Genomic DNA, 115343 nt, shown 5'->3' with positions numbered 1-115343 from the left:
TTACCAATAAAGATATGAATCCGAAAGTTTCTCAAGAAATTGCAGAAACATCAACTCATGAAGTTAGGTATAAAAGAAATCCGAAATTTATCAAAGAGTTTGAAGCAAAGGAAAAACAGGGGGTTATTGGTATATTTTCCAATAAAGAAGAAGATCTGATAAGTGATAACTTTTTTACTATTGAGATTCCTGAAAAAATTATAAACAGTAGAGTATATCTGGAATATGATTTATTTGGACTTGAGTCTTATCAATGTGTTTCAAGATCTTTGAATCACAATGTTGCTTTGGGAGGAAATATTATTGTTCCCAGCGCTAAATGGAACCATCAGAGAGAAGAAATTAATGCTGATCTTTTGAAAAATGGTGCCAATACGGTTCTATTTACATCACCTTTGGCAGGAGTGAAATATAAGATCAAAAATGTAAAAGTAGTTTTCGATTACAGCCAAAATCAAAACCAGCATGTTATTCTGAATTCTATTTTGTCTGAAAACAAGCTTTATATTACAGGATTTGCTCATAACTCTGATAATGTATCAATCAACAATGAATCTGTTACAGTTAAGGATGGAGAATTTGAAAAGCTTATCGAACTTACAGATCGGGAAAAGCAGTCAGGGCAGTTTTCTGTTTCGTTGGGTGGTATTGTTCAGACCTATAAAATTCCTGCGGCTACAAAATCTTTTAAAATAGTTGATAAAGGAAATTTTATTCCTCAAAAAATTGAAATTTCTAAGGACAGAGAATTTAAATATCAATATGAAGGGCTTGAAATAAATATCGATAAGGAAACCTCAGAGTCTGCCTCTGTTGAAGTTCTTAAGTTACGTGAGAAAGATTTTCCCACGACCTCTCAGGGACTTAAAAATGTTACGCTGAGTAATAATGCTTACAGGTTTTCTGTGACTTCCGGAAAACTGAATAAAAAAGTGAAAATTTCCATTCCTTATGATGAGAAATTATTGGGTCTCACTTCACCTCAGGATATCAAAGCTTTTTATTTTGATTATGAAAAGAAGCAGTGGCGTATAGAATCATCATCCTTTGTTGATGAAAAATCAAAGGTTGTCATTATAGAAAGCGACAATGACAATGACTATATTAATGGTATTATTTCCGTTCCGGAGTCTCCAACGGTGAATTCATTTGCGCCTACAAGCATCAGTGGTTTAAAGGCCGGAGATCCTATGGCACGTGTTCAGCTGCTTTCTCCACCTGGTGCAAGCCAAAAAGGAGATGCTTCCATGTCTTATCCAATTGATATTCCCAGGGGCGTCAATGGAATGCAGCCTAAGCTGGCTGTAACCTATAGTAGCAGCAAAGGCAATGGCTGGATGGGAGAAGGCTGGGATATTTCAGGCGTTTCAGGAATTACTCTGGATACCCGATGGGGAACACCTGCATTTGATGAAGGTTTTGAATCGGAAATTTACTTATTGGATGGTGAAATGCTTATGTATGAAGGGGATTATCTTCCTCATAGACATGTTGACGTTCCTGGATCAATGGATATTTCAAGGCAATCCAGAAACAGATCAGGTTCAAAAAGATTCTATCTGAGAAAGAATAATAATTTTATAAAAATTGAAAGATTTGGTGCTTATCCGTCTGATTATACCTGGGTGGTAACAACAACAGACGGAACAAAGAAATATTACGGCGGAACAGAAACAACGGTGAGTGATAATGCTGTAGTAAAGAAAGATGACGGTAATATTGTACAATGGGGTATTACAAAAGAAATTGATGTTCATAATAATAATATTAAATACAACTATTTGAACAGGATCTTGCAGACAAATTCATATCCTGTTAATTCTGGCAATATTAATCTGGCAAAAGGGCGGGTATTTCATATTGCAACCATTAAGTACTCGGGAGTTGGGGATGCCGATGGTCCATATACTGTTAGCTTTGCTCCTACAGATATAAACCGGCCAGACTATTCTATTAACACCAGAGAAGGGGTAAAAAGGGTTGTAATTGATAAACTGAGTACTGTTAACGTTTATTATGATAATATGCATGCTGAAATAAAGTATTCATTTGATTATGATACAGGGCAATATTATAAAACAGTTCTTAAAGGTCTCCAAGGACCGGGGGTTAATTATCAATTCGAATATTATAATGATATTTCTAAAGGGGATTTTGGACCTGCCAAGGTTGTTAATGCTCCTAAGCCGGAGGCTTTTTCAGGTGCGGTAAATGGTGCCCTTTCACCATCAAGGATAAGTGCTGATAACAATTTTGAATGGGGTTGGTCGCTAAGAATAGGAGTGGGGCTTGGATTATTCACTCCGCATACTTCGGGAGACAAGAATTTTATGGTAAGTGGATTTGTTGGAGAATCATATCCTGATATTAAGAGAGGACAGGAGCTGCTGGATTTTAATGGCGATGGTATTGCTGATATTCTCTATCGCAAGAGAAATGGAGATAATGGGATTAGATTGATTCCTGGTTCTTTAGATGGTGCCGGAAACCTTTCGTTTGATACCCCTGAAACCAATGTACTTAACCTGAATAGTAACTTCAATAAAACTACCGGAAGTACATTAAGTACAGGAGCAACAATTCTTTTCAACTGGTGGAAGATGGGATTTGATTTTACAAAAAGCTGGTCTGAAAGTAAAACCAATACACCTGTTTATCTGATAGATGCTAACTCAGATGGCTTGCCTGATGTTGTTAAGGATGATAAAGTCTGGTTTAATAGAATAAACGACAATGGGCAGCCGGAAATGGTTACAACAAGTGATATGACGGAGAATATGGTGATGAAAGGGAGTATTCCTGTTCCTTATACAGAGCCGGAGGATATTGATAGGGATGAGGCAGAAGAGCCGGTAAAGGCTAAAAATGATGTTGTAAGAGTATGGATTGCTCCAAAACCCGGATATGTTACCATTACAGATAATATTTCCATTACGGATATGCAGGAGACGAAGGCAAGAGCTGTGTATTCAATTGAAATGCTGGATCCTCGTTATCAGCCAAAAAATGGAAGACTGTTTCTAACCACACTCATTGGAGGAAATCCTAGTCAGCCTATTTCTATTGAACATTATAATGACTATCAGGGTACGCCTCTTGGTATTGACAGTTCTAGTCGTATTTATGTAGAATCAGGAGAAAAAATTTACTTTAGGCTGCATAAAAAAGCGGGGGTTAATTATGAAGTGAACTCAGCGCCATCCGTTCAATATGTAAATGCTCAGGGAGTGGCAATTCCAGATACTGCCCAGGAAGAATTGGACGGTTTTCAGCCTAATAACCTGAGGTATGAAGATAAATATTTCCTGAATAATCTTACAAAAACATTAAAATGTGATGTGCTTGGCTCAGGTTCAATCAGTATTCCAGGATTTACTGTTCCCCGTTTGAATGATAATGTTACTTTTAAGATAACCCTTTCAAAAGTGGTAACTTCAGGTCCTTCCAATATTATCGTGCTTTATACAAAAACCTATAGTGAGTCTGCCGGTCCTGTAGATATTGATGCTGTAGATATGAATTACTCAACGCCAATGGGAGAGTATCATCTGAAATTCTCTGTGGAATCGGATTCATATATGCATAAGGATCTTGAATGGAAAAATATTCTGGTAACACAATATGGGGCTAAAGCTTATGATGTTGCAAGTTATCCTTCTTACTATGTTAGGGATTTTAAAAAGAAATTTCATGTAGCTGATTTGGGAAATATGCCAGGAGGAATTAATGATTATTATATTTCACTTAATCAAAATTTTGGTTTCTCACCTGCATTATTGGGAAGCTTTTTTTATGTAATCAAGAAAAATGGGCATGTCTTAGGGAAAAGATGGGTGAAAATTTCTTACACAGGTCTTACAGAAACTTCATTAAATGGTACTGGTCCCATTCCATTCTACACAGGTAACCCATATCAGGCGGTTAAACTGGAAGATAAAATTGATATTGTAGTATACTGTAATACCCGAAAGGATAGAGATGCATATGAAGCTTTAAAATCCCAGCTTCAAAAAAATATGTTTAATATCCATTATGGATCTAATACTTATTTAGGGTCTACTGAAGAGACTGCATTAAATACTGCTGAATTCAATAGTATAAGTGCAGTATACCATAACTGGGGACAATTTATTTACAACGAAAGCAAAGATGTTAAGAGAACACAAAACCAACTGAATCCACCTACCGGCCCAAGAGATATTCCAACTCAGCCATCTGGTGTAACCACTCCGGATTATGTAGTAAATTCCGATACTCCAAGAGACTCGTATGGGGCTTTGATTAATAGTGAATTCCTGGATTCCCCATTCGGACAGTTCAATTATGATTTTGGATCATGTGATGGAATAACAGATCAAAATGAGTATGGAGAATGTATTGGAGATATTGTTCAGGCAGATTTTCAGAGTATGGCGAATACCAACATACTTGCAGGATTTAATCCTATTGTTCCTATGACAACCTATAAAGCAAAAGAAAATAATGTATTGGTTGAGAAGTGGATTAATAATGGTTTTACAGAGCAGTTTTCAAAACCTGCTTCATTCAGGGATGAAGAAACAATGGCTCCGTTTTTTGTAGATGATGATCCGGATGAAGCGGATGTTGAGGTGGCAGGAAATGCAAGTACAAGTATGTATGCTATAGAGAAAAAGCAAAAAAGTAAAGCAAAGACAACTAACTGGGGAATTGGTATTCCAGTGATCTCAAAATCTACTTCAGAATTAAGAGGGTATGGAAATATCAATACACAGGACTTTTTTGATGTCAACGGAGATGGTTATCCTGATATGCTGTACAGAACAGAGTCTCAGCTTACCAACTCGTTAGGCGGGCTTAATGGATCACAAGGCAGAAACCTGGAGAATAATGCAGATTCTGTTATTTCTAATAGTGATAGCTTTCAAAGCACTAATACAATTGCGTTTAGTGTTTCAGCAGTGAAGACCGTTGGAAGAAATACAAATAATACAGATTCAGATTCAAAACCGGATACTTCACCTTCTTGGTCAGGTGGAACAAGCTTTTCTGATTTTACCAATTCTTATGATAAGGCACAGAAATACTGGATGGATATTAATGGTGATGGGCTTCCAGATAGAGTTGAAGTTGTTGATGGACAAGTGCAATATAAACTGAATTATGGTAATGGAAGAATTGACAATGCCTTCGAGCCATTTCCTGATTTAGCTATGTCTTCTTCAGCTCCTGTAGGGGCAACATCTGTTAGTATAGGAGGTGGCCTTTCGGGAATGCTTGCGGCTACTTCTACATTCAGTGCCGGCTGGGGAGTTTCTGGAAGTCTTACCGGCTCATCTTCAACAGGAAGTAGTAAAGTTTCTCTTCAGGACGTGAATGGAGATGGATTAGTGGATCTTTTATCAACAGACAAAATGGGTTATACATCTGTGAGTTATAACTCAGGAAACAGGTTTGAGTCACCACAAAGTTTATCAAGAGCTGACGGCTCTGTTAATCTTGGTAATGACAGTGCAACATACAATGGAGCTTTAACTCTAAATGGTGGGTTTTATCTGAATATTCCAATTGTTTGGCTATTTGGGGTTACCATCCTTTATTTTAGAGCAGGAGCAGATATGAGTGCTAATATTGGGGTATCTATGTCTGAAATCAATAAAGGCCTTAGGGATATCAATGGAGATGGTTTCCCGGATCTTGTGATAAATCATGATAATGGTTTGCAGGTAAATTATTCTAATGTTGGGCGTACCAATAAGCTTGCTAAAGTGACGGAAGTTGCCACGAACGGAAGCTTTGTTATTGACTATGAGTTTACAACGCCTACTTATAACGATCCGAATGCAAGGTTGGTGATGAAGGAGGTTACAATATTGAATCCTAATGTAGATTCAAATACTTATACACAGCCAACCCTGGAAAAGGATATGGTAGCCCGTTTCACCTACCTGAACTCCAGATACGACAGAAGGGAAAGAAGTCATTATGGATTTAGTGAAGTCATTACTGAAAATATGAAGGGAACGAATGTGTATAGTAAAACAGCCCAAAGTTTTTATAACAGTACTTATTATAATAATGGACTGCCTAGAAAAACGGATTCCTATATGGGCCCTGCTACATTAAAAGGGATTACAATAAATCAGTATAAACAGTATAAATACGTAAACAATTATACTCAGCTGGCAGAACTCCCTGAGCAGGATTTTGAAAGCTATGACACGGGTGGAACTAAGGGAAATAAAATGACTGTTATTCTTCCTACAGTTACAGTGAATTCAAAGTTAGAAAGTGGAGGGACGCTAACTACGAGTTCTACAATGACCTATAATGATAAAGGGCAGCTTACTGCTTTTAGATATGCCAGCAATGATCCGTTAGGTAGCTACTTTACTACAATGATGTATCATGATATTGCTACTCTAACAGCAAAAAATATTCTTAATATTCCTTCAGAGATTAAAGTATTTAATAACAGCAATACGATGATGAGGCAGCGTAATTCACAAATAGATCCTAATACGGGAGTCTTAATGAAAGTTATGGTAAAACTAAACAATACTGAAACTGCTGAAACCAATTATACTTACGATTCCTTTGGAAATATAAAGTCAGTCAAAAATCCAGTGGGATATATTTTAAATTATGACTATGATATATTGAATAAATATGTAATAAAAGTAACAGATAGTTTTGGAGTATTTTCCTCGTCAATATATGATCCGATCTGGGATAGCCTTATAGAATCTACGGATGCTGCAGGTCATAAAATCAAGTATACCTATGATGACTATGGAAGGCTTACCACCATACTGGGACCAAAAGAAAATGGTATTTCTCCTTATACCGTAAAGTATAACTATTCCATGAATCCTTTCTCAGCAAATAACAATCAGATAAATCTTTATACTTCTACTACACAAAATTATGATCCGGATCATCCGAATAATCCAATAGAAACGATAACATTTGCGGATTGTATGGGGAGAACCGTTCAGGTTAAAAAAGATATTCAGATTGGAGCAGACGAGAAAATGTCTGTTTCAGGTATGACAGAATATGATGTGTTTGGAAGACCTGTTAAGCAATATCAATCAACATTTGAAGCCAAGGATGCGGTGTTAAACAAAAAACTGAAAACAAGCCTTTCACCCTATTTCAGTACCGTTGAGTATGATGCTCTTGGAAGGGTTGTAAAAGAATGGGATGAAGAAGGTCGTATATCCATCAGTTCTTATGATATTGAGGGAGCTTTATTCAAGAAAACAATAACAAAAGAACAGAATCTAAGCACTAATCTTAAATCAGAGAACCTTAGCAATGCTGAAGGGAAGGTGATAGTGTCTAGAAATTATTTAGGGACCCAGCCTCTTGTTACAACATTTAAATACGATGCTGTAGGGCAACTATTAACAAGCACGGATCCTGAGAATAAGACTACAACCTATACTTATGACCTTGGCGGAAGAAGAACACAGGAGCTACATCCTGATCGAGGATTAACAAATATAGGATATGATAAGGCAGGTCAAATCAAAGGTAAATCAACAGCTAATCTTCTCAATACAGGGATGGGAATAAGGTATCGGTATAATGTTAATAGATTGACAGAGATCATCTATACTGATTTGCCTAACGGAGCTGTAAATCCTGCCAATGTTAAATATACTTATGGAACTACAGGTAATGGAATAGGAAAGGTAGTTACTAAGAAAGACGGTACAGGAGATGTGAACTATACTTATGGTGATATGGGTGAAGTAAGTACAGAGAGAAGGAGGGTAATGGGGGTATATATTTCAGCACCATCAACCTTTACTACAAAGTACATCTATGACAGCTGGAATCGTATAAAAAATATTACGTATGCAGATGGGGAATCAGTAGAATATAATTATGACTTAGGAGGAAATGTTAAATCTGTAAAAAGTAATCTAGGAGACTATGTAAAGGATATTCAGTATGATGAATTTGAGCAGAGAACAAAAATACTCAATGGAAATAATACCTATTCAACATTTACCTATACCCCTAAAAAAAGACAATTAAGAGTTCATTCCCTTATAAAGGATAACTATACCACATTTTTACAGAATGCATATGATTATGATTTTGTAGGGAATATCATCAGCAATACCAATTCAGGAAATATTACGCCTAATCAATTAGGAGGGAACTATTATCTTGGCTACGCATATGACAGTTTAAATCGCCTTACTTATTCAGTGGGTGCTATGCTAAAGAATATAAAAGAACCAATGGATCCGAGTAATATGAATGCAAGCTATGAAACTTTCCTTACTTATACATCAGCAGGTGGAATCAATACAAAAAGGCAAACGCATTCCGTATCAGGGGTTACTAATACATTGAATACTTATAATAACTCTTATACCTACAAAAATGGAACACATCAGGCGATTACAGTATCCAATCTGAATAATTCTACCTCCGAAAGTCTTACATATGATCTCAATGGAAATCCTGTAGAAAATATATCCTCAGGTAAGCGTAGACAGATGTTTTGGGATGAAGAAGATAATATGAAGGCCTATTTTTCTAAAGATGAAGATGTATTTCAGTATCATGCTTATGATGATAATGGGGATAGGATTATTAAATATAACCTGAAAAGTGGACCAAAGCTCTATCAAAATGGAGTATTGGTAGATGGTAAATTGGAACTGAAAGGATATACTCTTTATCCAAGTCCATATCTTGTAGTAAGTTCTGAGGGTGCTTATACTAATCATTATTATATTGGAAGCCAGAGAATTGCTAGTCGTGTGTCTAAAAACGCCAGCGGCGTTCTTTCAAGAATGGCTCCTGATGCAATGAAAGATATCTCAAAAGATGAAGCACCTGATCTGGAAGGAGATTTCAAGACTTATCTTGACAAAGCAGGTATTGATAATACCAGTATTGAAGCAGCGTTGACTATATCACCGGCTCAGGCAGGTTTGTTCTATCTTCATGGGGACCAGCTTGGCACAGCAAATTTTGTGACTGATGATAATGGGGTTGCAAGCCAATTTTTCTTAAATTTACCATTCGGAGAAACATTTGTAGAGCAAAAGGTTACTGGAAAATATGATAACCCTTATAAATTCAATGCAAAAGAACTGGATTCCGAAACAGGATTGTATTATTATGGGGCAAGATATTTTAATCCGAGATTAAGTTTTTGGTATGGAGTGGATCCTTTGGCAGGGAAAATGCCTAACTGGAATCCGTATGTTTATACTTTTGATAACCCAGTTAGATTTACTGATCCTGATGGTATGGCTCCTAAAGATATCATTTATTTAAATAATGATGGTAGTATTAATAGAGTTGTCAATAATGGATCTAAATATATTACTTTGGTTCATAAGAATAAATCTTTATTATTAGGAAATCTTCCAATGGCTAAAAATTATGAATTTAATATGAAGGCAAGTAAAAATGTTATTGCCTATTATGGCTCAAAAATTGGGGCAACAAATATTAGTACAACTTCGGAAAGAAGTAATAACTCTACTGCATACTATAATAATGAAGGAGGTATTGTTTTTAATGCACAAAAGAATGGCTATTTGCATCCTATGGTGAATAATAAATATGATTTAATGAATATTGCATATCATGAAAATATGCACAAATATGATGATAATCATAATATTGAAGCTTCTACTTTTTATTCTCATGCGGTGGTTGCTAATAAAGCTGTTAATCATTGGACTTTTAAAGAATCATCAACAACCCATCAAGAAGGTGAAGTAGCATATTTTTCACAATTAATAATGAATTCATATTATCAAGAGGGGAATCCAGAACAGGCACTTGATTTAATAAATAATTTTAATACTAACAAATCTGGTTATTCATTATTATTTGATAAATCAACCGGAAAAATGTATATAAACACTCCAAGTAGTGGAACTAAATCTGTAACATATGAAAAATCTAATAGCGCTCCTAATCTTAAATAGTTTTTTATCAAGCTGTGCTAAAAGTTCATTAGAGCAAAAATTAACAGAAGAGAATAGTTTTTGGTATATTTTTACATATACTAAAGAAGAAAATATTTATAAAAATATTAATTATGGATACGTATTTTATAATAATGGAAATATTGATTATAAAGGATTTGATTTTTTCAAGCAATACTTTAAGGAGCTTTAGAATGAATGATGTGAAACCTATTATGAAATGGGACTACCAACAAAAAACTAATATTTTAAAAATAGAAAATAAAACATATGACATATTAGAATTAAAAAAAGATACTTTAGTGTTGCAGTATTCTAATGATAAAAAGAAAAGGATTCTAGTAAATCTTAGAGCTAAGAATCCTATTATACTTAAATCAATTAAATTAAGATAATAAAATAAGACCCCTTGTATTTTTTATTATGTAAAAATGTAAATAACTAAATCATAAAATAAATTTTATAATAATTTTATAAAATATTTTAATTTACATTAATGAAAATTGATTAATTTAGACTTCCATTAAATCTAAATATTATGAAAAATTTACAAAAAATCGACAGACAGGAAATGAAATCAATTAAAGGAGGTATCAACTGCCCAGGTGGCCAAATATGTTTGATTGGCGGAAAATGGCAATGCATGCCCTATGATGGATGCGGCGGTGGAAATCAGCCCTAAATGGTAACCTAATCTGACTTGATTATGAAAAATCGTGAAAAAATTTCAAGAGATCAGCTGAAGAGCATCAATGGAGGTGCAGTAAGCTGCTCAGAAGCGTGTTGCCCAGCTCCGGGAATAAAAAGATGTCCTTGGGTCTATTGTGTAGCACCCTGTGAGATATTAAGCTAATAGCTTTGTAGTATAAGTAAACAAAAGCCTTAAATTGATTGATTTAAGGCTTTTTGCAATAAAAAGGAAATCTTTATATGATCCTAACTCTATTTTATTTCTTTTATTTGCAATTTATTTCACACCATTTACCTCCCAAGTGCTATTGTTTATGGAAGACAACCTGAACTGTGTTTATAAAGTCATCAATTTCATTGAGGAAAATTATGACCAGCAGATTTCTGTAAAAGATTTAGAGGAAGTATCTAATTATTCTTACAGAAATATTCAGCGTATCTTTAAGTAGAACTGCGGGGAAACCATAGGAGCTTTCCAGCAAAGACTTAAAGTGCAAAATGCTTATAAACGAATACTTTATACTCAGGAAAGTCTTGCGTCTATAGCTGTTGAAGTTGGTTTTTCCACTATAGAATCTTTTTCAAAAGCTTTCAAACAACATTTTGGGATGTCTCCTAAAGAAGCCAAACTGACTAAGTAGCAGCTGCTCTATGGACCGGATCTCATTCCAATAACATCGGACATCTTGCTGGAACCTGAAATTGTATATCTTAAATCCATACATGTATATTATCAGAGTATCCAAACCTATTACAATAATAATGAAATTGAGGGACTTCCGGAAAATATGCACTGGATTACAGATCCGGCGGGTACGGTTTTTAACTTACAGCAGACTTCATCATAAGATCAATACAAATACCTTAAATTGATCAAAAAAAGGAACTTGAATCAAGTATTATAGGGTTTTTATCGCTCACCTAAAGGAATATCAATTAATCTCTCCTGTTTAATTTTGAACTCAGCTTCGTTAATGGGTTGATATACCACTTCTGAACTTACGGGATATTTTGCAAGAAGACTTTTGGGCCTGATGGGGCGTTTTTCCAGTCCACCACCACAGTTGGGGCAGACATTTTTGAAAATATGGTCAACACAATCTTTACAAAATGTGCACTCAAATGTACATATCATGGCTTCAGGCGAATCATAGGGTAAGGGTTTCTGACAATTTTCGCAGCTGGTTCTGATCTCTAACATGGATTTGTTATTATGATTATTGGTGGTACGAAGTTAATTTAAATTTGCGATAAACAGTGGGTTTGGGGGATTATTCGTTTTATTTTTAATTGAAAAAGATTATAGAGCTGGTGAAGTAAGATGAAACCTCCATGAAGATTGTTTGGATAAGAATATCAGAGTGCTTTTTCATACAACAGCAAAGCTTTATAGAATATAGTAAGATTGATTTTATATTCAAAAGCGTATATTTAAAAAATAAGATTAACCAAAAAACAAAATATTATGTCATTTCAAACCTATATTAAAAACATTGAAGAAAAAACAGGAAAAGATCGTTCTGATTTTGAAGTTTTAGCGGCTGAAAAAGGATTTACAGAAGAAGGGAAAATAAAAAAAGGAATAAAAGCCACGGAAATAATCAATTGGTTAAAAGAAGATTTTGAATTGGGACACGGACATGCCACAGCGATGTATGCGTATATTAATGGAAAACGGGACTAAAAAAATAGCGCGTCTTTTGTAAAGAGATGTTCTTCTATATCTCCGTTACAAGCTGAAAAATTGCTTATTTACATGAAAAGCGGCTGTCTCAAAAATGGTATTCTGAACGAAATAAGATGAAGTGAAGAATCTTATATGCCTAATTGCCAAGCAGATTCTTCCTTCCTCAGAAATTGAGGATTATCTCCTTTCAATTAATGAATTCTATTTAGACACATAGTCAATAACAAAAGCCAAATAATTTGGCTTTTGAGACTGCTTCTTAGAGAACAGTGATGGATATGAATTTACTCTTTTAAAGCATTGAAAATGGGTATTACATATTATAGGTATTTGTAATTAATTAGAAAAAGAAAGCTTTGTTATAGGAATTATTTTTTTTTAACTCCTGTCAAATGTTTTAGGAATTTTATTCTCATCGGTTTCTCCACAAAATGTCCAGGAGATAATATACCAGCGGTTATTTTCAAAAACTAGCTGAATACTGTTGATTCCTCTTCTTTCAACTTTTCCATCCTTTTTTAACCTTGTTTCATAAGTACTCCAAACATTTGCAATATTGCCAAAGATTCTGACTTCTCTATTCACTTCGTTTTCATAAAAAGCCGTATGAAAGACCATATCATCTGTTTCTTTATGAAATTCTTCCAACGTCATCGTGGCCTGTTTTTTCTTCTCTCTGTCAAAATACGAATAGACTGCTTTGGGATGATGCAGATAATGATCCCTTTCCCATTGTCTTTTTGTTCCCTTTTCTCCGGAAACAACTTCATAACTGGCTTTCATTAATGCATCGATTGTTTTAGCATCATTTTCAAATGTTTTGTTCTGCGCTTTTAAATTTCCTGTTGTCATACATGTGATCGTTATTAAGTAAAATAAGAACTGTTTCATAATTTTTTTACAAAGCAAGTCTGATAATTGTGATCAGAAAAATAAATTATTTGATTCGTTTCAGTTTTTATGCAGTTTGCCGAGTTTCTTATTCGCAGTACAGATTCCATAATAAATAGAACGCTTACACAAAAGAATAAAAATAGGTGACTATTTTGACCACCTATTTTATTGTTTCAAAATGCCAATAGGCTTTTGTTTCAATGATTCCGGAGGGATTATTTCAGAACCTTTTCATAAATCTCATTCAACAGGTTTTGTCTCATTTTTGAGTTTCTTTGATTTAAAAGGATGATGATTCCCCAATTTTTGGCTCTATTATAACAAATGATAGAAGATTGTCCCATAGAATCACCGGATTTCAGATAGATGGTATTCTGATCATCAGTGCTGATGTTAAATCCTAGTCCCATTTCTCTTTTTTCATCTTTATAATATATTTTTTCGGTCATCAAGGCGGCTTCGGATATTGGATTTCCGCTGGTTAAAACTACTTTCAGGTAGGTAACCATATCAGAAGCACTTGATTTCACCAAACCGGCTGAGGCCGTAACATTCCATTTGAAGAATTCCTGAGTACCGCCATTAGGATTATACCCTGTAGTGATGTTCTTTACATTGAAATCAGTTGTAAGGGTATTGGTCATGTGTAAAGGCTTGATCATTTTTTCATGAATGATTGCATCATAAGTTTTACCATACACCTTTTCCAATATTTGCCCCAATAAAGTATATCCGATGGTGGAATAACGATATTTTCCATAGTCAATAAGCTCACTGCAATTATTAATGATAGAGGTTAATGATTCTTCAGTAACATTGCTTACCGGCTGCTGTGGATTAAGTTCTATCAATTTAGCAAAATCTATGTCAGGCAAGCCCGATTGATGAGAAGCCAGATCTGAAATCTTGATTTTGTTTTTAAGGTTTTTCTGTAGGATATATTCTTTTGGTAAATAAGCATCAATATAGTCGTCTACTTTTAGCTTTTTTTTCAAGACTAGCCTGGGCAATTAAATTAGAAGTCAGAATTTTAGTGATAGAAGCAATTTCAAATATAGAATTCTTGTTGACATCCACCAGGCTTTCTTTACTTAGTTTTCCATACGTCGTATAATATTTTTTATCATTATGTATGAAGCCTACACTTATAGATATGTTTGGATTTTTTTGATAATTATCTTTGATGATGGAGTCTATCTTTTGAGAAATATCTTGTCCAAAAGAAAAGCTGCTGATAAATAATAATACTGCGAAGAAGGTGAATGAAGTTTTCATTGTATCGTTGTTTTAAGGTTAAAAATTTATTTCGATACAAAGATGTGGAACAACTTAAACCTGGGCGACCGAATGCAGGTATTCGGCCTTATTTATCCATGAAAATAGGTTCGATTGATATAAAAAATAAGTATGAGTAATTACAAGATTTTGGTTTTCAATTGTTTGTGAATTTATATTGGAATGCTTTTCATATATTTTTTAAACACAGTATTGAATGAAGATTTTGAATTAAAACCTACTTCATACGGAATTTCAAGACTAGCCAGATTGTTTTTTCAGAGCTTTATGTGAATTTTATATATTTTGCTTAATCCATTTTCTCCGGATGAAATATACTTTTGAAAATCATTTGTCTTTTGAAACTTTTGAGGAATCAGGCTGTTTCTTTTGCTGGTAAAATAAAGTATACCTGTTTTGCTGTTGTAAAAAGGACAGTATTCCATGTACTTAGTGTTGATTTCGTTACCCATATGCTGTGCAGGCTGCCATTCACCATGTTTATCTTTTCTTGACAGATAGAGATCACCGCTTCCCAGGCCGTCTTTTGCATTGTATTTCGTATAGATGAGCATCTGCTCATCGGGTGCAATGAAAGCATTGAACTCATAGCCTTCACTATTGACATTATTATTTAGCAGCATAGGTTTTGAATATTCTTTGCCATTCCATTGACTGTAGTAAATGTCATCCTTCCCAAGACCTGATTTTGCATCCATGGTGAAATAGAGGTTGTTATGATTGGATAACGTTGGATAGAATTCATTGTTTTCACTATTAACTGTACTTCCCATATTGATGGGTTTTGACCATTGATCTTTAAGACTCTTTCTTTCAACAAACCAGATATCAAAATCACTTTTCTTTGTTTCGGATTCTGATTTGGGTCTGTCCGAAGCGAAATAAAGCTTTAGCCCATCTTGGGATAAGAAAGGTTCCAGATAAGAGTACCCGTCACAGAATGGCAGCAATATTGGATTTTTCCACTTTTTATTTTTAATACATACGATCTGAGATAAATCCTGCCCTGGGCTCTGAATGGTAAAATAGGCTTCTTTTTCATCATCAGTAATGTAAAAATCCCTTACATTCTGAAATTGATCCAAATAAGGGCTTACAGTTTCAATTTTTTGAGCTGATAAAGTTCCGGAGATAAGAATTAATGCAGTTAGAAATTGTTTTGCTTTCATGGTTTTAGGGTATGGTAAAGTTTTAAGTTGATTATATATCCAGCGGCGTTCTTTCATAATTGATTGGCCCTAAATGATAATCAAGATGGGCCATGTAATGAATCGGAAAATGAACCGTTGGTATTTCATCAAATATAGGTAATAACATGATTTATTTAGGTTTTATAAAATAGTTGTTTATTATGGGTACTTGTTACAGATGATTACGAAACAATGTGAAATTAAATATTTTTATTCTGAAAGTGAATCGTTGATTCAGTAAAATTTACTGAACGACATTTTCTCTAGGTTAAAATATTTTAATCCTAATATCTTCATGAAACTTGCAGTGTTATTTTTCAATAATTACATTTACTTTCTGAACATAAATAATTTAAAAAAACATGATTGTAAGAAAAACGATTGGATTAAGAGGAATTATACAATTTGCCGGGCATCATATCTGGTGGCTTACAGCCTATATGATTTTGGTGTCTCTGCTCTATAAAGTGGCAGGCTGGCACTGGATTTCTATTCCGTGGCTTCCGGTTTCTTTAGTAGGGACTGCATTAGCTTTTTATATCGGTTTCAAAAATAACCAATCTTATGACAGAGTTTGGGAAGCCAGAAAAATATGGGGAGCCATAGTCAACAGCAGTCGCAGCTGGGCGGTAATGGTTAATTCCTTTGTAAAAAACAGCGACAATACACAGTATAGCCCAGAGGAACTCATGCAAATTAAGGAACGTCTAATTTATCGTCATATAGCCTGGCTCTATACTTTCAGAGAGCAATTGCTGGTTCCTACACAATGGGAGCATGTAAGCTTAAAAAAGCACTTCGGGAAAATCGCCCAAAAGAGACAGGAATCTGAAGGAGTAGGTTTGTTTAAGGATTTTCTGAGTGAAAAACAGAAAACAGATTACTTTTTTGATGAGTCTGTACTGGTACATGCTTCTAATAAAGCAACCCAGATCATCAATTTACAGTCTCTGGATCTTGCAGACCTTGAAGATAAGGAAATCATCCATATGCGAAGACAGCTGGATATGCAGAAAGTACTTTCCGATTTTTATGATCATCAGGGAAGGGCTGAACGGATTAAAAAATTTCCTATCCCGCGTCAATATGCTAATCTGAGTTTTATATTCAACTGCATCTTTATTTTCCTTTTACCATTGGGAATTGTAGCAGAATTTGCAAAGTTAGGTGAAGCCGGAGTATGGTTGATGATCCCATTTGGGGCCATCGTTGGCTGGATCTATGTTTTGATGGAACTGATAGGCGATTACTCCGAAAACCCTTTTGAAGGATTAGGTACTGATATTCCTATGTTATCTATCTGCCGTACCATAGAGATTGATCTCTTACAGATATTAGGGAAAACAGAGCTTCCCCAACCCATTCAGCCTGTAAATGATATATTGATGTAATATAAAAGCCTGCGAAATGTGAGTTTTACTTGGTTTTTAGAAGGTGTATCATAAAATATCACACAAATAAATGGATAGCAAATAATATTTTTTAAGAATAATTTATTTGAATTGATGAAAATTAATTAATTTAGATTTCCATTAAATCTAAATATTATGAAAAATTTACAAAAAATCCAAAGACAGGAAATGAAATCAATTAAAGGAGGTATCAACTGCCCTGGTGGTCAAATATGTTTGATCGGTGGCAAGTGGCAATGTATGCCATACGATGGATGTGGCGGTGGAAATCAGCCTTAAATTGTAAACGTAACCCAACTTGACTATGAAAAATTGTAAAAAAATTTCAAGAGATCAGCTGAAGAGCATCCATGGAGGTGCTGTAAGCTGTTCAGAAGCATGCTGCCCGCCTCCGGGAATAAAAAGATGTCCTTGGGTCTATTGTGTAGCACCCTGTGAGATATTGAGCTAATAAATTGAATGTTAAAGTAAATAAAGCCTTAAATTGATTGATTTAAGGCTTTATATTGTAAAAGAAGAATCTCTTTCCATTTTTTCTTTATACCATTCTAACACTATTTTATTCCCTTTATTTGCAATTTATTTCACACCAGTTACCTCTCAAAATGTCATTGTTTATGGAAGACAACCTGAACTGTATTTATAAAGTCATCAATTTCATCGAGAAAAATTATGATCAGCAGATTTCTGTAAAAGATTTGGAGGAAATATCCCATTACTCTTACAGAAATATTCAGCGTATCTTTAAATATAGCTGTGGAGAAACAATTGGAGCTTTTCAACAAAGGCTGAAAGTGGAAAATGCATATAAACGAATACTTTACACTCAGGAAAGTCTTACATCTATAGGTGTTGAAGTGGGGTTTTCCTCTATAGCTTCTTTTTCAAAAGCTTTTAAACAGCATTTTGGGATATCTCCTAAAGAAGCGAAACAAAGTAAGCAGCAGTTACTTTGTGAACAGGATCTGATTCCGGTTACCTCTGACATTTTGCTGGAGCCTGAAATTGTATATCTTAAACCGATACAGGTGTACTATCAGAGTATTCAAACCTATTACAATAATGAAGAAATTGAATGGCTTTGGGATAGCTTTATGCATAATGAATTTCCCGATTCTGACGCAGGATATTTTGGAGTCATAGCAGATGAACCTTTAATTAAGACTGAAATAAACTGCCGGTATGATGCCTGTTCAACCATCCAGGCTCAGAATAAAAAATTGCCCTCAAAACCTATATTGGGGGGTAAATATGCACGTTTTATCCATTCCGGAACCTATGAAACAATAGAGGATACTTATACTAAAATCTATTCCCGATGGATTTTTAATTCCGGACTTGAGTTTTCACATAGTCCTATTATCGAAAAATATGAAAGGTATGCAGAGGATATGAAGGGCCAGGAGAAACAACTGACTTATATTTTACTGCCTTTGAAATAGGTTGTCAATTTTGGACAACTTTGGCACTCTTTATCGATCTAATTTTGCCTTATCAAAAAAAGATCACTTATGCAAAAAAAGAAAATCATGCTCTTATTATTATCTGCTATTATGTTTTCATGTTCTCAGGATGAGATAACGGCTTCTCCCGGTTCAGGTATACCTGACCCAGCATCTGTTGTTTACAAAATGCCTGAGGAATCAGCTCCACACGAAGGAACCTGGCTTCAATGGCCTCACAAATATCAATATGGCATTACCTACCAGAATCGGCTGGATCCTACCTGGGTAGCAATGACTAAAGCGCTTGTAGAAAGTGAAAAAGTGCATATTGTTGTGTATGATGCTATAGAAAAAAATCGAATTATGGGGTTGTTAACCAATGCCGGAGTGTCACTCGCCAATATCGATTTTAAATTATATCCAACCAATGATGTTTGGGTAAGAGATAATGGCCCTATCTATGTGAAAGATAAAAACGGCAAGCTGTTTATTCAGGACTGGGGATTTAACGGTTGGGGAAATAAAGCCCAATCTGGTAACTGTAATACAATCCCTGCTAAAATTGCAGCCGATAGTGGAATTCCAAAAATAGATCTCAATTCCGTAATGATCAATGAAGGGGGAAGTGTTGAAATTGATGGAAATGGAGTATTAATGGCTTGCAAAAGTTCTATTCTTAATGAGAACAGAAATCCTGGAATGACCCAGCAGCAGGCAGAAGCTATTTTTACGAAGAACCTAGGAGTCACAAAATTTATCTGGCTGGACGGAAAAGCCAATCTTGATATCACAGATATGCATATTGACGGATTTGCCAGATTTGCAAACTCTACTACTATTATCACTATGAACACTGATGATCTGGCCTACTGGCAAGTTCCAGACAGTGATATGACTAAACTTTACAATGCTACTCAAAAAAATGGTACAGCCTATCAGTTTGTGAAAGTTCCTTTAACAAAGTATGATGTGATAACCACCTACGGGAAAAATGTAGGTAAAGCATCTTATATTAATTATTATATTGCGAATAACAGAGTACTGGTGCCTAATTATAATGATCCTAATGATACTGTTGCTAACCGTATGATACAACAATTATATCCTGATAAAAAAGTGATTGGAATTGACTGTCGTAACCTGTTTGCTAATGGCGGAATGGTGCATTGTGTGACACAGCAGCAGCCCAAATAGAGTATTTTACAAAAAAGATAAAAACCTGCTGGTATTCAGTAGGTTTTTTGTGTTTTCGTTTACACTCCATAGAAAACTAATTAAAATTTGATAGGTCAGCAGGATAGGGTGTGACAACACTAATGATTTTTATTCGGGTTCGTACTAAGAACAAACTTTAGGTTGGCAAAATCTGTATTAGCTTCAACCAAGGTGCAAATTCCGCTGCTGTATGTATAAGTAGTAGTGTTTCCATTGGGGAGATTGATCCTGTATCTTTTGGAATCAATCTTCTGAATAGGAACCATTTTCTGGAATTTTTCCGAAAAAACAGATTTTAGATTTCCAGGCTCATTAAAATAAAGGCTTGCGGTAGAGCAGAAAATAGATTGTTGCAGAAAGCCATTGGCGCCATCCTTATCCGAAAGATTATAAAAACTTCCGTTCCAGGTAGCTGTATTGTTTACTTTTAGTTTCCCGTTCATTGTTCGATAAAGTTTTGCATGCTGTAGAATATTTTGTTTAAAGGTAACACCCATTTTGTCATAAATCTCAATGCTGTAGAGAATCTTTACTTTAGCTCGTGATTCAAAAAGATATTCAGTGATGTCGTCTTTTAAAGAACGTTCTACACGGATATTACCAATGGTTTTATCATCTTTTATGATAGAATAATTCAGATATTCTTTGGTGATTAGCGTTGCCATATTGGGTTGAAAATAACCGGGCAGTAATATTGAAAAAATCAGGAATGCTTTCATTGTATTTATTCTTTAAATTAATTATTGATGTATGTTGCAGGTTCGAAATGGATTTTGACAGATATTCCTTTTCTGAATTTGTAATAGAATAGAAATATCTATAATGCAAAATTAGGCATGAGAAAAGCCTGAAATGTTCTGTATGATAAGTGCGAACCTATTAAATCAATATTGTTTAATGTTTTGGAAATGAATCAATTAAAATAATATTGTGGGATCAGGTACAAAAGTTGGGGGGCTAAGCAAAAAGTTTGGTTAATCTGAAAAGAAAGAAAGTTTTGTCTTTCACACCCCTAAGCTGTAATCTAAAGTTTTTGATCTTCGCATTAAAAGATTCAGCAGAAGCATTAGTGCTTCTTTTATCAAAGAAGTTTAAAATATCTCTGTAATGATTCATTACTGTTTTTCTTAAGATAGAAAACGATTTAAATCCAGCTTCTTCAACGTTTTTGAACCAATGCGCCAGCTTAGTCATCGCAATAGATTTTGAAATATTCTGATTATAAATTTTTCTAAGTTTATCCGTTAACTGATAAGCTTGTTCCAGATCAGGATATTCAGCAAAAAGGATACAAGCTCTCTGCCTTTGGGATAAAGTCCATTTTTCCCGGCTTTTATAAAGCAGGTATTTGCTTCTTGCCAGAAGTTGTTTCCGGGTATCTCCGTTTTCAAAGACTTGCCTTTCAGGATATTGCTCTTCAAAAGAATTTTCCATTTCAATAGCTTCCCAACGATATTTGATCCTGATTTCCTGCAGAGCTTCTATCGCTAGCTTTTGAACATGAAAACGGTCTACCACCAGGCAGGCATTGGGAAAGCATCTTTTCGCAATACGCTTCATTGAACCGGCCATATCCAAAGTAATCTCTTTTACCATCATCCGAAGCCTTCTGTTGATTTTCAAAAGATGCTCTATGATAAAATCACTCTGAGTACCTTTTATAATAGCCACAATACTACCTTTTTGTCCTTTTGCTTTCTTAGAGGTAAGGACTGTATAAAGTTCTCCATCAGATAAAGCCACTTCATCTAAAGATAAAGAATCTGAAAGATTGTCAGGATAAACAACCCACTGATCTGCATGATCTCTGTATTTCCAGTCTTTGTATTGGCTGAGTGTATTTTTATATTGTCTTTGAAAAGTCTTTGCCTTAACTCCAAAGAACTCTGCGATGACCTTCAGGGGAAGAGCTTTAGTATCGGCTAATTTTTTTTAAGAAACCCGCAAAGTCTTTAGTCATGCGGGTGCCTTTCGATACAAGCTGCCAATCTCTTTGAAGGATTTCTCCTGATGACCTATCGGTCCATCTTCTTCTTTTCACATGGAGTTTTACGATTTTACCCCTTAATGGATAATCATCAACAATAATCTCAGCGAGAAAACCCTTTGATTCCAACTGCCTTTCTTTAAATTCTTGTGGAATACTGTTTTTTTCTTCAAAATAGATATGAAGTTCACCATTATGTTCTTCTGCTTTGAGGATATCAAAGTTTTCAACTAAAAATTCTGGAAGTAGTAATTTAAGAAGTTCCTGATCGCTTAACATAATTCAAAGATACACCAACTTAACATTCCCCCCAACTTTTGAGACTGATCCATATTGTGTTCCGATTTATAATCCTGAACGTCTTTTATACGAGGAAGATATGAAACGGTAATTTTTTAAGAAGAAATAATAATGAATGTGGGGTAAAGTCTAATAAAAAAAACCTACTGGTATTCAGTAGGTTTTTATTTGTTTTTGCGGAGAGTGAGGGATTCGAACCCCCGGACCTGTTACAGTCAACAGTTTTCAAGACTGCCGCAATCGACCACTCTGCCAACTCTCCTTAAACTCCGATAGTATCGTTGTTTTCAGTGGTGCAAATATAGAACGATTTTTAATTCCTGCAAAACTTTTTCTTTACAAATTTTAACAAAACTTAATAAGCAACTAAAAATCAGATGGATTATTTTTGTTGATTCCTTGCTAAATGATTAAAAGTCCCCCTTTTTTTTCTCCTGTTTGTCACACTTTTGAGTGAAAAGGTTATGTGTTTTTAGAGAAAAAAGTGATGATAAATAGAAATTGATCCCCCCAATTTTTATTTGGTGTATTTTTTGCAATGTCTGTGAGATTAAAAAAATTAATTATTTATGAAATTATCTTATCTGGGAGCTGGTATTTTAGGGGCTGCCTTAACATTCACTTTGGGATCACATGTTGTTTTTGCTCATCAGCCTTTGGTAACTACTATAGAAACTCTGCAGAATGATTCTGACTCAATAAAAGTTGAGAATCTTGCTAAAGAGCTAAAGAAACTGAAACCTATTAGCTCAAATGATTTTAAAAGTAAATTTAAAAAAGAAATTAACGGATTTAAACTTACGGATGTCAACGCTTTTGAAGATAAAGAAACAGGATCGTATGCTACTGCAAACTATGCAAAAGGATCTCAGAATGTTTATTTAATGGTAACAGATGGCGCTGGTGCAGGAGCTGAGGCCGTTAAAGGGAGCCTTTTAAGCTATCTGGAATTAAGAGCGGTGGAGGAACCGGGAGATAAAACAAATATTAAAAGCTATAAAGGCTGGTTCGTTTACTTTGATCACAGTATGTATGAAAGTGATAAAATGACCAGTATTCAGTATCTGGAAGGCAACAGATATGGGGTAGTGGCTTCAGGAAATAATATTTCACTTGATGAATTAAAAAAACTTATAGATAATGTAAGTTTGTAAATTCATTCTACAGTAAAATTGAGCTCTGATTTATAAAAATAAGTCAGAGTTTTTTATTGGTAATACTCCGTAAATTATTTATTCCCCGAATTCCTTTATTCATTTCTTGATTTCCTTAATTGATTGTTTTTTTCATTGAACAGATAATGCTGTTGTAATAGCTTTGATCCACCAAAACAAAAACAATTGGTAATATAACAATCATGAACCGGGAATTTTTTTAAGAACATTTGCTTTACAGCAGCCATTGGAGTGATTTTCTTAATTGCTTCTGCATCCAAAAACGACAGGCTCAACTGTATTGAACTTGTACAGAAACATCATATTGAAAGAGTTGAATGATATAATTAAGAATACACGGACTATTTTTCTGAAATGGATTGAGGAATAATAGAAACCGATAAGAACTGTTTTCCAAGCTTGGATTAGGCGGAAAAGTGGTGGTCTAAAGTTTATAATTTGTTGCAAATAATTAATTATAAATAATCCTGTCAGAAATTTATACATCCCAATCCCTATAAAAACAGATATTAAAATATTTTTGATAGGGACCATTTTTTTACAGCTATTCTAAAAAAAGAGATTTACATTAGTGAAAAGCTTAGGTTTTATAGGCTTTTTAATGTAAATTAGATTTGAATTTATGTGCTTTTATCAGAAAATTTATATTATTAAGTAGACAAAAATTAATTTAACTTTGCCAATTGAATAATATATGGGTGATTATTGATTTTTTATTAATAATATTATATTGTTTAAGACTAATAAAAGAGACTTAGGAAAAACAGAAGATTAATTTACCTGGCAGTAGATATGAAATATAAATTCTTAAATTTTAAATTGAGGAAGGTTGTTCATTACTCGTTGATTATATGTATCTTGTTGATACAGGTAATTATAGGTGTATTTTTTTACAATGAGTTTGTGAATGAGAAAAAACTGCAGTTTATTAAAACGCAGCTGGAGGAAAGCAGAGCGCTGGGAGGACTGACGGATAATTCAAGAAAGGATTTTCTGGATGCACAGGAACACCTTCAAAGATACATGGTAAGCCAGGATAATAAGGATCTACAGCTTTATTTTGAGTCCTTGAGAAAACTGAAAAAGAATTTTGATAAGATTGGGGAGTATGAAAATACAAGCCCAAGGTTAAGAAATACCCTGGCTCAGAAAAAAATGGATACCATGAAAGTATCCAAATTGAAAAACCTGATAGATTCCGTATATGAAACCTCTTTGAAGCCGCCTACGAAGATTGAAGATCAGACTTATGAGCCTGCAAAGTATAAGAATGACTTTGAGAACTTCAATGTACAGACCCGTACTTATGCTGATACGATCAAGAAGAAAGGGTTCATGGGACGTTTGAAGGATGCCATCACAGGAAAGGTGAATGTTCAGAAAGAAAGCACAGTCATTACTTTAACAAATAATAAGACCATAGACATTTCCAATGTAAAGACTGAAATGAATAAAGCTTTGAAGTCTATGGATAAGCATTATGCTGCTGAAGTAAAGAAAGCACAGCAGTTTGCAATCAAAAATCAGCGTGAGAACATGCAGTTTTACAGCAATTTTAGTAAACTGTTGGTATACAGTAACGGATTGATTGATGTATACGAAAATGCTATTAAAGATTTCAAATCTGAACTTGAAAAAGAATACAACAAACAAAGTTCTGACAATAATAAAATAAGAAGATATCTTGTCCTTGGGCTGATGGTATTAATGTTCATTGTGTCTATCTTGATTATGTACTTTACAAGAGTGGCTTTCATCTACGAAAGAAAACTGAATGCTGCGAATAAAGAAATTAAGAATAACCTGAATTTCAAGAACAGGATTTTGGGAATGCTGAGCCACGATTTAAGATCTCCGTTGAAGATTATTAATATTTTTATTGATAAAATTTATAGAACCACAGGTGATGAGACGATTAAAGACTATCTGAAATCAATTAAATTTACCAACAGCACCCTGCTTCTACAATCTAACCAGATTCTGGAATATACCAAGAATCAGGATGCTGAAAAGAAACTGATAAAATCTGTCTTTAATCTTAAAGAAGAAATCGGTTCTATTGTAAAAGTGATTTCCCCTTATCTGGAGACCCGAAACAATAAGTTTGCGGTCACAGACAGAATTCCTGAAGGAGTGGTAGTATTTTCTGACAACATCAGAATTAACCAGATTTTTATGAATATTCTGGGGAATGCCAACAAGTATACGGAAAATGGGAAGATTGATCTTGTCATGGCAACAGAGCCGTTAGGAAATGATAAAATCACTCTGATTACAACAGTAGGAGATACTGGAGTTGGAATTTCGGAATCGGATCTGAAAAAGATTTTTGACCCTTATTATCAGGGAACCGTTTCAGATGAGGTAGATAATCTTGGAGTAGGATTGGGATTAAATCTTGTGAAGGAAATTGTAGAATTATTTGATGGCGAAATTTCAGTTTCCAGTAAGCTGCATAAAGGTACTCAGGTGACGTTCAGAATCAACTTAAATATCAATAATAAATAATGGAAATGCCAATTGAAAACAGAGAGATTGTATTCCTCTTAGCTGATGATCACAGTATTGTAAGACAAGGAATGGAGATCGTTATTAGTGATATTGCTCCCAATGCTAAAGTATATCATACATCATCCTTACAACAGGCAATAGAACTTATAGAGACTAAAGGAGTTGAAATGGCTATTATTGATGCCCATTTTCCTGAAGGAAACAGCCTGCACATTTTACCACAAATGAAAAGCATAAACCCGGATATCAAGATTCTTATTTTTACAGGACTTGAAGAAGATCTGTATGCACTTAAATTTATAAAAGCCGGAGCCAACGGGTATCTGAGCAAACTGAGTGAAGAAGAAGAGGTGAGAGATGCAGTAACTCATTTTATCGAAAAAGGAGAATACTTTTCTGATCTTACAAGGAATTTATTAGTCCAGTTTATTTACGATCCTAAGGTAATAAGTCCGCTGAGCAGTTTAACTAAAAGAGAACTGCAGATTGCAGAGCTGTACGCAGATGGATTTGGAAACCTGGAAATTGCGAATAATTTAAATATAAAGCAAAATACAGTAAGTACAATCAAAAAAAATATCTTTGAAAAACTGAAAATAGAAAATATTGTAGAATTGATTGATCTGATCAAGACCCATCATAAAATATAGATTTTCCTAGTGCTATTCTACACTTCTTCAATGCTCACCTTGTTTTATCGATAAATATCTATACCCCATCTGATATGTATCGATGGGGTTTATAGATGATATTATCCTGCGATGTCGTTACTTTGTAGTATAAAATTTACCAAATGAAATGCAATTGCTTTTTTTAGTTTTTTTCACTTCATAACAAACAGGTAAATGAGATAACTGTAAAAATAATAAACTATAGTTATATAAAACACAAGTGATGAGAAGGAATTAACAAGTGATGAGATTAATATAGAAGCGTATGAATGACCTTAAACGTGGATTTCTTGAAAAAACCAAATGATAAGAAAAAAACACAAATTACTATAAAGAAATCCAAGGTGTGGTTACTAGTACAAGAGAAAAGGGAGGCAATGAAAGCCTCCTTTTTTTATGATGATATATGATCTGTTTTCAACTTAAAACCAGTATCAATTCTTTTGCTTTTTATATAGCGTAAGCTTAGTATTAGTATTACGGTTAGGATTATAATGATCGTAATTATATGACAATTCAACCATTTGTGTTTCTGTTTCCCATATAACTTTGGACGGTTTTTCAGAAACAGGTTCTCCCAATTTTTGTTTTAAGAAGGTGTGTAGCCATTCAAATTTAGGGGCAAAAATTTTGTGGGTATTCAGACTTTGCCAGGCCTCAAAATTATCCTTGTTATGAATGGTTGCTCTGGATTGGGTCTTCCATAGGAATTCAATAAGTTTCAGTGATTGATTCTCCGGAGAATAAAAATAGGAGGTTATCAAATGGATGTACTTGCGTTCTATTTTCTGATACACTCTTGGAATTTCATCACATGACGTACTACAGCAATCACTACAACAATCATCACATATAGAATATTGAGTAAGGTTCAATGCATTTTCTTTTTTTTTTTCAATGCGATCAATCTGCTGGAGAGATAAAGTATTAAAATGGTGATAGAAATCCATGAAGTTCTTTTCAACCCATAATTTTGTGTACGGTTCACCAAGAATAGGTTCGCGGTATTTATTTTTGAAAGTAATCAGATTGAGCTTGTTTTTGTCAATCTCAATAATTCCTGAGCGATTAGGATCACCAGTAGAGAACCTGATGGTCTAATATTCGTTACCGGGGAAATAGTTCATCTTTGCGTAGTGTGAGCGGTAAGAGCCAAACTCATCTTGATATCCAATATATGGAGAATAGTCATTTTTGTCATAAAGGGGTTGGGAAGGGCGGATATCATCTTTAAGATCAAAAATATTGATCAAATTATCATCTTTTAAAACAACTATTTTAGTGGAGCCACCCTCCGAATACAGGTGATAGAGATTTTGCTTCACTACAAAAGATGTTGCCAGGGAAGATTGAAACATAAACATACCAGAAAATTTATTTTGGTATAAAACTTCGGTTCCCTTTTGTGGGTCATCATTAGAAGTTGGATGGTGATCAGCATTAAACCTTCCACTGGCCTCCAGTTTCTTTGGATCTTGGAGTTTGAGAATCATAGTAGGTGTACTGAGGTAATAAACATTATTAAGTTTATTGACTATCGCATTTTCTGTAAAGACTTCATATTGCTGTCCGGTCTTATTATCCTTAAACCACGTTTTAGAGCAGCAATCGTCTAAACTACGATTGAATACCGTATAATTTTGATCTTTGAAAATAATATTTGATGTACTTAAATCTCTTATCCATTTCTTTTTTTTCTCATCAAGATAGAAAGAAGCATAGCTCTTGTAATTGGTGGTGAAAATAGTATCATTCCTTACCGTTAGATTGTAATCCGAAAACTTAATAGGGGGTGGTGGAATGGTAGCCTGAACTTTTCCACTCTCATCCAGAATGTAGAAGTCTACAATGGTATATTTGCCCAATGGATTATCTTTTTCAAAATAACAGTAATATTTTGATTTATGCTTTAAAGACGGTCCTAAAGTTCCCGGAATATTGATTTCTATTGTTTTAAAGCTTACTTTTAACTCATCTGACTGGCAGGATTGCAGTAATAAAAGGGCTATAAAGGCCTGAAGAATATATTTCATGGATTGGTTTGAAGCCCTAACTTACGAAAAATTGTATAACCAGAAAAGTAAAACCAGTGAGAATATATCCTTTAAGGGGGAAGAAAACCGGAAAATATTAAACAATACTAACTTGCCAAGTAAGTATTACAATAGACAGTGATCCATTAGGTGACTAAAAGTAGCTTCCATCCTCCATCTTCCGGCTTCCATCTTTAACTAAACTTTTGAATCGCTTCCGGGCTTACCGGACTAAAAAAGTTAATCATATTTCCATCCGGATCACAGAACAGGAGAGAGCGGTTGCCCCATGGCATTGTGGTAGGTTCCTGTATAATATGATCTGTAAGGGCCTTTATTTTTTCATATTCCGTATCCACATCAGCGACTAAAAATTCGATAATCGTACGGGTAGGACCTTTGGATTCTGTAAGATGTGTACCTCCAAACATTTTCATGGTAAGTGTGCTTCCAATAGCTATGGTAATGGAACTGGTAGTAAGCTCAGCAAAATCTTCAGTGTACCATTGGGCTGCCAGTCCCATTGCTTTTTCATAGAACTGAACCGATTGCTTGATGTCTTTTGTGATGATTCTTAACGATGTTAATTTCATATAATCTTGTATTTAATATAATTTGATACAAAATTAAGAGCAGGCTATGACAACAGGATGTCAGTAGGATTTTAAAACCGGAAAACTATTTTTTCAAGGTTGATAGCGGAATTGGTTGATTAATAAAAATTAGCAATATGTATTAATTGTTTACAGTCAAGGATTTGTATTTTTCTTCCTTCTGATCTGATCAGTTTCTCCTGCTTGAAATCATTGAGAATGCGGGCAAGAGTTTCTCTGGCAGTTCCTACCATATTGGCAAGGTCTACCCGTGAAAGGGAAATCAGTACTTCTTCTCCAGGAATATCATTGGATTTATACTTATCGTGAAGGATGAGTAAGCTTAAGGCAGCCCGCTCTCTGACGGTTCGGTGAGATAAAATGGCAATAAGATTTGCCATAACACTGAATTCATGGCTTAAAGATTTTAATAAAAGCCTCGAAAAAACAGGGGATTGGTCTAAAATTTCGAGAAAACTGTCTTTCGAAATAAAAGAGATCACAGAATTTTCAAGAGTGGAAGTGGTATCTCCATAAGATTCATGGCTCAAAATGGCCGAATATCCGAAAAACTCCCCGGAACTGTAGATATAGATGATCTGTTCCCTGCCATCATTATCTACTTTATATTTTTTTATTTTCCCTTCATTGAGATAGTAAATACCGTTAGGCTTTGTACCATCTGTAAATATAGCCTCATTTTTACGATAGTTTTTAGTTTTCATGGCCTTTAGAAGCAAATCCTTATCATATTCAGGAAGTTCATCAAAAAGATACTGATTGTTGAAAATAAATTTTGAGATCATAATTTTTCTACGCAGGCTAGTGAATAAACGCTCAGTTTGTAACTTAAATCACATTTTAAACCGATATAAATCACCAGATTTTCTGCCCGAACGAATTAATTTTACAAAAGTAATAAAATAGATTTTGAATAAGGATATCTATCTGTTTAGCTAGGTAAATATCAGCCATTAATCTTATACATAAAGAGAGAAAGGAGTGTATTTGAGTGTACTAATCCTTGTCTAAAACGATATTAAGAACACTGGGTAAAAATTTAAGTCGACATGTTTTTCACAGCGGTTGCTGACATTCTAAATTATTTTTTTTACTTATTTATTTTATCCAGTTGTTTTTAGGATGAGTGTTTTTAAAACTTATCATACAATGCATTTAAATCACTCAATACAATGAAAAGCGGTTATTCCAGTATCTTGGAATAACCGCTTTTTATTGTATAATATATAAGATAGTTTATTGAATCTGTGTAACCATTGTTCTTACTGTATGTGCAGAGAAATATCCCAACGCTCCATTGCTGATATTACTTGGCGGATTGGCAGGGGTAACACTGCCGCCATATCCTTCCGAGATCTTAAGAAGGGCACTGTAATAGGTGAATATATTAGTGTCGATGGACTGCATCTCAACATGAATAACATCACCAACCACTACTTCATGATCTCTTCCTTTATTATCGTCATTCGGAAGTCCCAAAGTCCATTGATTGGGTAATCCATTGTTTAAGTTGTCAGAAAGCACACTGATGTACTTTTTAGACAAATTATTGACAGTAAAACTTAATAGATAGCGGTTACCCAATTCTGCAGGGTCTGTAAAAACAGGCAGAAGAGTGTATGTTTTTTTACTCCCAAACATAAAAGTATCCTGTACAAGACCTTCCAGTTCTACAGCTTCAGGCATAGTACTTTGAGCGGTGTATTGTTTTCCTTCTGCCAAAACCTTAAGAGTATAAGTTCTCCCGGGTACACCAAGAAAAGTACTTGTTTTATATTCTCCTCCTCCTGAATATTCCAGTGTTTCTGTTTGTCCGGTATTATCACTTAAAATAACTTGGGCATCAGTAACAGCCGGATATTGATTAGGTTGGGCAAAACCAACAGATTTGGTTATTTTTACGATATATGCATCGTTTTTATCTGTAACATTTCCTTCAATGACAATATTTCCACTTTGGTCGGTTAGATCCAGGTCTATCTCTTTTTCACAAGACGTTAATGCAAATGCAGATAATATGATAAAGAATGCTTTTTTCATGATTTAAAATTTGAAATTGTAAGTGATGTTAGGAACCCAGCGAAATAGGGAAGTCTGCATGGCGCGGGTTGTTCCCGGATTGTTCGGGTTGTCCTCGAAATTGATAGTATAGGCATTTTCACGGCCATACAGGTTGTAAATTCCGAACGTCCATGATCCGCGGAAACGCTTGTTTGATTCCGGTTCGTAAGTGGCACTAAGATCCATTCTGTGATAAGCAGGCATTCTGTCAGCATTTCTGCTGTTGTATTGGAATATCGTTTGTCCGTTCAGTTCATATTTTCCAACAGGGAAAGTTACTGCATTTCCTGTACTGTAAAGGAAGAGTCCGGAAAGGGTCCATTTTGAATTAAGCTGGTAGGTAGCCACTACAGAAAGATCATGGGTTTTGTCCATTCTGGCGTTGTACCATTGATTATCATTGATTCCATCAATCTTTCTCTCAGTTTTAGATAGAGTATAGGAAATCCAGCCTGTCAGCTTTCCGCTTTTCTTTTTGGCAATAAGTTCCAGCCCGTAAGCTCTTCCTTTCCCAAATAGCAGTTCGCTTTCTACATCCGCAGCAGTACTGAAGCCAATCTGAGCCCCATTTTTGAAGTCGATCTGGTTTTGCATAGATTTGTAATAGATTTCAGCATTCACCTCATAATTGTTGTTATTGAAATTTCTGCTGTAGCCCGCACTGATCTGATCTGCAATTTCAGGTTTTACTGAATAGCTGCTTCCAATCCATTGGTCTGTTGGATTTCCGCTGCTGCTGTTGCTTAAAAGGTGAAGGTTCTGGGTATTTCTGGAATAACCTCCTTTCACACTGCTCACTTCATTAATTCGGTAATTTGCAGTAATACGAGGTTCAAGGTTGGTATATGTTTTTCCGAATTTTCCTTTTTCTAAATACTGGCTTCCAGTAAGCATGCCATTTTCATAAGAGTTGAAAGTATCTCCGCCCAATACACTGAATAGGGAAAGTCTCATCCCATAATTGATGGTCAGCTTTTCAGTTGCTTTAAAATCATCATTAATATACACTGCGTTTTCCCATGAATACCTTGGATTTCTTGAGAAAGAGTTCACAATGGTTCCTGATGCGCTACTGGGTGTCAGCGTATGATAAATAGATTGCAGGCCAAAACGTACAGAATGCTTGTTTCCTGCAAACCAGGTAAAGTCCTGTTTAAGATTCCAGTCCTGTATCTTTGAATTTAAATTAAACTCACTTTCATTATTTTTCAGACTGATTTTATAATCATAATTGCTGTAGATAAGGGAAGTATTGGAGAACAATTTGCTGTTGATAATACTGTTCCATCGTAATGTTGCAGTGGTATTTCCCCAATCGGTATTGAATGTATCTCCTAACCCTAATACATCTCTTCCGAAATATCCCGAAATATAGAGTCGGTTATTTTCATTGATCTGATAATTAGCTTTCAGGTTAAGATCATAAAAATATAATTTGTTGTCTTTATAATCTTTAGAAGATTTGAGGAATAAATCAGCATATGTTCTTCTTCCTGATACGATGAAAGAAGACTTTTCCTTCTGAAGCGGTCCTTCTACACTCAGCCTGCTGCTAATCAGTCCGATTCCACCGTTGATATTATAATTTTTGTTGTTTCCGTCTTTCATTTTCACGTCCATTACGGAAGAAAGACGTCCACCATACTGAGCCGGACTATTTCCTTTGATAATGCTGGCATCCTTCAGAGCGTCACTATTGAATGTACTGAAAAAACCAAGCAAATGCGAAGCATTATACACCGGAGCTTCATCCAGAAGAATCAGGTTTTGATCCGTGGCACCTCCTCGTACACTGAATCCGCTGCTTCCTTCACCGTTGCTTTTAATCCCCGGCAGAAGCTGTATGGTTTTCATAACATCTTTTTCCCCAAATAGTACAGGAAGTTTCTCTATGTTTTTGATATTCAATGTTTCAGTTCCCATCTGGGCACTTGAAAGATTTTTATCCTTTTTAACACCGGAAACAACCACTTCATCTATTGTATTGGATTTTTGCTCTTCCGGATTGAGAAGAAGATCCAGCTTCATGTTCTGATCAACTTTAATCTGTTGTTCAAAATCTGTATAGCCTGGATAAGAAATTATAATGGTGTGATCTCCTTCAGGAAGCGATAGAGAATAGAAACCATATTCATTGGCTACAACGTTAATCGAAGGATTATCGCTTACTTTTACTGTTACACCAATCAGCAATTCGCCGTTTTTTTTATCCTTTACTGTTCCGCTTATGGAGTGGGTTTGCTGTTGGGCCATCATCACAGTGCTGAAACAGAGCGCAGCAGTGGCTGCGGTAATTTTTAAAAAAGATGTTTGCATTAGTTTTTTTTAAAATAGTAGACCTTTTCTATAGTAACTTATTTATCGTTTCCTGATGATTAGTTGACAGAATAAGGAATTAGTTACATGCAAAAGGCCTCTATTCTTGGAAAAAAGATGTTTTTTCTATTGTTAATCAGTGTTTCTGGAAATGTTAATACTAAAGATTATGAGAATTTGCTATTGGAAATTGATTGATCTTTAAGTTGTTGTGTTTTTATTGAATGAAAAACGAATTATGATGGGGAAAACTGTAAGTGAATGAATTGATGGTTTTTTATTTCTTTATTTAATTTTTTATTAAAAAATAGTTTTAATTGTTTAATATTTTAACTTTGAATGGTTCAAATGTTGGGTCTGAAGTATAATTTTTTTCCTTTTTTAAACCTTCTTAATCCAAATTTTAAACTTATCTTGCCTGTGAAGAATGATTAAAGAGTATGGGAAATCTTAAAAAGTGGATCATGGGTAACCTTTCCACTATATTATTAACAGGGGTGTTCATAATCATATTGATTAACCCGGATGCGAAGGCTTGGCTGATGAGACAGGTAGCATCCACAGGAATTCTCAATTCCAGAATTTCCGAATCTAAGGAGAGACCGGGAAATACAGTGGCCTATACAGGTTTGATGCTGAAGAATGAAGATGGAACTCTTATTGATCCCTCTCATCTGAAAGATAAAGTAGTTTTTATCAACTTCTGGGCTTCATGGTGTCCTCCGTGCCGTGCCGAATTTCCATCGGTTGAAGAGCTATACGGAAAATATAAAAACCATTCTGATATGGTATTCCTTACCGTAAATCTTGATGATAATCCGAATTTGGGAAAAACCTATTTAAAAGAAAAAGGGTTTACAGTTCCTTTTATAACTCCTGCGGGCAGCATTCCTGGAGAACTTTATAACGGTTCACTGCCTACTACTGTTGTACTGGATAAAAAGGAGTAATCCGGCTTCATCATACCGGAGTTGCTGATTATAGTAAAGCTTCTTTTTATGAACAAATTGATGGATTACTGAAATAAAATAAGACAATAAGCACTTTGAGAAATTAGAGATATGAATTTGTACACCTTGCTTTCCTTTCATCCTAAGGAAGATTATTATTTCTCAGTAATAGACAAACAGGGAAATATTTTTGACAAATTTCAGCTTCCTGAATGCCGGGAAGTTCCCATCAAAAATAATGTTATTCCTATCAAAGAAGAATTTGAAATTAATATGCAGACACCTTCTTGGAGGCAGTAATGATCCGATAGGTTTTCACGAATATGAGCAGGAAGGTATGGCTTGGGGCAATAAATGTGAACAAAAACTTAGCAAAACCAGGACAGATGAAGAACAGGATCAATGGTCTTTGGATTGCGATTACAAAATTGTATGTGCGATATGTTGGGATAATATAAAAGAATCAAATCAAATTATAAAAAAAAACAATGAATTTAGCAGAATTAGAACAAAAATATACTATTCAGTACCCTGAAATCTATAGGCGATTAGCTGAAAATAATATGCTGGATTGGGGCGTATCCGGATCCAACTGGTATTATGATACTTTTCCGAAGCTAAAAGAAAATCCGCCCTTACTTTTATTTGGATTTGATATTGAAATCTGGAATGACCAGGAACTTGTTGAAACCTCTATTGATGAAATGTCTGATGAAGAAGATTACAGAAATATCCATTCAGATTATCAGTTCATTCCATTTGCACAGAATGGAGCCGGAGATCTGTATGTTTTTCAGTTTGATTTGCAGAAGAATGGGGAAGTTCCTGTGACACTTATTCCTCACGATGATGAAGAAGCTGAGGTATTAGCCGGAAATTTTCAGGATTTTATTTTTCGTCAGCTCCTCGAATCGGTAGCAGAGATCAATGAAGATTCTATGTTTTATGAAGAGGAAGAAAAAGATCTGAAGCAAAACCTCTTCAATCAGTTAAAAACACATGAGGCTTATCTTACGGCAAGACAGGTAGAAATCCTGAATACCATTTATCAACGTGATATTTTTGAATATACCTATAATGTTCCTAATGGTGGCTCATTTGAAACAGAAGGGTTGGTGACATTTGATGAAGTAGAAGAGATTTTAAATAAGGAGATCGCCTCTGAATACTTGAACAGAAGTTTTAATTATACAGAATTTTCGGAGTCATAAACAATAGAATATGCCGGATCAGTTAAGAACCCATATCGAAAAAATACTTCCTCTTAGTGATGAAGAGTTTGAATATATATCCTCCTGTTTTATCTATAAAAAATACAAAAAACACCAGTTCTTAGTACAGGAAGGAGAGCTTGTGCCCTACAATTACTTTGTCCTGAAAGGTCTTCTGAAATTAATTTATACTGATGGTGCAGGAAAAGAGCATATTGTAGGATTTGCAATGGAAGACTGGTGGGAAACCGATTTTCCCGCTTATTATCACAGTAAAAAGGCAACCATGTCACTGATATGCCTGGAAGATACAGAAGTACTATGTCTTACGCTTGAGGATTATAGAAAAATCTGCAGTATTCACCCTAAAATGGAGCATTTCTTTCTGGAAAAAGCCTATATGGGATTTATTTCAGCACAACAACGAATTATTTCTACCATGACAACCGGAATAAAAGAACGCTACGAGCAATTATTGAAAAAATATCCGTCTCTGGTACAGCGTGTCCCAAAATCATTACTGGCATCTTATCTGGGAGTTTCGCGGGAAACCCTGAGCCGTTTATCCATATAGAACTGTGATCTCCCTCACTCCATAATCGTGAGGACGGTCACGGAGTTTTGTTATCCTATTCTGCAATTTTGCATAGTAACATTTAACAAAATTCAACAATGGAAAAAAGAATCGTAAACCCTTGGAAATGGCAGAATGAAAGAAGCTATGCACAGGCTGTAGAAGTAAAGAATGCAGAAAGTACTTTATACTGCTCAGGACAGGCAGCCATTGACCCGGATGGTACTTCCAGTAATAAAGATATGAAAAGTCAGCTGGAGCAGGCGATAGCCAATCTTGAAGAAGTCATTACAACAGCTGGGTATGAGTGCAGGGGAATTGTCAGATTAAATATCTATACTACTTCAACCCAGGAACTATGGCCTCATTTTCCTATTCTTCAGGAATGGATTGCTGCTCATCACATTGAACAGGCAGTCACGATGCTTGAAGTCAGTGGCTTATTTGAGACCTTGACAGTAGAATTAGAAGCTACAGTTGTTAAGTAGCCCTATGATCCGTTTTAAAACTTAGCCTCCAATGTATTTGGAGGTTTTTTTATTACCTTTATGTAAGCTAATTTATAATCAAATAATGGGTATGAATATTCAACTTTTTTCAAAAATGCATTGGTAGGAGGTGCTACACAGGGAATCGGAGCAGGAATTGCCATTGAACTGGCAAAATGTGGGGCTAATGTAACCCTAATGGCTCGTAACGAAGAGAAACTTAAGAATTGTATAGCTTCAATGCCAATAGTCAATTCAGAACAGAAACATCAGTATCTGGTGGTTGATTTTTCTGATTTTGAGCACTATAAGAACATTGTTGCAGAATATTTTAGTACCCATTCCATAGATATTTTGGTAAATAATACCAATGGTCCGGAACCAGGACTTGCCATTGAAAAAAGTGTTGGTGATTATCAAATAGCTTTTGATCTTCTTTTTAAAACCGTTTGTGAAACTACTATGTTGGCTTTACCATATATGATTGAAAATAAAAATGGCCGAATTATTAATGTTTCTTCACTCTCTGTAAAAGAACCCATCGGGAATCTGGCACTTTCCAATTCCATACGTTCTGCAGTGGCAGCATGGGCAAAAACCTTATCTAATGAAGTAGCGCAGCATAATATTACCGTCAATAATATTTTAACCGGATATTTTGATACAGAACGAATTCAGAAATTAGTGAATCATGAGGCTCAAAATACAAATGCCTCTCCCGATGAGATTAAGAAAGCCCGTGAAAACAAAATTCCAATGAAAAGATTCGGAAAACCTGAAGAATATGGTCATCTGGTAGCTTTTCTCGCTTCAGAATATGCTTCTTATCTTACCGGAGCGAGTGTTCCTTTGGATGGTGGGTTGAATAATTCGTATTAAATTATAAGAAAGGAAGCTGGAAGCTGGGAGTGGGAAATCGTTGAAGTACAAACCATAGTTTATCTATTGAAATTTTCTAAAGATAATCTCCATGAATATTTAGTCTGATAGTAACTTCCAGCCTCCCTCTTCAAGCTTCCAGCCAATTTTAAAAAAATATCACAGTCTGATGTAATAGTTCTTTTCCGCCAGTTGTCATCTTAGTATTGGAAAATATGATATGAAAAACTGGTCTTTTAAAAAATGGAACACCGTACTGGGATGGTTCCTGTTTTCTATTGCATTGATTACCTATTTCTCTACCATGGAACATTTCCTGAGTTTCTGGGATTGTGGAGAATATATCGCTTCCGCGGCTAAGCTTGAAGTTACCCACGCACCGGGAGCTGCTTTATTCCAGATTGTAGGAGCTGTGGCCAGCATATTAGCATTAGGGAACAGCAGCAATTATTCTATTGTGATTAATGCCATGTCGGCGCTTTTCAGTGCATTGACGATTTTGTTTCTGTTTTGGACTATCACTCATTTTTTAAGAAGGCTTTTACGTAAGAATATTGAAGATATTACCAGGCATCAGGAGATTTCCATTTTGTTTGCCGGAGCTATAGGAGCGTTATGTTTTACATTTTCAGATACCTTTTGGTTTTCTGCGGTAGAAGGAGAAGTATATTCAATGGCATCTCTGTTTATCGCACTTTTAGTCTGGCTGGTTACCCAGTGGGAAAATGAATATAAAGCGATAGACAGTGAACGGTGGATTATTCTTATTTTCTTTATTTTTGGACTTTCTGTGGGAGTTCATATGATGTGTATGCTGGCTATTCCGGCAGTATGTCTGGTGTATTATGCCAGAAAATATACATTTACCTGGAAGAGTTTTATCATTGCTAATCTTATCACACTGGGTGTTCTTGCATTTGTCTTTAAAATTATTTTCCCATTGATAATGACGATGTTTGGGCAGCTGGAGATCTTTTTTGTAAACGGGTTGAGGCTTCCTTTTCATTCCGGGACGGTTGTCGCTTTTATTTTGATGGCAGTCATCTGTTATTTGATGATTAAATATGCCAGAAAAACAAAAAGAAACATTTATCAGACGATTGTTTTATCTGTAGTGTATATGATAATAGGTTTTTCGTGCTGGCTGGTGATTCCGATCAGGGCAAACGCTAATCCGCCTATGAACCTTAATGATCCTGATACAGCCATTGGGATGAAGGATTATTATAACAGAGTGCAGTATGGAGATTGGCCAACTGTTTACGGGCAGAATTATACTGCTGCTCTGGACAGAAAAGGCTTGGAAAAAAATGAAGATGGAAGTTATAAAAGGGAAATTACAGGAATAATCTATGAAAAGGATGAAAAAACTAAAACCTACAGAAAAACAGGAGAGCGGTTTAATTATGTGTATAATAAATCCCATATAAGCTTTATGCCCAGGATGTTCAGCGAGGACAAAGAAGTAATGGCCAATTATATTGCTATGTATGGCGCTCCCGATTTTACTTTCAATTATGATAACGAGGATGTAGCAGAGAATCCGCAGGCTAAGCAGATCTTTGATGAACTAAGGGCAAAATATGAAGATGATTCCATCACGGTTGAAGATTATATGAAGGTAAAACCTTATGATCTTATTAATGTACAGAGGCCTTCTTTTGCCCAGAATATGGATTATTTTATCTCCTTTCAGAACGGATATTATTTTGTAAGATACCTGATGTGGAATTTTGTTGGAAGGCAGAATGATTTTCAGGGACATATGGAAAATACCCACGGAAATTGGATCTCAGGATTTTCTTTCATTGATAATGCTTTATTGGGTAATCAGGATAATATCCCGGCTCAATTTAAAAATGAAAGTACTGTAAAGTTCTTTTTCTGCCGCTTATACTGGGACTCATTGGTTTCTTTTTTCAGCTGAACAGAGATTTTGGACGATTTTATGCACTTTTTTCGTTGTTTATTCTGACCAGTATCGGAATTGTTTTCTATACAGGAGTAAAGCCATTTGAACCAAGAGAAAGAGATTATGCAATGGTAGGGTCATTCTATGCTTTTGCCATCTGGATTGGTTTAGGTGCCGGAGCTGTTCTGTGGTTTATTCAATCCAGGATAAAATCTAATGCTGCTCATATTGGGTTAGGAATGATCTTGCTAGGAATTCCTTTTATGATGGGCTTCCAGAATTATGTTCCGCACGATCGTAGCAAGAAATCCGCAGCTTATGATTCAGCTTATTCTTTCCTGGCTTCATTGCCTAAAAACGGTATTGTTTTTACCTATGCAGATAATGATACCTATCCGGTTTGGGGAATTCAGGAGACGGAAAGGTTTCGGGATGATGTGAAAACCGTGAATTTCACGTTGTTGGCGACTCCGTGGAATATTGATCAGGTAAAAGAAAGACCTACCATGCGATGGGAGTGCCTGGTGAACTAAAACATGAGGATTACAGAGATGGAGTAAACGACCAGGTGTATCTGATGAAAAAGAAGATTGGGAAAGACTTTTTGCTATGTTAAAAGAGCAAGGAGCGCCTGAAACTGAATTTCAGGAATTTAAAAAATTCCTGACTCAGGATTCAATGACATTAAAAGAGGCCATTAAGTTTCTGAAATATAAATCTCCGGCAAAAGATGAGTTACTGAAAATGTATTTTGGAGAAGAAGAATATGAGAAATATAATATTATTCCGGTACACAACTTTATTCTTCCTGTGAATAAGGAAAATGCTGTACAATCAGGGATTATTAATCAGGCTGACCTTCCGAATGCAGTGGATCAGATTACGATTAATTATGAAGCGAATACTCTTTATAAAAGTCATCTTATCATGCTTGATATTCTGGCTCATTTCGATTGGAAACGCCCTATAAATTTCTCCTCCGGAGGAATGTATGACAGTGAGAATATCTTTTACCTTGATAATTACCTGCAGTTTGACGGTTTTAGTTATAGATTGATTCCTATCCATACACCTCAGAGTCAGGATGGTGATAAAGGAAGGGTAGATGCTCATTCACTTTATAATGTAGTGAAAAATTACAGATGGGGTAACTTTAAAGATCTGAGTATTTATTATGATGAGAGTGCAACATCCAATATTATGGGCTATAGAATGTCGGTGAGCAGAGCCGTTTCTGCATTGGCTGCGGTTGGTGAAAAGACAAAAGCTTTAGAGCTGCTGGACCTTGTCGCAAAGGAAATTCCAGCTGAAAGATATAATGATCCGCGTTCATTAAGTTTGATTATTACGGCTTATATTATTGCTGGTGAAGAACAGAGAGGTCTTCAGTTGGCTGAGAGTCTTAAAAAAGAAATCTTTAATGAATATGATTATTATCTAAGTCTTTCTCCTGGGTTCCGGGCTGCTTCCAGAAAGCAGATGAGGTCCAAACCTATGGAATATGCTGTTGTTGTTTCTGCTGTGATGGAAGCCTACAGAACATTGGATCAAAATGATAAAGCACAACATTATCTTTTGAAATCTATAGAACCTATTGATAAAAAGTTCAATGTTTTTATACAGGGACTTCAGAAAATGGAGAAAGAAAAAGCAATGAAAGAATCTGAAAACGTTCAGCAAATTACCCCTTTTTATCAATATTTATTTAATGTAATGGAATCTTTTGACTCTACTTATGCCAAGAAAAAGAAATAGAAATCACTACAGCAATCGTGAAAGCAACACAATAACAGAAAATATAACCATTAAGAAAGGCTTTCAGAACAAAGGATTTTTGTTTTTATAGTTTCGTTTCAAAATCTTTGATTTTACCTTGTACATTCTGAATTTTATCTGCTTAATGGTTTTTTTAATACGGCCTTTGAATTTAATATTTAAAGGCTTTTTTTTATTTTTAAAAATGAGAACTAATTGAAAGCAGAACAGAGCACATTAAAAGCTAAAGAGTTGAAATTCAAATAAAGGACCGGTTTTATCAATAAATGATCAAAAAGCCTTACTGCTTTTCCTAAGATCCGAAGGCCTGGATTGTGTAAACTCATGAAAGGTATCGCTGAAAGCACTGATCGAACTATAGCCCACATCATCGGCAATTTCGTTAATGGGTTTATCCGTATTGAGGAGCAGCTCAATAGCTTTGATGATCCTTAATGTTTTCAGATACTGGAGAAAGGATATATCCATATCGGCTTTAAACAATCGGGACATAGAACGTTCACTCAATCCGAATCTTGTGCTTACATTGGAAAGAGTGAGCTTTTCACCCATATTCCATTCCAGATAAGAGACTATTTTCATCATTTGTTTATTGTGGGTAGCAGGAAGGATAATAGGTAAGGGCTGCTTATGGGTTTTAGGCAGAATCTTTTTTAAAGCAACCAGGAACTCAAAATTTTCATCTTTTTCGGTAACATGTTTTTCGTCCCACATCTCCGTGTATTTTATCATCTGGATCAGAAGTTCTGATGCCGGATAAATGCCCAATCGACTGTAAAATGGATCTGAAATATCATCATGAGCATAAAAATAAAGCGAACGCAAGACAGTTGCATTGTGGCCAATTTCCAGGATATGCTCCATTCCTTGTGGGATCCAGAAGAAATGTCTGGCAGGTACTACATAGGTTCGGTTATCGATGGTAATATAAGCAATACCGCCTTCTACATAGCTTAATTGACCTTTGGTATGTTTATGAAACGGAATTAGTTTTTCTGATTTTTCGTGCATGACGAAGACACTTTTATCATGTTTGTCAATGTCCGGAAGTGCTGCAATTAATCCCATATCAAAACGAAAATATTGTTGAAAATACAAATATAATCATTTGGCCGGAATCATGTAAAACTTGACTATTTTAGGTAAATAAAATTTCCAGATTGCCAATAAATTTGCAGTGCAATAATTCGAAAAATTCAAATGAAAATCTATGTCACCGGACTGCTGATGTTGGGAGCTTTCTACACTTTATCAGCTCAGACAGGCAGTCCACGAAATGATACCATCCGGATCTCCCTAAAAGACGCATGGCAAAGAGCTGAAGAAAACAGCCGTCATATTAAAATCAAAACCATCAATGTAGACATTGCCGAAGCCGAAGTAAAAGATGCCAAAAGAGAAAGACTTCCGGAAATAGAAGTTAAAGGAACGGCAGAAAAAGCGTCCAATATTCCTATCTATGAAAACGGAATTTTTTCCAAACCTACCCAACACGAGGTGATCCACACCCTTTACAGAGCCGGAGCCGATTTTTATCTGAACATTTATAACGGAAATAAACTCAATCTTAAAATCAAGGAGAATCAGACCCTTCAAAAGATCAAGAATATTCAAAAAGATCAATCCATTTCCGACATTCATTACAAGACAGCTGCCCTTTATCTTGAATTACAGAAAACATTAATCTTCAGAGATCTGATTAAACAGGATATTGAAGACCAAAAGACACAGCTTAAAGAAATACAATCTTTATATAAGAATGGAGTGGTTTTGAAAAGTGATGTTTTAAGAATAGAATTAGAGCTTTCCAAACGTAAAATGACTTTGGTTACCATTGAAAATGATATTCTTATTGCAACTCAGAAGCTGAATATCATCCTTGGAATTCCGGACGAACAAGTAGTTATTCCCGAAGTCCCACTTAATCAATGGAATGAAAGTGCAACCTATGCTGATTATTTGAAACTGGCGCTGGATCACTCGTTCGATTACCATGTTTCTGAACAGCAAACAGAATTGAGTATCCTTAAACTAAAACAGATAAAGGCGAATGTAAGACCTAAAATCGGAATGTATGGTGAATTCTACTATGCGAATCCGCAGATTTTCCTTTATCCTTACAATCCGTATTGGTACTCGCTGGGAATTGTAGGTATTAAGGCTTCATTTTCAATATCCTCACTCTATCATAATACTCAAAAGGTAAAAGCGGCCGAATTGGAATTTGAAAAAGAGGAAGTAGCACACAAAGACACGGAGGATAAAGTAAGACAGCAGGTGAAAGAAGCATATTTACGTTACCAGGAAGCATTGGAGCAGATCAAAGTTGCTGAAATCAATGTTGTTCAGGCCAAAGAAAATGCACGTATCATCAAAAATACCTATTTCAACCAAACTTCTCTTATCACAGAGCTTTTAGATGCAGACATACAGCTTCTTCAGACAAAATTTGAGCTGGAAGCTGCGAAAATCATGGCACAAAACAATTATTATTTACTACAAAATATCACAGGCGTTTTATAATACAATGAAAAAAAAATATACCCCAACCGACAGGCTGATCACAAAGATCACAGGATGGATTTCCGTTTTAATCGTTGCCGCACTTGCTGTCTGGGGCGGTTTTACCTTAAAAAATTACTACAGATATGAACAAACTAATGATGCCCAGGTTCAGGAATATGTAAACCCTGTGATCTCAAGAGCAGGCGGATTCATTGTAGCGGTGAAATTTGAAGAAAATCAGGAAGTTAAAAAAGGAGATACTCTTTTATTGATCGATAATCGTGAATATGTGCTTCAACAAAAACAAACACAGGCAGCTCTTCAGAAGGCCCGTGCAGAATTAAAAGTTTTACAGAGTACTACCGGAACTACAGAAAAAGAAGCCGCCGCTGCACAGGCACAAGTAGATGCAAATAAAGCAAAAGTCTGGAAACAACAGCTTGATTACAATCGCTATAAAAAACTTTATGATGAAGAATCTGCTACGAAACAGAGGCTTGAAGATGTAAAAGCCACCTTGGATGTGAATGAAAGTGATTATAAATCTTCCCAGGATAATTACGCTGCTTCTGTATCTAAAATTAATGATATTCAGACTGAAAAGGCTGTAGTGCAGGCAGAAATTGTAAGATTGGAAGCCTTATTAGACCGTCATAAATTAGACGTAAGCTATACGGCAGTAGTGGCTTCGTATGATGGAAGAATGGGACGAAGAACCGTTGAAGTCGGGCAAATGATTGATGCCGGAGAAACGCTTGCCTTTATCGTGAATAACGAAACGGATAAATGGGTGGTGGCCAATTATAAAGAAACCCAGATTAAGGATATGAAAATCGGAGATCATGTGAAAATCATTGCAGATTCCTATCCTGACAAAGAATTTCAGGGTACCATCATTTCATTATCACCGGCAACGGGTTCAAGTTTTTCATTACTGCCTCCTGATAACTCTACAGGAAACTATGTGAAAATTGTACAGCGTATTCCTGTAAGAATCAGAGTAGATGGAAAAAGAAAAGATATTGATATTCTCAAAATGGGAATGAACGTCAACGTATATGCCCATAAAAAGCATTCCTAATGGCTAAAAGACAAATGCCCTTTTTTAAAAGATGGGCACCGGAATGGCTGGTGAAAATTATCCTTTTTTCCATGACCTTACCAGGAATTATCATATTTTTTCCTGCCGTTGACCAACATCAATGCGGCAGCAGGATATTATGGAAGTGAACCTGCTGATATTCAGTTTTCAGTAGCATTATTTTACGCCGGATATGTGGGATTTTACAGCCTGGAAAGAAGATTTTTCAGCTTTCTGGCCGCAAAAGAATATTTTCTGTTATTTACTACTTTGCAGATTGCCGCCTGTTTGATCTGTTATTTTACCCGGGAGGTTTATGTCCTGTTTCCCGTTCGTTTCATTCAGGGAATGTTATTTGCTGGAAATGTCAACCTTTCACTCACTCTGATCTTTACACGGCTGAGTAGTGAAAGAGGAAGGGAAATAAGTTTTTCCGTATTCTTTGGAATTCTGATCTGTGCATTGCCTTTTAATAATCTGATTACAGCAGATCTTATAGATTCCTATAATTTTAATATTGTTTATAAAACTGCTATTTTTTCGTATCTGCCGGGTCTTATTTTCCTTACGCTGGCCATGACGAATTACAGGCCTAATGTGAGATTTCATTTGTATAAACTGGATTGGCAGAGCTTTGCTGTTTTCAGTACAATTTTGGTACTGATAGGATATATAGCCATTTTCGGACAGGAATATTATTGGCAGGAAGATACCAGAATTCTAGGAAGTGTTATTGCTATTTTGGCGTTGGTTGGGATATCAGTCTTTCGTCAGAATTCGATTAAAAGACCTTATATAGACCTTAGGGTTTTCAGATATAGAAATTTTAAAGTAGGGTTATTAATTCTTTTTGTGATGTATATCTGCCGTTTTGCTTCAGGAATTACCAATAGTTATTTTGCGACAGAACTGCATCTTGACCCATTTTATATTTCCTATATCAATATTTTCAATCTTTCCGGGTTAGTGATAGGGGTTATCATTGCCTGTTGTATGGTTTTGCAGAAGAGAAAGATTCAGTATATCTGGGTTCCCGGATTTTTAATGTTGCTTCTGTTTCATGCATTGATGTATTATTCTTTTGATGTACAGGCTGATGAATTCAATTATTATATTCCTTTATTTCTTCAGGGATTAGGAGTTGGATTGATCATGGTTCCAACGATTATTTTCATTATATCTTCAGTCCCAGCTTCGATCGGACCTTCTGCTGCAGCAACGGCCCTGGCTATACGTTATTTAGGTTTCTGTGCCAGTATTGCTTTGATTAATTTTTTTGAACTCTTTGAAAAAAGCCGCCATTATAATGCATTTCAGGACCATATAACAAAGATTGACCCTTTTGTAAAAGATTTTCTTCATAAGCAGACTGCCAAACTTACTGCTAAAGGAATGCTGGAAGATCATGCTGTAAAAGCATCTAATAAATTATTGATGGGAAGGCTGAATGTTCAGGATCATGTACGTTTTGCGATGGATTATTATGAAATGATGGTATGGCTTCTTGCTGGAGCTCTGCTATTAATTCTTCTTTTTCCATATCTGAACCGTACGGCTCTTTATTTGAAATCCCGCAGGTTATCGCCTGCCTAATTATTTAGTTTAAAAGTATAGCTTATTAGCTAATTTTATAGTGAGAGTGCTGAGGCTGCCTTTTAAGGCAGTCTCTTTTTGTTTCAGGGATAAAAATAAGAGATGGCCGAAATTGTCTGTTTTTTGTCATTGCAGCCACATTACATTCTCAGTACATTTGCATCATACAGAATGGAGACATGGAAAATGCATTACAGCACACTGGAATAAAAAATATAGCACTCTTGATCTTGCCACAGGTTCAGTTATTGGATGTTGCCGGTCCGTGTGATGTATTCACCGCAGCTAATCTCTTTTTACCAGATGATAATACAGGGTTAAAATATAAGGTTCATCTTATATCCGGAACCTCAGACAAAATAATATATTCCGGATCTGGAATCCCTTTGACATGCAGCCATACGATTTATGATATAGATTTTCCGATAGATACTTTGTTGGTTGCCGGTACGGACCTTAGAACATTAGATGAAATCAATCCTGATCTTTATGACTATCTGCAAAATACTACAGGAAATGTAAGACGTTTAGGTTCAGTCTGTGTAGGTGCTTTTGTTTTAGCAGCAGCAGGTCTCTTGACTGGAAAGCAGGTAACTACGCATTGGAAATATGCTGATATTCTGCAACGAACTTATCCTGATCTGGATGTGAACATCAATCCGTTTTTTATTTGCGATCAGGGAACATACACTTCAGGAGGTGTTTCCTCCGGAATAGACCTGGCATTGGCACTTTTGGAAGAAGATTTGGGAAAACCATTAGCATCGGAAGTAGCCAAGCATATTGTCCTGCATTTAAAAAGATCCGGAGTACAATCTCAATTTGGAAATGCGATTTCTGATTATGAAATGTTATCACCCTTCACAAAGGGAATCAGAGATTTACTGAAAGATAAGCTGGGGCAAGCCATCAGTGTAGAATTTATGGCTGAATCTGTGCATATGAGTGTCCGTAATTTCTCAAGGGTATTTCTGAGGGAATCGGGAATGACACCTGGCCGGTTTCTTGAAAAAATGAGGCTGGATCAGGCCAAAAATATGCTGGAATATACAGATATGAGTATCGAAGTGATTGCTGAAAAGTCAGGTTTCAATAATGTTATCTCTCTTCGCCGTTTATTTTTGAAATACCTCTCCATTTCTCCGTCACAATACCGGAAAAGCTATAAAGGAACAGAATAATTTTTTTTACTTTTTTAATGATTAAAGCTGATAGTCAACCGTCAGAGGGAGAACTGTGTTTTAATATAAACTATTAATTTTTTAGAATATCATGATGAAGCAAGAGCAAAATGAAAAAACAATGAATGTGGCATTTTTAATTTACGATCAGGTAGAAGCACTTGATTTAAATGGCCCATTAGACGTCTTTATTAAGGCCAATGTTATAGCTGAAGGAAGCTATAATTGTTATACGGTAGGAAAAACCAAAGATGCTGTATTTATGGAAGCTAATACAATGGCCGTCATTCCGACGTATGATGTACAAACGGTTCCTCAGCCGGATATGATTGTAATTCCGGGAGCAAATCCGGATTATGTGATGGCATATCTGCAGGATGATGATTTTCAGAATACTGTAATGAGTTGGGTAAAAGAACAATATGATAAAGGAACTACTGTTTTTACAGTGTGCACAGGAAGTATGCATTTATCTAAAACAGGAATATTGAATCATTATGAAATTACAACCCATTCTATGCTGCTGGATGCTCTGGAAGAGTATAATCCTCAGAGTATTGTGAAAAGAGATGCTCGGTTTGTAGATCAGGGACAGCTGATTACTACAGCAGGAATAACAGCAGGAATAGATGCTGCATTATATCTGGTTGAAAAGCATCATGGAAAAAAATTATCAGATACTATTGTAACTCTTTTTGAATACCAGCAAAAGGAATTTAAACACTAATCACCAGACTATATTCACAAATATCACAAATTATATTTAATTATAAAGATTACAGATTGGCGTAATCGCAAAATCTGCGAGAGAATATGGGATGGAGTAGTTGTAGTGACTCGGCGGGCCTTTGGCCCGCCGAGTCTCTTTTTATACAATTACAAAACTCCGCTTTCCAGAATAGAAAACGTTTTGTCTATACAGTTAATCTCTGCTAATCTTCCATAAGGAATGGTGAAAGTAGGGCAGGTATGTCCAAAATCCATCTGTGTAATCACCGGAAGATCATCTAAGCCCTCTTCGTCCAGAACTTTCAACAGCTCAGTTTCATATTCCTGAGCATAAAGATTGTCGTAAGGACGTCCGAAAATAATTCCTCTGGCATTTTTTCAGAATTCCCATTGCTGCGTAATTCCGAAGCCAATATCTTACATAACCAGGGACTTTATCACCATCGGATAATCTTTTGGGTTATTAACTTCATAAATATCGAATGATAAACAGAAAACTGAGATGATGTTGATGAATCCATTGAAAGATAAATCATGTAAAGATTTGTTATCTCATTTCCTTCAAAAATAAAACATCTCGATAAGAAATACAAGCTAAGTTGTTAAAATATTGATAGATAGATGTTTTCATTTATTCCGTTTAGAACTTACTTATTTTATGACTTTAAATTCAATACTTTGATACACAGTGGGATTAAACCTATGGAAACGGCAATGAAAATAGCAACACGTACATAATTAAGTGTTTGCCAGGCTGAAGTCCTGGAACTTAGATCTTCTGGAATAATAGAAGTCTCTGCCATTCTTTGAAAATCGATGATATGGGGAGCGAAAAAGATGAGTGTCCAGGATCTTACTGCAATATGTATAATAAATAAGATTAAAAGCCAGTTTCTTACAGGATCTATTTTCCAGCAAAAAAGAGGGCAAGAATGAAGGCAATTTCGTGTATTGAATGAAATAGAATCCAAAATAGCTTTAGACTTATTCCATTCCCATTCAGAAGCAATTTGAAATTTTCCGGTGGTGAGGAAACCCACTTGGGAACAAATAAGAATGTTTCAAAGAGCTGGGCTCCATTCATCATGAAATAGAGCAGGGTAGTAATGCAGAGCCATATTTCTGCACGTATTACTTCGGGTGTCGTTAAGCTTTCCATGGGATGTATTATTTGTTGTCTAAGTCAGTTGTAGTTTCTTGCATGATTGCTGTAGCTCCTTTAAAATAGCGCTCTATGGTTTTAATTTCTGCTTCCGAAAAAGTCGAAATCAGTTGAGTTGTCTTTTGTTGTAATTCTTCAAAAACAGATCCTAGCAATTTCATGCTGTTTTTAAGATTGGGGATGATCAGAACTTTTCTTCGATCCTCTTTAGTGAATTGCCTTTCAAGAAGTTCTTTTTTTTCAAACGGTCTATTAATCCTGTTACTGCACCGGTTGTAAGTCCAGTGAGTTTTGAAATATCTCCCGCTGTAATAGAATCATATTGTAAAATAAGTCCCAGATACTTATGATCGGCACTGGACAGTCCTGCTTTTCTTGCAATTGCTTCATGCATAAAAAGGGAAGCGTCTGAATATTGCCGGCTTGCTACCCGAAATTGGTGGAGAATATCTTTGATCATATTTATTTTATTTACTAATTATCTTAGTAACTAAGATATGTTTTATTTTTAAGATGAGCAAATAATTTTCATGCAAAGAATTTAGATTGGTAAGACGGTAATTGTGTTTTGATAAAATTTTATTAAAAAAATCATTTGCATAATTAATTTATAAACAGATATTTGCTGATTTGGGGTGAAATTTCATGATAAAAAAGCCTAAAAAAACTTGGGTCTAAAGGATATTTTACTATCTTTGCAGTCCCTTAAACAAAGGGATTTACTTAAAAAAGTAAGTGGCCGACTCGGTAGCTCAGCTGGTAGAGCAATACACTTTTAATGTATGGGTCCTGGGTTCGAATCCCAGCCGGGTCACAAACAAAAAAAACTGCTGTTTAGGTAGTTTTCCTCTAAAAAATATTTACTTGAAAGAGTAAGTGGCCGACTCGGTAGCTCAGCTGGTAGAGCAATACACTTTTAATGTATGGGTCCTGGGTTCGAATCCCAGCCGGGTCACAATCAAAAAACTGCTGTTTAGGTAGTTTTTCTCTAAAAAAATTACTTGAAAGAGTAAATGGCCGACTCGGTAGCTCAGCTGGTAGAGCAATACACTTTTAATGTATGGGTCCTGGGTTCGAATCCCAGCCGGGTCACTTAAAAAGACAACTTTTAATAGGTTGTCTTTTTTTATGTTGATAATGTATGTGCTTAGTATCCTCAAGATATAAAAATAAAAAAGGGATCAGGTACAAAAGTTGGGGGCTAAGCAAAAAGTTTGGTTAATCTGAAAAGAAAGAAAGTTTTGTCTTTTACACCCCTAAGCTGTAATCTAAAGTTTTTGATCTTCGCATTAAAAGATTCAGCAGAAGCATTAGTGCTTCTTTTATCAAAGAAGTTTAAAATATCTCTGTAATGATTCATTACTGTTTTTCTTAAGATAGAAAACGATTTAAATCCGGCTTCTTCAACGTTTTTGAACCAATGCGCCAGCTTAGTCATCGCAATAGATTTTGAAATATTCTGATTATAAATTTTTCTAAGTTTATCCGTTAACTGATAAGCTTGTTCCAGATCAGGATATTCAGCAAAAAGGATACAGGCTCTCTGCCTTTGGGATAAAGTCCATTTTTCCCGGCTTTTATAAAGCAGGTATCTGCTTCTTGCCAGAAGTTGTTTCCGGGTATCTCCGTTTTCAAAGACTTGCCTTTCAGGATATTGCTCTTCAAAAGAATTTTCCATTTCAATAGCTTCCCAACGATATTTGATCCTGATTTCCTGCAGAGCTTCTATCGCTAGCTTTTGAACATGAAAACGGTCTACCACCAGGCAGGCATTGGGAAAGCATCTTTTCGCAATACGCTTCATTGAACCGGCCATATCCAAAGTAATCTCTTTTACCATCATCCGAAGCCTTCTGTTGATTTTCAAAAGATGCTCTATGATAAAATCACTCTGAGTACCTTTTATAATAGCCACAATACTACCTTTTTGTCCTTTTGCTTTCTTAGAGGTAAGGACTGTATAAAGTTCTCCATCAGATAAAGCCACTTCATCTAAAGATAAAGAATCTGAAAGATTGTCAGGATAAACAACCCACTGATCTGCATGATCTCTGTATTTCCAGTCTTTGTATTGGCTGAGTGTATTTTTATATTGTCTTTGAAAAGTCTTTGCCTTAACTCCAAAGAACTCTGCGATGACCTTCAGGGGAAGAGCTTTAGTATCTGCTAATTTTTTTTAAGAAACCCGCAAAGTCTTTAGTCATGCGGGTGCCTTTCGATACAAGCTGCCAATCTCTTTGAAGGATTTCTCCTGATGACTTATCGGTCCATCTTCTTCTTTTCACATGGAGTTTTACGATTTTACCCCGTAATGGATAATCATCAACAATAATCTCAGCGAGAAAACCCTTTGATTCCAACTGCCGTTCTTTAAATTCTTGTGGAATACTGTTTTTTTCTTCAAAATAGATATGAAGTTCACCATTATGTTCTTCTGCTTTGAGGATATCAAAGTTTTCAACTAAAAATTCTGGAAGTAGTAATTTAAGAAGTTCGTGATCGCTTAACATAATTCAAAGATACACCAACTTAACATTCCCCCCAACTTTTGAGACTGATCCTAAAAAAGCCTGTAAAAGAAATGATTTACAGGCTTTTTTATAGGCTTAGCTATAACTTTCAAAAAAACTATAAAAGATTGTGATAGAGTAATTGTTAATTCTGATTAAACTGACCAATTTTAATAGATGATTATGATCAGATTGTCGAGTTTCTACACTTGATCTCAAATTCCTTTTCTTTTTATAAATAGTTTTTTGGGATTTTACTCGTTCAATTGCGATTAAAGGTCAGGAATATTCTTTATTCTTCATTTTTTGGTTTGAAGTTTCTCCCAGCTCCCTGACGGAGAAATTTTATTTTTCCTTGTACTTTCTTTGCTTGTTCTAGAACCTCTAATGCTTTTGTTCTTTCGTTAATTTTGCCAGCATGTGTTATATTGTCCTGACGTTCATTTTTTTCATCCATCAATATAATGAATTTATTTGAAAAAAACAAATATTGATTTTAAGGCTAATAAGAAGTCTGGAGAAGAAGTATTTGAAAAAATAAAAGGTAAGTTTCTTCACCTGTTAAATGATAACTTGAACCAGTTGTTGATGGACTTTAATCGCTTTCTCAACTTTCTTCTGATATTTATGAACATCTTCAGAAGGAATTTTTATACAAGTTTACACTTGTTTTATTCATGAAAAATAAACGTTATGAATATTAGAAGTATTTCCGGAATGCAGAGTCTAAGGAATGCCTATTCATATTTACATTAATACGAGTATATTTATATCCATAAAATTACTGGAAGTCCATGAGAATAAGTTTGTGCTTAATTGTTAAAAATGAGGGAAAATTTTTAAGCAGATGTCTGGAAAGTGCGGCAAAATTTGCTGATGAAATCATTATAGTAGATACAGGATCTACTGATAAAACTAAACAGATTGCTGGAGAATTTACAGATAAAGTTTTTGATTTTGAATGGATTAATGATTTTTCTGCTGCGCGTAATTTTGCATTTTCTAAAGCTACTATGGACTATCAGATGTGGTTGGATGCTGATGATGTTGTACCAGAAAAATCAGTCAAAGATATTAATGAACTAAAAAATAAATTGAATGATGATGTTGAGATTGTCACGATGAAATACGTTTTGTCATTTGATCAAAATAATAATCCGGCTTTTTATTCAACTCGTGAAAGATTATTCAAAAAGAGCAAAAATTATCAATGGATTGAGCCTGTTCATGAATGTATTCCTTTGGTAGGCAATATACATTATACTGATATTGAAATCTGGCATAAAAAAGAAGGATCTGAAGTGATTTCGACAAGAAATATTGATATATATAGAGCCTTAGAAGAGAGTGGAAAAGAATTTTCTGCAAGACAGCTGTATTATTATGCAAGAGAATTGAAAGATCACAATGAAACAGATAAAGCAATAACTTTTTTTTGAAAAATTTTTAGCATCAGGATCAGGCTGGATAGAGGATATAATTACCTGCTGCCAACAATTGGCTGTAGAATATAAAAGAAATGGTGCTAAAGAAAAAATCTTACCTACTTTACTGAAAAGTTTCGAATATGATATTCCCAGACCGGAAATCTGTTGTGAATTAGGATATTATTATAAAGATAAGCAAGACTATAATCAGGCTTTTAAATGGTTTGATCTGGCAACAAGACTGCCAAAATCTCATTCAGTAGGCTTTGTATTTTTGGATTACTTTGAATATATCCCTAATATTGAAGCTTGTGTCTGCCTGTCTTTCTTAGGCGATTATAAAAAAGCTAATGAGTATAATGAAAAAGCAGCTCTTTCAAGACCGGGCTGCTCTTCTGTAAAACAAAATAGAAAGTTTTTAAGAGAACTTATTTAGTTTTCAGGAACTAAAATAAAGAGGTGGAAGCTATATCAATAACAGGATATTTATATTTTAACGATGTGTTAATCTATTTATCATAATATAATTATATATTTGATGAATAATTGAAAAACTAATAAATATATACATCAATATGATATGAAAACTACATTTTTACACTTTCCTTATTTCTTGTTAGTTTCTCTATCCAGATTTCTGCACAGGAGACTTTAAATACCAGTGGCGATAATATGTCAGGTGTTACAGGCAGTGTGGCTGCTTCTGTTGGCCAAAGTTTTTATGAAAATATAACTTCTTCAGTAGGAAGTGTTACAGCTGGTGTCCAGCAGTCTTATGAAATCATACCAACATTAGGAGTTGATATTACTGAAATCAATCTTAGTCTTGCTGTTTTCCCCAATCCCACAACAGATATTCTTAATCTGAAAGTCGGATTTAAAGACTACAATAAATATCGCTATGATCTTTTTGACAGCAGTGGCAAGTTACTGACAAGTCAACCGATAACTCAGGCACAAACTCAAATTACAATGACCTCTTATCCTGCTTCAATCTATCTATTAAAAATATCAAAAGAGGGGGCAACGATCAAAATTTTTAAGGTTCTTAAAAACAAATAAAATATAAAAACTAATTACCTATGAAAAAACTTTCCATTCTAGCAGCCTCTTTTGCTTCTGCTCTCATGTTTTCACAAGTACAGGATGCAATGAGCTATCAGGCTATTATTAGAAATTCAAGTAATCAATTGGTAAGTAACCAGAATGTGGGGATGAGATTTTCTATATTGAAAGGCTCAACAACAGGAACTGTAGTATACTCGGAAACTCAAACTCAAACTACTAATATTAATGGTTTAGTAACAGTAAAAATTGGTGCCGGTACCTTAGTGAGTGGTTCTTATTCTACCATCAACTGGGGATCAGATATTTACTTTATAAAAATAGAAACAGATCCTAATGGAGGTAATAATTATACGATAACAGGAATATCACAGTTACTAAGTGTTCCTTATGCTTTATATGCGAAAACTTCAGGAAGTTCTATTCCGGGTCCTCAAGGAGCTACTGGCCCCCAAGGTCTTCCGGGAGTTACTGGTCCAACAGGCCCGGTAGGCGCTCAGGGATTAACTGGAGCTACTGGTATGACCGGTGCTCAAGGTCTTCCGGGAGTTACTGGTCCAACAGGCCCGGTAGGCGCTCAGGGATTAACTGGAGCCACTGGTGTGACTGGTGCTCAAGGTATCCAGGGTCTTCCGGGAGTTACTGGTCCAACAGGCCCGGTAGGCGCTCAGGGATTAACTGGAGCTACTGGTATGACTGGTCCTCAAGGTCTTCCGGGAATTACCGGTCCAACCGGTCCAGCGGGAGCTCAAGGTCCTCAGGGTAATGGTTTTTCTAACGGAACAGCTGGAGGACAAATTATTTTAACTAATTCAACATCACCTTTTACACCTGGAACTCCTGTAAATATGAGTGGAGATGCTACCATAAATGCTTCCGGGGTAGTAACCATTGGAGCTAATAAAATAACTACAACTAAGATTGCAGATGCTTCTGTTACAGTAGCAAAAATATCTACATCTTCAGGTACTGCAAGTTCATCTACTTATCTTAGAGGTGATGGAACCTGGTCTGCACCAAGCAGTAGTGGCGCACAACTGTTAACAGGAACTGCTAGTGCAACTATGCCGGCAGTGGGTATATCTGGTTCATTTACAATTACAGTGAATGGAGCTGCGGTAGGGGATGCGGTTATTGTAAATCCCGCTGGTAACGTTCCAACAGGAGATTACCCGCCCATCTATACCTCTAAAGTAACATCTGCAAATACGGTAACGGTTTACATCTATGATGCCGGTTCTGTTTCCGGTTCATCCTTTTCTTTTAAAGCCACAGTAATCAAATGATATTAAATTCTATATAAAATTGTACCTCTGTGCAATCATCAATCAAAAGAACTACTGTCTCAGTGGTTCTTTTTTTGTTTTATTTCCATTCTGTAGTCTCGTATATTTGTATAACATTACAAATTGAGCACGGAATATGAAATTTATTCATCAGATTGATTCTACGAAATTTACCTTTTTTGACTTTCGAAATTATCCGGCTAGATATATGGAAAATACCCAACGGGTCCACCTTTTTGAAATGATATGGTTCAACGAAATGAATGGCATAGATGAAGATCATTGCGTTTATTTGATTCCCTTATATCGTTCTGAAAAAATAAATTTTGAAGAAAGGGAAGGATGTGTAATTGCTTTTAAGAGAGAGTATCTTGAAGAAGATGATAAGGAATTTGCGCTGGATGTTTTCAATCTCTTCAATATGCAAGGGCAGTACACCTGTCTCCATCTGAATGATGATGTGGTGGAAACACTTCAATACCTCAGGATATTGATTGAGAAAGAATATCAGAACTCAATGGGGAGCTATTTGGTTCTAAAGTCATTACTGAAAGTCTTTCTTCTCAACTTAATCCGTGCTTCCCAACATTATTTTTTAAATCAGGATATTGATCAGAAAAGAGTCTATCAGTTCATTATGCTGATGGACGACCATTACAAAACTGAGCGCAAGGCCGATTTTTATGCTTCAAAAATGGGGCTTAGTGAAAAACGGATCAATCAGATTTTAAAGGAAAAAATGCATAAAACCCTTACCCAGCTGCTGCATGAAAGACTTATTGTAGAGGCAGAAAGGATGTTGCTTTCAGGTGAACTCACAATAAAAGAAATTGCATTTGATCTTAATTTTGACGATCCCGCTTATTTTTCCCGGTTTTATAAAAAACAAGCCGGGCATACCCCTGAAGAGTTTAGGAAATTGAATGACTGTTTGTAATGGGTGAGAGTTTCATTTTTTACTTTTAATTCCGATCTGATTTCACGACAATAAATTTCCAAATTGTACAGGTCGATTAGAAAATTGTGCAGTATCCTGAGAATCCGGATGATTTACATTTGTATAACAATTGATACTTCAAGAAGTAAGTAGGGATAAGCCAGTCTAAGTCTTACCCTGCTTCATAGTTCATCAATTGCAAGTTCAAATAATGTAATTAAAATATCAAGTATGAAACCTACAAAGGAAATCGAAGAAGTAATGTTCAGGGATATCAATGCACTTTTATCTCCTAAACCCATAGCCCTTGAAGCAGGAATAAGGAGATTGGAAAACGGAATGCTGCATATTGCCATGAGGAATGTTCTGCATCATTGTAAAGGGAAAATGCTGGATTGGTGGTTCAAATATTTTGAAACCACAGAAGATCTTAAGCTCTGGCATCCTCATGATCATGTAAAACACGGCGGCTGGGACAGCCAATGGATTAAAAATGAGAACTATATAGGAGCTACTATACATGCTACAGAATCTCTCGGCGATATTCCGCCTGTATCTGCTACGATAAAGTTCCATGATCCTGCAGAAATTTTTGATGCCGATATCCTAAAGAAAGCCTATGCCGAAGGATCTGTGAGTGCCGTTATTTATGCCAGAATAGGTTTTGGTGAAAATACCCCTGTAGATAGTAATGGAGATCCTATTGATGGTTATATGTTCCACGTAGTCAGAGATACATTGCAAGGAAGTACATTGAGAAGTCATTTTTATCTTGGAGCATTAATGGCAGATACTGAAAATCATTTGCCAGATGAAGTCGGGTTTGGATTGATGGAGCATTGTTACAGTGAATTTACCTATTTAGCCCACGTACTTCCTTCACTTTATTATGCTAAAAATAAAGAGGGAGACAAAGCTCCACTTCCTTGGTAGCCTTAATTACATACAATATACATCTGATGCTAAATAATAATTTTTTCAAAAAATAATTTAAGCGACATAGGAGCTGCTCATGTCGCATTTCTTATGATAAATATTTATTGATCAGTATTTTGTATGGTAGCTTTTTTAATCAGAAAATACTATCACAGATCCGAGCTGAATTTTTTAAATGAAAAAAGCTCTGGAAAGCTTGGATTTAAAGGATATTTTACTATCTTTGCAGTCCCTTAAACAAAGGGGTTTACTTAAAAAAGTAAGTGGCCGACTCGGTAGCTCAGCTGGTAGAGCAATACACTTTTAATGTATGGGTCCTGGGTTCGAATCCCAGCCGGGTCACTGATAAAAAAGAACTACAATTTTGTGGTTCTTTTTTGTTTTATAGATGTCTAGTCCTGAAATAGCGATACACAAAAACAAATCGTTATGGAAGAACAATTAAAATCAGAGTACATCAAACGTACACAGAAAGATTACAGTTTATGTTTAAAACTTCAAATAGTAAAAGAAGTTGAATCCGGTGAATCCACCATTAGTACTTGTCGCAAGAAATATGGTATACAATCCCACGGGACTATTTTAAATTGGCTCAGAAAATATGGTAACTTTGATTGGGAAAACCAAAGACCTTATACCATGGAAAAGACACCTGAACAACGTATTATGGAATTAGAGCTAAGTTAAGCTTCTTGAAAAGCAGAAAGCCTTCTTGGAAAAACCGGCTTATACTATCTGCATAGGGATCATTTGGGAACAGCTAATTTTTGTTACCAATTCTCACGGAGATGCAACACAATTTTTGTTAAATTTACCATTCGGAGAAACCATGCTGGAGCAGATGGATGGATCATATAATAATCCATACAAGTTTAACGGAAAAGAATTAGATGAGGATACAGGTTTGTATTATTATAGTGCAAGGTATTATAATCCGAGATTGAGTGTTTGGTATGGTGTGGATCCGTTGGCAATTTATAACCCTGTAACAGAAACTCAGTTCTATGGTGATGGGCAGCATAATGGAGGGGTTTATTTTTGGGGAACCTGAATCCTTATATTTACACTTATCAAAATCCTATCAATTTGATTGATCCGAATGGTAAGCAAGCTGCTTCTAAAGCTCATCGAGGAGGAGGTTATAGAGGTATTGGAATACCTATTCCAATGTTTGAGAGAGGGAACATCAGAACACCTTTTCCTGTTCATACCCAGGAAGAAAATAGGGAAGGTTTTAATAAGTTAGGAGATGATCTTAAAGCTGCTACGGTAATGGGGCTTACTGCGATTGCTGTATCCACATCTGATGTATGGGTACCTTTAGTTGATAAGTATAAGCAGGTGGCTGATTGGCCCAATAGAGTTTTAAATGCTGATAATTCCTCAGGAAGAGAAAGGAAAGTTCCTATTCCTGGTATTTCTGGAAAGGACGGATCTAAAGATGCTCCTGGATGGGCAAAGGCATCAGGAGAGAGACCTTATGTTGATGAAAATGGTAAAGAATTTGCTACACGATTAATGGATGAACAATATGGAAAAGGAGAGTGGAATAAATCAAAAGCAGATACGGGCCCAAGATCAGAGTATCAAGGTATAAAGAAGTGGGGAGATAGATCATTTCAAAATCCACCAAAAAAAAATAAATAATATGAATTATTTTGTATATGCACTTGAGCATATTTATACAGATGAAGCTCACTCAGCTTGTAAATTTCTAGGATATTTTGATGATACAGAACTGCTCGAAAAAGCAAAAGAAAAAGCGTTAACTTTACCTGGATTTAGAACTTATCCTGATGGACTTACTATTAGAAAATATGAATTAAATAAAATTCATTGGCAAAATGGCTTTAATAGCGTTGTCGGAGAAATTGGACGGGATTATTTAAATGAAGAAGATATGATTAATGAAGAGAGTAAATCAATAAAAGAATTAAATTTACAATATATTTTTCAAGTTAGCCATACTTATACTATCAATACTTTTTTAGATGATGAGAGGATTATTGGTGTTTTTTTAGATGAAAACCACGCAAATGATGCTGTTAATAATTGTAAAAAGAAAGATGGATTTAAAAATTATCCGAATGATTTTATAGTGGGACGGTTTACTTTAAACAATTTGTTATGGACTTCTGGATTTTAAATTTATAAAATATTAAGAGGAGTCTAATTAGTTTTAGTTTTTCCCCTCGCTGGCGCGAGCTTCTAGCTCGTGCGTTACAAATAATATAAAGATCATTGTAATTACAATGATCTTTATTATTAATATATGAAAGCTGTTACATTTACCAATACAAGAATTATTTAGGAAATAGCAAAGTAAGTTTTGCAAAAAAACAACGTAGATGTTCTTGAAATTACTACAATTTTATAGTTCTTTTTATACAGTATATTTCATCACAATAACCTTCGATATTTCCTCTTTGTCATTTTGATGCTCTACTTCATGAAACCCATTCTTTTTATAGAGATGATAAGCAGTTTCATTTTGATGAGCAACCTCTAAATAAACTTCAACTACATTCAATTTTTCCCTGGCTTCACGAATGACTGCCTGCAACAATCCAGAACCTATATTTTTCCCTTGGAAGTTTTTATTGACATACATCTGATAAATAGTACCGGAATGATCTTCATTTTTAACAAAAACACAAAGTCCAATCAATTTCTGATCTGCAAAAGCACCTAAGACCCATTTTTCAGGAGTTTGTTTTTCAATATCAGTTTCCATTCTGAGTTTCTCAATATTCAATGCTTCCTGATAATTGACCTCAAAAGCATCGGGGAATTGTTCAAGGCTTTCCAGGCGAAGAGTCCGATAGATTTTGCTTTCATGAGGCAAAAGTTTCCTGTATTCAATATTCATGATTATTTTTATGATGATAAAATTAGAGTAATTTTCTTTAAACAGAAGAATTTAGAGAAATTGATTTGATCTCAGAGAAAAATAAAAAGAACTATATTAAGTAAGAGAAAAAAATGTAACAAATTTAGTTTTAGATAGTCTTATTATCACAAATAAAGCTGTTTTTTTAATCATGTATCTAAAGGAAATTGTGATTTTATATTAAAATTGATGGTATAAATTATGTATATTTATAACATGGATTGGTGAAAATATTAGTTTGAAAACAGTTTTATCAATGCGTTAAAAGTGAGTAGGTAGGTATAGGAAAATACGGCAGGTATAGAGAATTTTAAAAATTGAAAAGTATTAAAAATAATAAAATATATACAAGAACCTTAGAAAAAATGATGATTTGTGCTTTAGGCATAAGTCTGTTATTGTATGTGATTTCCTGTAGTTCCGGTTCCCGGGATAAAGACAAAGAAGATTTTGATACGGCCCTTATCAATAAGAGTTCAGACCTGCAGCTTTCCGGAGAATATGAAGCGCTTATTAAGCTTAATGTTGAATATTTGAGAAAAGCAGCTAAAATGGGATATAATGAAGGAATAGCTCTTTGTTATCTTAATATGGCTGAGGTTAATATATCTGCAGGAAACTATGAGAAAGCCTTGTTTTTTTCAATAAGGCTGAAAAAGATTTGAAAAATTCAGAAAACGGTTTCCATAAAGCCGCGTTTTATGATGATTACAGTCAGTATTATTCTCATCTTAAATTATATGATAAAGCAATAGAATGCAATACAAAAGCATTTTTATTTCTCAAACAAGCCAAAGATTCAGAACTTAAAAAGAAACTTCTTCCCAGACTTTATATCAATAAAGGAATTCATTCTGTTTTTAAAGGATGGTACGGAACATCGTTGAAATGTTTTTTAAAAGGGAATGAATTGGAAGATTCAGCATACAGCAATTGTATGGTAGCCCAGTATTATCTTTTCAGACATCAGCCTGATTCTGCAGGAATTTATATTGCAAAGTCTGAAGAAAAGATGTTCAGCCAAAAAACAAGTGATGCAGAATCTCTTTGGGTATATTATACCATGGGATATTACTATAACGAAATTAATAATAATGACCAGGCGGAAAAAGCCCTTAAAAAAGCCCTTGAAATTAATATAAAAACAAGACGTACCTATTCATCTCATATCAATAATGTATACAAGTCCCTTGCAGAACTTTATAAAAAGAAAGATGATGGCGGCAAGGCATATCATTACCTGAAAAAATACATGGAAGAGGAGGGAAGACTGGATGTGGCCAGATTAAATACCATGAATAAAGCAACAGAGAATTTTATCTCTGAACTGAAACCCGAATCGGACTGGCATAGAAACGATCTGCCTTTGACCATTGCATTATCGATCACTGTGCTTACCATCTCAGGTATATATGTTAAGAAGACTATTCAAACACAAAGGTTAAAAAAGAAAGTTTTAAAGGAAGAAACAGAGGAATTGAAAAATCATGTTAAAATAAAAATGCTGAAGGAAGTTATTGAACTTGCCCAAAAGAATGATTCCTCCTTTCTGATGAAATTTAAAGAATTGTATCCGGATTTTATAAGTACTCTGTTAAAGATCAATCCGGATCTTGAGAATTCTGAGCTGGCTTTTTGTGCAATGTTGAAACTGAATTTTTCATCCAAAGAAATTGCAGATTATACTTTTGTGCAGCACAGATCTGTTCAGCAAAAAAAATACAGGATCAGGAAAAGACTTAATATTCCAGGAGAAGAAGATATTTATGATTTTTTTGGTAGAATAAGTCAGTAAAAAGCCAAAATGGAAAGATGATTTAAAAAAAATGTAACATCACAAACTTCGGAAAGTCAGTTTTAAATCTTAATTTATACAAAAATTCAGTTAAAGGGAAAAAAGCATGGTGGTACGCATTCTTCTTTTTGTTTTATTTATTCTTGTGATTTCCTGCAGTCCTGATTCTGGGAAATATGAGAAAAGTTTTGATATTCCCCTGATGACGGAGAATGAACAATTCAGGCTTGCCGGTGAATATGACTCGTTGGTTAATCTCAATAAAAAATATTACCGAAAAGCACAGAAATTAGGGTATGATGGTGGTAAGGCATTATGTTATATTAACTTAGCCAGAGTCAATATGTCACTGGAGAATTATCAGAAAGCCAATATTCTTTTTAATAATGCAGAAGAGATTCTAAAAGATTCTGATAATCCTTTACATAAAGCTATATTTTATAACATTTATGGCAGACTTAATTCTGAAATGAGAAGGGTTGATAAAGCATTTGAATACAATAATGAAGCACTGAAAAATATTGAGAAAAGTAGGAATTCCGAATTAAAAACAAGAGTTCTCTTTTATATCTATTTGCAGCAGGGAGATTATTATACCCAAAAAAGAAGCCTATGGAAGCTCTGGAATATTTTCAGAAAGCCAGAAGGCTTGATCATACTGGGGTTGCAGATTGTACGATAAGCGATTATATATACAATTATAAAAATAAAGACTCTGCCTATAAGTATATAACGAGAGCTTATCATACAATGAACATGAATCAAAAGGAGGATGCCATAGCACTTAATATTCATACGGTTATGGGAGAATATTATGCTGCTTATGGAGAATATGATAAAGCGGAAAAAGAATTTTTGAAAGCCCTGGAAATCGATAAAAAAACCAGACGTATTTTCGCGCAATACACTAAGTATATTTATAATGATCTCAGATCTTTATATGCCTCTACAGGAGATAAAGAAAAAGCTTATTTTTATCTTAAGGCCTATACAGAAGCTAAGAACAGAACTAATACAGCTTTGCTGGCAACCATCAATCAGGATATGGAGTCCTTTATCTCAGAAGCAAAAACTGACTCTGAAAAACATAAAAGTAAAATGCAGTGGGTTGTTTTTCTATCTTTTGCCGGACTCTCACTGCTTGCTATATATACCTGGAGAATCATTAATACCTTAAGAATAAGAAAAGCAGATCTGAAGTCAGAAGCAGAAAATCTGAAAAACAGGATTAATGATAACAGGCAGGAGGAAATCATAGAGATGGCCAAAAGAAATGACCCTGAGTTTCTCAGTTCCTTTAAAGAGGCATATCCTGAGTTTATCAATAAACTTTTAGGTATTAATTCTAATCTGGAAGATTCTGAGCTTTCATTTTGTGCCATGTTGAAGCTGCATTTTACCTCTAAGGAAATTGCTGGCTATACTCTTATTCAGCATAGGACCGTTCAGCAAAAAAAATATCGGATCCGGAAACGACTTAGTATTCCAACAGAAACCGATATTTACCAATTTTTTGATGATTTGTAAAAAAAACTGTCTGATTGATCAATCAGACAGTGTTTCGAAATGTTTTTTTTCGCCACTCGAATTTCTTTGTGGTTTCTTTGGTCAAATTTGAAAAAAAATCTTCAAATAAGAAAAAATAGGTCTACTACACGAGTACTACAGCTGATTAAATAGGTTTTAATTATCTGATAATCATTTGTTTGTGTTTTTGTTCGCTTTTGCGTGTTAATTTATTCAAAAAGGATGATAGAGGTATGAAAATAAGGTTGCGGGGATCAGAGATGAGTAGGATATAAGAAAATTTATGGGTAGATTTTTCTATGATTTTACCAATATATTTTTTGTTTCTGTATTTTTCTAAGCATTCTTGCTTATGGTTATTATTTTGTTTAAATTTTGATATTCAGTGTTTTAATTTAATGCTGTATGAGTGTAGTAGGTTATTTTTTTTCTCTTTTCGATTTAAAATATAGATTTGTACATGTATTTAAGTAAAAACGATTCAGAAAAACTGTTTAGCAGAAAAGTTTATCATCAATTTTTTGATAACAAAGAATGCAAAGGACCTGAAAAAATGGCTTAGTTATAATAAAACTAAAGAAAAAACACAAAATACATGAATCCAAAAAACATAAATGAATCTCCGAAATCAGGATCTTAAGGAGAGAGAAACGATTTATTTTAAGAAAAAATGGCTGTCTTGAGGGAGACAGCCTTTTTTCGTAAACACAAATATCATAAAGTAAAGACACTGAAAGCAGGATAGAACCCTATTGAAAAACTATATTAAGATCATATAATAATCCTTTAAGCATTACCTCATTTTTTTAATGACCGCTAAAGAATTCCAGCATCGTTGCTAAAGCTGTTTTAGAATGCATCCGTTCTCCGTTTTCAAGAGACTCTTTTGTGGCAGTGGCAGCTCGTTTTCGCATCGTAATCTCATATTGTGAAATAGCTTCCTGTAAAGTACTGTAATGACTGCTTGTTAAATATTCACTGAGCTCAAGAGCATCAAGCATAGCCATGTTGGCTCCTTCTCCTGCAAACGGAGGCATAACATGGGCGGCATCACCTATTAATGTTATATTGGATCTTGCTTCCCAGGTCTGATCTAAAGGCATAAAATAAATAGGACGGGGAATAAAAGGAATAGCAGCTTTTTCAAACAATTCGTGCCATATTTCACTCCATTCCGGATATTCTGTTTTAAACCATTGCAGGATTGCGGTATTATCAGAAAAATCCAGTCCACTGCTAACCGCCCAGTTTTCATCGGCTTTAAAGCTTGCATAGAAGCCAAGATCGCCGTTTCCTTTCTGTCCCATCAGTATATTTTTAGCATCTCCAAAGGCCATTATCTTTCCACCATTAATCAATGCATTAATGTTAGGAGCATGGTCTTTTGAAACAATACCTTCCAGCATAATCACTCCTGAATAAATAGGTTGGTTATCTGTGAGATAAGGACGGATTTTAGAATGAGCTCCATCAGATGCAATCACCAGATCCGCATAAGCCGAAGTTCCGTTTTTGAAATGAAGTACCCATCCTTTATTCTGAGGCTCCATGGATATAAAATGGCTGTCCCATACCACTGTGTCAGGTTGCAGAGACTCCAGCAGCATATTTCTCAAAGGACCACGATCTATTTCAGGACGGAAATGTTCAGCTCCAAAATCTTCCTCAGGCTTGTTCTCATGATCACTGAACAGAATTTCAGCCTGTTCATTCATGATGAGCGTTTTATCTGCTCCCGGTCGGAATGTCTTTTTAAATTCTTCCAGTAAACCAGCTTTACGTATGGCTGCCAGCCCCGAATCTTCATGCATGTCGAGAGGAGAGCCCTGAACACGGGCTTCTTTATTAAAATCTCTTTCATATACTTTTACATGGGCATTTTTCAGCTGTAAAAGTCTTGCCAGTGTAAGTCCGGCAGGGCCGTCGCCAATGATGGCGATTGATATATTGTCTATCAGCATTGTATTTAAATTTTACAGGACAAAATTACTGTCCCTTCAACACTGATAATAGTATAAATCGGTCGTTTTTATTTTTTGATAATTCTTTGGGTGCAACACCTGAAAATTTTTCACTTCTTTAATGAAATGATTCTGATCTGTATAATTAAGCTCCGGGAATAACTTGCCTTGTGCAATATGTTCCAAAGAGGCTCTGAAGCGCAGAATAGTAGAGTAGGCCTTTAATGATAATCCCAGATATTTTGTGAAATAACGGTTGATCTGTCTACTGCTCCAGCCCACTTTTTCCGAAAGTTCATTCACGCTCATTTCTCCTTTTGATGTATAGATGAGTTCAAAAAGTCTATGTTTTCTCACATCTGTTTTTAGGGGAATCAGCTCCTGTATTTTTTTTGTTGCTTTTGTGCAGCAAAGTTCAAAATCTTGTAAATCATCAGCTTTAAAATTCCAGAAATCTTTAGAAAGCTCTTTGGCAGCATTTAATACATCAGCAATGGTGGTGTGTAAAATGTATTCCACTGCAATAGGTTTAAAGCTCACCACAAAAGCCTGAGTTTTCGGTGGGATTTGTCTTTGTTCGGGATAGGTTTCCAATCCAATAAGAGTGATTTGAAAAGGCCCTGAAGATGATTGCATGAAAAATAAATCAACCCTTCCATCAGGAATAATCACCACTTCTTTTGCTTCATCTGATCGGTTATGGAAAGTACCCAGGTTTTCTACAAAATCTGCAATATTTTGATCCGGTTCGATGAAATGAAAATGGAAATCATTATCCATACAAAGCAGTGTGTTTTTTAAGAGATTGAAAAAACAAAAATAGACTAATAATTAATTTATTAATGATTTTTTTTAGCGGATAATACACGAATAAATAATTTATGTATAATTCAAAAATCTATATCCCTATATGGTTTAATTTTTTTTAGCCACATAGTAATATAACTTGAAATTTATTTGTGAATTCGTGGTAGATAAAGATAAAGCAGTATTCAATTTTATTAGAGATAAAATCTTCGCACCTTAAAAAGTTATACCATTTACATTCTTTTGCGCCCTAACATTTTCCAACAAAAAAGCCCGGACTGTAAACAAACAGCCCAGGCTCTATCAAGATTAAAAATAAGTTTAAAAAGAATATCCCAAAGAAAACGTTACATTTCTGGGAGCTCCGGGAAAGGCTCGTGTATAGTCGAACCCGCCAAGGAAATAATATTTATCGAAAATATTGTTGACATTCACTGCCATTTTCATTTTTCCGATATGGTAATAAACGGCAGCATTGACGGTAGTATAAGAGGGCCATTCCCCCCCAAAGAGCATTACCATTGCTGTCTTTTCCAATGCTGTTATCCATACGTCTGGTATCTACATAATACATTCCCGCACCAAAGCCAAGTCCTTTTAAAGCTGAGGTTGAGAAGACGTATTTTAACCATATGCTTGCCATGTTTTTAGGAGCTCCGGGCAAAGCCTGTCCCACTTCAGAGGCGATGGAAGAAGATTTCACTTCTGTATGGTTAAAAGTATAATTTCCCATGATCTGAAATTCTTTGGTCAGCTGCCCGCGGATGTCCAGTTCCACGCCTTTTGATACTGCTTCTCCGGATTGTCTGTACACTGGAAATCCTGATGTACCGATTTCTCCTGTTGCAATCAGCATATTTTGACGTTCAATCTGGAAGAGAGATAGGTCCATTTGCAATTGATTCTTAAAAAATCCGGTTTTAAGTCCGGTTTCAATCTGAAAGCTATGCTCAGCAGTGAAAGGTTTATCGGCACCATAATCCTGGTAATTTTGGATAAAGTTAGCCCCAACAGGAGCAAATCCCTGTGAATAACTTGCGAAATAATTGATCTGATCGTTGATCTGATAGGTAAGTCCAATACGAGGCAGCCATACGTTCTGAGTCGCACTAAAGCGGTCTTTACCATTTACAGTTTCAGAATAATAATGCTCATGACGCAGTCCAACGATAAGTTTTAATCTATCTGCAAATGAAATCTGATCCTGTACATAGATTCCGGTGGTTTTGTATGGGCTTAGAAAAGGATAATTTCCTTGAGATAACCATACATAATTACTCAGATCATGAGTGGTATAGGTAGGATTATTAAGGTCAAATGTTAATGGAACAATTTTACCATCTACTTTTTGTTGTCTTGCTTCTCTTTGCTGATTATTGCTGTCTCCTTCATATTGGGCATAATCTACTCCTGCAACAATATGATTCTCTATTGTATGACCGGTAAGATCCCATTTTAAATACACTACAGAGTTATCCGTATAATCTTTTCCGTGACGGTCAAAGAAACGCATATTCATGATGGTATTGGTAGGTGCGTCTGCATAACTGTTCAGGGTGCGGTGTTCATTTACCTCTTCCTGATAGATGGATTTCATATAACTTGCATTCAATGAAAGGTTATGAGTAAGGCGCTGGCTTAATCTTGCACTGAATGATAACATTTTGGTATTATAAAAATCCGATGGCTGACTTAAAGTAAAGGAGCGGTCCAGGGCGTAAAAATCATTATTTCTCAATCCCATTCCACGATCAAGATATCCATGGAACTGATCATATACAAGATCAATATCTACCTGAGTTCCATCAAATGGTTTAAAAGTAAAAGATGGAGCCATCATAAAGTTTTTCTGCTGATTGACATTTCGGAATGTTTTGCTGTCCTCATAGCCTGCATTCAGACGATACAGAATTTTCTTTTCCTTATCCAACGGTCCTGTCAAGTCAATGCTGGTACGGATAGTCTGAAAACTCCCAACGGAGAAGTTGATAGAACCTTTTTGTCTATCCAATGGCTTTTTAGTCACCATGTTGATCGTTCCGCCGGGAGTTACATCTCCAAATAATGACGCACCAGGCCCTTTTAAAACAGATACGCTTTCCAGATTGATCGTTAAGGGTGAACGGTAATAGCTGTTTCCATAACTATATCCCGAACGCAGTCCATTCACAAGACGGATTCCTGTTTCGTAGCCGCTTTTAAATCCCCGAATGATAAGATCATCATAAGAAGAAGCTGTGGTTACCCCTGCCAGATCTTGTACAACATCACGGGTAGTGTAGGCCTGCTTATCTTCCATAAACTCACTGCTGACAATAGAAACTGATTGTGGCAGATCTTTTAGATTCCCTGAAAATTTTCCTCCAAGCTCCAGAGTATTAGTAAGATAAGAGTTGTTTCTTCGAGCAGTAATTAAAACCTCCTGGAGATCCGTTTGATTTTCTGTCATACGAATTGTAATTCCGTTTTTATCATCATAAGAAAGGGAATCTAGTGTGATATTGGATCTGGAATAGCCTTTGGCATCAATCATGAGATGTGCTGGATATTGAACCTGGGTTTCAAACTGAAATTTTCCGTCTTTACTTGTTGTTGTCGAACTTCCTTGGTTGATAAAAACGGTGGCATTAGAAATTATTTTTCCTTCCTGATTCAGGATTTTTCCAAAAATAGGATGGGTCTCCTGTGCTGATAGCGCAAAAGGAACTAGGAGCATGATACCATTGATGTACAATACTTTTTTAGAGATATGTTTCATTGTATATTTCTACGCTGTTGTAGTATTTATTGTTCTGTGGGAATCATTAATTCCATGTGTAGAGTTGGATAAGTACCTTCATAGCATGATTTCAGAAGTTTAAAATTCTGTTTAAGCCAATAATCATAAGCTCCTTGTAGAAAAGGATGAGTATGCAGGTATAATCTTTTTATTTTTTTCTTTTGAGCTGTTTTTACCAATTCCTGAAACAGACGGGTGGCAATTCCTGCTCTCCGGTATTCGGGGTTAACGAATAACCTAGCGACTTCTACGGTTGTGTTTTGGTCAATGTCCAGATGAGGAAAACGGTAATCAAAAGGCATCATTCCAATAACACCTATCAGTTTTCCGTCTTCAGTCCGGGCCTGTAAGAATGCTCCGGTGGGAGATTGAAGGTAATTCTGCTCAAAGTTGACAAGGTCTTTAGGAACAATCAAAGGATCCAGCAGCGGATACAATTGACGTCTGAATTCCATGACATAAGGAAGGACTTCAAATACCTGATAATCTTGTACCAGTGAAATCGTTATTTCTTTATGATTTTTCATATTTTTTATTTTAGTTGTGGGGCGAATATTGGAGTTCCCTGATTATCCAGGGCGAGTAAAGGAACCTGATATGTTTCTTCAAGAAGCTGCTTCAATTCATCTGTTTCCAATGATTGAACAGCCACTAGTTCATGATGACGCATCACAAAAAAATCATCACCAAACAGAAAAGCAAGGTTGGGATCATGCATGACACATAAAACCGTAGTTCCTTCCTTCACGAACTGGCGGATGACTTCCAATACAGCAACCTGATAATGCAGATCCAGATGGTTGGTAGGCTCATCCAGCATCAGGATATCCGGTTGCTGAACCAATACCCGGCATAAGAGAACCAACTGGCGCTCGCCGCCGGAAAGAGAGGTGTAAGGTTTATCTTTTAAGTGGATTAAATTAAATTTTTGAAGAATGGCCTCTACTGTTTGATAATCCGCCTGTTTGGGGGAGAATCTGGAAAAAGAGGCACGACCTGTTAAGATCACATCAAAAACTTTAAATGGAAAAGTGGTTTGATGAAACTGGGTTAAAAACCCGAGGCGGACAGGAGAGGTTGTTCCTATTTTTATTTTTCGGCGATTCTTATCGGCGATCCATACTTTTCCTTTGTAGTTCTTTTCCAGCCCTGCAATGATCTTAAATAAAGTCGATTTACCACTTCCGTTTCTTCCCAGAATGACAGAAAGCTTTCCTTTTGAAAATTTCGCATTGATATTGTTCAGCACCTGATCTTTTCCGTAATCAAAAGAAAGCTGTTCTATACTGATGATACTGTTCATGAGTTCCAGTTTATGGCGTTTTTACGCATTAAATAAATGAAAATAGGGGCTCCGATAATCATAGTAAAGACTCCTATCGGAATTTCAAAGGGCATTACCGTACGCGAAAAATCATCGATCAATAATAAAAATGCACCTCCGATACTGATATTCGCCCAAACAGTAATATTATTATTGGGTCCAAAAATCATTCTGCTGATATGAGGAACGATCAATCCAAAGAGGCTGATGACTCCAACAGCAGCAACGGATGATGCTGTAATCATGGTAGCTACTGCCATAACGATCAGTTTTAAGACTGTTGGGTTTACTCCAACCGCCATCGCTTCGTGATCTCCCAAAGCTAAAAGATTGAGCTTCCACCGAAGGACAACAATCACAGTTAAACCAATAACAATCGGAAATACGGCTGTATGAACTTTCTGCCATGAAGCTGTATGCAGATTCCCCATGGTCCATTGTACGATAGCCTGTAGTTTATAAGGATCACTCAGATATTGTAAGACCGTAAGGAAAGCAGTAAATACCCCTGATACGATCATTCCGGCAAGAACCATACTGACAATAGAGGTTTTTTCTCCGGCATACGAGACAAGATAAGTAATGACTACTGCTGCAACTCCAAAAATAAATGCTGAAATATTAACGGCCATTACAGGAAATAGCATGGCTAATGCAGCTCCAAATGCAGAACCTGAAGAAATTCCCAACGTAAAAGGATCAACGATCGGATTTCTGAAAACAGACTGTAATACTCCTCCTGCAGAGGCTAGAGAAGCGCCTACGAGAAATGTAAGAACAATTCTTGGTAAACGAACCTGCCATAAAATCGTATGCAGACTTCCCTGAAGAACCGCTTCGTCTTTAGAAATTCCAAATTCCAAAGCGATATGATGAAACAATGTTCCTATACCAATATTCTGGCTGGAACCTATAATCAGTGAAACAAACACTAAAAATAAAGGAAGCAGAATAAGCAGGGAAATTGTTTGAATGTTTTTTATCATCAGATCAGTCCTTTTTTACCATACATTACTTCAAAAGCTTTTTTTACATCCTGATCAAGTTGTTCCTGAGTATATTCTGGCATACACCAATGACGAAGCTGCTTAGCAAACAACATAAATTTCACCGTATGCGGATCGTATGGGAAAGATGGTGACATCACAAATACCTGCTTGTTTTTTACAGCAGGAAGAGCATCTAATTCTTTAAGGCTGTAAACATCAGATAATTTTGAATTCCAAAGAATGATAAGATCAGGATTCCATTTGTACATGGTTTCTGCACTGATATTGGGTGCTTCTACCGGAACAGGACATACATTTTGAGCCCCTGAAAGGGTTATAGCCATATCAATAAGGCTTCCTTTTCCTGAAGTAGACATTATACGTCCTTTTGACCATGCATAGTATATCTTTTTAGGAGAACTAATCTGGGAAGCTCTCATTTTCTTTACTTCTTCAGCCACATATCCTGTAACTTCCTCAGCACGTTTCTGTTTTCCAAGCAGTTTTCCGACATTTTTTAATTCGTCAAGAATCTTTTCATCATTTAAAGAAGAAAAAGTAAATACCGGAATTCCAAGGTTTTCAAGTTGGTTAATATTATCCTCATCTGTATTAAAGGTCAGGACCAGATCAGGATTTAGTCCCACAATACTTTCCGCATTACTGGACTGTCCTCCAAAAGTAGGAGTGGCAATGCTTTTATTTTTAATTCGGTCATCAAGCTTAGAGAGAAAGCTGTAAGTATCTTCCATTTCATAAATCTGTTGGGGAATTCCCACAATTTTTTCACCTGACTGAAGCATGTAAACATCATCCACCAATGCATTGTATAGAACAACAACCCGCATGGCTTCATGAGGAAGAATGATTTTTTCCTTCCTCCCTCTGCTGTCAGTTCCGGATACTTCTGTATTCGCTGAGATTTCTTTAGTACCGGTATTTTTCGAATTATTACAGCTTTGCAATGCCAGCAGCAGAGCGGAAACACTTATAATAAACAAATTTTTAATTTTCATAAGTTCTATTTTTTGCCAGATAACGTAATGATTGATGAGACAAAAGCTGAGCGTCCATTAGCTCAATACGTTTACCATATCTTAAAGAAAGCTGCTCATACAGACGTCCGTCATAAGGTACAGTGAACCGTTGAGCTGAGGTGATAAATATTGGCAGATGTTGATTTCCGATAAAGTAGCAGAAGTCTGCGGCATCGGCGTCGTTTTCTGCGGGGAAGCTTATGGTAAGACAGGTTTTGAAATCAATGGTGGCCATCAACTGTCCATTACTGTATAAACCGTCTCCCTGCTGCCATTCCTTGCTGTTTCCTAACCGCAGTTCCAAAACAAGCCCGGATCTGGTAGTCCGGGTTAGTTTTTGCTTTTTATTTTCAAACCATTCGAGTTCCAGGACGTCGGGATTGCTGTCATTGAGATGCATCCCTGTTTTTACCTCATCAATTACGACTGGTTGTACTATACTCATATTAAGCTTCTTTAGCGCTTTCTTTTTTTAGCTTTACCTTTTCTTTCAGCCAGTTGCACCATTCGTCAATTCCATCACCGTTGAGTGTGCTGATCGTCATTACTTCAAGATTAGGATTTACTTCATGAGCATCTTTGGTTACTGCTTCTACAGAGAATGGAACGTAGGGAAGCAAATCAGCTTTAGAAACGAGCATCAGTTCACTGGTTAAAAACATGCGGGGATATTTTTTAGGTTTATCATCGCCTTCGGTAGAAGCCAGAAGGGTTACACGATAATCTTCCCCAAGGTCAAAAGCAGATGGGCAAAGAAGATTTCCTACATTTTCGATGAATAATAAATCTACCCCTTCTAAATCGATATGATCTAAAGCCTGTAAAATCATCTGAGCCTCAATGTGACACATTCCTCCGGTTACGATTTGTAAAGCATTGATTCCTGCTTCACGCATCCTGATCGCATCACGTTCTGTTTCCGGGTCACCCACAAGGATTGAAATGTTAAGATCCTGAGCCAGTCGTTTTCCGGTTTCCTGCATTAATGTAGTTTTCCCTGATCCCGGAGAAGAACACACATTGATCACACAAACATCTTTTAAACGGTCTCTGATGGCTTTGGCTACAAAATCATTAGCCTTTAATAAATGAAGCGTGGTATTATCACATTGAACCGATCCTACGCGGTTTCCTAAACTTTTTGGATTAGCTGTTGACATATTAATGGTCTTTTTGTTTAAAAATTACTTTTGAAATAAAGAGTTCGTTTCCCTGAACGATATTAGAGGAAGGGGTTGCACAGTCTTCGCAGACAAATTTGTGGTACCTGACCTGGAAGTCTTTACCGCACTGGTCACAATGGGCAATAATGTCATTGACGAGCACTTCAAGTTCCATTTCCTGATAGAGCGGGTGGTCAGTAATGAAGGCGTCAAAAGCATTCTGAATCAGAACAGGCTGAACATTGGAAAGCAATCCTGCTGTTACCTGAACCTGTTGGATATCTTCTACTTTAGCATCGTAATGCTCTTCCAAAGTGTCAAAAATATCCTTTACTATACTCAATTCATGCATAGCTTATATTTTTATAGATGAGACGGATTACCTGAATTTTTCGGATAATCTTAGTGAGGAAAGTAGATGTAAAACCCAATGTTTATGGGTGTTTACAAATATGAAATTAAAACCTAAAGTTTATATTCTGATCTTTAAATTATGGAATAAAAGATACTTGGGAAGATGATAATGATGTACGAACTCGGTTTCAGAATTCATTACTGCATTAATATCTATAGTAGATCCCCATGAAAACATTTCTTTTTCAAAAAGGATAAAGGGCAGTTCAAAAAAAGTTTTGTCAACATCCAAGTCATTTTCAGCAATAGAGGCTATGAACAGAAGGTCATGCTGCTGAACAGAGTTTGATATTTTAAAACTGATCTGATCTGGTGAAGAATAAACAGAAATATTACTTCTCTTGTGGCTGGCAAATCCCAGTAGTAATGTAAAAAACAGGACAAGCGTGAAAGTAATTGATATGTAAAGAGACTTCTTCATTGAGTATAGCAAATTTACATCATTTCAGAGCCTCCATTCTTACCAAAAACCTTTTAAAAATGTTCAAAATCAGGACGGAATGTCTATCTTGGAATTTTACATATTTCATAATTTACAAATGTTGTTTTTTGTGTATTTACTTGTTTTTTAGAATGTTAATTGTTGTTTTGGAGAGTTGGTTTAGACTGTAATACTTTATAAGAATGTTGAAAAAAATGACTTTTCCAATTTGAATAAAAAAAGTAATTTTGAGAAGAGTACTTCTACGAGGTACCGGTTTTAAATTTTAAAAAATTATAAAATGACTATATCCCGATACCAAATTATTTTTTTATTGATGCTAGTCTCTGGGGCTGTATCAGCTCAAAAAAGAAAAGTAAGGAAGGCGCTCCGCCGCCACCGAAAAAAGTAGAATATGCTCCGCCCGCTCCCAAAAAGCCAGAGAGCTTTACTCCTGAAATAGACGGTAATACAGCATTCAGATGGAAAAATGAACCTGAAACATTAACTACTTTTACTCCTGATGACCTTGTAGAAAGGATTTATGATTTTAGTGGAATGTATGCTGTACGTATTATTTCTCATTATCCACTTGAGACTATCCAGTATAAAAAACCGGATAAAGGAGATGATCGTGTGGTTCTTCTTGGGTATACCGTAAAATATGATGATTATGATACCATCGAACTGAAAGGCAATAAAATGACGATTTCTGATAAAAAAGATCCTAAAAAGAAAAAATAACCTTTGATGTCATAAAAAAAGGGAATAAAATTATCAGGATCAAAGAAATAAAGACGGGAAGAGTATTTAATCAATCTGAGTATTCACCATCACCATCGATATAAAGGTTATATTCCAGTGGAAGAGATGTGCAGTATACTGCTTCCTTACTGGAAAAAGGAATTATAAAACCTTATATCATGAGATTGCAATAGCTCACGAACAGATTGAAACCGACCGTACGATAGAAAATTAGTGGTTGAGTTATAATGCTAAACAAAAGATTATAATTTTGTAAAATAGTCTTCCTCAAGAATAGCATATTCATAATTATCACTCCATCCGCTTTTTAAGGGAAGTAATTTTCTGCGATGGGCTTCCCTTATCATTCCACATTTTTCCATGACTTTATAAGAGGCAATATTATCAACGGCACAGCCTGCTTCAATTCTATGAAGCTTCAAATCTTCAAAACCAAACCGGATGATTCTTTCCAATGCTTCTGTTGCATAGCCTTTTCCCCAAATTTCAGGGCTGAGCTTATACCACGTTTCAGCATTCTTGTAATGAAGTTTAATAAGATCAATAGCGATAATGCCTACAAAGATACAGTCAATTGTTGTTTCTATTAAAAACGTAAACTTTTTGCGGCTTTGCCTGCTTTCTGCTTCTGACCTCCAGATATTGACCAACTTTTGAGTTTCTTTTTTATCTTCAGAGTAAGAACTGGGATTAAATAATGTACTTTCAGGTTGTAAGAGCATATGATGAACATTTGAAACATCACTTACTTTGAATGTACGTAAGGTTAAACGTTGAGATTTCAATATAAGGTCATTCATTAAATAATCTTTTTTGATCGATATAAAGGTAAATAAAATTAGGGATTAGAAAACATTTTCAACCTTGAATAAGAAACGAAAATACATTTTGAAATAGAGTTTTAAGATAAATATTTAAAGGCTTTTTATGTAATAAAACAATCAAATACAGCCAGCATATAATTGTTTGGCAGTCTTTTTCGTGAAAATAGACAGCCTTTTCACCATGGACAGGCTGTAAAGTCTCTATATTTGAATACTGTAATGCATTGTAAATGTTTTATAATGCCAATGAAAAAGATAATACTATGCAAGAAGAAAAAATTGACTTTTTACATCATAATGAGTCAGCCTGGAACAAACAGGCATTAGAACAGAACGAATGGTCTCAGGCTGTAAGTGCAGAGCTGATCAATAATGCAAAAGAAGGGAATTGGGAGGTACATCTCACTCCAAAACCCTTATCTAAGGAATGGCTGGGAGATGTAAAAGGAAAGAAAATCCTATGTCTGGCATCTGCAGGTGGGCAGCAGGCTCCGGTACTGGCCGCAGTGGGAGCGGATGTGGTAGTTTTTGATATCTCAGAAGAGCAGTTGAAGCAGGATGAGCGGGTTGCAGAGCGTGACGGATTATCATTGAAAACAGTTCAGGGAGATATGAGAGATCTCAGGGCTTTTGAAGATGAGTCTTTCGATATTGTTTTTCATCCCATATCCAATCATTATGTAGAAGATGTACATCCTGTCTGGAAAGAAGCTTATAGAGTTTTGAAAAAAGGCGGTTCTTTATTGGCCAGCTTTTTCAATCCGGTTGTTTTTGTAGCAGATCGTAATCCACAGGATATCGCAGATGGAATTATAAGGCCCAAATATACTTTGCCTTATGCAGATATCAGAGACCTGAATCAGGAAGAAATTGCAAGAAAAATAGAGAATCAGGAAGCGCTGGTTTTTGGACATACACTTTCTGATCTGATTGGCGGTCAAATGAAAGCGGGCTTTGTGATTGCAGATTTCACAGAAGAAATGCAGCCCCATCCAAGGTTTTTAATTGATCAATATCTACCAACCTTTATTGCCACTAAGGCTGTTAAGTTAGGTTAAGTGGTATCGCGGAAAATGTAATTGAACAGTTGCTGATATTACAGTGGAAGACGTAATCATTCCCTTCCATCGGAGGGGTGTCAAATCGTAGATTTGACGGGGTGGTCCTTATTTACTCAATTGCTCTCTGAATTCAAAGATTTATCCCTATTTTAGACGCCAAAATAGATAGTATTGTAATTTCCAATGGATAAATCATCGATCAATAATTATTTCCATTCCCTGTTCAGTATTCAAGATGAGGTGGTGGAGAAGATCACAGAAAAATTCAACCAGTTTGAGTTAAAAGCCAATGCTGTCCTGTTGGATCAGAATACCATCAGTACTAAAACCTATTTCCTTGAAAAAGGGTATGTACGGTCCTATCTCCTGAATGAAGATAATGAAGAAATTACCACTAACATTTACGCTGCGCCCTGTTTTGTGAATGATTTTTTATCTTTTTTCAGGCAGCAGCCTACCAAAGAAATCTATCAGGTGGTAACAGACTGTACATTCTGGGAAACCGGTTTGGAAAATGTTCAGTATAACTTTCATAATATTCCTGAATTCCGGGAGTTCAGCAGGCTTCTTTTTGTTCTGAATTACCACAATATTCATGACCGGCTTATCGAAATGGCAAGCCAGAAAGCTTCCACCCGGTATTTCAACCTGATGAAGAAAGACCCGGACATTTTTCAGCATGTTCCGCTAAAGGTGATTGCTTCGTACTTAGGAATTAAAGACAGCTCATTAAGCAGAATCAGAAGGGATATTCGTAAGTAAAGGCGGGAAGCGGGAAGTTGGAGGATGGGAGTTATTGCAGACGGATTATTTATGATGATTTTTTATTTAATGGAGTATTTATAAAGGCGGGAAGCGGGAAGTTGGAAGATGGGAGTTATTGCAGACGGATTATTTATGATGATTTTTTATTTAATGGAGTATTTATAAAGGCGGGAAGCGGGAAGTTGGATGATGGGAGTTATTGCAGACGGATTATTCATGATGTTTTTTATTTAATTAAGCATTTGTCAAATCTGCAGTACAATTTTATCGCAGATAAAATCCTCGCGCCTTAAATAATCTCATCTTTTTATATCCTCTTGCGCCTTCGCGATTTCCAACAAACTCATTCATATAATAAAAAGGCAATCCGTAGAAATAGATTAAAAACTCATTTTGGGACCTCCATAACTTCCAGCTTCCAGCCTCCCTCTTCCAATATTGTCTTTCAAATTATTATTTCTTTTCATTTGTCAAGTGATCAATTAAAATTTGTCATTCATCTTTGCTGAAAATAATTTCATGAACAAAAAACATATTGTAGTTGTAGGATTAGGTGGCGTAGGCGGATATTTTGGTTTTAAAATCAACCAGGTTAATGAAACATCCGGGAAATATAAAGTCTCCTTTGTTGCCAGAGGAGAAACTTACCAGAAAGTCAAAGAAAATGGGCTGGTTTTGCTTTCTCCGGAGCATCCCAATGATCGTACTCATCCCAATGCCATTGAGCAGAATATCAGTGATATCAAGAATCCTGATCTGGTGCTGATTTGTGTAAAAGAATATGATCTGGAGAATGTTTGCAGACAACTTAAAGAAGTTATTACTAAAGATACAATACTGCTTCCCATGATGAATGGAGCAGATATCTATGACAGAATCAGAAAAATAATTCCGGATCATACTATTCTGCCAACCTGTATTTATGTAGCTTCCCATATTAAAGAAAGAGGAACGGTAGAGCATAAAGGAAAAGCAGGAAAAATGATTGTAGGAAGAGATCCTGAGCATTTTTCAACTGATGTTATATGGGTAACAGATCTGCTTCAGGAAAGCAACATCGATTTTGATTTTAAAGACAATTCTTTAACAGATATCTGGACTAAATTTATTTTCATCGCAAGTTTTGGATTGGTAACCGCTAAACATAATTCATCCATAGGAACCGTTTGTACTGATGAAGAACAGAAGCACGAGGCATCGGAAATTATGAAGGAAATCAAACAGATTGCAGATCAAAAAGAAATTTACCTCTCTGAAGGTATTATAGAAGAAACCTTTGAAAAAGCGTGTACATTTCCTTTTGAAACGCCAACTTCTTTACAGTTAGACATTCATTCCGGGAAAAAAGATAATGAACTGGAATTATTTGCCGGAGCGGTTTTAAAGTATGGGAGAGAACTAAAGATTAATACTCCTTTTACTCAGAAAATCTATAACGAGATCAAAGCAAAATAGGTAAGCAGAATAAAAAATAGTAACCACATAGATTTCTATGTGGTTAATTTAATTTAGAAAGACAGAATAACTATAATAATTCATAGTTTTGAATCAAACTCCGTGCATGAAATGCTGCCGGTCTAATAGTACTTCTTCAGTCTCCCTATGATCCGGATCATCAATACAGCAGTCTACCGGACAAACAGCCTTACACTGAGGTTCTTCATGAAACCCTTTACATTCCGTGCATTTTCCGGATACAATATAATAGACGTCATCCGAAACGGCCTGATTGTAAGCACCTGCATCGGCTTCCGTTCCATCCGGGAACGTGATATGCCCTGAGAGTTTGGTTTTATCCTGCCAACGCCAATCGATAGCACCTTCATAAATGGCTGAATTAGGGCATTCAGGCTCACAGGCTCCGCAATTGATACAGTCATCTGTTATTTTAATAGCCATATTTTTTATTTTTGAAATATTGTAAAAAAGGGATTTCTTTAACATACTGTTTTAGAAATCCCTACTAAACTTAATTAAAACAGTTCTAACAATTTATTACATCATAAACTGTGCAAACTTGTATTTTAAACCTGTTAATTTGCTGCAATCTCTACTGAGAGCCCGTCCATTTGAGCGGTCAGGTAGATCTGACAGGCTAATCTGCTGGTTTCTTTGGTGGTGAAAAGTTCTGAAAGAAGGGCATCTTCCACATCATTTTTTTCAGACAATGATGCCGCTCCGTTCAGAATATAACAGTGACAGGTAGCACACATGGCCATTCCGCCACACATCGCTTCCATAGGTAATTCATAGGCCTTACAGATATCTTTTAAGGTAAGTCCCATCTCCAGCGGGCAGATCAGGATATGCTGAATACCGGTCTGATCTGTCACTGTGATTGTTATTTCGTCTTTCATGGTTATTAGTCAATCGTTGCTACTACTTGCTTTTCTGCTTGTTTTTTGGTTCCGTCGAAACCTTCGATACCGCTTACGGTAGTATATTTCAACACAAATTTTTTATTAGGGTTCAGCCGTTGGTAAATGCTTTGGCAGGCAATGGCCGCTTCATGGAATCCGCATAAAATAAGCTTCATTTTAAAAGGATAGGTATTGATATCTCCCACAGCATAAACGCCGCCAATATTGGTCTGGAAATCGGTACTGTTATCCACTTTTATTGCATTTTTTTCAAGTTCCAGCCCCCAGTCGGCTAATGGCCCCAGTTTAGGAACCAATCCGAATAAAGGGATGAAATAATCAGTTTCAATAGTTTGAATAGCGCCTTCTTTTTCCACTACAATTTCCTGTAGAGAATCTCTGCCTTTAAGGGCAATAACCTCTGCCGGAGTAATCAGATTGATTTTTCCTGCATGCTTTAATTTCTTCACTTTTTCCACAGAATCCAAAGCACCTCTGAATTCATTTCGTCTGTGGATTAAGGTTATTGATGATGCTATTTCTGCCAGATGGATGGTCCAATCCAAAGCAGAATCTCCACCGCCGGCAATCACAACACGTTTTCCGACATAATCCTCCGGTCGTTTGATGAAATAATTAACCCCGCGGTCTTCATACAAGGAAATGTCTTCAATAGGTGGTTTTTTAGGCTCAAAACTTCCAAGTCCGCCGGCAATCACAACTGCCTTGGCTCTATGTTTAGTCCCTTTATCTGTAATGACTTCAAACAGGTTTTCCTCCAGTTTTAGAAGATGTACAGCCGTTTCATTGAGCGTAAATCCAGGTTCAAACTGCTTAATCTGTTCATAAAGATTATCAATCAGGTCCCCTGCCAATACACTTGGGAATCCCGGAATATCAAAGATGGGTTTCTTGGGATATAATTCTGATAACTGGCCTCCCATCTGTGGCAATGCATCAATAATATGGCATCGCATTTTAAGAAGACCGGCTTCAAAAACTGTAAATAACCCTGCAGGGCCGGCTCCAATAATCAGTATATCTGTCTCTATCATGCTATGATTGATTTATGATTGTTTTTTCTATTTTCTTTGTGGCTGCTATGCTGATAAGTTTATCAAGTTTGCCGGAATAAAATGCTGAGATCTGCTTTGGATTCTCACTGTCAAATAAAGATGTTCTGAGAATCGGAACACTGAAGGGAAGCGGCCATGCCCGTAATGATTTAGCAATGGCATCCATTGCATTGATTCCCTGCATTGCCTGCAGACCATCTGCCCAGCATACCAATCCTATGGTTTTGTCGGTAAGATAAGGCTCATAAGAATGAGCTGTCACTTCCAGCCAATCCAGGCAGTTCTTCATCACTCCCGGAATACTTCCATGATAAAGGGGAGCCAGCCAGAAATGAATATCGGCATCCTGAAACATCTGAGTCATTCTTTCTACAGCCAGAGGAGTTTTGTTGAGGGTGACATCAAATAAAGGAATTCCGGAATCTGCGAGCGTAAAAATATCAGTACGGATCCCAATTGCTTCCAGCTGCTGCGAGATATAAGCGGAGATCAATCCGGAAGTGGATTCTGTTCTTCTTTCCAGAGATCCGTTGAATATGATTGCTTTCATTTTGTTTTATTTTTTAAAAATTACTTTGGGTAATCCTATTTCTCCGTACATCAGACTTTTGACTAATGGTTTTAAAAGTTCAGTAGCTAATAAATAAAGAGCTGGATCATGAGAGGTATTGGCTCGAACGACTACTTTCTGATCCTTAAAACATTTTAAGTCTGCGTAGATGAGACGGCGTTTCCAAAGATCGAGCAGGACGGTTTCAGCACTGTTTAGATCTACATAATCAGCATAGGGAGATAATTTTTCCATGAGGAACATATAGGCCCAAGGCGGAATAATAGCATCTGTTGAACAAATAATCCCAACCGCTTTATTTTTATACACAGAATAATCTACTGCTGCAATTGATTCTTTAAACTCTTTTTCTTTGACTATCATTCCCATAAAAAGGTGATCCTTGATATCTAATTCCACAATTTCAGTAGTGGGTTTATAATCTAAAAAGTCAAAAGCAATAATGCCGGAAGCGGTTGCTTTATTCACGAAAGTCTGAGTATCCATTGTTAGCAATATTTGTATGTTCCTATCTTATTTTTAAAAGCGCTTCTTCATATTTTTTTTCCACTGATGCCCAATCCAATACCGACCAGAATGAATCCAGATAATCTGCTCTTTTATTCTGATAAGCAAGATAATAAGCATGTTCCCAGACATCAATTCCAAGAATTGGGAAGCCTCTGTTCACCGGAAGAATATCCATCATAGGATTATCTTGGTTTGGAGTAGCGCTTACGGCAATAGACCCGTTGAATTTTACATACAACCAAACCCATCCGGATCCGAATTGTCCAAGCCCTGCCTTCTTCATTTCTGCCTTAAGATCTTCAAGGCTTCCAAAAGTGGAGATGATGGCTTCATTCAGTTTTCCTTCCGGTTTTAATTTAGGTTGTGGAGAAAGAATTTCCCAGAATAAAGAATGATTGAAGTGGCCACCGCCATTATTTCTTACCGCTGGACTGTATTCGCTGATTCTTTGTAATAAAGAATCAAGATCCGGGTTGGTTTCATTGGTCTGTTCTAATGCTGCATTCAGATTATCTACATAAGCCTGATGGTGCTTCTGGTGATGAATAGTCATTGTATTTTTATCGATAAATGGCTCCAGAGCATCATAAGCATAAGATAATTGAGGTAGTGTAAATGGTTTCATTGCATTTATTTTTTAATAATGTGTGACAAAGGTAATAATATATTTGAATAAAACAACTTTTAGGTTGTTTTATTGATTGAGAGATTTTGATTTGTAAGGTGTTGTTTTGTAGTGTTTTGTGTTTTTAATTTGAAGGTTATAGAAAATGACTATCTTTGTTGTTGAAAAATAAAACAACCTAAATATTGTCAAATGAAGAAACCGGCAGCAGATCGCATTCTGATGTTTTTAAAGATGAGAGGGGAAGCTACTTCACTTCTGATTGCTAAAGAACTATCCATCACGAAAGAGGGAGCAAGAAAGCATTTGCTGAACCTTGCAGAAGCGGGATTGATTGAACCGACAATGAAAAGTGAAGGAGTAGGACGCCCATCTACCTATTATACTCTTACCGATAAAGGGTTGGCTCAGTTTCCGGATACCCATGCAGAGGTAACGGTTCAGCTTTTGAAATCTGTAAAGAATCTTCTGGGAGAGAATGCTCTGGATCTATTAATTACAGATCGTGAAAAGAATACCTATGAACGCTATGAGAAGGCTATTTCAAAGACTAAAAATCTAGAACAGAGACTGGAAGTGCTGGCTGAAGCCCGAAGTAAAGAAGGATATATGGCGGAATGGAAAAAAGAAGGGAAAGAATATTTCCTGATTGAAAACCATTGCCCGATCTGTGCTGCGGCTACAGAATGTCAGGGATTCTGCAGAGCCGAACTTACCAATTTCCAGTCATTGATTGGGAATGAATATACAGTGGAAAGGGTAGATCATATTATTTCAGGAGGACAGCGATGTGTGTATAAAATCAGTCAGTAATCTATTTTTCATGATCTAAATTTATTTATAAATATGACTTTTAAGGCGGTAATCTTTGATATGGATGGGGTTCTTGTAGACTCTGAAGGCTTCTGGGCAAAAGCGGAACGTGAAGTATTTTCATCTTATGGTGCTCTAGTGACGGATGAACTGGCTGCACAGACGAAATATATGACCACAAAAGAGGTTACTGAATTCTGGTATGGAAAATTTCCCTGGGAAAATCTTAATGTATCTTCTGTAGAGCAGGAAGTTGTCTCTAAAGTCATCGAGCTGATTCAGACTGAAAATTGCACCATGTCCGGTGTACAGGAGTTTATTAAAGACCTTAAGAGCAAAAATTATAAAATAGGATTGGCTACCAATGCCCCGTTGCGCGTTGCCGATGCTGTCCTTGAAAAACTTCAGGTGAGAGATTTTTTTGATACCGTACACTCTTCCGAATTTGAAGAGCAAGGAAAACCTCATCCTGCAGTTTATCTTAGTTCAGCTCAACAGCTGGGAATATCACCTGAATACTGCATAGCGATTGAAGACAGCCATTCCGGGTTGAAAGCGGCCAAAGCGGCCGGTATGAAGACCATTGTTTTTACCAATAATGATGAAGCTATAGATTTTGAACATGCTGATTTTAAAATCCGGAATTTTACCTCTGCTCAATTGCCCGTGTTTTAATTTGTTGAATGTTTTTGTGGTCACTATCATTCATTAAAACAGTATTTACTTCAGCTTCTTCTGGGCTAGAATCAGTATTTTGTGAGGAGCTCCATCAACATCAAAATGGAGATTAATTTTTTAGAAGATTGATAATCCGGATTGAGCTGCTCGCGGATCTCTCCCAAAGCTTTACTGAGCTTGTTGCTTACAGTCTTGTTACTTATACCTAGAGCTTCTGCCGTCTCATTCACAGACATATTTCTTCGGATTCTCATATCATACACCTGCTGTTCCGTTGAAGGAAGTTGTGAAACAACCTCATCGATCATGGATAATAAAACACTTATTTCATTTTCTTCAAGCATTTCAAAATACTCAGAATCTGAAATGTCTATTTCCACTGGAATATCAAATTCATCAATACTCAGTGTAGGAGGGGCTTTTTTAAAGCTATTGTAATAATCCAGGATACGATAATGCAGATGGCGGAGCAGATAACCTTTCGCGCTTTCTGATTCATCTGTTTGTATCATGTCTGTATTCTCAAGGATCTTTATCCATAAATTCTGAAGCAGTTCTTCAGAAACTTCTTTATCCTTTGTCCGTACAAAAACGAAACGATACAGGTTATCCCAATACCGGTCATACAACAGCATAAATGCAGGGCGGTCGCCTGATTTTATTTTCTTTAATAAAGTAGAGTCTGTTAGGTTCATATTACTGCAACAAAATTACCTAAAGGAAAATGAACTTTTTGTGAACTTTAATTATGGAAAAGTTAAATATTTATGGAGATTATCCCTTGATTGTGAATTTAATGTTTAGTAAATGTGAAATAGGTTGAAAAACATCCGGGTTTTTGAATTAGTGTGAACAGAACGTTAAAAACAGGCTGGGGAAGTTTCTCATTTTCATAGTCTTATTGATAGAAGTATCTGTGAATACTATGAAATATTGTATGAAACGTTTTAATTATAAAAATATAGAAGCCTTTGTTTTCAGGCTTTGGACCCGTGAAATTTCAAAAGAAAAGATCTCTGAAAAGGAAGATGAACTTTTAAATACATGGAGGTCTCATGCAGAGAAAAATTTGGATGAAACCCATATGCAGGAATCTAAAAAAGAGTCTTGGCCGGTTTGGAGTATTATTTTGCTCCTTATGAAAAAATAGGCTATAGAAATCGTTTTCAAAAGAACATCTATAAAATTGCGGCGGTCATTATTTTACTTTTGACATTGAGCGGATTCTTCACTTATCATACATTCATTAAGCCGGATGTGTATCTGGCGGTATCAGAAAACCGAATTATTCATCTTGAAGACGGATCTGTAGTGACTTTATTACCGGGGGCAGAGCTTACGGTGGAAAAATCATTTCCTGCAGCTACCAGAGTGGTGGATTTAAAAGGAGATGCTATCTTCTCAGTAGCAAAATCGAAAACCCATCCTTTCATTGTTCATGCAGACGGTTTCAGTACAAAAGTATTGGGGACGGTATTTAAGGTATCTCAGTCTGGAAAGAAAAAAGCCGTAGATCTTTATGAAGGAAAGGTAGCTGTATCTTCTACCGGAGTTCCTGTTTCTTATCTGAGACCTAATCAGAAATGGACCAATCTGGGAGTTGCCCGTACCACTGCTATTATTTCATTTGCTCCTGACAAAGTATCGGGGAAACAACATCCAACATTATTGTCTTTAAGCTTTAACGATGTTCCTTTAAAAGAAGTTATTACTGTGTTGGAAGGTAATTACAGTACCAAAATTCATTATCCGAAAGAATTTGAAGATAAAAAAATTACAGCCGATTTTACGGGAGGAACTGTGAGTGAAAATATTGAAGCCCTGGCCTTTATTCTGGGGTTTGAAGTTCAGAAGAAAGATAATGTCTATCTCCTGAAATAAACATCATCAAAAAATTAAATAACCAGATAATCTTAATCAAAAGAGAACACTTACGTATGAAAAGTTTGAAATGTGGTTTTACCATAGCAGCCCTATTTTTTACTGTTGCAGCAGAAGCACAGGAATTGGTTCAGAAAGTTTCATTTTCTGTTCCTGCAAGCAGACCATTAATTGAAGTTTTGGAAGAATTTGCAGGAAAAACAGGCATGAGGCTGGCTTATTCAAAATATGATATTAAAGAGCTGAAGGTAAAAGGAGTAAAATGTGAAAATTCCTCTATCAATAATTGTCTGAAAGACATTACCAATGGTCTTCCTGTAGTATTCCGTTTGCATGGGGATCTTATTTCAATAAAATATGAAAGCTCTAATGCGATGCCGGGAAACGGGCGTATCTCAGGAAAAATAGTGGATGAAGTGGGAAATCCTGTGGTGGGTGCAGAAGTAAATATTGCAGGAAAATCAACTGTAACGGACAATAATGGAGATTTCTCTGTAGATCTGCCTTCGGGACTTTATAATATGACGGTAAAAGCACCTAAATACAATACACTTCGGGTAGAAAAATTATCAATCCTTAATAAAGAAACAAATACAGTTTCCTTTGCATTGAACCGGGTTTCTGATAAAATTACAGATATCAAAGAAGTGGTGGTTACAGCCACCCGTAAAGCAGATACTCAGGCAGGGTTGCTGGCCCAGCAGAAGAAAGCTGCTCAAATGAGTGACGGAATTTCAGCTGAACAGATTGCAAAAACGCCTGATAACGATGTGGGTGGAACCCTGAAGAGAGTAACCGGAATTACCACGATAGATAACAAATATGTAGTCGTAAGATCAATGGGAGAGCGATGGAATACAGCTGCTATGGATGGAATCAATCTGCCAAGTACTGAGGCCTATAATCAGAATTTCTCTTTTGATATTATTCCTACAGCAATGGTAGAAAGTGTGGTAGTAAGTAAATCTGCAACACCGGATATGAATGCCAATTTTGCAGGAGGTTTTGTGGAGGTAAGAACTAAAGATATTCCCAATGAAAACTTTACCACAGTAAGTATGGGAACTTCTTATAATGATCAGACGGCCTTCAAAGAATTTCTGACCCGCAAAAGAGGAAAGTATGATTATTTCGGGTACGATGACGGAACAAGAGATTTTCCTCAGGGTCTTAAAGCAATGAACTGGAACAATCCTATGTTTTTTGAGCAGTCAAGCCAGTTTAAGAATGATAATTTCACCACGTATAAGACCAGAGGAGATATGGGGTCTAATTTTCAGTTGGCATTAGGGAGAACTTATGCTCTTAAAAATAATAATAAATGGGGTTTTGCCGGAGCATTCATTATCAGAAATGAACAGAATAAGCTGGATATAGATCATACAGGAAGAGGAAACTGGCTGGACACTACAGATTTTGCTTTTGATGCCAACGGAAGAATGCCTTTTTATAATTTTAAGAATAAGGGAGCGTCCTATAATTATAATTCAACAGTGGCAGGAATGCTAAATTTTGGATTGCAGCTGGGAAAGAACAGAATTTCATTCCGTAATTCATATACCCATATCTACGATAATACACTGACAAGAATTACAGGCTGGGATGAAAATACCAGTGGAAGCGGTTCTCCTGCCAATGCGGAAATTGCCTATAATTATTTTTATCATGGAATAATACCTAATAATGATCCGTCAAAAATACCATCTTTAGATAAACCTTTTACGGAGAATACGGTTTATCCCGTTTATCAGATGTTTTTACAGAATAAACTGGAAGGAAATCATAAGTTCGGAAATATAGAAATCAACTGGTTCGCTGCCAGAACGGGAGTTTCATCAGATACTAAGGATTATACCCAGCACAGGACTTTATACAAGTTTGTAGGACGTGAAATCATGAATTATCATGTAGCCAATAATTCGGCAAGTGATTTTGCACGAGGGTATATCGCCAGCAAAGAAACAGATTATAATTATGGAGCTTCTTTTAAATGGAGCCTGGACAGAGGGAATTTTAAAAATGATATTAAAGTAGGATATGCCGGGGCCTCAAAAACGAACACGAATCAACAGCAGAAATTTTTACTGAGAGTAGATGGAAACAGGAATGTTCCGAATCCAAAATTTATGGAAATGTATGGATCTCTTGCCGACTGGTTTGATGGCTCTCATTATGCACCCGGAGGAATTGGATGGGAGACCCGGGCATTGTACATGGATGATGGTAAATATGAAGGTGAAGTTGAACAGCATGCAGCATATATAATGTTTGATAACCGTTGGAACAATAAATTCAGGTTAGTTTGGGGATTGCGTGCTGAATATTTTCAATATGATCTTATTTCTCAGCAAATTGAGTCTAAAAATGATTCTAATAACTTCACGAAAACAGGGGTAGATGATCAACGATGGAAATGGATGCCTTCTGCCAATTTTACCTATAGTCCCACCAATAAAATAAACCTGAGATTAGCCTATAACAAGACGGTTATTCGTCCTCAGTTTAATGAGAGAACCGGGTTGCCTTATTTTGACCCGATAGCCAATGGGCAGATTTTCAATACACAGATGGTATCTTCTACAGTGAATAACTACGATTTTAAATTTGAATGGTTTCCGGGATTGGGAGAAATATTCTCTGCCGGATTGTATTACAAGGATATTGACAGACCTATTGAGCGTGAAGGGCGTCTTTCAAATGATGGGAATTTATCGCTGTACAATGGAAACTCAAAAAATGCGAAACTGAAAGGAGTAGAAGTGGAAGTACGTAAAAACCTAGGATTTATTGCTGAAGGATCATTATTTAAAAAATTGTTTATCAGTGGGAATTTCACTTACAATACAACGAAAGTAATTGCTTTTAAAGATCAGTATAACACAGGAGAAAACGGTGAAACCTATGAAGTAGACAGACCTCTTTACGGACAAACTCCTTATGCCTATAATATTGGGCTGATGTATGATGGAGAACGATTTGGATTCAACTTCTTATACAATGCAAAAGGAGATCAGTATATGACGGTAGGATATTCTTACAATGCAGAAGAAATTCAGCGTCCTTATGCTGTGGCAGATGCGCAGATCTCATACAAACTCTTAAGAAACAGGAATCTGGAAGTGAAATTGAATGTAAGGAATATCTTCAACAGGGTAAAGGAATATTACAACAATTTTAATTCTTATTTAGGACATACTGACAATACAGGAAATAAAACTGCCCGGGAATTACAGGAACTAGTACCAGGTGCTACCAATAAGTACGATAAAGATATCGATAAGATTTTATTCCGTGCTTACAGCGGAAGAATATTCGGGCTAAGTGTCAATTATACATTTTAATGACGTATTGAACTCATCAAGAAAACTAATAAACTAATTAAGCAATGAAAAAATTACTATTAATTGGAATAACGATATTCTCGCTTACAGCGTGTCAAAAAGATGATCTAGCCGATTCTTCTGCTCCTTTCGAAATGAAGTCTACTTCAGCAGAATATCTTACAGTTTCTGAATTTCCTGTAACTCCTGTAAGTGGAGATATTACGTCCAATACAACCTGGAGTGGGGTAATTGAAATGAATGGAGTGATAAGGGTTAAAAACGGAGCTACATTAACGATCCTCCCAGGAACATTCATCAAAGCAAAACCGAATTATGATTGGGCTGCTGTTAAAGGAGTTCTTGTAATCACCAAGACAGGAAAGATCAATGCTGCAGGAACAGACTCTCAGCCGATTGTGTTTACAAGTTATAATCTTCTGGATGGAAATGAAGATACAACCGCCGCTCCGGGGGATTTTGGAGGAGTGATTCTTTTGGGAGATGCTCCTACGAATGTACCCAGTACAACTTCTATTGAAGGATTAGGTCTAAGTGGTGATTACTATTTCGGAGGAACTAATCCATCTCATAATGCCGGAACTATGAAATATGTACGCATCGAGTTTGCAGGATACGATTTTATAGGAGCCAATTCTGGTAATGAAGTGAATGGTTTAACATTAGGAGGCGTTGGCAATGGAACTACCTTAGATCATATTCAGGTTTCTTACAGCTTGGATGATTCCTTCGAATTTTTCGGAGGTACAGTAAACGCTACCAATTTGGTTTCTTTTGCTCCTGAAGATGATAATTTCGATTTTGATAACGGATATACAGGAAATATTACATGTGCTCTTTCTTTAGGAGATTATCGCTCCTATCATGCCACGAGCGGTGGAAATTCTGATTCTAACGGTATCGAATTAGATAACAATTCCACAGGTACAGCCACTTCCTTGATTACCAATCCTACCATCAACTACATTACTATCATTGGGGCAAGAAATGGAGTAGCAGGGCAGGGACTTGTTTATGAAAACGGAATTCATATCAGAAGAAATGGAAGGCTAACATTAAACAATGCTGTTGTAACAGGATATCCTACCGGAATCAGGGTAGAAGGGACAGGTTCACAACTTTCCGCGACTTCTAGCCTGAATTCAATCCTTGTACATGGGTTCAGTACTTCTGTTACTGGTACCGGCACAGCAGGAATCCCAACAGCTAATCTTCTTACAGGAAATATAGCGGCATTATGGGGAATGAACCAGCCTTTCTTCAATGAAGGCAGCTGGAATGTAGCTCCGCGAAATTGTGGAAACTTTCAAGGGAATTGGAATAAATATGATTTTTCTATTGTGGAATAAGTAATAAGAGCGTGGATCTTATAGATTGTTTCCAGCTCTTATAAAAATAAATGAGCTCTAGACAGAAAGGTACAGGTTTTCGGGATCCTGAAAATGATACGGAATAATACTGATGATGCGCACAGCAGTACCCAATCACTTAAAACCCGCACGCTATCATCTTTTCCCGGAAAATAGCGGATCTATAGGGAACTCAGACAGCTCAGCTCCTCCTGGTCTGTAGGATGAAAACAATAACCAAATCGCAGAAATATAGAGGCGGATATTTCTGAATATTAAAAACTTCCGGTCATAAAATAAATAACCGGATCTATCAAAAATTATAACAATGAAAAGATTAACTCTAATTGCAGCTGCTGCATTATCTCTTACAGCTTGTCAGAACGATCATTTAGCAGATTCTTCAACTCCTTTTGAAATGAAACCTACTTCAGCTGAATATCTTACAGCTTCTTCGCTTCCTGTAACTAAAGTGAGCGGGCCTATCACTTCCAATACAACATGGAGCGGAGTGATAGAAATTGATGGTACTGTAGCGGTTAAAGACGGAGCAACACTTACGATCCAGCCTGGAACATTCATCAAAGCAAAACCTAATGCAATAGGAGAAGGTTCAGGAATCCTGGTTATTACTAAAACAGGTAAAATCAATGCTACAGGAACAGAATCTCAGCCTATTGTTTTTACAAGCTACAGACTTTTAGACGGAGATGAAGATACTACAGCAACTCCGGGAGATTTTGGAGGAGTGATCCTTTTAGGGGATGCACCTACCAATGTACCTTTTACAACGACTATTGAAGGATTAACCGGTAGTGATTATTATTTCGGAGGAACTAACCCTTCTCATAATGCAGGAACATTGAAATATGTACGTATAGAATTTGCTGGTTATGATTTTGTAGGCGCTAATTCTGGTAACGAAGTAAATGCTTTATCACTAGGAGGTGTTGGAAATGGTACTACTTTAGATCATATCCAGGTATCTTACGGTCAGGATGATTCTTTTGAGTTTTTCGGAGGAACAGTAAATGCTTCTAACTTGGTTTCATTCGCTGCAGAAGATGATAATTTTGACTTTGATAATGGATATACAGGAACTATTACATGTGCTCTTTCTCTTGCTGATTACAATTCAGCACACACGGTAAGCGGAGGAAGTCCTGATTCTAACGGTATTGAGCTTGATAACAATGCAACAGGTACTGCTACTTCACTGATTACAAACCCTGTTATCAACAATCTTACTATCGTAGGTCCTAAATTCGGGGCTGCAGGACAAGGTGCAGCTTACGAAAACGGTATTCACATCAGAAGATATGGTAAATTAACTTTAAATAATGCTGTAGTAACAGGATATCCTACCGGGATCAGAGTAGAAGGTACTGGATCAGAGCTTTCTTCAGCTTCTAATTTCGCTTCTATTCAGGTTCATGGCTTTACAACTTCTGTTATGGGAGCTGGTACAGCAGGAATTCCAACGGCTAACCTTCTTACAGGAAGTACAGCGGCATTATGGGGGATGAACCAGCCGTTCTTTAACGAAGGCAGCTGGAATGTATCTCCAAGAAACTGTGGAAACTTCCAGGGCACTTGGACAAAATACAATTTTGCCATTGTAAACTAAAAAAATTATAAAAGCAAGGAACGGCCTAGGCTTGCTCCTTGCTTTCTTTTTCTAAAAAAATCTTAATAATCAGTATCATGAAAAAAATAATTTTATCATCTGTTCTTTTGTTATCTCAGCTGGCTGCAGCACAAATTCTGGTTTGGGGAAATACTTTTGATACTCCTGCCGATCTTCAGGGATGGACCTTCCATGATCTGAATGGCAACAGCAACGGGTGGATTCAGGGACCCAATATTTATCACAATGGAACTTCTTTAACTTATGGAAGTGCCGGGGTTCTAAGACATTCAACTAATAAGGTTCCTACTGGAAATGTTACAGATTTTGGAACTGAAGATGACTGGATTATTTCTCCTCAGATTGACCTTACAAACGCATCAGGAACAATTCAACTTACTTCTGCTATTGGAAGACAGAGAGCTTCCCATACTATTGTGAGCCGGGATCTTTATATTTATGTAAGTACGCCTCAAAAACAAGTTCCTGTTTTAGCAGATTTCCAGGCGATGACAGTAGACGGATCAGGAAATTACCTTCAAAGTCCATATAAAATACAGGTAGGTGCTTCAACTAACCCTTTTCCGACAAATCTTACTGAATTTGGGGAAAGCCTTGTAGACCTTTCAGCTTTTGCAGGTAAGAAAATTTATATAGGAATGTGGGCCAATAGAAATGCCTCAGGAAATAACATCATGAATATCAATATTGATGAAATGGCTATTTATGCCACCTCAACAACCTTAAACACAAAAGATGTAAAAAAGAAAGAAAATCTTACGAAGATTGCAGAAAATCCAGTAAAAGAACATTTACAGCTGCAGCTTAATCCTGCATTGAAAGAAAACAAAACAACAGTTCATCTTTATAACGCAGCAGGACAGCAGGTTCTTAACACTCCGTACTCAAGATTAATCAATGTAGCAGGTTTATCACAAGGAGTATATATAGCAGAAGTAACTGATGGAAAGACTACAGAACGTTTGCATTTTATTAAAAAATAAACATTCTGCGCTTTACAGCTAACCATGAAATATAACATGAAATTTTAATATACAATAATGGATGGTTGTTTTGATAAGAAGCAGCTGTCCAGAACATATCCAACTAGTTTTTTTATAATTGTGTATTGCCCTGCACAATGAGCAGGGCAATATTTTTTAAGTTAAAAAATAAGATAAAAGATGAATAAAATCTTTGCACTACTATTATTGTTCATATTGTTTTCCTGTACAGACAATACGGTGATGGAAAAATATGATCTTGCCCAAAAACCAGGAGAAGTAGCAATCAAAGGATACTCTAAACCAGATATACTTCAGTTGAGGTTCAATGGAGAACCCGTATCTATTGATGGAAAAAACTCCTATACCAATAAAATAGAAACCACGCTTCAGTTTGTATTGGATCAGGGAGAGACCAACAAGCTGGCAATATATAATTATGAAACAGGAAAAGAGGTCATGCAGTATAATATTACATATGATAATGTAGAGGAGTATAAAAAATTAGATTTCTTCAATCTTCCGGGAATCTTCCTGCAGACTGAAGTGATAAAACCACAAGTTAACCTTGGGAAGGTAGGGTTTGAATTTATTTTTCCGAATCTGGGTGAATTTTCGGGATCATCACTTGAAAATGTGAAAGGAGTTTTAAAAAGAGAAAACGGCGTTGTGTTAGCAGAATTTGACAATATTGGAAAGAGCAGTTTTACTCCCGTGAAGATATATAATTCTTTCGGTATTGCTGCCCCTGTATACCTTGAATTATACAAACCGGGAACTACAGAACCTTATGCCGGAGCTGCTGTAGTTAAAGTAAAAATAAAGCAAGATATGGGTGCCAATATGATCATCCTGCAGGAAAAGCTGGAGAATGGGGTATGGGTAGTAAAAGGGGATGTAGATGTGGTAGAATATTTATAACCAGAGATGAAAAACTTTTTTAAACTTCAATTCGTAGTGCTTCTCATCACTTTGATATCCTGTACGGATCATGATGAAAATCCTCCTGTTTTTCCGGATGGAAGTACAGAGTCCGTTAATCTTTGGATCCAGGATAGTCTGAAACGGTATTATTACTGGGCAGATCAGATGCCTGCCAAACCAGATTATCGCCTTCCGGTAAAAGATTTTTTCAAAAGTCTGCTGGCTCCGCAGGATCGGTTTTCTTTTATTGTCAATACAGAAGATCCTTCCAGTTATCCACGCTCGATACGGAATATGTATGGTTTCGATTATACAGTTCTTCAGCGGACCAATGGAGAAGTGATAACAGTGATTAAACTGGTTCTTAGTGATTCACCAGCATTCAATGCCGGACTTGAACGGGGAATGATCATTACTAAAATTAATGGAAAAACAGTAACACCAAGCAATGCTGAGGCTATCACTTCAACCATGAAAGATCTTATGGTTCTGGATCTTACTGTAGGACATTGGAATAATGGTGCTGTTACTGATGAAAAGGAGATTAAAGTATATTATGGATTATCTTTTGAACAGCCTTTATTGTCTAAAATATTTGAAAAAAATGGTAAAAAAGCAGGCTATCTGTATATCTACGATTTTCCGGATGGGATGACTCAGAAACTTAGCCAGAAATTTGCAGAGTTTAAAGCTGCCGGGATACAGGAACTGATTCTCGATCTTCGATACAACTACGGAGGGTCAGTGTCTGCTGCGGCCGCTCTTTGCTCGCTGATTCCTTCGGGAATATCCTCCACTTCTCCCTTCATTATTTTTAAAGGAAATAAAAACGGTGGTGAAGTCAAAAGAACATTCTCCCAACAGATCGCTTACGATCCGAAAGCGCTTGATTTTAATAGTTTACGCGCTAATGCCTTAAATTTGAATAAAGTTTATATCCTGACTTCAAACAGTACAGCTTCAGCTGCAGAAATCGTTATTCATAATCTGAAACCTTATTTGCAGGTAATTCAGGTTGGAGATGTAACGTTAGGAAAAGATATGGCAGGATTCACTGTGGAAGACAAACGTAAGCCTCAAAAAATACGCTGGCAGCTACATCCGGTAATTTATAAAGTATTTAATGCCAATGGATCCGGAGAATACAGTAGCGGAATTTCACCACAGATTTCAGTTAATGAATATACTGTATTGCCGTTATTACCTTTAGGTCATCCCGATGAAACATTAATTTCTTCTGTTTTGAATGGATCTTATTTTAAATCTGTCAATCAAAATAAATCTGCTGAAGAGGTTAAGATTTTATATCAGAGTGATGTTCCTCCTATAGCGGCTGGCAAGAATTTATAAAATATACATTGACCTTAAAAAAGAAAAATTAAAACCATGCAGGGAATAGAACCAAAACTCCACACCAGCCTGACCAGTCGTATTGAATATTACCGTTTACTGATAGAGGCAGAAAATGATTCCGAAGCCCCTTCATCAGATGTCATTACCCAGATTTCGGAATTGAGCAATTTGTATGAAGAATACCTGATGAATAAAAAAAATCTTGAAGAAAGTATCAAAAAATATAGAGCTTATCATAACGATCTAAGAAAAAAGCTAACCATGAGGCTCCGGGAAGTTAAGAGAAAAACGAGGCAGAAGTAGTTTCTTTTTTTATTCTTAAAGATGGTTATCGAAGAATAGAATTGCTTTTTGGGCTAAAGAGAAAAGAGAGCTCAATGGCTTCCGGACTGATGTTTACGTGAGTGTTCTTTCCTTATTTTAATCCAAAATTCATACATTTATAACATCAAGTTGAAAGATGAGGGGTTATGAGTTTTAATGAGTCTGTACTTTCCGGTTATTTGAATATATTCTGGCAGTTTTCCTGGCCACAATGGATAGTGTTTAGTCTTGTGAGCAATGTATTTTTATATTTATTTTCCATTGGATTGTATCTTTTTATTGATAAAACCTGCCGTAAAAGCCTATTGCAGGAGAAAGATCATCCTGTTTCAGCATCAGATTTTTATCTCAGTCTTTTTACTGTGATCTGTAATAGCGTTGTGATGCTGATAGGAGCTTTTCTATGGAAAAATGGATGGATTGTGCTGGGAAATAGTCCATCAGGGTGGATTGTTTTTGCTGAGGTTTTAGCATTACTGCTTTTAATGGATCTTTTTATGTATTTCTTTCACTATACTGCCCATTTACCTTTTGTATATAAAATAATCCATGGAAAACACCATGAGCATGTAAGTACCAACTACCTAAGCCTTTTCGTTCTTCATCCCTTTGAAACCATTGGATTTGGACTGATGATGCTGGTAGTATTACTCTGCTATGATTTTTCTGCGATTTCCATTTCCATTTACCTCTTCATCAATCTTGTATGGGGAACCATAGGGCATCTGAACCGGGAATTTTTCCCAATCAGTTTTGACCGTTTTTTTGTAGGAACTACAAGATTTCACAATCAGCACCATTTGGATGAAACTAAGAATTTTGGATTTTATACTTCTATCTGGGATAGATTGTTTCGAACATATAAATAGGAGAGTAGGTCATTTTAGTGTATAAATGGGATGTGATAAATTTTCTCGCAGATTTCATTTATTACACAGATTCTCCAAAGACTTTTTAATCGCCACTACTACACGAATAAAAACATGCATAATTCTAAAAACTATGTTTTCATGTTGTAAAAATTAAACTTTTTAACGAGGACATAGGTCCATAGAATGTAGAGGGGAAATACGTGGAGTTGTTTTTCTTGCTGAGGATCTTTGATTCTCTAGCGCCTTAACAACAGTTTGTATCATATTCCTTTGCGTCCTCGCGTTTCCCAACTAAAAAATATTACAGATTACAGAGATTTTCCAAAGGCTTTTTAACCGCCACTACTACACGAATAAAAACATGCATAATTCTAAAAACTATGTTTTCATGTTGTAAAAATTAAATTTTTTAACGAGGACATAGGTCCATAGAATGTAGAGGGGAAATACGTGGAGTTGTTTTTCTTGCTGAGGATCTTTGATTCTCTAGCGCCTTAACAACAGTTTGTATCATATTCCTTTGCGTCCTCGCGTTTCCCAACTAAAAAATATTACAGATTACAGAGATTTTCCAAAGACTTTTTAATCGCCACTAATATACATGAGCTCAAAAACTATGTAGTGAGAAATACTCACAAGATGTTTTCCTTGCTGAGTGAAACGCCCCTGCGAACATTATCAGAATCATTATTTTTCATCTCCTTTGCGCCTTTTGCGTTAAAAAAATATAGAATATTTATAAAAAGATGACCAGAAGTAGATAGAGAATAATAACTTCTAACTTCTAGTTTCCATCCTAATTCCCATTCAGCTCTTTGGCTTCATCCCAGCATGCCGCACAGAGGATTTTATAGTCACAGCTGGTAAACCAGTCTTCCTGGTCCTGATCTGTTTCAATCTGTTTCTCAATTTTTTCACATTCATCACACCAGGCGTCAGGGCGGCCAAGGTCTGCATCATCAAATTCATGAAAACCAACAGGAATTCTATCCAAAAGACTATGAGCGAGATGGGTACACAACAAACCTATTTCCTGCTTTCCGTGCAGAGCGCATTCTGTATATTTTTTTGACATTTTTAATAAGTAAAATTTTAGGTGTATTCAAAGCAGATTACGGCCTTTTTAATAGAATCATCATGGAATAAAAAAATCTGATCCGCTGCATTTTGCTGGAAATCATACCCTTCAATACAGGCGATGTAATCTAATAGCTGATTATTCAGAGTCGGTTTATTCATAAGATTTTCACCACCAAAATTAGAGTCTTCTAGGCTATTTTTCTCAATATTAAGTTCTTCAAAGATGCCATATACCTTTTGCTCTGCTCTTTCCACCATGTATTCTGAATCTTCATCCTTTTCAAGATCTTCAACGGTTAACTGACGTAACCTTTCCAGTCTGCGGATATCTTCAATGGTAAGGCCCGGTCTGTAAGAGTATTTGTCGTACAGTTTTCCATGCTTGTTGAAGTAGGCTTTTTTCAGCTGGTACATCGCTTCATTCATATTATATTCAATTTCCAGCTCAGAAAATTTCTGATGGTATTGTTCAGGAGTAATTTCTGTGGAAGTCTGGAAGTAATTCCAGTCAGCATCAAATTTATATTTACCCTCAATAATATCAAAACCCAGCATATCCTCTTTGGTAAATTGGGTATGATATTCAGGACGCGTTTCTCCTACACAGCCATCATAAATTTCCTTTACGGAAACAATATGAAGCCATTCATTTTTAGAAGGATCAAGCAGTTGAAGATTAAAGGAACAAATTGGGAGGAAATATTTTTTGTGATTTTCCAGGTCATCAAAGAATACATCCTCATAGGCTGGGAAAAGTTTGATCAGTTCACTCATGAAATCGAAATTAATTTTTAATGATTATAGTGTTACCACATTTAGTGCTTTCCAAAAATACAATTAATTAGAAGGAAACGGATGAATCAAAGCTTGATTTCCCTCAAAATCTTGTCCAGTAAGTAATTAAAATGCTCAAGTTCAGCTGAAGTAAGTATAGAAGCTGTCTGCTGTGTCATGGTTTTCCGGAATGTTTCAGAATTTTCAACTACAAATCTGCCTTTTTCAGTAGCTGACAGATTAAATTTTCTCCGGTCTGTTTCATCTTGATTCTGAGTAATAAAATCATTCCTAATGAGTGTCTTCAATTGCTTTGAAACCGCTGCAGGAGTAATTTTAAAAGCAGAAGCGATCTCTTTCCCTGTTGATCCTTTTTTACGAAGAATAAACTCAATTATATTATAGTGAGAAGCCGTTATTCCGTTAATATCTCCTCTGTTCATATGAGCGAGAATAAGACATTGGAAATCGGTAAACGTATCAAAAAATTTTTTTTCAACTGGTTTCATGGAATGAATTTTGATTAACTTAGTTAACTATTAACAAAGTTAATGATTTTAAAATGGAAAACATAGAAATTACTAATGCAAGGCAGAATAATCTCAAAAATATTTCCATAAAAATCCCAAAATATAAGATCGTAGTTTTTACGGGAGTATCGGGATCCGGCAAATCATCGCTGGTATTTGAGACCATAGGAGCGGAGGCGCAGCGTCAGATAAATGAAACGCAGAACAGCTTTATCAGAAACCGTTTACAACATTATGGCATTCCAGATGTAGACAAAATAGAAAATCTGAATGTTCCCATTATTATCAATCAGAAGAGGCTGGGAGGAAATGCGCGCTCTACTGTGGGAACGGCAGCTGATGTTTATGCTTCTCTGAGATTGTTGTTTTCACGAATGGGACAGCCTTTTGTAGGATATTCCAACGTATTTTCGTTTAATAATCCACAGGGTATGTGTCCGGAATGTGAAGGACTGGGTATTGTACAGACGGTAAATGTTGATACCCTGATTGATCAGACAAAATCTTTAAATGAAGGAGCTATTCAATTTCCAACTTTTCAACCGGGCGGATGGCGTTTAACAAGATATACGGAATCAGGTTATTTTGATAATGATAAAAAGCTGAAGGATTTTACGGCTAAAGAATGGAATATCCTGCTATATGAACCTGAACACAAACCGAAACACCCTGATAAAAGTTGGGGTAAAACTGTGAAGTATGAAGGAATTATCCCGAGGATTGAAAAGACATTTCTAAAAAAAGACTCCAAAGAGAATATTACCCGAAAAGATGCTTTGAATAATGTAGTCATCACAAAAGCTTGTCCGTCATGTCATGGAAAGCGACTGAATGAAAAGATTCTGAGTTGTAAGATCAAAGGAAAAAATATCGCAGACTGTACTGCTCTTTCTATCGATGAGCTGCTGGAGTTCATCCATAGCCTGAAATCTGAAGCTTATGAAGTGATTATTAAAGAACTTTCCGGAAAGCTTCAGAATATCATGAATATAGGCCTGCAGTATCTTACATTGGACCGGAGTACAAATTCTCTCTCAGGAGGCGAATCTCAGCGGATAAAAATGGTAAGAAACCTAGGCAATAGCCTGGTAGATTTATTGTATATCTTTGATGAGCCCAGTATTGGACTTCACCCAAAAGACCTTCAGAATATTAATACCATTATTCAGCAGATTAAGGATAAGGGGAACTCCGTTCTGGTGGTAGAGCATGATCCGGATATTGTTAAAGTGGCCGACTGGGTTATCGATATGGGGCCAGGCTCTGGTAAAAATGGCGGGGAAGTGGTCTATGAAGGCGATTTCAAAGGATTAAAGAAATCTACAGGAAAAACAGGATCTTATTTTAAAGAAAAACCTGTTATCAAAAAACAGTTCAGAAAACCTGACGGATATCTTGAGATAAGGAATGCCAGTCTTCACAACCTTAAAGATGTCAGTGTCAATATCCCAACTGGAATTATGACGGTTGTTACCGGTGTGGCAGGTTCTGGAAAAAGTACTTTGATTAACCATGTTTTACCTTCATTTTATCCGGATTTAACAGTTATAGATCAGTCCTTATTTACAGCAAGTGTCCGTTCTAATCTCCTGACGTATTTGAATATATCCGATACGGTACGAAAACTGTTTTCAGAGTCCAATCATGTTTCAGAAAAGCTTTTCAGCCGTAATAGTGAAGGAGCCTGTAAAAACTGTAAGGGACTAGGTGTAGAAAAAATCGATTTAGCTTTTATGGATGACATTGAACAGCCTTGTGAAGTATGTGGCGGTTCAGGATTTGATCCGGAAGTTCAGCAATATCAATATCATCAGAAAACGATTGTAGAAGTGATGAATATGACTGTTTTAGATGCCCGGGATTTTTTTACGGATCAAAATATGATCAAAAACTTTGATCTGCTGATAAAGCTGGGACTGGATTATCTGATGCTGGGGCAAAGGCTGGACAGTTTTTCAGGTGGTGAAAGGCAGCGTTTGAAACTGACCCGGGAACTGAAGAATACGAATCAGATTATTGTTCTGGATGAGCCAAGCACCGGATTGCATCCAAGTGATACTCAAAAACTATTGTCATTTTTTAATGATCTTGTAGGCCAGCACAATACCTTAATTGTTATTGAACATAATCTGGATATTATTGTCCAGGCTGACTGGATCATTGATATCGGGCCCGGAGCCGGAAAATTTGGTGGAAAAGTTTTGTTTGAAGGAACTCCTGCTGAATTATTGGAAAATAATCTATCTTTTACTGCTGAATTTCTGAGGAAACATCTTGAATAAATAAACCATTAAGATTTTTAAAGAAGATAAGAATAGGTAAGAAAAATTTTAGGATTTTTATAGTCCAAAGCTCTTAAAGAAAAGTTCATTCTTAATTCTCCTTAAACCCTTATGAAATCTTAATGGTTTACATCTTTATTGTAATCACAAATATCCACTATTATCATTGTGCTGTTTGTGAAAATATGAGTGCTAAAAACTACTTTTTCGATGCTTTTACAGCTGCTTGAATTCTCTTTTCAATAAGTCTCCAATCAAACATATGAAACACTCTTCCGTTACTCATCGCTACAAATACTCCTTTGGGAAATTTTGGTCCTAAATTAACATTCGTAACTTCTGAACCATCACTTTCAAGGGTAGAAACAGGAATCGCTGCAATTCTTCCCTTTGCCGGATTCTCTCTCAGATAGACATTGAAGGAGTCATTCTGCTGATCGGAAACCAAAATATATCCCTTTCCTTTGGAGGTAGGATAAATGGAGATTCCTTCCACATCAGATGTAAAGTCGCCCTGCCCGAAAACAAGAAGCTCCTCATTTCCTTTGGCCGGATCTGCATCATATTGGTGAACTCCAAACTGCTCATCAGAATAATAGATATATCCCAATTCATCATCTACTGCGATGCTTTCGATTTCCTTCAAGCCGCTGTATTTTCCAAACTTACGGACCACATCTCCTGTGATCTTTCCATCTTTTTCTGAAAGCTTATATTGCCATAGATAACCGTCCTTTGGTCCTGATTTTCTTCCGACAATCACAAAAACATCTCCGTTTTGAGGGTTTTTATACATGGATATTCCCATTGGACCACGTTCTGTTTCACCATCAAAAACAGAAATCTCACCAATCTCTTTCAATTCAGGAAGTGAATACAGCTTTACCTTATTGGTTTCACGTTCTGTAAAGGCTGCGATATCTGTTTTTTGTCCATTTAAAACAAAACCATATTCAATGTCCACATTATTAGGTCGTTTAAGCCCTGAAACTTTGTGGGTTATTTTACCATTAAGATCAAAGGCATACAAGCCGCCATCGGTATCTTTATCTGTACCAATAATAATGCTCTTTGAAGCATCTTTGGGATTGATCCATATGGCTGGGTCATCAGTATCATGAACTACGGTTTCCGTAATAACGGTTGGCTTTAATTTGTCTACGGATTGATTCTGTCCTTTGCAGCTCATTACAAAAGGAAAAATGGCAAGGGCTGCGATATAATATGTTATCTTCTTCATGTTTTTAAAAATCGAATTTCACGCCCAGGGTAAATCTAGGTCTGTAGTATTCTGCTTGTGCAGTTCTGTTGGGAATACCCTGATAATATCTTAACGGCTGATTCGTAAGATTATTGGCTTCTGCAAAAACTCTTAGTTGTTTGGTCACTTTATAGGAAGCATTGGCATCCAGGAAAAACTGTTTATCATAATAACGGTCGTCAAAGGATTTTCCACCTAATTCATCAATATAATGAGACGCATAATTCATAGAAACTCTTGCGGAAAAACGTTTGTTTTCCCATGAAAGCGATCCGTTGAACATATGAGGAGCGGCTCCCGGGAATCCTACATCTGTTCTTTCAGTCCCTTCATCATTGGTAATTCCTTTTGCTTTGGAGTGGGTATAAGTATAGTTCACATAAACTCCCAGACCTTTCCAGAATGCTCCCGGGATAAAGTCCAACTGTCTCTGTAAAGCTACTTCAAAACCGTAGATACTTACATTATCCCCATTGCGCTGCTGGGTAAATTTCCAATTGCTTTCGCCTGCAGGAATAGGGTTGGATTGTCCTGCAAAGTCGTTGGCGAAATCATTTGTGGTATAATTTCTTCGGGAAAAAGTATAAATAAAGTCTTTCAGGTTTTTGTAAAAAATACCTCCGGAAAGAATTCCGACTGACTTAAAGTACTTCTCTGCCATGAAATCGAAATTGTAAGCATAGGTTGCTTTCAGGTTAGGATTTCCTGCTGAAACGATCTCATCTTCTGAAATAACGTTCAGATAAGGAACTAGCGAATAATAGTTCGGTCGGGCAAGGGCAGTGGTAAATGCGGCACGAAGAACAAGGTCCTGAACAGGAACATACTTGAAAGATAAGTTAGGAAGCACATTGGTATACGTATTCGTATTATTGATTTTTCCAACCAAATCTTTTTCATTCATGACATAATTTCCGGTATAATCAATCTGGGTTGTTTCTACACGGGCTCCTACAATCATAGAGAGTTTATCATTGAAATCCTGATCCCAACGGATATATCCTGCATAGATCTGTTCTTTTGCACTATAGTTGTTGGATAAGAATTTTGAAGGTTTCGAATTACCTTTAAATAAAGTGGGATTAAACAAGTCCAATCCACCTAAATACACTGGGTCTACAAATGCTCCCGGAATGTAATTTCCAGCCTGGAAATTAGTTCCATCCAGATATACTGTGGGTACAGAAAGTAAACTTCCCATATTGCTGACAGGAGTGAAGGCATAGAAATCATTCTCTCTTTCTTTTTCCTTTAAACGCATACGGAAACCGGTACGAAGTCTTCCTTTTTGATCATCAATGACAGAAAAAGGGAAACGCACATTTACTTTAGCACCAAACTCCTTTTCCTGAGTGAAGCTGTTGGCATCTGAAAGGTCACTCAGTTTATAGCTTCCCAGATTATCTGCAGCAAGAAGATTGAACATGGGAGTCCTTGGATTACTTAAGTCCGGAGAGAAATTCATCTTGCTGTTTTCAAATTCAATATAGCGTTGATGAGGTTTGTCCTCGCTTGCAATAGCATAATTCATAGACCAATCCAGATCTACCTTAGAACCTAATAAATGTTCTCCTCTTAAGGCGTAATTCTGCACTTTTTGTTTCTCAAGTCGGGTATTGTCATTAGCGGCATCACCACCTTTATTCTGTCTTGTAATGCTGCCTTTCCAATCTATAATTTCAGACTCATCAGCATTATAAACCGGTTTTATTTTATACCCTAATGCAAATCTGTTTTCCTTATCATTTCTGAAATTGTACATGGCAGAAGCATAGATCTTATTTTTAGAATTGAATTCATAATCCATATTCAGGTCAAAACTATGTCTGATGCGGTGTTCATTATAGGAACGTATTCCCATTTTACTGATATAAGCAGTTTGAGCCTTATCATTAGCCTGGCTCCATACAGGTTCTATATTATCTGAACCAAAATTATTGTTGTTATAGGAAAAACTGAATACGGCACCTAATTTTTTGTTTAAAAAACGATTTCCATACACAAATCCGGCCGTATAATTTCCTTTCTCACGAATGGGATTGTAACCTCCTGCTAATGTTGCCGAAATCCTTTGGCCATTAGGAGAGGCTCTGGTAATCAGATTCACTGATCCTCCAATCGCATCGGCATCCATATCAGGAGTCAAAGTTTTATTAACTTCAATTGTGGAAATCATATCAGAAGGAATAAGGTCCATCTGAACATTACGGTTATCTCCTTCAGCAGAAGGAATCCGGTCTCCATTTAAAGTGACTGAGTTCAGATTGGGAGCAAGACCTCTGATGATCAGGTTTCTGGCTTCTCCCTGATCATTTTGTATGGTAATTCCCGGAACACGTTTTAGCGCGTCCCCAATATTCGCATCAGGAAAACGGCCGATCTGATCAGCAGAAATCACATTGGTAATATTAGAATTATTCTTTTGTTTATTCAGAGCTCTTGCCTGGTTCTTCAAGGTTGCTCCGGAAACTACAATTTCACCAATAGTGGTTTCTTTTTTATCGAAAATAATATTCTGACGGGTATTTTTTTCAGATTCCACTATCACATTATACTGATGAGTTCCGTAACCAAGATAGTCTACTTTCATGGTATAATTTCCCGGTGGAACATTCAGGAAAACAAAATTTCCATGTTCATCAGAGGTGGTGTATATATTTCCCGGGTTTAGGGAGATTTTGGCTCCCGGCAGGGCAATTTTGGCGTCATCATTAATATTTCCGGAAAGAGTTCCGGTTTGTGCATAGAAAAATAGAGAAGCACAAAACAAAACAGATGTAAAAATTTTCTTCACTTTCTTTTAATTAGATAAAAATCGGAACAAAATTAAACGTCTGTTTGGGGAATTACTTGAAGTAAAAATTAATATTATTTTAAGATTTGTTAATACAGAAAATTCTAAAGTATAATGAGAATTAAAAACCTGTTTTCATATATTCATGAAAACAGGTTTTTAAGGTATTACAGCCTAAATTCTGATTGGAATTCTCTGAAAGCTTTGCCAAATTCTTCTGTGAACTCATAATGACTGAATTCATACTCTTCCCGAAGTCCGGTTTGAGTAGAGAGTCTAATATTGCCATACCGTACTATAGGGATTTGATAATTACTTTTAAATCTTTTGTCACGAGTTCCGTTTTTATTGACTTTAGCCCAGGTCTGGCCAATGATTTTAGAATCTCTGGGAACAGTTTCCGTTTCTGTAAAACGAGTATAGGTTTGGTGGAGATTAAGTTCATGGACTCCGATAATGGCAAAATTATTTTCATTATTATACATGACTATGAATGTTGGATAAATGTAAATGTCAGCTCCATTTGCATTTTTCATGTATAATGCCTGATAATCTGATTTGATATAAGGAACGGCTTTTAAGGCAAAATTAACCTGCCGCCTGCTTACGATGGTACCAGCGGAAGAACGCGTTGCTACTCTGTCTTGAAAATGAGCACTCGTAATATCCCATATTTTATGCGATGTAGTAAGCTTTGAAAAAGATTCATACACTTTCTCAAATTTTCTTTTGATTTCGCTGTCAAAATCAATTTCGAGATTTACATAACATTTTTCGATCATTTCTTTGGTTTGCTTAATTGCTTCCTGCTGCACTTTGATGTCCTGATCAGAATTTTTTGGAATTTCTTTTTGATCAATCCATATAGAAATAGATAACTAAGAATTTTCTTAGTTTTTGTTATAGAAAGAGTTCTGGTAATTTTCTTAAGGTCAGAAGTAAGATCTTTTTTTTGCTGTTGAGCCAAAATAATAGCTTCCTTAATCCCCTGCATATTTTGGCTTGTAATTTCGTGGATATCGGCACTGAAAATATTTTCTTCCAAAGGATAAGGTTGGTTTTCAGGAAGTCCAGGATAAGGTGAAACCGGATTAGGCCTTGAACCAGCCAGCTTATGACGTGTAGAAAATCCAAGAACATTTGTATTGACTGTTGTTCCCGATTTGCTAAAGTTGATACTAGCTCCTTTGACACCAATAGTGGTGGAAATTCCTCTTTTACTAAAATTAAGATGTACTCCAGGTATTACTTTAATTCTTTTTCTGTAGCTCCAAGCCATGATTATCGTTTTATAGATTACTTTGTGGACCAAAATTAACAAGCAATCTTATCATTTATTTACGGAAAACCGTAAAAGGTAGCTCGTGCCCTGAATCTATTTTTTTAAACTTCAGATCCCAGATTTCTGGATGAAAAATCCCCTTCCAATAGCAAAGTCAATTCATCACATTGTATGATTTTGTTCTCTTCAATGGTAAACTCTGCGAGTACTTTATGTACTACCATACTTCCATCTTTTAATATGGATTTTGCTATATGATGGGTGAAAATAATATTTCCATTTTCAGCGTAATTTAGGATATCAATCTTTTGTTCAGCTACTTTTTCTTTGAGTTTTTTAATATGCAGAATGAACTCTTCATAATTAAGCTGATGATGATCCACAAACTGGATGTAATCTTTGGAGAAATATTTTTCAATTAATGATAAATCAAATACAGGATTTTCTAAAATAGTACTGAAAACCTGTTGGATAATATGTTTCATAAAGTATTATTATGAAACAAAAATACATCAGGTCTTGATGGATAAACGATAACATTTGTAAACAGTTTATTGAAAAAAAAAATATATATAATTTAGGTACAAATGCACAAATAAATACATGAGAAAAGTTAATTCGTGCATTTGTGGCCTATACATTATTTAATTTCTATAGAAGGAATATTGGTGATCACCTGCCATTTTCCGTTTTCCTGGACGCAGGTAATAAGGGATGAAAATCGTAATGCTGAACTTTCAAGAGAAACCAGAGCATATGCAATATTATTTTTCTGCTCCAGGGAATGGTAGGTAATCTTACGAGGTTTTCCACCAAATATTTTATTCCGTACCAAGCCAATGTATTCCTGTTTCGGGATGACAAAAATCCCTGGTTTATCAAAAAATCCATCCTGAATATTCTGGTACTTTTCGTGAAGAATTTCTTCCAGAAGTACTGTGTCACTACGATCACCTCCTTTAATAAACTGTTCTAGAGTTTGTTTAATCTCTTCCATAATTAGTTGAGTTGTTTTAAAATTTCAGATTGCTGTAACACTATTTAAACTACTGTCGATTCTAAAGATTGTGCTCATATACTTTTCTATAAAGACACAGTTCGTGATTAAAACGTGACAATTATTGCAATCTCTTTAGTTTTTCCGGATCAACAATGGAGTAAATTTTCCGGATCATTCCTTCAGAATCAATATCCAGAATGTGGCAATTATAAATACGGTTATCCTGCCAGAAACATATAGCCGGCTGATGATTAAAAATATGGAAAGTATGAGGTTTTTTACCCAAAAACTGCTGTTGTACATAAGCCAGAAGTTGTGCAGCTGCTGATTTCCCAACTTCCACCGCTTTGATGACCCGAACACGTTTTCCACCATCTGCGGACAGTCTGATTTCATCAATAAGTAATTTTTCAATATTAGGAACATCTCCTTCGCTCAAAGCCAGTTGATATTGTTGGAGGATATCAGTATGAATTAAGGTATTGGCGTTGTCCGGTTTATAGGGTATACCTCGTAATTGCTTTGCTGCCCGGCTCAAAAGCTTTCGGGAGTTTTCTACTGAAATATCGAGGGTTTCTGCAATTTCCTGATGAGAATAATCAAAAGCTTCTTTAAGAATATACACTGCACGCTCTCTTGCATTCAGTTTTTCCAAAAGAACAAGCAGGGTATAGCGGGTAGTTTGTTCCTCAATTAGCTTGTTTTCTGCATTTTCGAAAGAAAGGGGCTCAGGAAGCCATTCTCCAAACACCATTTTTTTGCTGTGCCTGTTTTTAAAATTAATCGCATGGTTAATTGTACTCTTGATCAGGAAATTGGTTTCATTCCTGATCTCAGATTTATCTAAAGAAATATATTTTTCAAGGACATCCTGTACCAAATCCTGAGAATCTTCATAAGAACCAGTGATATTGTAGGCATAGGTAAGAAGCCTGTTGTAATTTTCCTGCATGATATTTCTTTTTAAGACAAACTTAGTGAAGAAAATGTGACAAGTTTAAGATAAAAGATAAAAGATAAAAGATAAAAGATAAAAGATAAAAGATAAAAGATAAAAGATAAAAGATAAAAGATAAAAGATAAAAGATAAAAGATAAAAGATAAAAGATAAAAGATAAAAGATCTTTTCGTTAAACAACTATTATGCATGTTGGATATCAACATCAATAGGGGCGGGCTTTAGCCCGCCCTCACCAAAAAATAAATAATTCCATTGGCTTTAGCCAAAACCTAAAATAAGCATTCTATTATATCATTGTAATTTATTTTTCCCAATTTGCATGTGAGAATTATCCAAATTAAAAATTACCTTAATATGAGCTTATTCCCGGAGATTTTAACAGATGAAAATGCTAAACAAAAACATCCTGATTTTAAGACAGCGTTATTTGACCTTAATGCTAAAGATATCACGTCTAAAGATTTAGAACATTTGATCCGGATTTATACAACCACCAAAGAGATTTCCTACCGGAATAGAATCCTCAAACTGTTATATGATCATAACGATCCCGAACTTTATTCATTTTTTGAAAAGGCCTATAAAAAAGAAAGGTACCATGATATGAAAGTGTATGCTTTGCGTGGGCTGGCTCAGTTTGCAGAAGAAAAAGAGCTTGTAAAACTGATTGATAAACTTAAAATCTCATTGGCCAAAACTGAGAAAACAACTCCTTATAATTACCAGGAATATGAACTATTAAGAGGAAAGAATGCATTGCCGTTTTTGATTGAAAAATACAATTATGTTTTGTTCAAAGTACTTCTGGCTCAGGTGAACGAACAATATGAAAAGATGCCTGATGCTTTTAAAGGGCATATTACAACAGATGAATTTGGGGAAATAGTTCTTCTGAGAACTCCTGGCGAAAGTTCAAAAATGATAAGGGCTTTCTTTGATGGTGTGAAGGAATAATAGAGCGCCAATCAATAAAAAACCGCATTGAAATGACTTCAATGCGGCTCATGGTTATTAGTTGGTTTGAATGAATTTCTGATTCGTTTTAATCATTGTCTATTCTAATCCATTTTCCGTTTTCTACCCCTTCATAGAAATGGTCATTATGGTAGATGATTGCCCCCTGAATATAGGTTTTATTGGCTGGAAGGGTAAGCGTTTCCGGTAAAGCATTGCTGTTTCGGATCATGAATACCTCATTTCCTTCTTTTACAACAATCCCTGTTCCCGAAACAAGTCTTGTGACTCCTGCATCTGAAGGAGGGTTGGATACTGTGATCGGGCTCAGCTCAGACAAACGTCTAGCTCCCATATCGGAAGTACAGCCTCGAAGAATACCATCCATCAACATCATTACCCCTGGAGTAGGGCAATCCGGATTGATGTTCACAACAATTTCTTTATTGATAGTTACAGAACAAGCTTCTCCGGTCGCAAAACGGATGCTTTTAAGACGGTATACAACTGTTCCCGTTTGACCTTTGGAATGAAGAATAATTGCCTCTCCGTTTGCTGCAGAAGTAATGGTCTGATCCGGGCCATTATTAATGGTATAAGTGAAAATATAGGTTTGAGCAAGTGAGCCTTTAAACTTTACCTGTATATCTCCTGAAGCCTGTTTTGCTGCACTCATAGATGAAGATGTGGTATTGTCTGCCGGTAGAACAATAGAAGAGATGGTAAAGTCCTCCGTAATGTTACATCCGTCCTGGCTATATGTTACATTGACTCTATAATTCCCTGGTTGAGTAAATGTTATCAAACGTCCTGTACCTATCACTCCCGGATTGGGATTATTAAGTTTAGTCCAGGTATAGGCAGCATTAGGATCCGTACCGAATAAAGCCGAAGCATCATAGGTCTTAGGGAATTCCGAGGCACAAATAGCTTTATTTCCACCAAATCCTGCCGCCTGAACATCGGTAGGGATAATAGAAAGATTGGCTGTATTTCCAAGATCCTGGCTATTTCCATAAGCACTTACGGCACGGGAAAAATTCATATCTCTGATAGAAGCATAAAACATGGTATATGCTGCGGTAGGGTCAAGAGTAATCGTATTTTGTCCCGCTGTGGATCTCAGTACAGAAATTCTGTTACATGGAGTTCCTGTCATGAAAAGGTTTTCAGTAACGGTTTGATTATTATCAACCTGATAAGATCCAGGATTAAAATATAATGTTTTATATTTTCCGGCAGAGGACAAGGTACTTACACTATTGACGCTTGTACTTCCAAGAAAGGTCATTTTATTGAAATTCCAGACTCTTGTTCCTGTATTTACAGCTCCATCTTTCCAAACCGTAAGTTCTCCAAAGTTGAAACCTGTAGGAGTGCTGGTTGTAAAATATCCCAGATCAGCTTTTACATCAGCAGCATTTAAAGTCAATGGATTATTTCCGGTGCTGATATAAAAATAAGGCGAGTAGAAATTATAAAAAGGAAGAGAGGGCATATAATAGTTGGTTGTTCCTGCACTGTTAGTTCTCGTTCCCGTAATGACCGATTGGGCAAGATCCACAACCGGATTATTATTAACAGACTGGTTCCAACTGAAGTTAACCAATGTCATAGGATGGTTATTGGTTTTGAACCCTGCTGCATTAAGGAAGTTAATATCTCCCTGATATGGGCTTTTCAGTTCAAAATAATCCTGAGCATTAATATTCAGGTGAATAAAGGCCCCTTTTGTATCAATATACCGCGTTTTTCCGGTAGCTGTTCCTTGAGCCATGATAATATTCCGGGTCAGACCAAAAGTAGACATCGGAACAATGACTTTTGCATCACTTTGCAGCATAAGATTACCATAGACAGACAAATAATAAGGATTTCCACCATCTGTAGTAAAATCTAAAACAGGTTGGTTGGCTGCGTTATTGAAAGTAACATTATTCGCTTTTGAAAGATAAGCTCCTCTGATCTGTATTTTATTTAAAGTAGATGTAAACCCTGAATTTTGATCAAAAAATACATTATCAACGGCTGTTGGAATATCACAGCCTGAAACAGGTGTTCCTCCTGATGTAAGTGACCAATGCTGAGGATCTCTCCACAATCCCTGTCCTCCAATCCAGTAAAGGTTTCTTGGAGTAGAAGGAATAGCATCCTGAAAATTAATCCCGGTATTTCCACCAAGATCTGTACTTCCTGTAACGGTATATGTTTGTCCACCGGAAGAAGCAATTGACTTTAGCTGTACTTTATCTATGCTGTAATTGGCTGGATTGCTGCTGTAATTAGGGAGAATTAACGTTCGTGAAGTGGCTCCGGTTGCTGCAAAAGTAAGCCTATCCAAACAATCTCCAAACATTTTCAGTGATTGGTTTACCTGTAGATTCCCGCCATCTAAAGTAACATAGTTGTTCTTTTCAATAATTAAATTATTTACAGCTGTATTGGCTTTAAGAACAAGGGATGGGTTCACTTTATCAATTCTTGAATTTATGGCAGAACGGACGATGAAATTATTAATCACTCCACCAGGGAAATTAAAAGTGATGATATAATCCGTATTCGTTGTGGTATTGGTGTATTCTATCTTTTCGAAATAATGATTTACGTTGCTGAAGTTTATATCAGCATCAGAACCTCCTGAAGATTTGAATAATTTAATTACACTATTGGAAGTCTTTATAACCGGTTGTTTAGTGTTGACTACGAGGCTGTTATTTACCGTAAGGTCTGCGTTGTCCATTATCAGCTGTGAACCATTGAGATTAAAGATCTCAAGATTCATTACTGTACTGCTTATATCCAGACTGTTACCTGGAACATTGGCCTGGCTGATGCTTGAAGAGCCGGAAAGGTCATATTGTGATGTTCCTCTGTTGATTTTCCATTGGGCATCACCTGAGAAGTTTAAGGCAGAGGTAGCTCCGTTGGGCGTTACATTTTTTATAATCCCTGCAGGTTTATTGATGTTTGTAAAAGTGAATCCGCTGAAGTAGCCGGCATCATAATATCCTGGATGTAAAACCATATTTCCATTAACATTCATTTTATAGTAATTGCTATTTCCTGTAAAATGAGATCTTGATCCTGGGGTTAATCCACTGAAGGTAATGTCATTAATCGAAATATCATTGGTAAGCTGTACACTTGTAATTCCAGTCGTAGAGAACCCTGAATATTGATCAAAGAAAACATTATCATTAATGGTAGGAAGACCACAGTTGGCTGTAGCTCTTGTACTGGATGGATCCAAAGACCAATGGCTTAGATCATTCCAATTTCCGTTACCCCCTTTCCAATAGAAATTTTTAGCGGTAGATGCCATAAAATTGATCCCTGAATTATTTCCACTGTCTATAGAGTTGCTGGCGTTGATAGGTTTTGCCCCGGCAATTGGAGTAACATAACTTGCATTGATCCCTGAAATATTCATTCTGTTGAGCTCAACGAATCCATTTCCGTTGATATTGTTTCCAAGAATCAGATTATTGCCGCCCTGGCCTGTAAAAGTAAGAACCAGGTCACAGTCTGCCCGGTTGAATAACCAGCTGTCGGTGATGATTAGTTTTACCGTGTTATCCCAAATGGTAAGATTGGATGCGGAATTAATGGCTACATTTTTTGCCTTATTATTCCCAAAAAATCTTAGATCCCCTCCGTTTACCTGGAAATTATCCGTATTCAAATATTGTATACTTCCAATGTTGTTTCCTTCTTTATAGATTTTACCAAAAAAATGATTGGTATTTCCTGAACTGGAATAACGGCCATTATAATTTTGGGTGTATACAGAAGTATTGGGTGCAGTAATGGTTTGCTTGGTTAAAATATTGAAGACGTTTTGGCTCAGTAAAGCATTATCGATATTCACATTATTACCTCCCAGCCATAGTTCACCGGCTTTTATTTTCCTTCCGTCAGCATAAAGGTTACTTGTTAAAGCATTATTATCAAAATTAAAAACTCCACCCACTTCAACATCATAAGGTGTTCCGGAATTAGAAGGCATCAGATAAAAATTATCATTTCCAGTGATGGCCAATTGAATTATTCTCTGGCCTTGAAAACTCATATAACGATTGATAGCTGGATCTTCTGTGTTATATTTAAGGAAATTGAAGGTTATAGGAGCAGACATATCTTTTTGAAGATAAAGATTACCATATAACGTAGTCGTAATATTGAAAACAGGATTGGCAGGAGCATTATTCCAGGTCATATTTCTTACATTAGCAACCGATCCGCCATTATTAACACTGTTATTTCCTGCTGTAAACCCTGAATTCGCATCAAAGAAAACATCATCATACATAATAGGAATACAGTTGGCAGAAGGCCCACCTGAAGTAAAAGACCAATGGGCAGGATCATTCCAGTTACCACCACCGCCTATCCAGTAATATGTTTTTGCTGTGATTCCGGGATATGTAATATTACCCGTATTATTTCCGCCGTTTATTCCTGCCGTAACAGAAGCACCACCTGTAAGCCTTACAGTGCCTAAATGATAACCATTAAAAGATACGGCTCCATTTCCATTAATAGAACTTGGTAGAATAAGATTTACCGGTAATATAGGATCTACAGCCGCAAATTTCGGAATAACCCCATTGCAGGGAACATTCGCTGTAAGAGTCTGATTAACCTGAAAATAAGAAACAGGACCTGAAGTCTGGCGGAAATTATACTGTCCGCCGTTCAGCGTAAGATTATTGATATCAAATTGGGTCGCTCTGAAAATGTTGTTTCCCTTACCAAGGGTCATATTCTTAATTTCAAACCGGTTTCCCAACATTTCAGCACTCCCATCACCTAAAACGATGTCGTTGGCTTTCAAAAGATCAGTGTTAATAATGCATGAGTATATATTGAACTTATTAAAATTAAATTGAGATCCTGTAAAATTAGCTCCTGACGTACCTACACCGGTTACTTCATCTACTGTCAGC

General features: G+C 36.1%; 110 protein-coding genes, 5 tRNA genes and 2 pseudogenes (2 of these 117 running past the window's edge). 64 read left to right on the top strand and 53 right to left on the bottom strand.

The window, feature by feature from the left end; translation table 11 throughout:
- The 7 genes from H5J24_RS13235 to H5J24_RS13205 form a co-directional block, all read left to right on the top strand.
- Positions 1-9950 carry the 3' portion of a SpvB/TcaC N-terminal domain-containing protein gene (locus tag H5J24_RS13235; RefSeq protein ID WP_082811152.1) on the top strand. 229 nt of this gene lie to the left of the window's left edge, so the window shows 9950 of its 10179 coding nt (coding positions 230-10179); its start codon lies beyond the left edge, outside the window; its stop codon occupies positions 9948-9950.
- Positions 9951-10063: 113 nt separating this feature from the next.
- On the top strand, positions 10064-10345 hold the full coding sequence (locus H5J24_RS13230; RefSeq protein WP_232815579.1) for a hypothetical protein: 282 nt from the start codon (positions 10064-10066) through the stop codon (positions 10343-10345).
- Between the two features lie 143 nt (positions 10346-10488).
- The gene (locus H5J24_RS13225; RefSeq protein WP_164975735.1) at positions 10489-10632 is read left to right on the top strand and encodes a bacteriocin-like protein; all 144 of its coding nucleotides are present in this window, start codon (positions 10489-10491) and stop codon (positions 10630-10632) included.
- Positions 10633-10656: 24 nt separating this feature from the next.
- Positions 10657-10803, top strand: coding sequence for a bacteriocin-like protein (locus H5J24_RS13220; RefSeq protein WP_167386991.1), 147 nt, complete (start codon positions 10657-10659; stop codon positions 10801-10803).
- A 151-nt stretch (positions 10804-10954) separates the two neighbouring features.
- Positions 10955-11089, top strand: coding sequence for a helix-turn-helix transcriptional regulator (locus tag H5J24_RS13215; protein ID WP_141395665.1), 135 nt, complete (start codon positions 10955-10957; stop codon positions 11087-11089).
- A 15-nt stretch (positions 11090-11104) separates the two neighbouring features.
- Positions 11105-11281, top strand: coding sequence for a helix-turn-helix domain-containing protein (locus tag H5J24_RS13210; protein ID WP_228407690.1), 177 nt, complete (start codon positions 11105-11107; stop codon positions 11279-11281).
- Positions 11282-11326: 45 nt separating this feature from the next.
- A complete protein-coding gene (locus H5J24_RS13205; RefSeq protein WP_167386974.1) occupies positions 11327-11488 on the top strand; it encodes a hypothetical protein in 162 nt (53 codons plus the stop codon).
- Between the two features lie 62 nt (positions 11489-11550).
- On the opposite strand, the gene H5J24_RS13200 is transcribed toward H5J24_RS13205, so the two are convergent.
- Positions 11551-11841 (bottom strand): DUF1272 domain-containing protein, encoded by a 291-nt coding sequence (locus tag H5J24_RS13200; protein WP_068942799.1) that lies wholly within the window; start codon positions 11839-11841, stop codon positions 11551-11553.
- Between the two features lie 264 nt (positions 11842-12105).
- Between H5J24_RS13200 and H5J24_RS13195 the strand changes: the two genes are divergently transcribed.
- Entirely contained in the window at positions 12106-12324 is a 219-nt protein-coding gene (locus H5J24_RS13195; RefSeq protein WP_068942800.1) for a DUF4287 domain-containing protein, read from the top strand.
- Positions 12325-12705: 381 nt separating this feature from the next.
- Here H5J24_RS13195 and H5J24_RS13190 read toward each other — a convergent pair whose 3' ends face one another.
- The 4 genes from H5J24_RS13190 to H5J24_RS13180 all read right to left on the bottom strand — a co-directional run bounded on the left by H5J24_RS13190 (position 12706) and on the right by H5J24_RS13180 (position 15686).
- Positions 12706-13218 carry a hypothetical protein gene (locus H5J24_RS13190; protein WP_228407606.1) on the bottom strand — a complete coding sequence of 171 codons (513 nt, stop codon included), beginning with the start codon at positions 13216-13218 and terminating at the stop codon, positions 12706-12708.
- A 218-nt stretch (positions 13219-13436) separates the two neighbouring features.
- Positions 13437-14216 carry a serine hydrolase domain-containing protein gene (locus tag H5J24_RS13185; RefSeq protein WP_283250716.1) on the bottom strand — a complete coding sequence of 260 codons (780 nt, stop codon included), beginning with the start codon at positions 14214-14216 and terminating at the stop codon, positions 13437-13439.
- Positions 14182-14496: a serine hydrolase gene (locus tag H5J24_RS25635; RefSeq protein WP_283250715.1), complete on the bottom strand. Its 315-nt coding sequence runs from the start codon at positions 14494-14496 to the stop codon at positions 14182-14184. The genes H5J24_RS13185 and H5J24_RS25635 overlap by 35 nt, the downstream gene beginning before the upstream one ends.
- Before the next feature lie 278 nt (positions 14497-14774).
- Positions 14775-15686: a TolB-like translocation protein gene (locus H5J24_RS13180; protein ID WP_068945037.1), complete on the bottom strand. Its 912-nt coding sequence runs from the start codon at positions 15684-15686 to the stop codon at positions 14775-14777.
- Positions 15687-16069: 383 nt separating this feature from the next.
- Here H5J24_RS13180 and H5J24_RS13175 point away from each other — a divergent pair, with 383 nt between their 5' ends.
- The 5 genes from H5J24_RS13175 to H5J24_RS13160 all read left to right on the top strand — a co-directional run bounded on the left by H5J24_RS13175 (position 16070) and on the right by H5J24_RS13160 (position 19758).
- A complete protein-coding gene (locus tag H5J24_RS13175; RefSeq protein WP_068942803.1) occupies positions 16070-17098 on the top strand; it encodes a bestrophin family protein in 1029 nt (342 codons plus the stop codon).
- A gap of 156 nt (positions 17099-17254) precedes the next feature.
- Complete coding sequence (locus tag H5J24_RS13170) at positions 17255-17398, top strand: bacteriocin-like protein (RefSeq protein WP_160138729.1); 144 nt, start codon at positions 17255-17257, stop codon at positions 17396-17398.
- A 25-nt stretch (positions 17399-17423) separates the two neighbouring features.
- The gene (locus H5J24_RS26200; RefSeq protein ID WP_167386992.1) at positions 17424-17570 is read left to right on the top strand and encodes a bacteriocin-like protein; all 147 of its coding nucleotides are present in this window, start codon (positions 17424-17426) and stop codon (positions 17568-17570) included.
- Positions 17571-17736: 166 nt separating this feature from the next.
- Entirely contained in the window at positions 17737-18561 is an 825-nt protein-coding gene (locus H5J24_RS13165) for an AraC family transcriptional regulator (RefSeq protein WP_096788325.1), read from the top strand.
- 69 nt (positions 18562-18630) lie between these two features.
- Complete coding sequence (locus H5J24_RS13160; RefSeq protein ID WP_068942805.1) at positions 18631-19758, top strand: agmatine deiminase family protein; 1128 nt, start codon at positions 18631-18633, stop codon at positions 19756-19758.
- Positions 19759-19877: 119 nt separating this feature from the next.
- On the opposite strand, the gene H5J24_RS13155 is transcribed toward H5J24_RS13160, so the two are convergent.
- The 4 genes from H5J24_RS13155 to H5J24_RS13140 all read right to left on the bottom strand — a co-directional run bounded on the left by H5J24_RS13155 (position 19878) and on the right by H5J24_RS13140 (position 22328).
- Entirely contained in the window at positions 19878-20444 is a 567-nt protein-coding gene (locus tag H5J24_RS13155; RefSeq protein ID WP_141395666.1) for a DUF6134 family protein, read from the bottom strand.
- Positions 20445-20736: 292 nt separating this feature from the next.
- On the bottom strand, positions 20737-21672 hold the full coding sequence (locus tag H5J24_RS13150) for an ISAon1 family transposase (protein WP_185124671.1): 936 nt from the start codon (positions 21670-21672) through the stop codon (positions 20737-20739).
- A 19-nt stretch (positions 21673-21691) separates the two neighbouring features.
- Entirely contained in the window at positions 21692-22045 is a 354-nt protein-coding gene (locus H5J24_RS13145) for an ISAon1 family transposase N-terminal region protein (RefSeq protein ID WP_068942808.1), read from the bottom strand.
- Between the two features lie 198 nt (positions 22046-22243).
- Positions 22244-22328 (bottom strand) — tRNA-Ser (locus H5J24_RS13140).
- A 307-nt stretch (positions 22329-22635) separates the two neighbouring features.
- On the opposite strand from H5J24_RS13140, the gene H5J24_RS13135 reads away from it, so the two are divergent.
- From H5J24_RS13135 to H5J24_RS13125, 3 genes are all read left to right on the top strand, one after another.
- Positions 22636-23220, top strand: a complete 585-nt coding sequence (locus tag H5J24_RS13135; RefSeq protein WP_068942809.1) for a hypothetical protein — start codon at positions 22636-22638, stop codon at positions 23218-23220.
- Between the two features lie 924 nt (positions 23221-24144).
- On the top strand, positions 24145-25749 hold the full coding sequence (locus H5J24_RS13130) for a sensor histidine kinase (protein WP_228407607.1): 1605 nt from the start codon (positions 24145-24147) through the stop codon (positions 25747-25749).
- 5 nt (positions 25750-25754) lie between these two features.
- A complete protein-coding gene (locus tag H5J24_RS13125) occupies positions 25755-26402 on the top strand; it encodes a response regulator transcription factor (RefSeq protein WP_232815577.1) in 648 nt (215 codons plus the stop codon).
- Between the two features lie 455 nt (positions 26403-26857).
- Here the strand turns inward: H5J24_RS13125 and H5J24_RS13120 are convergent, their stop codons facing one another.
- From H5J24_RS13120 to H5J24_RS13095, 6 genes are all read right to left on the bottom strand, one after another.
- A complete protein-coding gene (locus H5J24_RS13120) occupies positions 26858-27373 on the bottom strand; it encodes a hypothetical protein (RefSeq protein WP_232815576.1) in 516 nt (171 codons plus the stop codon).
- Positions 27374-27520: 147 nt separating this feature from the next.
- Positions 27521-28456 (bottom strand): hypothetical protein, encoded by a 936-nt coding sequence (locus H5J24_RS13115; RefSeq protein ID WP_068942814.1) that lies wholly within the window; start codon positions 28454-28456, stop codon positions 27521-27523.
- Between the two features lie 194 nt (positions 28457-28650).
- Positions 28651-29049 (bottom strand): VOC family protein, encoded by a 399-nt coding sequence (locus H5J24_RS13110; RefSeq protein WP_068942815.1) that lies wholly within the window; start codon positions 29047-29049, stop codon positions 28651-28653.
- Positions 29050-29168: 119 nt separating this feature from the next.
- Positions 29169-29855: a Crp/Fnr family transcriptional regulator gene (locus H5J24_RS13105; protein ID WP_068942816.1), complete on the bottom strand. Its 687-nt coding sequence runs from the start codon at positions 29853-29855 to the stop codon at positions 29169-29171.
- 451 nt (positions 29856-30306) lie between these two features.
- On the bottom strand, positions 30307-31110 hold the full coding sequence (locus H5J24_RS13100) for a DUF4249 domain-containing protein (RefSeq protein ID WP_068942817.1): 804 nt from the start codon (positions 31108-31110) through the stop codon (positions 30307-30309).
- Positions 31111-31113: 3 nt separating this feature from the next.
- The gene (locus tag H5J24_RS13095) at positions 31114-33447 is read right to left on the bottom strand and encodes a TonB-dependent receptor (RefSeq protein WP_068942818.1); all 2334 of its coding nucleotides are present in this window, start codon (positions 33445-33447) and stop codon (positions 31114-31116) included.
- 440 nt (positions 33448-33887) lie between these two features.
- On the opposite strand from H5J24_RS13095, the gene H5J24_RS13090 reads away from it, so the two are divergent.
- The 7 genes and pseudogenes from H5J24_RS13090 (at position 33888) to H5J24_RS13060 (ending at position 41251) form a co-directional block, all read left to right on the top strand.
- On the top strand, positions 33888-34397 hold the full coding sequence (locus H5J24_RS13090) for a TlpA family protein disulfide reductase (RefSeq protein WP_232815575.1): 510 nt from the start codon (positions 33888-33890) through the stop codon (positions 34395-34397).
- Between the two features lie 111 nt (positions 34398-34508).
- Positions 34509-34697: a hypothetical protein gene (locus tag H5J24_RS13085; protein ID WP_068942820.1), complete on the top strand. Its 189-nt coding sequence runs from the start codon at positions 34509-34511 to the stop codon at positions 34695-34697.
- Positions 34698-34885: 188 nt separating this feature from the next.
- Positions 34886-35608: an SMI1/KNR4 family protein gene (locus tag H5J24_RS13080; protein ID WP_068942821.1), complete on the top strand. Its 723-nt coding sequence runs from the start codon at positions 34886-34888 to the stop codon at positions 35606-35608.
- Between the two features lie 10 nt (positions 35609-35618).
- On the top strand, positions 35619-36182 hold the full coding sequence (locus H5J24_RS13075) for a Crp/Fnr family transcriptional regulator (protein ID WP_068942822.1): 564 nt from the start codon (positions 35619-35621) through the stop codon (positions 36180-36182).
- Between the two features lie 98 nt (positions 36183-36280).
- Positions 36281-36670 (top strand): RidA family protein, encoded by a 390-nt coding sequence (locus H5J24_RS13070; RefSeq protein WP_068942823.1) that lies wholly within the window; start codon positions 36281-36283, stop codon positions 36668-36670.
- 120 nt (positions 36671-36790) lie between these two features.
- Positions 36791-37549 (top strand): SDR family oxidoreductase, encoded by a 759-nt coding sequence (locus H5J24_RS13065; RefSeq protein WP_232815574.1) that lies wholly within the window; start codon positions 36791-36793, stop codon positions 37547-37549.
- 220 nt (positions 37550-37769) lie between these two features.
- Positions 37770-41251: pseudogene (locus tag H5J24_RS13060) on the top strand (glycosyltransferase family 117 protein).
- Positions 41252-41507: 256 nt separating this feature from the next.
- On the opposite strand, the gene H5J24_RS13055 reads toward H5J24_RS13060, so the two are convergent.
- Positions 41508-42305 (bottom strand): AraC family transcriptional regulator, encoded by a 798-nt coding sequence (locus H5J24_RS13055; protein ID WP_068942825.1) that lies wholly within the window; start codon positions 42303-42305, stop codon positions 41508-41510.
- 132 nt (positions 42306-42437) lie between these two features.
- Here H5J24_RS13055 and H5J24_RS13050 point away from each other — a divergent pair, with 132 nt between their 5' ends.
- The 5 genes from H5J24_RS13050 (at position 42438) to H5J24_RS13030 (ending at position 48324) form a co-directional block, all read left to right on the top strand.
- On the top strand, positions 42438-43760 hold the full coding sequence (locus H5J24_RS13050; protein WP_068942826.1) for a TolC family protein: 1323 nt from the start codon (positions 42438-42440) through the stop codon (positions 43758-43760).
- A gap of 4 nt (positions 43761-43764) precedes the next feature.
- Positions 43765-44823 (top strand): HlyD family secretion protein, encoded by a 1059-nt coding sequence (locus H5J24_RS13045; RefSeq protein ID WP_068942827.1) that lies wholly within the window; start codon positions 43765-43767, stop codon positions 44821-44823.
- A 108-nt stretch (positions 44824-44931) separates the two neighbouring features.
- A complete protein-coding gene (locus H5J24_RS13040) occupies positions 44932-46416 on the top strand; it encodes an efflux MFS transporter permease (protein WP_232815573.1) in 1485 nt (494 codons plus the stop codon).
- A 179-nt stretch (positions 46417-46595) separates the two neighbouring features.
- Positions 46596-47597, top strand: a complete 1002-nt coding sequence (locus tag H5J24_RS13035) for a GlxA family transcriptional regulator (RefSeq protein WP_068942829.1) — start codon at positions 46596-46598, stop codon at positions 47595-47597.
- A 121-nt stretch (positions 47598-47718) separates the two neighbouring features.
- Entirely contained in the window at positions 47719-48324 is a 606-nt protein-coding gene (locus tag H5J24_RS13030; RefSeq protein ID WP_232816378.1) for a DJ-1/PfpI family protein, read from the top strand.
- Positions 48325-48473: 149 nt separating this feature from the next.
- Here the strand turns inward: H5J24_RS13030 and H5J24_RS13025 are convergent.
- The 3 genes and pseudogenes from H5J24_RS13025 to H5J24_RS13015 form a co-directional block, all read right to left on the bottom strand.
- A pseudogene (locus H5J24_RS13025) lies at positions 48474-48750 on the bottom strand (S66 family peptidase); the annotation flags it as partial.
- 743 nt (positions 48751-49493) lie between these two features.
- Positions 49494-49649, bottom strand: a complete 156-nt coding sequence (locus tag H5J24_RS13020) for a hypothetical protein (RefSeq protein ID WP_232815572.1) — start codon at positions 49647-49649, stop codon at positions 49494-49496.
- 23 nt (positions 49650-49672) lie between these two features.
- Positions 49673-49948, bottom strand: a complete 276-nt coding sequence (locus H5J24_RS13015) for a MarR family winged helix-turn-helix transcriptional regulator (RefSeq protein ID WP_232815571.1) — start codon at positions 49946-49948, stop codon at positions 49673-49675.
- Positions 49949-50229: 281 nt separating this feature from the next.
- On the opposite strand from H5J24_RS13015, the gene H5J24_RS13010 reads away from it, so the two are divergent.
- The 3 genes from H5J24_RS13010 (at position 50230) to H5J24_RS13000 (ending at position 50580) form a co-directional block, all read left to right on the top strand.
- A tRNA-Lys gene (locus tag H5J24_RS13010) sits at positions 50230-50302 on the top strand.
- A gap of 68 nt (positions 50303-50370) precedes the next feature.
- Positions 50371-50443: transfer RNA gene (locus tag H5J24_RS13005), tRNA-Lys, on the top strand.
- A 64-nt stretch (positions 50444-50507) separates the two neighbouring features.
- A tRNA-Lys gene (locus H5J24_RS13000) sits at positions 50508-50580 on the top strand.
- 109 nt (positions 50581-50689) lie between these two features.
- Here H5J24_RS13000 and H5J24_RS12995 read toward each other — a convergent pair.
- From H5J24_RS12995 to H5J24_RS12985, 3 genes are all read right to left on the bottom strand, one after another.
- Complete coding sequence (locus H5J24_RS12995; protein ID WP_185124649.1) at positions 50690-51625, bottom strand: ISAon1 family transposase; 936 nt, start codon at positions 51623-51625, stop codon at positions 50690-50692.
- Positions 51626-51644: 19 nt separating this feature from the next.
- Positions 51645-51998: an ISAon1 family transposase N-terminal region protein gene (locus H5J24_RS12990; protein WP_068939747.1), complete on the bottom strand. Its 354-nt coding sequence runs from the start codon at positions 51996-51998 to the stop codon at positions 51645-51647.
- Positions 51999-52290: 292 nt separating this feature from the next.
- Positions 52291-52455: a hypothetical protein gene (locus H5J24_RS12985; RefSeq protein WP_232815570.1), complete on the bottom strand. Its 165-nt coding sequence runs from the start codon at positions 52453-52455 to the stop codon at positions 52291-52293.
- Between the two features lie 337 nt (positions 52456-52792).
- On the opposite strand from H5J24_RS12985, the gene H5J24_RS12980 reads away from it, so the two are divergent.
- The 11 genes from H5J24_RS12980 to H5J24_RS12930 all read left to right on the top strand — a co-directional run bounded on the left by H5J24_RS12980 (position 52793) and on the right by H5J24_RS12930 (position 59795).
- Entirely contained in the window at positions 52793-53437 is a 645-nt protein-coding gene (locus H5J24_RS12980; RefSeq protein WP_232815569.1) for a glycosyltransferase family 2 protein, read from the top strand.
- A gap of 58 nt (positions 53438-53495) precedes the next feature.
- Positions 53496-53861 (top strand): hypothetical protein, encoded by a 366-nt coding sequence (locus H5J24_RS12975; protein ID WP_232815568.1) that lies wholly within the window; start codon positions 53496-53498, stop codon positions 53859-53861.
- Between the two features lie 236 nt (positions 53862-54097).
- Positions 54098-54487: a T9SS type A sorting domain-containing protein gene (locus H5J24_RS12970; protein ID WP_232815567.1), complete on the top strand. Its 390-nt coding sequence runs from the start codon at positions 54098-54100 to the stop codon at positions 54485-54487.
- Positions 54488-54507: 20 nt separating this feature from the next.
- Entirely contained in the window at positions 54508-55776 is a 1269-nt protein-coding gene (locus tag H5J24_RS25630; RefSeq protein ID WP_068942836.1) for a collagen-like domain-containing protein, read from the top strand.
- A gap of 136 nt (positions 55777-55912) precedes the next feature.
- The gene (locus H5J24_RS12960; protein WP_068942837.1) at positions 55913-56713 is read left to right on the top strand and encodes a helix-turn-helix domain-containing protein; all 801 of its coding nucleotides are present in this window, start codon (positions 55913-55915) and stop codon (positions 56711-56713) included.
- A gap of 231 nt (positions 56714-56944) precedes the next feature.
- Entirely contained in the window at positions 56945-57646 is a 702-nt protein-coding gene (locus H5J24_RS12955) for a DAPG hydrolase family protein (protein WP_228407608.1), read from the top strand.
- A gap of 272 nt (positions 57647-57918) precedes the next feature.
- Positions 57919-57991: transfer RNA gene (locus H5J24_RS12950), tRNA-Lys, on the top strand.
- Positions 57992-58078: 87 nt separating this feature from the next.
- Positions 58079-58336: a hypothetical protein gene (locus H5J24_RS12945; protein WP_068942838.1), complete on the top strand. Its 258-nt coding sequence runs from the start codon at positions 58079-58081 to the stop codon at positions 58334-58336.
- A gap of 25 nt (positions 58337-58361) precedes the next feature.
- Entirely contained in the window at positions 58362-58700 is a 339-nt protein-coding gene (locus H5J24_RS12940; protein WP_232815566.1) for an RHS repeat-associated core domain-containing protein, read from the top strand.
- Between the two features lie 35 nt (positions 58701-58735).
- Positions 58736-59296 carry a hypothetical protein gene (locus tag H5J24_RS12935; protein WP_232815565.1) on the top strand — a complete coding sequence of 187 codons (561 nt, stop codon included), beginning with the start codon at positions 58736-58738 and terminating at the stop codon, positions 59294-59296.
- A 1-nt stretch (position 59297) separates the two neighbouring features.
- On the top strand, positions 59298-59795 hold the full coding sequence (locus H5J24_RS12930) for a hypothetical protein (protein WP_068942840.1): 498 nt from the start codon (positions 59298-59300) through the stop codon (positions 59793-59795).
- Between the two features lie 237 nt (positions 59796-60032).
- On the opposite strand, the gene H5J24_RS12925 is transcribed toward H5J24_RS12930, so the two are convergent.
- The gene (locus H5J24_RS12925; protein ID WP_068942841.1) at positions 60033-60518 is read right to left on the bottom strand and encodes a GNAT family N-acetyltransferase; all 486 of its coding nucleotides are present in this window, start codon (positions 60516-60518) and stop codon (positions 60033-60035) included.
- A 338-nt stretch (positions 60519-60856) separates the two neighbouring features.
- Here H5J24_RS12925 and H5J24_RS12920 point away from each other — a divergent pair, with 338 nt between their 5' ends.
- The 4 genes from H5J24_RS12920 to H5J24_RS12905 all read left to right on the top strand — a co-directional run bounded on the left by H5J24_RS12920 (position 60857) and on the right by H5J24_RS12905 (position 63861).
- Positions 60857-61204: a hypothetical protein gene (locus H5J24_RS12920; protein WP_232815564.1), complete on the top strand. Its 348-nt coding sequence runs from the start codon at positions 60857-60859 to the stop codon at positions 61202-61204.
- Positions 61201-62334, top strand: coding sequence for a tetratricopeptide repeat protein (locus H5J24_RS12915; RefSeq protein ID WP_232815563.1), 1134 nt, complete (start codon positions 61201-61203; stop codon positions 62332-62334). Before H5J24_RS12920 ends, H5J24_RS12915 begins: the two co-directional genes overlap by 4 nt.
- Before the next feature lie 106 nt (positions 62335-62440).
- On the top strand, positions 62441-63016 hold the full coding sequence (locus H5J24_RS12910; RefSeq protein ID WP_232815562.1) for a tetratricopeptide repeat protein: 576 nt from the start codon (positions 62441-62443) through the stop codon (positions 63014-63016).
- Positions 62947-63861, top strand: a complete 915-nt coding sequence (locus H5J24_RS12905; protein WP_232815561.1) for a tetratricopeptide repeat protein — start codon at positions 62947-62949, stop codon at positions 63859-63861. The genes H5J24_RS12910 and H5J24_RS12905 overlap by 70 nt, the downstream gene beginning before the upstream one ends.
- Positions 63862-64667: 806 nt before the next feature.
- On the opposite strand, the gene H5J24_RS12900 is transcribed toward H5J24_RS12905, so the two are convergent.
- The 11 genes from H5J24_RS12900 to H5J24_RS12850 form a co-directional block, all read right to left on the bottom strand.
- On the bottom strand, positions 64668-65822 hold the full coding sequence (locus H5J24_RS12900) for an FAD-dependent oxidoreductase (RefSeq protein ID WP_232815560.1): 1155 nt from the start codon (positions 65820-65822) through the stop codon (positions 64668-64670).
- Between the two features lie 36 nt (positions 65823-65858).
- A complete protein-coding gene (locus H5J24_RS12895; protein WP_232815559.1) occupies positions 65859-66602 on the bottom strand; it encodes a helix-turn-helix domain-containing protein in 744 nt (247 codons plus the stop codon).
- Positions 66603-67038: 436 nt separating this feature from the next.
- Positions 67039-69387, bottom strand: a complete 2349-nt coding sequence (locus H5J24_RS12890) for a TonB-dependent receptor (RefSeq protein ID WP_232815558.1) — start codon at positions 69385-69387, stop codon at positions 67039-67041.
- 26 nt (positions 69388-69413) lie between these two features.
- The gene (locus H5J24_RS12885) at positions 69414-69935 is read right to left on the bottom strand and encodes a GNAT family N-acetyltransferase (protein ID WP_068942846.1); all 522 of its coding nucleotides are present in this window, start codon (positions 69933-69935) and stop codon (positions 69414-69416) included.
- Positions 69936-69940: 5 nt separating this feature from the next.
- Positions 69941-70711 (bottom strand): ABC transporter ATP-binding protein, encoded by a 771-nt coding sequence (locus tag H5J24_RS12880; protein WP_068942847.1) that lies wholly within the window; start codon positions 70709-70711, stop codon positions 69941-69943.
- Positions 70708-71715 carry a FecCD family ABC transporter permease gene (locus H5J24_RS12875; protein WP_390881170.1) on the bottom strand — a complete coding sequence of 336 codons (1008 nt, stop codon included), beginning with the start codon at positions 71713-71715 and terminating at the stop codon, positions 70708-70710. The genes H5J24_RS12880 and H5J24_RS12875 overlap by 4 nt, the downstream gene beginning before the upstream one ends.
- 2 nt (positions 71716-71717) lie before the next feature.
- On the bottom strand, positions 71718-72737 hold the full coding sequence (locus H5J24_RS12870; protein WP_232815557.1) for an ABC transporter substrate-binding protein: 1020 nt from the start codon (positions 72735-72737) through the stop codon (positions 71718-71720).
- On the bottom strand, positions 72727-73203 hold the full coding sequence (locus H5J24_RS12865; RefSeq protein WP_141395668.1) for an urease accessory protein UreE: 477 nt from the start codon (positions 73201-73203) through the stop codon (positions 72727-72729). Before H5J24_RS12865 ends, H5J24_RS12870 begins: the two co-directional genes overlap by 11 nt.
- Before the next feature lies 1 nt (position 73204).
- A complete protein-coding gene (hypB, locus tag H5J24_RS12860) occupies positions 73205-73918 on the bottom strand; it encodes a hydrogenase nickel incorporation protein HypB (protein ID WP_082811156.1) in 714 nt (237 codons plus the stop codon).
- Position 73919: 1 nt separating this feature from the next.
- On the bottom strand, positions 73920-74273 hold the full coding sequence (locus H5J24_RS12855; protein WP_068942850.1) for a hydrogenase maturation nickel metallochaperone HypA/HybF: 354 nt from the start codon (positions 74271-74273) through the stop codon (positions 73920-73922).
- Positions 74274-74393: 120 nt separating this feature from the next.
- Complete coding sequence (locus H5J24_RS12850; RefSeq protein WP_068942851.1) at positions 74394-74756, bottom strand: hypothetical protein; 363 nt, start codon at positions 74754-74756, stop codon at positions 74394-74396.
- Positions 74757-75314: 558 nt separating this feature from the next.
- Between H5J24_RS12850 and H5J24_RS12845 the strand changes: the two genes are divergently transcribed.
- Positions 75315-75500: a hypothetical protein gene (locus H5J24_RS12845; protein WP_232815556.1), complete on the top strand. Its 186-nt coding sequence runs from the start codon at positions 75315-75317 to the stop codon at positions 75498-75500.
- A gap of 263 nt (positions 75501-75763) precedes the next feature.
- On the opposite strand, the gene H5J24_RS12840 is transcribed toward H5J24_RS12845, so the two are convergent.
- Positions 75764-76321: a GNAT family N-acetyltransferase gene (locus H5J24_RS12840; protein WP_068942853.1), complete on the bottom strand. Its 558-nt coding sequence runs from the start codon at positions 76319-76321 to the stop codon at positions 75764-75766.
- Between the two features lie 287 nt (positions 76322-76608).
- Here H5J24_RS12840 and H5J24_RS12835 point away from each other — a divergent pair, with 287 nt between their 5' ends.
- The 3 genes from H5J24_RS12835 (at position 76609) to H5J24_RS12825 (ending at position 79626) form a co-directional block, all read left to right on the top strand.
- The gene (locus H5J24_RS12835; protein ID WP_068945043.1) at positions 76609-77403 is read left to right on the top strand and encodes a class I SAM-dependent methyltransferase; all 795 of its coding nucleotides are present in this window, start codon (positions 76609-76611) and stop codon (positions 77401-77403) included.
- Between the two features lie 186 nt (positions 77404-77589).
- The gene (locus tag H5J24_RS12830) at positions 77590-78168 is read left to right on the top strand and encodes a Crp/Fnr family transcriptional regulator (protein ID WP_068942854.1); all 579 of its coding nucleotides are present in this window, start codon (positions 77590-77592) and stop codon (positions 78166-78168) included.
- Between the two features lie 522 nt (positions 78169-78690).
- A complete protein-coding gene (locus tag H5J24_RS12825; RefSeq protein WP_068945044.1) occupies positions 78691-79626 on the top strand; it encodes a ketopantoate reductase family protein in 936 nt (311 codons plus the stop codon).
- A gap of 93 nt (positions 79627-79719) precedes the next feature.
- On the opposite strand, the gene H5J24_RS12820 is transcribed toward H5J24_RS12825, so the two are convergent.
- The 6 genes from H5J24_RS12820 to H5J24_RS12795 form a co-directional block, all read right to left on the bottom strand.
- The gene (locus H5J24_RS12820; RefSeq protein WP_068945045.1) at positions 79720-80070 is read right to left on the bottom strand and encodes a 4Fe-4S dicluster domain-containing protein; all 351 of its coding nucleotides are present in this window, start codon (positions 80068-80070) and stop codon (positions 79720-79722) included.
- Between the two features lie 134 nt (positions 80071-80204).
- A complete protein-coding gene (locus tag H5J24_RS12815) occupies positions 80205-80528 on the bottom strand; it encodes a 2Fe-2S iron-sulfur cluster-binding protein (protein ID WP_068942856.1) in 324 nt (107 codons plus the stop codon).
- A gap of 5 nt (positions 80529-80533) precedes the next feature.
- Positions 80534-81586 (bottom strand): NAD(P)/FAD-dependent oxidoreductase, encoded by a 1053-nt coding sequence (locus H5J24_RS12810; RefSeq protein ID WP_068942857.1) that lies wholly within the window; start codon positions 81584-81586, stop codon positions 80534-80536.
- Between the two features lies 1 nt (position 81587).
- Complete coding sequence (locus H5J24_RS12805) at positions 81588-82157, bottom strand: NADPH-dependent FMN reductase (RefSeq protein ID WP_068942858.1); 570 nt, start codon at positions 82155-82157, stop codon at positions 81588-81590.
- A gap of 6 nt (positions 82158-82163) precedes the next feature.
- A complete protein-coding gene (locus H5J24_RS12800; RefSeq protein ID WP_068942859.1) occupies positions 82164-82664 on the bottom strand; it encodes a DUF2480 family protein in 501 nt (166 codons plus the stop codon).
- 22 nt (positions 82665-82686) lie between these two features.
- Positions 82687-83313: a superoxide dismutase gene (locus H5J24_RS12795; RefSeq protein ID WP_068942860.1), complete on the bottom strand. Its 627-nt coding sequence runs from the start codon at positions 83311-83313 to the stop codon at positions 82687-82689.
- Positions 83314-83505: 192 nt separating this feature from the next.
- On the opposite strand from H5J24_RS12795, the gene H5J24_RS12790 reads away from it, so the two are divergent.
- Both H5J24_RS12790 and hxpB read left to right on the top strand, forming a co-directional pair.
- Positions 83506-84126, top strand: a complete 621-nt coding sequence (locus H5J24_RS12790) for a helix-turn-helix transcriptional regulator (RefSeq protein ID WP_068942861.1) — start codon at positions 83506-83508, stop codon at positions 84124-84126.
- Between the two features lie 33 nt (positions 84127-84159).
- Positions 84160-84801 carry a hexitol phosphatase HxpB gene (gene hxpB, locus H5J24_RS12785; RefSeq protein WP_068942862.1) on the top strand — a complete coding sequence of 214 codons (642 nt, stop codon included), beginning with the start codon at positions 84160-84162 and terminating at the stop codon, positions 84799-84801.
- Between the two features lie 71 nt (positions 84802-84872).
- Here hxpB and H5J24_RS12780 read toward each other — a convergent pair whose 3' ends face one another.
- Positions 84873-85499: an RNA polymerase sigma factor gene (locus H5J24_RS12780; protein ID WP_068942863.1), complete on the bottom strand. Its 627-nt coding sequence runs from the start codon at positions 85497-85499 to the stop codon at positions 84873-84875.
- 242 nt (positions 85500-85741) lie between these two features.
- Here H5J24_RS12780 and H5J24_RS12775 point away from each other — a divergent pair, with 242 nt between their 5' ends.
- From H5J24_RS12775 to H5J24_RS12730, 10 genes are all read left to right on the top strand, one after another.
- The gene (locus tag H5J24_RS12775; protein ID WP_232815555.1) at positions 85742-85954 is read left to right on the top strand and encodes a hypothetical protein; all 213 of its coding nucleotides are present in this window, start codon (positions 85742-85744) and stop codon (positions 85952-85954) included.
- Positions 85921-86685, top strand: coding sequence for a FecR family protein (locus H5J24_RS12770; protein WP_232815554.1), 765 nt, complete (start codon positions 85921-85923; stop codon positions 86683-86685). The genes H5J24_RS12775 and H5J24_RS12770 overlap by 34 nt, the downstream gene beginning before the upstream one ends.
- Before the next feature lie 56 nt (positions 86686-86741).
- Positions 86742-90026, top strand: coding sequence for a TonB-dependent receptor (locus H5J24_RS12765; protein WP_082811158.1), 3285 nt, complete (start codon positions 86742-86744; stop codon positions 90024-90026).
- Positions 90027-90070: 44 nt separating this feature from the next.
- Positions 90071-91375, top strand: a complete 1305-nt coding sequence (locus H5J24_RS12760; RefSeq protein ID WP_068942866.1) for a hypothetical protein — start codon at positions 90071-90073, stop codon at positions 91373-91375.
- A 328-nt stretch (positions 91376-91703) separates the two neighbouring features.
- The gene (locus H5J24_RS12755; RefSeq protein WP_068942867.1) at positions 91704-93002 is read left to right on the top strand and encodes a hypothetical protein; all 1299 of its coding nucleotides are present in this window, start codon (positions 91704-91706) and stop codon (positions 93000-93002) included.
- Between the two features lie 77 nt (positions 93003-93079).
- The gene (locus H5J24_RS12750) at positions 93080-94006 is read left to right on the top strand and encodes a T9SS-dependent choice-of-anchor J family protein (protein WP_068942868.1); all 927 of its coding nucleotides are present in this window, start codon (positions 93080-93082) and stop codon (positions 94004-94006) included.
- A gap of 180 nt (positions 94007-94186) precedes the next feature.
- The gene (locus H5J24_RS12745; protein ID WP_228407610.1) at positions 94187-94927 is read left to right on the top strand and encodes a hypothetical protein; all 741 of its coding nucleotides are present in this window, start codon (positions 94187-94189) and stop codon (positions 94925-94927) included.
- Positions 94928-94933: 6 nt separating this feature from the next.
- Complete coding sequence (locus H5J24_RS12740) at positions 94934-96280, top strand: S41 family peptidase (RefSeq protein WP_068942869.1); 1347 nt, start codon at positions 94934-94936, stop codon at positions 96278-96280.
- A 36-nt stretch (positions 96281-96316) separates the two neighbouring features.
- Entirely contained in the window at positions 96317-96586 is a 270-nt protein-coding gene (locus H5J24_RS12735) for a hypothetical protein (RefSeq protein ID WP_068942870.1), read from the top strand.
- A gap of 167 nt (positions 96587-96753) precedes the next feature.
- Complete coding sequence (locus H5J24_RS12730; protein WP_068942871.1) at positions 96754-97476, top strand: sterol desaturase family protein; 723 nt, start codon at positions 96754-96756, stop codon at positions 97474-97476.
- Between the two features lie 799 nt (positions 97477-98275).
- On the opposite strand, the gene H5J24_RS12725 is transcribed toward H5J24_RS12730, so the two are convergent.
- The 3 genes from H5J24_RS12725 to H5J24_RS12715 form a co-directional block, all read right to left on the bottom strand.
- Positions 98276-98554: a hypothetical protein gene (locus H5J24_RS12725; RefSeq protein WP_068942872.1), complete on the bottom strand. Its 279-nt coding sequence runs from the start codon at positions 98552-98554 to the stop codon at positions 98276-98278.
- Positions 98555-98571: 17 nt separating this feature from the next.
- A complete protein-coding gene (locus tag H5J24_RS12720; protein ID WP_068942873.1) occupies positions 98572-99333 on the bottom strand; it encodes a hypothetical protein in 762 nt (253 codons plus the stop codon).
- An 86-nt stretch (positions 99334-99419) separates the two neighbouring features.
- The gene (locus H5J24_RS12715; RefSeq protein WP_068942874.1) at positions 99420-99842 is read right to left on the bottom strand and encodes a MarR family winged helix-turn-helix transcriptional regulator; all 423 of its coding nucleotides are present in this window, start codon (positions 99840-99842) and stop codon (positions 99420-99422) included.
- Positions 99843-99895: 53 nt separating this feature from the next.
- Here H5J24_RS12715 and H5J24_RS12710 point away from each other — a divergent pair, with 53 nt between their 5' ends.
- A complete protein-coding gene (locus tag H5J24_RS12710) occupies positions 99896-102145 on the top strand; it encodes an ATP-binding cassette domain-containing protein (protein WP_068942875.1) in 2250 nt (749 codons plus the stop codon).
- A 199-nt stretch (positions 102146-102344) separates the two neighbouring features.
- Here H5J24_RS12710 and H5J24_RS12705 read toward each other — a convergent pair whose 3' ends face one another.
- The 7 genes from H5J24_RS12705 to H5J24_RS12675 form a co-directional block, all read right to left on the bottom strand.
- Complete coding sequence (locus H5J24_RS12705; RefSeq protein ID WP_082811159.1) at positions 102345-103385, bottom strand: phytase; 1041 nt, start codon at positions 103383-103385, stop codon at positions 102345-102347.
- A gap of 4 nt (positions 103386-103389) precedes the next feature.
- Positions 103390-106200 (bottom strand): TonB-dependent receptor, encoded by a 2811-nt coding sequence (locus tag H5J24_RS12700; RefSeq protein ID WP_068942876.1) that lies wholly within the window; start codon positions 106198-106200, stop codon positions 103390-103392.
- A 167-nt stretch (positions 106201-106367) separates the two neighbouring features.
- Complete coding sequence (locus H5J24_RS12695) at positions 106368-106982, bottom strand: hypothetical protein (protein WP_232816355.1); 615 nt, start codon at positions 106980-106982, stop codon at positions 106368-106370.
- Complete coding sequence (locus tag H5J24_RS12690; RefSeq protein WP_232816354.1) at positions 106979-107479, bottom strand: DUF4236 domain-containing protein; 501 nt, start codon at positions 107477-107479, stop codon at positions 106979-106981. Before H5J24_RS12690 ends, H5J24_RS12695 begins: the two co-directional genes overlap by 4 nt.
- Positions 107480-107583: 104 nt before the next feature.
- On the bottom strand, positions 107584-107967 hold the full coding sequence (locus H5J24_RS12685) for a hypothetical protein (protein ID WP_068942878.1): 384 nt from the start codon (positions 107965-107967) through the stop codon (positions 107584-107586).
- A 155-nt stretch (positions 107968-108122) separates the two neighbouring features.
- A complete protein-coding gene (locus H5J24_RS12680; RefSeq protein WP_068942879.1) occupies positions 108123-108479 on the bottom strand; it encodes a nuclear transport factor 2 family protein in 357 nt (118 codons plus the stop codon).
- Between the two features lie 121 nt (positions 108480-108600).
- Positions 108601-109434, bottom strand: coding sequence for a sigma-70 family RNA polymerase sigma factor (locus H5J24_RS12675; protein WP_068942880.1), 834 nt, complete (start codon positions 109432-109434; stop codon positions 108601-108603).
- Positions 109435-109797: 363 nt separating this feature from the next.
- On the opposite strand from H5J24_RS12675, the gene H5J24_RS12670 reads away from it, so the two are divergent.
- Positions 109798-110397, top strand: a complete 600-nt coding sequence (locus H5J24_RS12670; protein WP_068942881.1) for a hypothetical protein — start codon at positions 109798-109800, stop codon at positions 110395-110397.
- An 88-nt stretch (positions 110398-110485) separates the two neighbouring features.
- Here H5J24_RS12670 and H5J24_RS12665 read toward each other — a convergent pair whose 3' ends face one another.
- Positions 110486-115343: the 3' portion of a hypothetical protein gene (locus H5J24_RS12665; RefSeq protein ID WP_068942882.1), read on the bottom strand. Its footprint extends 788 nt past the window's final position; the window shows 4858 of its 5646 coding nt (coding positions 789-5646); its start codon lies off the right edge, out of view — the gene reads right to left on this strand; the stop codon is at positions 110486-110488.

Source organism: Chryseobacterium capnotolerans (assembly GCF_021278965.1).
GTDB lineage: Bacteria > Bacteroidota > Bacteroidia > Flavobacteriales > Weeksellaceae > Chryseobacterium > Chryseobacterium capnotolerans.
Note: the sequence above shows the minus strand (reverse complement) of the source record. Positions and strands in the feature narration are given on the sequence as shown.

What these genes read in the sequence shown, in the direction of transcription:
- H5J24_RS13230 (WP_232815579.1), top strand. Translation starts at nt 10,064, where the DNA reads ATGGATACGTATTTTATAATAATGGAAATATTGATTATAAAGGATTTG.
- H5J24_RS13225 (WP_164975735.1), top strand. Translation starts at nt 10,489, where the DNA reads ATGAAAAATTTACAAAAAATCGACAGACAGGAAATGAAATCAATTAAA.
- H5J24_RS13220 (WP_167386991.1), top strand. Translation starts at nt 10,657, where the DNA reads ATGAAAAATCGTGAAAAAATTTCAAGAGATCAGCTGAAGAGCATCAAT.
- H5J24_RS13215 (WP_141395665.1), top strand. Translation starts at nt 10,955, where the DNA reads ATGGAAGACAACCTGAACTGTGTTTATAAAGTCATCAATTTCATTGAG.
- H5J24_RS13200 (WP_068942799.1), bottom strand. Translation starts at nt 11,841, where the DNA reads ATGTTAGAGATCAGAACCAGCTGCGAAAATTGTCAGAAACCCTTACCC.
- H5J24_RS13195 (WP_068942800.1), top strand. Translation starts at nt 12,106, where the DNA reads ATGTCATTTCAAACCTATATTAAAAACATTGAAGAAAAAACAGGAAAA.
- H5J24_RS13190 (WP_228407606.1), bottom strand. Translation starts at nt 13,218, where the DNA reads ATGAAACAGTTCTTATTTTACTTAATAACGATCACATGTATGACAACA.
- H5J24_RS25635 (WP_283250715.1), bottom strand. Translation starts at nt 14,496, where the DNA reads ATGAAAACTTCATTCACCTTCTTCGCAGTATTATTATTTATCAGCAGC.
- H5J24_RS13180 (WP_068945037.1), bottom strand. Translation starts at nt 15,686, where the DNA reads ATGAAAGCAAAACAATTTCTAACTGCATTAATTCTTATCTCCGGAACT.
- H5J24_RS13175 (WP_068942803.1), top strand. Translation starts at nt 16,070, where the DNA reads ATGATTGTAAGAAAAACGATTGGATTAAGAGGAATTATACAATTTGCC.
- H5J24_RS13170 (WP_160138729.1), top strand. Translation starts at nt 17,255, where the DNA reads ATGAAAAATTTACAAAAAATCCAAAGACAGGAAATGAAATCAATTAAA.
- H5J24_RS26200 (WP_167386992.1), top strand. Translation starts at nt 17,424, where the DNA reads ATGAAAAATTGTAAAAAAATTTCAAGAGATCAGCTGAAGAGCATCCAT.
- H5J24_RS13165 (WP_096788325.1), top strand. Translation starts at nt 17,737, where the DNA reads ATGGAAGACAACCTGAACTGTATTTATAAAGTCATCAATTTCATCGAG.
- H5J24_RS13160 (WP_068942805.1), top strand. Translation starts at nt 18,631, where the DNA reads ATGCAAAAAAAGAAAATCATGCTCTTATTATTATCTGCTATTATGTTT.
- H5J24_RS13155 (WP_141395666.1), bottom strand. Translation starts at nt 20,444, where the DNA reads ATGGCAACGCTAATCACCAAAGAATATCTGAATTATTCTATCATAAAA.
- H5J24_RS13145 (WP_068942808.1), bottom strand. Translation starts at nt 22,045, where the DNA reads ATGTTAAGCGATCAGGAACTTCTTAAATTACTACTTCCAGAATTTTTA.
- H5J24_RS13135 (WP_068942809.1), top strand. Translation starts at nt 22,636, where the DNA reads ATGAAATTATCTTATCTGGGAGCTGGTATTTTAGGGGCTGCCTTAACA.
- H5J24_RS13125 (WP_232815577.1), top strand. Translation starts at nt 25,755, where the DNA reads ATGCCAATTGAAAACAGAGAGATTGTATTCCTCTTAGCTGATGATCAC.
- H5J24_RS13120 (WP_232815576.1), bottom strand. Translation starts at nt 27,373, where the DNA reads ATGGATTTCTATCACCATTTTAATACTTTATCTCTCCAGCAGATTGAT.
- H5J24_RS13115 (WP_068942814.1), bottom strand. Translation starts at nt 28,456, where the DNA reads ATGAAATATATTCTTCAGGCCTTTATAGCCCTTTTATTACTGCAATCC.
- H5J24_RS13110 (WP_068942815.1), bottom strand. Translation starts at nt 29,049, where the DNA reads ATGAAATTAACATCGTTAAGAATCATCACAAAAGACATCAAGCAATCG.
- H5J24_RS13105 (WP_068942816.1), bottom strand. Translation starts at nt 29,855, where the DNA reads ATGATCTCAAAATTTATTTTCAACAATCAGTATCTTTTTGATGAACTT.
- H5J24_RS13100 (WP_068942817.1), bottom strand. Translation starts at nt 31,110, where the DNA reads ATGAAAAAAGCATTCTTTATCATATTATCTGCATTTGCATTAACGTCT.
- H5J24_RS13095 (WP_068942818.1), bottom strand. Translation starts at nt 33,447, where the DNA reads ATGCAAACATCTTTTTTAAAAATTACCGCAGCCACTGCTGCGCTCTGT.
- H5J24_RS13090 (WP_232815575.1), top strand. Translation starts at nt 33,888, where the DNA reads ATGGGAAATCTTAAAAAGTGGATCATGGGTAACCTTTCCACTATATTA.
- H5J24_RS13085 (WP_068942820.1), top strand. Translation starts at nt 34,509, where the DNA reads ATGAATTTGTACACCTTGCTTTCCTTTCATCCTAAGGAAGATTATTAT.
- H5J24_RS13080 (WP_068942821.1), top strand. Translation starts at nt 34,886, where the DNA reads ATGAATTTAGCAGAATTAGAACAAAAATATACTATTCAGTACCCTGAA.
- H5J24_RS13075 (WP_068942822.1), top strand. Translation starts at nt 35,619, where the DNA reads ATGCCGGATCAGTTAAGAACCCATATCGAAAAAATACTTCCTCTTAGT.
- H5J24_RS13070 (WP_068942823.1), top strand. Translation starts at nt 36,281, where the DNA reads ATGGAAAAAAGAATCGTAAACCCTTGGAAATGGCAGAATGAAAGAAGC.
- H5J24_RS13055 (WP_068942825.1), bottom strand. Translation starts at nt 42,305, where the DNA reads ATGGGATTAATTGCAGCACTTCCGGACATTGACAAACATGATAAAAGT.
- H5J24_RS13050 (WP_068942826.1), top strand. Translation starts at nt 42,438, where the DNA reads ATGAAAATCTATGTCACCGGACTGCTGATGTTGGGAGCTTTCTACACT.
- H5J24_RS13045 (WP_068942827.1), top strand. Translation starts at nt 43,765, where the DNA reads ATGAAAAAAAAATATACCCCAACCGACAGGCTGATCACAAAGATCACA.
- H5J24_RS13035 (WP_068942829.1), top strand. Translation starts at nt 46,596, where the DNA reads ATGGAAAATGCATTACAGCACACTGGAATAAAAAATATAGCACTCTTG.
- H5J24_RS13030 (WP_232816378.1), top strand. Translation starts at nt 47,719, where the DNA reads ATGAATGTGGCATTTTTAATTTACGATCAGGTAGAAGCACTTGATTTA.
- H5J24_RS13020 (WP_232815572.1), bottom strand. Translation starts at nt 49,649, where the DNA reads ATGAAATTGCTAGGATCTGTTTTTGAAGAATTACAACAAAAGACAACT.
- H5J24_RS13015 (WP_232815571.1), bottom strand. Translation starts at nt 49,948, where the DNA reads ATGATCAAAGATATTCTCCACCAATTTCGGGTAGCAAGCCGGCAATAT.
- H5J24_RS12990 (WP_068939747.1), bottom strand. Translation starts at nt 51,998, where the DNA reads ATGTTAAGCGATCACGAACTTCTTAAATTACTACTTCCAGAATTTTTA.
- H5J24_RS12985 (WP_232815570.1), bottom strand. Translation starts at nt 52,455, where the DNA reads ATGGATGAAAAAAATGAACGTCAGGACAATATAACACATGCTGGCAAA.
- H5J24_RS12980 (WP_232815569.1), top strand. Translation starts at nt 52,793, where the DNA reads ATGAGAATAAGTTTGTGCTTAATTGTTAAAAATGAGGGAAAATTTTTA.
- H5J24_RS12970 (WP_232815567.1), top strand. Translation starts at nt 54,098, where the DNA reads ATGTCAGGTGTTACAGGCAGTGTGGCTGCTTCTGTTGGCCAAAGTTTT.
- H5J24_RS25630 (WP_068942836.1), top strand. Translation starts at nt 54,508, where the DNA reads ATGAAAAAACTTTCCATTCTAGCAGCCTCTTTTGCTTCTGCTCTCATG.
- H5J24_RS12960 (WP_068942837.1), top strand. Translation starts at nt 55,913, where the DNA reads ATGAAATTTATTCATCAGATTGATTCTACGAAATTTACCTTTTTTGAC.
- H5J24_RS12955 (WP_228407608.1), top strand. Translation starts at nt 56,945, where the DNA reads ATGAAACCTACAAAGGAAATCGAAGAAGTAATGTTCAGGGATATCAAT.
- H5J24_RS12945 (WP_068942838.1), top strand. Translation starts at nt 58,079, where the DNA reads ATGGAAGAACAATTAAAATCAGAGTACATCAAACGTACACAGAAAGAT.
- H5J24_RS12930 (WP_068942840.1), top strand. Translation starts at nt 59,298, where the DNA reads ATGAATTATTTTGTATATGCACTTGAGCATATTTATACAGATGAAGCT.
- H5J24_RS12925 (WP_068942841.1), bottom strand. Translation starts at nt 60,518, where the DNA reads ATGAATATTGAATACAGGAAACTTTTGCCTCATGAAAGCAAAATCTAT.
- H5J24_RS12910 (WP_232815562.1), top strand. Translation starts at nt 62,441, where the DNA reads ATGGTGGTACGCATTCTTCTTTTTGTTTTATTTATTCTTGTGATTTCC.
- H5J24_RS12905 (WP_232815561.1), top strand. Translation starts at nt 62,947, where the DNA reads ATGGAAGCTCTGGAATATTTTCAGAAAGCCAGAAGGCTTGATCATACT.
- H5J24_RS12900 (WP_232815560.1), bottom strand. Translation starts at nt 65,822, where the DNA reads ATGCTGATAGACAATATATCAATCGCCATCATTGGCGACGGCCCTGCC.
- H5J24_RS12895 (WP_232815559.1), bottom strand. Translation starts at nt 66,602, where the DNA reads ATGGATAATGATTTCCATTTTCATTTCATCGAACCGGATCAAAATATT.
- H5J24_RS12890 (WP_232815558.1), bottom strand. Translation starts at nt 69,387, where the DNA reads ATGAAACATATCTCTAAAAAAGTATTGTACATCAATGGTATCATGCTC.
- H5J24_RS12885 (WP_068942846.1), bottom strand. Translation starts at nt 69,935, where the DNA reads ATGAAAAATCATAAAGAAATAACGATTTCACTGGTACAAGATTATCAG.
- H5J24_RS12880 (WP_068942847.1), bottom strand. Translation starts at nt 70,711, where the DNA reads ATGAACAGTATCATCAGTATAGAACAGCTTTCTTTTGATTACGGAAAA.
- H5J24_RS12870 (WP_232815557.1), bottom strand. Translation starts at nt 72,737, where the DNA reads ATGAAAATTAAAAATTTGTTTATTATAAGTGTTTCCGCTCTGCTGCTG.
- H5J24_RS12865 (WP_141395668.1), bottom strand. Translation starts at nt 73,203, where the DNA reads ATGAGTATAGTACAACCAGTCGTAATTGATGAGGTAAAAACAGGGATG.
- hypB (WP_082811156.1), bottom strand. Translation starts at nt 73,918, where the DNA reads ATGTCAACAGCTAATCCAAAAAGTTTAGGAAACCGCGTAGGATCGGTT.
- H5J24_RS12855 (WP_068942850.1), bottom strand. Translation starts at nt 74,273, where the DNA reads ATGCATGAATTGAGTATAGTAAAGGATATTTTTGACACTTTGGAAGAG.
- H5J24_RS12850 (WP_068942851.1), bottom strand. Translation starts at nt 74,756, where the DNA reads ATGAAGAAGTCTCTTTACATATCAATTACTTTCACGCTTGTCCTGTTT.
- H5J24_RS12845 (WP_232815556.1), top strand. Translation starts at nt 75,315, where the DNA reads ATGTATGCTGTACGTATTATTTCTCATTATCCACTTGAGACTATCCAG.
- H5J24_RS12840 (WP_068942853.1), bottom strand. Translation starts at nt 76,321, where the DNA reads ATGAATGACCTTATATTGAAATCTCAACGTTTAACCTTACGTACATTC.
- H5J24_RS12835 (WP_068945043.1), top strand. Translation starts at nt 76,609, where the DNA reads ATGCAAGAAGAAAAAATTGACTTTTTACATCATAATGAGTCAGCCTGG.
- H5J24_RS12830 (WP_068942854.1), top strand. Translation starts at nt 77,590, where the DNA reads ATGGATAAATCATCGATCAATAATTATTTCCATTCCCTGTTCAGTATT.
- H5J24_RS12825 (WP_068945044.1), top strand. Translation starts at nt 78,691, where the DNA reads ATGAACAAAAAACATATTGTAGTTGTAGGATTAGGTGGCGTAGGCGGA.
- H5J24_RS12820 (WP_068945045.1), bottom strand. Translation starts at nt 80,070, where the DNA reads ATGGCTATTAAAATAACAGATGACTGTATCAATTGCGGAGCCTGTGAG.
- H5J24_RS12815 (WP_068942856.1), bottom strand. Translation starts at nt 80,528, where the DNA reads ATGAAAGACGAAATAACAATCACAGTGACAGATCAGACCGGTATTCAG.
- H5J24_RS12810 (WP_068942857.1), bottom strand. Translation starts at nt 81,586, where the DNA reads ATGATAGAGACAGATATACTGATTATTGGAGCCGGCCCTGCAGGGTTA.
- H5J24_RS12805 (WP_068942858.1), bottom strand. Translation starts at nt 82,157, where the DNA reads ATGAAAGCAATCATATTCAACGGATCTCTGGAAAGAAGAACAGAATCC.
- H5J24_RS12800 (WP_068942859.1), bottom strand. Translation starts at nt 82,664, where the DNA reads ATGGATACTCAGACTTTCGTGAATAAAGCAACCGCTTCCGGCATTATT.
- H5J24_RS12795 (WP_068942860.1), bottom strand. Translation starts at nt 83,313, where the DNA reads ATGAAACCATTTACACTACCTCAATTATCTTATGCTTATGATGCTCTG.
- H5J24_RS12790 (WP_068942861.1), top strand. Translation starts at nt 83,506, where the DNA reads ATGAAGAAACCGGCAGCAGATCGCATTCTGATGTTTTTAAAGATGAGA.
- hxpB (WP_068942862.1), top strand. Translation starts at nt 84,160, where the DNA reads ATGACTTTTAAGGCGGTAATCTTTGATATGGATGGGGTTCTTGTAGAC.
- H5J24_RS12780 (WP_068942863.1), bottom strand. Translation starts at nt 85,499, where the DNA reads ATGAACCTAACAGACTCTACTTTATTAAAGAAAATAAAATCAGGCGAC.
- H5J24_RS12775 (WP_232815555.1), top strand. Translation starts at nt 85,742, where the DNA reads ATGAAACGTTTTAATTATAAAAATATAGAAGCCTTTGTTTTCAGGCTT.
- H5J24_RS12765 (WP_082811158.1), top strand. Translation starts at nt 86,742, where the DNA reads ATGAAAAGTTTGAAATGTGGTTTTACCATAGCAGCCCTATTTTTTACT.
- H5J24_RS12760 (WP_068942866.1), top strand. Translation starts at nt 90,071, where the DNA reads ATGAAAAAATTACTATTAATTGGAATAACGATATTCTCGCTTACAGCG.
- H5J24_RS12755 (WP_068942867.1), top strand. Translation starts at nt 91,704, where the DNA reads ATGAAAAGATTAACTCTAATTGCAGCTGCTGCATTATCTCTTACAGCT.
- H5J24_RS12750 (WP_068942868.1), top strand. Translation starts at nt 93,080, where the DNA reads ATGAAAAAAATAATTTTATCATCTGTTCTTTTGTTATCTCAGCTGGCT.
- H5J24_RS12745 (WP_228407610.1), top strand. Translation starts at nt 94,187, where the DNA reads ATGAATAAAATCTTTGCACTACTATTATTGTTCATATTGTTTTCCTGT.
- H5J24_RS12740 (WP_068942869.1), top strand. Translation starts at nt 94,934, where the DNA reads ATGAAAAACTTTTTTAAACTTCAATTCGTAGTGCTTCTCATCACTTTG.
- H5J24_RS12735 (WP_068942870.1), top strand. Translation starts at nt 96,317, where the DNA reads ATGCAGGGAATAGAACCAAAACTCCACACCAGCCTGACCAGTCGTATT.
- H5J24_RS12730 (WP_068942871.1), top strand. Translation starts at nt 96,754, where the DNA reads ATGAGTTTTAATGAGTCTGTACTTTCCGGTTATTTGAATATATTCTGG.
- H5J24_RS12725 (WP_068942872.1), bottom strand. Translation starts at nt 98,554, where the DNA reads ATGTCAAAAAAATATACAGAATGCGCTCTGCACGGAAAGCAGGAAATA.
- H5J24_RS12720 (WP_068942873.1), bottom strand. Translation starts at nt 99,333, where the DNA reads ATGAGTGAACTGATCAAACTTTTCCCAGCCTATGAGGATGTATTCTTT.
- H5J24_RS12715 (WP_068942874.1), bottom strand. Translation starts at nt 99,842, where the DNA reads ATGAAACCAGTTGAAAAAAAATTTTTTGATACGTTTACCGATTTCCAA.
- H5J24_RS12710 (WP_068942875.1), top strand. Translation starts at nt 99,896, where the DNA reads ATGGAAAACATAGAAATTACTAATGCAAGGCAGAATAATCTCAAAAAT.
- H5J24_RS12705 (WP_082811159.1), bottom strand. Translation starts at nt 103,385, where the DNA reads ATGAAGAAGATAACATATTATATCGCAGCCCTTGCCATTTTTCCTTTT.
- H5J24_RS12695 (WP_232816355.1), bottom strand. Translation starts at nt 106,982, where the DNA reads ATGATCGAAAAATGTTATGTAAATCTCGAAATTGATTTTGACAGCGAA.
- H5J24_RS12690 (WP_232816354.1), bottom strand. Translation starts at nt 107,479, where the DNA reads ATGGCTTGGAGCTACAGAAAAAGAATTAAAGTAATACCTGGAGTACAT.
- H5J24_RS12685 (WP_068942878.1), bottom strand. Translation starts at nt 107,967, where the DNA reads ATGAAACATATTATCCAACAGGTTTTCAGTACTATTTTAGAAAATCCT.
- H5J24_RS12680 (WP_068942879.1), bottom strand. Translation starts at nt 108,479, where the DNA reads ATGGAAGAGATTAAACAAACTCTAGAACAGTTTATTAAAGGAGGTGAT.
- H5J24_RS12675 (WP_068942880.1), bottom strand. Translation starts at nt 109,434, where the DNA reads ATGCAGGAAAATTACAACAGGCTTCTTACCTATGCCTACAATATCACT.
- H5J24_RS12670 (WP_068942881.1), top strand. Translation starts at nt 109,798, where the DNA reads ATGAGCTTATTCCCGGAGATTTTAACAGATGAAAATGCTAAACAAAAA.